Origin of the sequence: Mycolicibacterium iranicum (assembly GCF_014190915.1) — a bacterium.
Lineage (GTDB): Bacteria > Actinomycetota > Actinomycetes > Mycobacteriales > Mycobacteriaceae > Mycobacterium > Mycobacterium iranicum_B.
Genome location: NZ_JACHVU010000008.1, coordinates 1 through 112,462 on the forward strand (window position 1 = coordinate 1; position 112,462 = coordinate 112,462).

The window sequence follows — 112,462 nt, forward strand, 5'->3', positions numbered from 1 at the left end:
GGCGCATCCAGATGCTCGCGCAGGTTCGCCGGCGGAATCACCCCCGGACCCACCGCAGCCGGCGTCAGATCGATCGCACGGATACCCGCCTCGGCATAGCGCGGCGCAGCGTCGCGATGCACATAGGCACTCGTGGCCTCGAACACCATGTCAGGCATCTCATCGCGCGCCAACAGCCAGTCAACCCCCTCATGGCTGGTCTCCAAACCCAGCTTGCGCGCCCGCGCAAGGCCCTCGCTCTCGGGATCGATGCCGATCATCCACCGTGGCTCAAGCCATTCCGAACGCAACAACTTGTACAACAGGTCGGTGCTGATGTTGCCCGACCCGACGATCGCAACAGACGCTTTACTGCCAGCCATCCACGGCTCCTATTCGAAATCCAGTCGTACTGAACCTAACCCGCCGAACTCAGCAACAAAACGGCTCCCCGGCGGTGCATCTATCGCACGAGTACACGAACCCGGAAGAACGATGTCGCCGGCCTTGAGACGCACTCCGAAACTCTCCACCTTGCGGGCCAGCCAGGCCACCGCGGTCACCGGATTACCGAGCACGGCATCGCTGCGGCCCTCGGCGACGACCTCACCGTTGTTGGTCAGCACGGCGTCGATGTTCTTGATGTCGATGTCTTTCGGGGACACCCGGGCCTCCCCCAGCACCCATCCCGCCGAGGACGCATTGTCGGCGATGGTGTCGCACAACTTGATCTGCCAGTTCGTGATCCGCGTGTCGATCAACTCGATCGCCGGTGCGAACGCCGCGGTGGCGGCCAGCACGTCATCCTCGGTGCACCCCGCGCCGGGCAGATCGTCGGACAGCAGAAAACCGACCTCCACCTCGACGCGCGGATACAGGTAACGCCCCGACGGCACCGGCTTGTCCTCGAAGACCTGCATCTCCTCCAGCAGATGTCCGTAATCGGGCTCGTCGACGCCCATCATCTTCTGCATCGCCTCGCTCGACAGGCCCACCTTGTGCCCGATGACCCGCGCACCCTCGGCGACGCGCTGACGGATGTTGATCAGCTGGATCTCGTAGGCGTCGACCACGTCGATGTCGGGGTGGCCGTCGGTCAGCGGGGCGATCGGTTGACGGCTGCGCTCAGCCTCAGCAAGGTCGGCGGCAAGCTTCTCGCGCACCTCGGCGGGCAACATTTCGTGAATTCCCCTAAGTGTCTTCGACCGGCACAGTTGTTAGTCGGCCGGGCAATTCTATAACGTGTTCTACATGACGGAGCAGGAGTATGACGTCGTCGTGGTGGGCAGCGGCGCCGCCGGCATGGTCGCCGCCCTCACGGCCGCTCACCAGGGCCTCTCGACAGTAGTCGTTGAGAAGGCCCCGCACTACGGTGGTTCCACTGCGCGGTCAGGTGGTGGCGTGTGGATCCCGAACAACGAAGTACTCCAGCGGGACGGCGTCAAAGACACGGCCGAAGCAGCCCGCACGTATCTGCACACGATCATCGGCGACGCCGTTCCGGCCGAGAAGATCGACACCTACCTCGACCGCGGACCCGAGATGCTGTCCTTCGTGCTGAAGCACTCGCCGCTGAAGCTGTGCTGGGTGCCCAACTACTCCGACTACTACCCGGAGACGGCGGGCGGCAAGCCCACCGGCCGGTCGGTCGAACCCAAGCCGTTCAACGCCAAGAAGCTGGGGCCCGATGAGAAGGGTCTGGAGCCGCCGTACGGCAAGGTCCCGATGAACATGGTGGTGATGCAGCAGGACTACGTCCGGCTCAACCAGCTCAAGCGTCACCCGCGCGGCGTGCTGCGCAGCGTCAAGGTCGGCGTGCGTTCCGTATGGGCCAACGCCACCGGCAAGAACCTCGTCGGTATGGGCCGGGCACTGATCGCTCCGCTGCGCATCGGTCTGCAGAAGGCCGGCGTACCGGTGCTGCTGAACACCGCGCTCACCGACCTCGTCGTCGAGGACGGCGTGGTCAAGGGCATCTACGTCCGGGACACGAACGCGCCCGAAAGCGCTGAGCCGCACGTCATCAGGGCCCGTCGCGCAGTCATTCTCGGCAGCGGCGGCTTCGAGCACAACGAGCAGATGCGCGTGAAGTACCAGCGCGCCCCCATCACCACGGAGTGGACAGTGGGTGCGGTGGCCAACACCGGCGACGGGATCCTCGCCGCCGAAAAGCTCGGTGCGGCACTGGAGATCATGGAGGACGCATGGTGGGGGCCGACGGTGCCCCTCGAAGGCGCTCCGTGGTTCGCGCTGTCCGAACGCAACTCCCCCGGCTCGATCATCGTCAACATGGCCGGTAAGCGCTTCATGAACGAGTCCATGCCGTATGTCGAGGCCTGCCACCACATGTACGGCGGGCAATACGGCCAGGGCCCCGGGCCCGGCGAGAACATCCCGGCGTGGCTCGTCTTCGACCAGCAGTACCGCGACCGCTACATCTTCGCCGGACTGCAACCCGGACAACGCATTCCGTCGAAGTGGCTGGAGTCGGGCGTCATCGTCAAGGCCGACACCCTCGACGAACTGGCCGCCAAGACCGGCCTGCCCGCCGATGCGTTCACGGCGACGGTCGAGCGCTTCAACGGTTTCGCCCGATCAGGCGTGGACGAAGATTTCAAGCGCGGTGAGAGCGCCTACGACCGGTACTACGGCGACCCCACCAACAAGCCCAACCCCAACCTCGGGGAGATCAGCCACGGCCCGTACTACGCGGCGAAGATGGTCCCCGGGGACCTGGGCACCAAGGGCGGTATCCGCACCGATGTGCACGGCCGCGCGCTGCGTGACGACGACTCGGTCATCGAGGGCCTCTACGCGGCGGGCAACGCGAGCTCCCCGGTGATGGGCCACACCTATCCCGGCCCCGGTGGCACGATCGGACCGGCCATGACATTCGGATACCTCGCAGCCCTGCACATCGCCGGAAAGGACTAGGCGTGCCCATCAATCTCGACGAGGCCATCGGCGCGGAACTGCCTCCGGTCGAATTCTCCTGGAGCAGCAGCGATGTGCAGCTCTACCATCTGGGTCTCGGCGCCGGTGCGGACCCCATGGACAAGCAGGAGCTCCGCTATCTGGTCGACGAGACCCCGCAGGTGCTCCCGACGTTCGGCAACGTGGCGCAGAGCTTCCACATGACCGAACCGCCCGCGGTGAAGTTCCCGGGCATCGACATCGAGCTCAGCAAGGTGCTGCACGCCAGCGAGGCCGTCACGGTCCCCGGCCCGGTCCCCGCGTCGGGAACCGGTGTCGCCGTCACCCGGTTCACCGAGATCTGGGACAAAGGCAAGGCCGCGGTCATCTGGTCGGAGACCACCGTCAAAGATCCCGCGGGCACCCTGCTGTGGACGCAGAAGCGTTCGATCTTCGCCCGTGGAGAGGGCGGCTTCGGCGGCGACCGGGGCCCGTCGACGTCGTCGGCGGCGCCCGAGCGCTCCCCCGATGCCGAACTGACAGTTCGCACGTCACCGCAGCAGGCGCTGCTGTACCGCATGTGCGGTGACCGCAACCCCTTGCATTCCGACCCCGACTTCGCTGCTGCGGCGGGGTTCCCCCGGCCCATCCTGCACGGGCTGTGCACCTACGGGATGACCTGCAAGGCGCTGGTGGACAACCTGCTCGACGGCGACGTGAGCCGCCTGAAGTCCTACGGCGCGCGGATGGCCGGCGTGGTGTTCCCCGGCGAGACCCTGCGGGTGAGCGTGTGGAAGGAAGACGGCGCGTACAGCGCGGTCGTGACCGCTCCCGAGCGGGACAACGCGGTGGCCCTGGCCGGCGTGGAGTTCGTGCCGGCCTGATACCTCTCGCCCTACTTGCAGAGCTCGGTGATCTTGGTCGACGTCGCCTGGGCGTCGTTCATCCGGTTCGTCTGGTTCACGTCGTTACCGGGCGCGCCCGCGAGCTGCCCCATGCCGATGTACTCCAGGTTGTTGGCGAAGGAACGCACCGCGTCGGCCAGGTCCGACGGCACCTCGTCGTCGAGCCGGGAAAGCAGGAACTGACCGCCGCCGAGTGTGGCGAGCCGGGCGTTCGCAGCGACTGCCTGGGTGGCCACCGGGTCGGTACCGAGATTCGCGTTGGTCTGCAGCGACACCGCATTGCGCACCAACTCGAAGGCAGTGCAGACCCGCGTCTTGGGATCGGTCGACTGATCGCCGCCCGCCGCGGACGTCCCGCTCGAGGACGGCGAGCTCACCAACGCCCACACCGCGACTGCGAGTGCCGCCACCGCAACAACCAGTGCTGCGACGACGAGTTGACCTGTGCGACGGGATGCGTCTGCGGTTTGCGCCATGGGGCGATCATAGCGTCACGCCAAAATCATTCGTCCGCAAGCATTTTGGCGACACGAAAACGGGCGCCGGCTCCGTGGGAGCCGACGCCCGCAGTCGTCACGAGGGATTAGTCGGGATCGGAGGCGGTACCGCTGTCGCCGTCGTCGCCGCCGTCGGTACCTGCGCCGCCCGCACCGGCAGTGGCGCCGCCGGCCTTGCCGGCGGTGGCATCGCCGCCGTTGCCGCCGTCACCGCCCCGGCCGAGGTAGTTACCCCCGCCGCCGCCGGCACCGCCGCTGCCTCCGGTGGCCTTCTCGTCGCCGGCGGCGTCGCCGCCGTCGCCGCCGTCGCCGCCCCGGCCGAACGAGGTGGTCTCACCGCCGGCGCCGCCCTTGCCGCCGGTCGCATTGCCGTCGGCCGAGGAGGCGAGTCCGCCGTTTCCGCCACGCCCCGAATCACCGGTCAGCGTGCCACCGCCGGTGCCACCGCTGCCGCCGACCGCCGTGGCGCTGTCTCCGACCGCGTTGCCGCCGTTGCCGCCGGCGCCGCCCTTGCCGCTCGTATTCGATCCGCCCTTGCCGCCGGCGCCGCCCGTGGCGGTCTTGCCGGTCGCATCGGCCTCGGCATTGCCACCGGCACCGCCGGCCCCAGCACTCCCGCTGCCGTAGGCCGTGGACGAGCCGCCGACGCCGCCTTTGCCGCCGGTCGCATTGCCGTTCACCGAACTGGCATTGCCGCCGGCGCCACCGGCACCACCGTTGCCGGCGAAGGCACCGCCCTTGCCGCCCGCACCACCGGCGGCGCCACTGGCGTTGTTGACCGCGGACTCGTTGACATTCGGGGTGGCCGGGTCGTCCGCGACCGCAGCCGTCGTGTTGGTGTCGGAACCGCCCTTACCGCCGTTGCCGCCGCTGCCAAACAAGCTGCCGCGGCCGCCGGCACCGCCCGCGGTGGCGGAGGTCTTCGTGGTGCCCGTGTAGTCCGCGTTGACTCCGTCACCACCGTTGCCGCCGTTGCCGAACCAGGTGCCGGCGTTTCCGCCCGCGCCACCGTTGGCTCCGTTGCCACCATTGCCGCCGAGCAGGCCACCGTTGCCGCCGTTGCACGCATCGCCGGTGCAATCCGCAGCGGCGTTGAGCCCGTTACCGATCAGCCACCCGCCGTCGCCGATCATCGGGCGCAGCGCGGTGGGCGCGCTCGGCGCGTCCAGGGCGTTCTGCGGGCCGCTTCCGCCGTCGAGATTCAGCGAATACCAAGGCAGCTCTTCCTCATTCGAGACGAGCTTCACCTCGATCTCCGTGGGCGCCGCGGTATCGCCGTCGATCAGGGTCAGAGCACCGATGCCCACGAACGCCGCTCCGGCGACACCCGCGGTGATCCCGGCACCGAGATAGTTACGAATTGCCGCCGAGCGATCGCTCTTCTTGGCGTGCCTTGCCATGGGTCTCCCCTTGAGTAGTAACGACAAAAGGCGTCGCCGGAGCCCACGCGCCAGGCAACGCCTAGCAAGTCTTACCAGACCGCCGGACAAATTGGGGCCTTTTGCTGGAGCCCGGACCAAAGGTTCACCTACCGGTCGCCTTCCGTCGGCGGGGACGGACGTCGGAGCGGCGCTCCCCGTCGTCGTGCCAGAGATGTTTTCGAGTTCACCGAAAACAACGGTCGCCACACTGATCACCGACGATCTGCGCAAATCCTCGCCCCACGCCGCGCACGCCGCCGACTCGCGGAATCCGGCACCCACGACGACCGGCAGCAATTGTGCCCACCGATGTTTGTCCGACACAATGCCGTCCGCGCCGATGGCAGCGTCCGGCAGACGTTTGCTGCAGCCGGGGGCTCCGAACAGCGCCGACTCCACGCCAAGGCAGCCTCGAATTTCCAAGTCACGTGTATTGTTCGACTGTCGACGAGTCGTCGCGTGCGGTGTCCCGGCGCCGGCTGCCGATCGTGGGCGATGGTTGCATCAACGCACGTCAGCGACCTGTTACGTTGCTCGGGGGGACCCCCTCGCTGCTCGACGACGAACTCAGGAGGAAACGCGTGAAACTCAAGCCCGCATTGGCCGCTGTCACCACAGCGGCCGCAGCCGCCGTGGCGCTCGCGGGAGCGCCCACCGCATCGGCCGACGCCGAGGTGCAGTGGCTCGGCCAGCCAGGCGAGCTCGTCCACGGCACCGTGGTCCAGCACTGGACGGTCAGCCACCTCAAGCCGAGCACCGACGCGATCCCGTACCGGCCGGTGGGCACGCTGTGGGAAGCCACCGCCAGCGACGAGGCGATCACGGGCAATGTCACGCCGATCGTGTCCAATCTCAACGCCCGCGCCAAGAACGGTGACACCTACCGGGTGCTCTTCGGCGTGGCGACCGAGCAGGGCGTGAACCCGTCGACCCTGGCCCAGGGGCAGAAGACCTCGGGCAAGATCTACTTCGACGTCACCGGCGAGGCCCCCGACAGCGTCTTCTACAGCAGCGGCGGCGCCGAGGAGCTGCTCTGGGTGCAGGCCCCGCCCGCCCCGGCGACCGGTTCGACGGGATCGGCCGGCAGCAGCGGTGCCGGCTCCTATGACACGACGCCGTCGGAGTCGGGATCGGCCGATACCGCCACGCCCGAAACCCCGGGTGCGACCCCGGCCGCCACCCCGACCTCGGTGATGCCCAGTCCCGCCGCGGTTCCCGCGGGCAGTGCCGGCACACCCCTGCCGGAGGGAAGCGCCGGCACGCCGCTGCCCGAGGGCAGTTCCGGAACGCCTCTGCCGGCGGGTAGTGCAGGCACACCGCTACCGGGCGACGCGGCCCCGGCGAATGCCGGGCCGGCGCCGATGCCTGCCGCGGTGGCTCCTGCGCCGCAGGGCAGCGCCGGGACTCCGTTGCCCCAGGGCGCGGCCCCGGCCCAACCGGCACCCGCACCCGGGGCGCCGACCACCACGGTCGTGGTGCCCGCGCCGCCTGCCTGACGCTGCGCCGACATACGAAGCCGACATACGAGTCCGTGCCGCCTGCCCAGCAGGCGGCACGGCTCGTTTCAGGAGTGTGAGGCCCACCAGGTGTAGAGCTGAACCATGTTGGGCCCCTGCGGGCCGGACTGCACCTCGTTGAGCAACAGGCCGGCATCGGTGGTCCAAGCCACCGTCGGCTTGCTCTGCTGGAAGCCGCACATCAACGTTCCGGCGATCTTATCGGGGGTCGCATTCCGCCGCCACGGGCCGGGCGACTGAATGTTGCCCGGGCAGTTCACGACCGACGTCTCGGCGATGACCTCGTCGAAGCGTTCCTCGAGCGATTGCGCGTCTTTCAGGAGCGTGTAGGTCGCCGTCAGCGGACCGCCGGTGTCTGCGTTCTTGGCGCAACTCACCTGTGCCAGAGCGCCTTCGGTGGGGACAACAGCCTCACACGCGCCGTCGGCGTAGCCCCTCGGCAGCATCCCCAGCAGACGTGTCTCGGCCTGCTGCTGCGATTCGGTCTGCTCGGCGGTCGTGGTCTCGGCCGCCGCACCATCGCCGCCGTCTGAGGACGGCCAGAACGCCCACGCCAGGATCCCGAGGCCGATGACCGCCACCGTCGCCGCGGCCACCAGCGCCACCGGCCGGCGATCACGGTGCACGGGACGCGGATTCACCGACATCGGAGCGTCATACCGTGGTTCGGGTCGGTCGGCCGGAGCCGCGGGTGTCTGGTTCAGTTGAAGCGGCCCGGTGTCCTCGTCGTCGGGATTCGGCTGGCGGGAGCTCATTGCGCCAAGGGTAGTGCGCGGGCCGTCCTGCGCGCGCGAGGCGCACCTCACAGGGGCGGTTCCGGCGCGGGTTCACCCCAGGATGAGCCCGGACGTCGGCACTCCGGTTCCCGCGGTGACCAGGACGTGCTCCACGTCGGGTACCTGATTCACAGAGGTGCCGCGCAGCTGACGGACTCCCTCGGCGATGCCGTTCATCCCGTGGATGTAGGCCTCACCGAGCTGACCGCCGTGGGTGTTGATCGGAAGCCTGCCGCCGATCTCGATCGCACCCCCGGCGATGAAGTCCTTCGCCTCGCCCTTGCCGCAGAAGCCGAGCTCTTCGAGCTGGATCAGCGTGTACGGAGTGAAGTGGTCGTACAGGATCGCCGTCTGGATGTCGCTGGGCGACAGACCGCTCTGCTGCCAGAGCTGCTTACCGACCAGCCCCATCTCGGGCAGACCGAGTTCGTCGCGGTAGTACGAGTACATCGTGAACTGGTCGGCGCCCGCGGCCTGCGCGGCGGCTTCGATCACCGCAGGCCGGTGCTTCAGGTCCTTGGCGCGCTCGGGGGTCGTCACGACGATGGCCACTCCGCCGTCGGTCTCCTGGCAGCAATCCAGCAGGCGCAGCGGCTCGGCGATCCACCTCGAATTCTGGTGGTCCTCGATGGTGATCGGCTTACCGTAGAAATGCGCCTTCGGATTGTTCGCCGCATGCTTGCGGTCGGCGACCGAGATGACGCCGAAATCCGCACTGGTGGCCCCGAATTCATGCATGTACCGCTGGGCGATCATCGCGACGGACGCCGCCGGCGTGCTCAGGCCGTGCGGATAGGACCAGCTGTACTCGACACCGCGGGAGTCGGCGTTGACCGTCAGGCCCGTCATCACCTGACCGAAGCGGAACTCGGAACGCTCGTTGAACGCGCGGTAGGCGACGACGACCTCCGCCACGCCCGTCGCGACGGCCAGTGCCGCCTGCTGCACGGTCGCCGCTGCCGCACCGCCGCCGTATCCGATCTGACTGAAGAACGTCAGATCCCCGATCCCGGTGGCCCGGGCGACCGCGGTCTCCAGGTTCGAATCCATCGTGAACGTCACCAAGCCATCGACGTCCGAGGGCGACAGCCCTGCGTCGTCGAGCGCGTCCAGCACGGCCTCGGCGGCCAGACGCAACTCGCTGCGCCCGGAGTTCTTCGAGAAGTCGGTGGCGCCGATACCTGCGATCGCCGCTTTGCCGGACAACCCGTCGCTCATGCAGTGCCTCCGAACGTGAGTGTGGCCGTGGCGATCACGTGCTTGCCGAGACTGTTGGCACCGGTGATCTTCAGGGTGACGAGTCCGTCCTCGACAGCGGTCACCTCACCGGTGAACGTCACGGTGTCATAGGCGTACCACGGCACCCCGAGACGCAACCCGATCGACTTGATCACCGCCGTCGGTCCCGCCCAGTCGGTGACATACCGCTGCACGAGACCGGTATCGGTGAGAATGTTGACGAAGATGTCCTTGGAGCCCTTGGCCTGCGCCTTGTCCCTGTCGTGATGGACGTCCTGATAGTCGCGGGTGGCGATGGCCGTCGACACGATGAACGTCGGGTCGCCATAGAGCTCGAGCTCGGGCAGCGTCGTGCCGACCTCGACCGTCGGCGCGCTCACGAGCGCGGCTCCCACGCATACAGCGTCCAGGCCGGGCTGATGTCGCTATCGGGGAAGTCGATATACGTTGCGCGCACTGGCATTCCGATCTCTACCGCGCCCGGGTCGACCCCGCGGAGCTCACCGAGCATCCGGACGCCTTCGTCGAGTTCGACGAGGGCGATCACGAACGGCAGTGTCCGTCCCGGAACCTTGGGCGCGTGGTGGACGACGTAGCTGAAGACCGTGCCGTCGCCGCAGGCGACGACGTAGTCGGCCGGGGCGTCACGGTCCGCCCACACTGCCGGCACCGGCGGATGCTGCAGAGTCCCGTCCGGCCGCCTCTGTATCCGCAGCTCGTGGGCGTTCACGCCGTCCCAGAAGAACTTGGTGTCCTTCGACGACGCAGGTCTCATGAGCTTGTCGGGGTCCAGGTCCTCGGGGACGGCGGTCTTGTCGCCACCCCGGGGCTTGAACTTCATGATGCGCCAGTCCATCTCGGCCACCAGCTCGCCGTCGCCGGCGGTCCACGTGATCAGCTGGTTGATGAAATAGCCCTCGCCGAGCGCGGTCTGTTTGGGCCCCACCACGTCGGTGATCTCGGCGTGGACGGCGAGTTCCTCGCCCGGTTGCAGATAGCGATGATATTTCTGTTCGCAGTTCGTGGCGACCACACCGACGTAACCCGCGTCGTCGAAGAGGGCCATCATCTTCGACAGCGGGTCGTCGTCGGAGCGGCCCTCGCCGAGCCCACCCATCGTCCAGACCTGGATCATCGCCGGCGGTGCGACGATTCCGGGGTGCCCGGCCGATCTCGCCGCCTCGTCGTCGACGTAGATCGGATTCCTGTCGCCGATGGCGTCCACCCAGTGATGGATCATCGGCTGGTTCACCGGATCTCGACCGCGGCGCGGCTCGCTCTTGCCTGCTGCCTTGATCTTGTCGATGTCTGCCTGCAAGCCTGCCTGCGTGTCCGGCTGCGACTCTGTGGTCGTCATCGTGACCCTCTGCTCTTCGCGCAAGCGCTCATCGTGACCCTCTGCTCTTCGCGCAAGCGCTCATCGCGACCCTCTGCTCTTCGCGCAAGCGCTCATCGCGGGACCCTCGGGACCTTCAGACCCGATGCCGCGATCATCTCCCGCATCACTTCGTTCACTCCTCCACCGAAGGTGATCACCAGGTTGCGCTTGGTCATCTTGTCCAGCCAGTCGAGCAGTTCACCGGTCTGCGGATCCGCGGGGTTGCCGTACTTGCCCACGATCTCCTCGGCGAGCCGGCCCACGTCCTGAATGCGTTCGGTGGAGAAGACTTTCGTGGCGGCGGCGTCGGCGACGGCGATGGTTTCACCGGACGCGGCGACCTGCCAGTTGAGCAACTCGTTCACGCGCCAGATCGCTTTGATCTGGCCCAGCAGACGCTTGACGTCGTCGTGCTCGATCGGCGTCACGCCGTCCGAGCCCGGCTTAGACGCCCAGGCATGGACCTGGTCGTAGATGCCCGCGACGCGCCCCGCCGGGCCGAGCCCGACGCGCTCGTGGTTGAGCTGCGTGGTGATGAGCTTCCAGCCGCCGTTCTCCTCGCCGACGAGCATGTCGGCAGGCACGCGCACGTCGTTGTAGTACGACGCGTTGGTGTGGTGGGCACCGTCGGACAGGATGATCGGGGTCCAGGAGTACCCAGGGTCCTTCGTGTCCACGATCAGGATCGAGATGCCCTTGTGCTTGGCGGCTTCTGGATCGGTGCGGCACGCCAGCCAGATGTAGTCGGCGTCGTGCGCCCCCGTCGTCCACAACTTCTGGCCGTTGACGATGTACTCGTCGCCGTGCCGGATCGCCGTGGTCCGCAGCGATGCCAGGTCCGTGCCGGCGTCGGGCTCCGAGTAGCCGATCGCGAAATGGATGTCGCCGGACAGGATTCCGGGCAGGAACTTCTTCTTCTGCTCCTCGGTGCCGTACACCTGCAGCGTCGGGCCCACGGTCTGCAGCGTCACCAGCGGCAGCGGCACGTCGGCGCGGTTGGCCTCGTTGACGAAGATCTGCTGCTCGACGGGCCCGAAGCCCAGGCCGCCGTACTCCTTGGGCCAACCCACACCGAGCTTGCCGTCCGAACCCATCCGCTTGATCACGGCACGGTAGGCGTCGTTGTGCCGGTTCGACTCCATCGCCGCGGCTTCCTCGGGCGTAATCAGAGTCGAGAAGTACTGTCGCAGTTCGGCTTGCAGTTGCCGCTGCTCGGGTGTCAGTTCGATGTACATGTGATCTCCCGTCCCTTCCCTCGCCCCATCTACGCTCCCACCAGGTCCAGACGGTGTGACGGACCGCCGAGCAGCCGCGTCAGATCCTTGATCGACGAGTAGTAGCGGTCCATCGGGTAGGTGATGTCCATACCCATCCCGCCGTGCAGATGGTGGCACAGCCGCATCGCCGGAGCCGCCTGCGAGGTCAGCCAGTACCCCAGGATCGCCAGGTCGTCGGTGGCGTCGAGACCCTCGGAGAGCAGCCACACCGCTGAGGTGGACAGCAGAGAGATCGTGCGCGAGGCGATGTAGACCTCGGAGAGCTGAGCCGCGACGGTCTGGAACGTCGACAGCGGCCGGCCGAACTGCTCCCGGGTCGCGACGTAGTCGGCGGTCAACCGCAGCGCGCCCGCGACCAGGCCGGCGGCGAAGGCCCCCGTCGCGGCCAGCACCAGCTGGTTGACCCGGCCCACCGCGGCATCGGCCAGCACGTCCTCGTCGGCGACAGCGACGTCGGCGAACGTGACGACGTACTCGTCGGATCCGTTAGAGGCCGGGGTCTTGACGACACTCACGCCGTCGGCCTCACCGGCGACAACGACGACGCCGCTGTCCGTGGTGACCAGCAGCCAGTCGGCCTGCTCGGCATACGCGACGCCGGTCTTGGTGCCGTTGAGCCTGCCGCCGGACACCGTTGCCGAGGGGCGTTCCGGCAGTTGCGAACCGGGCTCGTTGAGTGCCGGCGTCAACACCGCCCCCTTGGCCACACCCGCCAGGTACCGGTCCTGCTGGGATTCCGTGGCCAGGTCGAGAAGCACCGCCGTCGTCCCGAGCGTCGCCAGCGCCGGGCTGATGGTGCCGTGCCTGCCGATCTCGGTGAGCGCGGTACCGATCTCGGCCAGGCCGACACCGTCGCCGCCGAGACGTTCGGGTACGGCCAACGCGGTCACTCCGCCGGCAACCAGTGCGTCCCAGGTGTTCTCGCGGTCGAGCACCGATGTCACCACATCGGCGACAGCCTGCTGCCCCTCGTCTGGACTGAAGTCCACCGACTCCTCCTTGAGCCTTCGTGCGGTTCGTGCGTCAGTGCGGTGATGGGTTGAAGCGTCAGTGTTGCACCGGGCACTTGCCGGTGTAGTCGACCTGCCAATGTTTGATGCCGTTGAGCCAGCCGGACATCAACCGCTCGGGCTCGCCGATCGGCTTGAGGTCGGGCATCGCGTCGGCGACGGCGTTGAAGATCAGGTTGATCGTCATCTTGGCCAGGTTGGCGCCGATGCAGTAGTGCGCACCGGTTCCGCCGAACCCGACGTGCGGGTTGGGGTTGCGCATGATGTCGAACGAGTGCGGGTCGTCGAAGACCTCTTCGTCGAAATTGGCCGAGCGGTAGGACATCACGACGCGCTGGCCCTTCTTGATCTGCACGCCGGACAGTTCGGTGTCCTCCAGCGCGGTGCGCTGGAACGCCGAAACCGGGGTCGCCCAGCGGACGATCTCGTCGGCCGCGGTCTCGGGGCGTTCCTTCTTGTACAGCTCCCACTGCTCGGGGTGCGCGGCGAACGCGATCATGCCGTGGGTGATCGAGTTGCGCGTGGTCTCGTTACCCGCCACCGCGAGCATCACGACGAAGAAGCCGAACTCGTCGTCGGAGAGCTTCTCCCCGTCGATGTCGGCTTCGATCAGCGTCGTGACGATGTCCTCGGTGGGATTCTTGGCGCGCTCCTCGGCCATCTTCATGGCGTAGGTGATCAGCTCGAAGGAGGACATCGCCGGGTCGATGTCGGCGTACTCCGGATCCTCGCCGGCGGTCATCTCGTTGGACCAGCGGAACAGCTTGTCGCGGTCCTCCTGCGGGACGCCGAGCAGGCCGGCGATGGCCTGCAGCGGGAGCTCACAGGAGACCTGCTCGACGAAGTCGCCGGTGCCCTCGGCCGCAGCGGTCTCGGCGATCTTCTGGGCGCGCGTCCGCAGCTCGTCCTCGAGACGGCCGACCGCGCGGGGGGTGAAACCACGCGAGATGATCTTGCGCAGGCGCGTGTGCTGCGGGGCGTCCATGTTGAGCAGGACGGCCTTCTGCAGGTCGATGGCGTCCCGCGTCATCCCCTGCGGCCACACGGGGATCGCCCCGTCCGGCGAGCTGCCGAAGACGTCGTTTCGCTTGGACACCTCTTTGACATCGGCATGCTTGGTGACGAGCCAGTAGCCCTTGTCACCGAAGCCTCCCGTGCCACCGGGCACGTCGACCCAGTGGACAGGCTCGGACTTGCGGAGTTCGGCGAGCTCTTCGACGGGAAGGCGTTCGAGGTTGAGATTGGCGTCGAGGAAATCGAAGTCAGGGGCAACAGGGCACGAGTTAGGGCCGGGCATGTGAAAGCTCTCCTCAATTGCAACGTGTTCTAGTGCCAGTAAAACATGCCTCCACCGCAGATCAAAGGTGTGGCCGCATCGCAGCTTGTCAGGCTTATGAAACGTGTTCTAGCCTGACGGAATGGGTAACCCTGTCATCGTCGAAGCCACCCGCAGCCCCATCGGCAAACGCGGCGGCTGGTTGTCTGGACTGCACGCCACCGAGTTGCTCGGCGCCACTCAGAAGGCACTCGTCGAGAAGGCCGGGATCGACCCCGGCGACATCGAACAGGTCATCGGCGGCTGCGTCACGCAGTTCGGCGAACAGTCCAACAACATCACCCGCGTGGGGTGGCTCGTGGCGGGTCTGCCCGAGCACGTCGGCGCCACGACCATCGACTGCCAGTGCGGCAGCGGTCAGCAGGCCAACGGTCTGATCGCCGGCCTGATCGCCACCGGGGCCATCGACATGGGCATCGCCTGTGGCATCGAGGCCATGAGCCGTGTCGGACTCGGCGCCAATGCCGGCCCCGATCGCAGCATCATCCGGCCCTCCTCCTGGGACATCGATCTTCCGGATCAGTTCACCGCCGCCGAGCGCATCGCCAAGCGCCGCGGCATCAGCCGTGAGGACATCGACCAGTTCGGTTTCGAGTCCCAGCGCAAGGCCAAGCAGGCCTGGGCCGAAGGACGGTTCGACCGCGAGATCAGCGGCATCGAGGCGCCCGTTCTCGATGAGAACAAGCAGCCCACCAGTGAGCGCCACATCATCAGCAAGGACCAGGGCCTGCGCGACACCACCCTGGAGGGGCTGAGCTCGCTCAAGCCGGTCATGGAGGGCGGCATCCACACGGCGGGGACGTCGTCGCAGATCTCGGACGGCGCAGCCGCCGTGCTGTGGATGGACGAGGACAAGGCCAGAGCACTCGGCCTCACACCCCGCGCCCGCATCGTCAGCCAGGCGCTGGTCGGCGCCGAACCGTACTACCACCTCGACGGTCCCGTGCAGTCGACCGCGAAGGTCCTGGAGAAGGCCGGCATGAAGATCGGCGACATCGACATCACCGAGATCAACGAGGCCTTCGCCTCGGTCGTGCTGTCGTGGGCCCGCGTGCATGAGCCCGACATGGACACCGTCAACGTCAACGGCGGCGCGATCGCGCTCGGGCATCCGGTGGGCAGCACGGGCAGCCGGCTGATCACGACCGCTCTGCACGAACTGGAACGCACCGACAAGACGACGGCGCTGATCACCATGTGCGCCGGCGGCGCTCTGTCCACCGGCACCATCATCGAGCGGATCTGAGCCGGAGCCATGATCTCTGACGCCGACCGCATCGCCGCGGCGCAGTCCTACATCAGCGCTCTGGCCAGCCACCGGGCCGACGACGTGCCGTTCGCACCGGACTGCACCCGCGTCGAACTCGGCCTGAAGACGGGATTCTCAGGAAATCACCTGCGCCGCAGCCTCAACGGCGGTCTGCAGTACCGCGTCATCAAAGCGGTCACCACGCCGCGGTTCACCGTCGACGGCGACACGGTGCGGGCGCAGTTCGAGCTGTCGACGAAGCCCCGACTGGGCGGGCGCAGCGTCGGCGCCCGCATCGACGAGACCTTCCTGATCCCCGCCGACGATCCGTCCGGTCGCGCACAGATCCGCCACATCAACGCGTCGATCCGACCCTTCCTGAGCCGATAGGATCCCGCCCATGGCCAAACCCCCGCGTCCGTTGAGTCCGAAACAGGTCGAAGGCCTCAACTCCGCAGCGGTCGGCGTCGGCATCAAGTGGATGTCGCGGTTGAACACGTGGGCCTACAAGGCCACCGGCGGGCGCCTCGGCGCGAAATGGCGCGGCGGGTCGAACCGCTTCAGCGCACCCCCGCCGGTCGGGATCCTGACGACCATCGGCCGCAAATCGGGTGAGCCTCGGGAGAGCCCGCTGCTGTTCCTGCGCGAGGGCAACCGCGTGGTCCTGGTCGCCTCCCAGGGTGGTCGCGCGTCGAACCCCATGTGGTACCTGAACATCCAGGCCAACCCCAAGGTGACGTTCCAGATCAAGAACGAGAAGCTGGAGCTGACCGCACGGGATGCGACCGACGCCGAGCGGGAGCAGTACTGGCCCAGGCTCGACGCCATCTACCCCGATTTCGCCAACTACCGGTCCTACACCGACCGCAGGATCCCGATCCTGATCTGCGACCCGGCCTGACTCGGCTGAACATCGCCGGACGCATCACCGCCGCTGTCGTCGGGGCGGCATCGGTGACCATCTGGGTCTACGCGCTGTTCCTGGTCGCCGGTTCGTATCTGGCCGACGATCCTGCTCACGATCCCCACGGTTACGGCCTGATGATCGGCTCGGTCTTCCTGATCCTCGGCGGGGCCGCTTCCACGCTGGTCGTGCCCTACGCGTTCACGCAGCGTCGTCGGGGGCGGGTGAGGCGGCTCCTGCTCGCTGTGTTCGCCCTCTCCACCGCGCTCACGGTCGTCGTGCCGCTGATCTTCTGACCCAGCAGCAAACGGTCGGCTAGGCTTCGGCGCATGGGGGCCGCGCCGGATCCGGCAACTGCGCGAATCGGTGTCGCGATCACGACCGTGGGCCGGTGGGGGCCACTGCGCGAGCTTCTCACAGACCTGGCGGCACAGAGCCGACGACCGTGCGAGGTCGCGATCGCCCACCACAACGAGGCGGATGCCGCTGACCTCGCTGCCGTGGTCCGGGCTTTCGAGGGCACCCTCGACATCCGCACGGTTCTCAGTCCCCGCGGGATATCGAACGGGCGCAATGCGGCGGCCGGGGCGTTGACGGCGGATGCCGACTGGCTGTGGTTCCCGAACGACACGAGCAGGATCACCGCGGATGTCCTCGAACAGGTGTCCCGCCATTGCGTCCCGCCGACGACCGTTGTCGCAGTGCAGTTGGTCGATCGCGAGGGTCCTCGCAATCCGTTGCCGCCCCCGGGGTCGGAGGTGACCCGACGCACCGTCTGGGGTGCCATGGAACCGGCTACCTTCTTCCGGCGCGAGGCTTTCGAGGCCGTCGGAGGCTGGAACCCGTCCTTGGGATCGGGCGCCGCGACCCCGTGGCAGTCCGGCGAGGGACCGGACCTGCTGCTGCGGATGTCCGAGCACGCCGACTTCTCGATCGACTGGGTGCCGGACATCGTCGTTCAGGCACAGACCGAATTCGCTCACCTCCCGCCCGAAGAGCGCCGACGGAAGCAGCGCAGCTACGGCAGGGGCGCCGGCTATGTCCTGCGGACATGGAAATACCCGCTGTGGTACAGGGCAGCCCACCTCGTGGCCGCCGCCCTGATGCCCCTGCGCAATCCCGACAAGTTCGGCCCGGGCGAAGCGTTCGCGCTCCTGCTCGGCCGGACCGAAGGGCTGCTCGGCCGACCGCTCACGAACAAGGGTGATCATCAGGCGATCCTTCGATGACCCACCGGCGTCGGCGGGCAACTCACCTGCTCCTGGTCATCCTGTGCGGCCTCACCGCGCTGTCCTGCGGGACGGCCGAGCCTCGACCCGAGATCGGGATGACCGTTCACTCCCGCGGTGCCGACGGCGCCGCCATCAACCGGCAGTTCGACGTGATGGCGGAGATGAATGTCACCTGGGTCCGCGTGGACATCGACTGGTCTGTGGTCGAAAACCAACGGGGACAATTCGATTGGACCTATCCGGATGCCGTCGTCGATGCAGCGTCGGCCCGCGGGATGAATGTCCTGGCGGTGGTGGCCTTCACTCCGGCGTGGGCGCGTCCGGGGACCCCGGGTGACGACGACGCGGCACGCCACTCACGGCCCGCGCAGCTCTCCGAGTGGGCCGAGTTCAACCGCACCGTCGCCGAGCGCTACGCACCTCGCGGAGTGCACAGCTACGAGATCTGGAATGAGCAGAACTCCAGTAAGTTCTGGCCGCCCCGGCCCGACGTCAACGAGTACGGCACCCTGTTCTGGGTCGCGGCGGACGCGATCCGCGCCGTGGATCCCCACGCCGCTGTGCTCACCGGCGGGCTCAGCCCCAAGTTCGACGACACCGACGCCGAGATCGCACCCGCCGACTACCTCGACCGGCTGTACGCCAATGGCGCAGCCAAGCACGCGGACGGAATCGCCATCCACCCGTACACTTTTCCCGCGCTACCCATGGAGAGTCCGCAGCGAATGGTCGGCGGATTCAAGGACCTACCGGAGTTGCACGCCGTCATGGAGCGGCACGGCGACGCCGACAAGAAGCTCTGGATCACCGAGTTCGGCGCCCCGACGGGGACCGAAGCGCAGGCGGTGTCGGAGGATGCACAGGCCGCGGCCCTCATTCAGGCCCGTGACCAGGTCAAGGAATGGGACTGGGCCGGTCCCCTCATCTATTACGAACTGGTCGACGGCGGAAACGATCCGGCCGACAAGGAGCAGAACTTCGGTGTCCTGCGCGAGGACCTGTCGCCCAAGCCCGCCGCGGACGCACTGAAGGACGCCGCAGCGGACTGAGGCGCGACCCGGCGGCCGGGCTCCTATGGCCGTCGGGCTACCGTCGGCTGGCGGCAAGTTCCGCGGCGACGGCCTCGGCCGCCGACCCGAATGAGATGTCCGTCTGCCGTGCCGTCACATGGGCCCAGCCGCGGGCGGCCAGCGCGGCCCGCGCGTCGTCGTCGCGGCAATGACGTTGCAGCAGAGCAGCGGCCGCCTGCCGGTCGTAGGGGTCGAAGTAATCGGCTCCGTCACCGCAGGTCTCGCGCAGCGCGGCGATGTCCGAGGCCAGCACTGCGGTGTGCGAGGCCATCGCCTCGATCGGAGGCAGGCCGGCGCCCTCGTGCAACGAGGGCATCACCAGCAGGTCGGCGGAGGCGACGAGCGAACGCAGTACCTCGAAGTCGAGCCGGCCCATCACCTCCACTCGGTCCCCGAGTCTGTCGGCCAGCGCGCCGACCCGCTCGTCGCCGTCGCGCAGAGCCTCGCCGCTGCCCGCGATCACGAGCTTTTGCGGAATGCTGTCGGCAATATCGGCGTACGCGTTGAGGAGCAGCGGAAGATTCTTGTGCCACTTGGCATTGCCGACATAGAGGATGAACCGGTCCTTCACCGGCGACAACGACGGATCGGCCGGCTTGAACCAGCCGTTGTCGACGGGGATGGGCGTCACCATCACCGCGGCGGACGGCGACATCGCCCGCAGCGATGCGGCGGTGGCCTCCGACGGGGTGAAGATCGTTCGCGACCGGCGCACGTCGAGCGTCAGCATCGCCCGCGCGTACGCCTGTCGCGCCGGACTGTGGCCGCTCACTTCCTGTTTCAAGATGTGCAGCGTGTCGTGGACGGTCACGAACAGCAGGGTCTTCCGGTGCCCCGGACGCAGCGTGGTGAACGGGAACGGGTAATGCGGCACCCAGAGTGCGCGCGGGCGCACCGCCTTCATCGCCCGGTCCCACGCCCGCTGCTCGCTCAACGAGTACATCGGCGCGATCTCACGCTCGACGACGACGGTCGTGCTGTCGGACAGCAGCGGTGTCGCGTGCTCGGCGACGAGGACCGCCAGCGACAGACCCCTGTCGGCGAACGTCTGCTCCAGGTGTGGCAGCAGCGTACCTATGTAGGTGCCGATGCCGCTCTGCCGAATATGCCTGGCGTCGAAGAGGAGATCGATGTGCTCGCCCTCGGACGAGGCGGCCGTGGCTATGTCAGGCGCCCTTCCAGTTCGGGCAGGAAATCCGGTTTGTCCCACATCCGTTTCAGCGTCTCGTCCAGGCTGTGCTCGGGGCTCCAGCCGAATGTCTCCCGGATCCGGGTGATGTCCGCGCCCAGGAAGGGACGGTCGACGGCCCGCATCCGGCGTTCGTCCTGGCGCACCTCGAACTCGAGCCCGAGGACAGAGCGCATCCGGTCGACGATCTCGTTCACCGAGTACTGCTGGCCGCTGCCGAGGTTGACGACTTCGCACTGCCCGGGTTCGGGTGTGGTGCCCAGCGCCGCCGCGGCGAATCCGCCTGCGGCGTCGAGGACGTCGATGTAGTCACGCTTGGGCCAGGTGTTGCCCAGGTAGATCGCCTCCGGGTTGTCCCGCAGTTGGACGACGATCGCGGGCAGCAGGTGTGGGTTGGTCTCTCCGGGCCCGATGACGTTGAACAGCCGCACGATCACCCCGGACAGGCCCCGGCTGGCCGCCAGCGCCCGCAGGTAGACCTCGCCCTGCTGTTTGGTGTAGCCGTAGATGTCGACCGGCTCGACGACCGACTCCAGCTCCCGGTGCGCGGCTTCATCCGGCTGGTACACCGCACCGCTGCTCGCGAACACGAAGCGGGTGCCTTCAGGACACGCGGCGAGCAGGTTCACGGTTCCGGTGACGTTCGTCGCGACGGCGTTGGCCGGGTCGCTGTCGCATTCGGGGATGTAGTGGATGGCCGCCAGATGCACGATCACGTCGGGGGCGAACTCCTCGACGAGCGCTCGGGTGGCCGCGGCGTCGCGGATGTCGACCCGTCGGAAGCCGAAGCCCTCGGGTTCCCCCGACAGCCAGTCAGGTGTGCCGTACCGGAGGAGATCGGCCACCAGCACCTCGGCGCGATCCTTCAGCGTCCGCACCAGTTCCCTGCCGACGAAGCCCGCTCCGCCCGTGATCATGATCCGCATCGTGTCCCCCTCAACCTGTTTCGCGCCGGTCCGGTTATCCTCGCCCCGCGGTTGCGAGAACGTGTGTTTCGAGTGTCTTGGCGATGTGCGACCAGTCGAGGGAGTCGGCGCCCCCGAGTCCGGCCCGCGAGTAGGTGTCCCAGCCCGCCTCCGCATCCATCAGCGCGCCGGCGAAGTCCGCCGGTTCCGTGCCGCACACGACGCCGGCGCCGTACTGCTTGACGACGTCGCGGGCGCCGTTCTCGGCGAAGTCGGCGGTGACGACCGGCAGACCACTGGCCATCGCCTCGGCGATGACGCGCGGGAATCCCTCGCGGCGACTGGGCATTCCGAGTACCGCCGACCGCGACAGCAGATCGATCTTCTGCTCTTCGTCGACGGACCCGAGAACCTGGATCCGCGACGAGACCGGCGACTGGCGAGCATAGGCCTCGATGTCGGCGCGCGACGGCCCGTCACCGGCGATGACCAGGTCACCGACGAACCCGCGTTCTGCCGCGATCGCGAACGCGTCCACGAACAGGGGCAGGTTCTTGTGAGGCGCCAGCCGTCCCACGTAAAGTGCGCCGGATCGTTCGGCCCGCGGCGCGGACCGGTAGCGCGAGGCGACGATGCCGCTGGGCAGCACGCCACATTCCCGGCCGGACTGCTCGGTGATCGCGGCGGCGACGGCTTCGCTGACCGCGAAGTTCATGCCCACCCGTTTCGGGAGTTGCGCCTGCAGGAGGCTCAGCACGGGGTCTTCCCGGATCTCGCACCAGTGGATCGCGCTGCGCTCGACCACCTTTCTGGGCAGAACCGCGGCGTGCATGAGCGGCCACTCGTTCATCAGGAAGAAGTCGTACGGGTCCCGCGAGGCCACCCGGCGCACACCGAGGCTGAATTTCGCGATGTCGGTCCAGACCCGTCGCATCGCCTGAAGGCGTGGTGTTTTGTACCTGCCTCCGTTGGGCCTCCTGCGCACCCGGACGCCGTTGATCACCTCGTCGTCCGCCAAGCCGGGCTGATGACCGATGCAGTACACGTCGACGCGGTGACCCCTCCGGATCATCGCTTCGGCGAGCTCCTGGAAGAAGATCTCCTGGCCACCGACGCTGGGAGAATAGAGCTCGGTCAGAAAGGCCAACCGCAGGGAAGGCCCCTGCCCCGACTCCGCGTGCATCCGTTTCCGTCCCCCGTGCCCCGACCGTCACCTGACACCCGGCCGCCTGGATCTGTCCTACAGCGCGGATCGGGTCCCGATCGTACCTGCGAATGCGGGGCTTCGATGATCGTTTGCTGGAGGAAATAATGAGACATCCGGTCGTCATCGATACGCCGGGTCTCGGAATAACGACAATAGACGCGCGCAACAGCCCGCTGGCCTATCGTTGAAGGGTGACCTCAGTACCAGGCTTCGACGCCTTCCTCGACCGCATGGTCGAGGAGCAGGCTGCGCTGGCCGAACAAACCGTCGACAAGTATGTCGCCCAAGCTGTCGCCACGCGTTTGATGGCCGACGTCAAGCCGCAGAACGGGCAGTCTTCGGATTTGCTGGCGCACCTGTCGCAAGTTGGTATCGAGGTACCCCGGCAGGCCCTGGGGCCGCGGTCGGTGGTCGCGGACCCGGAGCGCCTCCAGGCTCTCTACGCAACGGGTCTGCTGGATTCGCCCCGCGAGAAGGTCTATGACCGCATCGCCGACATGGCCGCTACCGCGCTGGCAGCGCCCGGAGCCGCCATCTCTCTGGTGGACATCGACCGTCAGTTCTTCGTCAGCATGCACGGTTCGGTCAGTGACGACCCCGAGTCCCGGCAGACGCACATCGATCGTTCCGTGTGCCAGTACGCCGTCGCGTCGGGCGAGCCTCTGGTGATTGCCGACGCAAGGACCGACCCGGTGCTGAAGTCGAATCCTGCCGTGACCGACGGCACGGTCGTGTCGTATCTCGGGATCCCGCTCATCGACAGCGGACACCATGCGGTGGGCACCCTGTGCGTCTGGGACACGAACCCGCGCCAGTGGACGTCCGGTCACGTGACGACGCTGCGGGACCTGGCGCAGCTGGCGGCCGACCGGATGTTCGGACACAACTAGTAACGGCGTGGACCCGCGGCGCCGGATAACGAAACAAGATCACCCGATTCGAATTTGCCGCGCCCTTTTTCGGCACCGCGGGAGTTCGACGGCTCGGTCCATGAATCTCGGCGAATCTAGGCCCCGTACACCGGGACGGGCCGACGCGCCCGCGCGATCAGGTCACTGACGACGGGGCCCAGTTCGGCAGGGTCCCACTTCGCGCCCTTGTCGATCTCGGGGCCGTGCGCCCAGCCCTCGGCGACCCGGATCTTGCCGCCCTCGACCTCGAACATCGTGCCGGTCACGTCGCGGGACTCCACGCTTCCCAGCCACACCACCAGCGGCGAGACGTTCTCCGGGGCCATCGCGTCGAAATCCTTGTCCTGCGTGCTCATCATGTCCGCGAAGACCGTTTCGGTCATCCGTGTCCGCGCAGATGGCGCAATGGCATTGACCCGGACGCCGTAGCGGCCCATCTCGGCGGCGGCGACGAGTGTGAGAGCGGCGATGCCGGCCTTGGCCGCGCTGTAGTTGGCCTGCCCGACGCTGCCCTGCAGGCCGGCACCCGAACTGGTGTTGATGATCCGCGCATCGACGGTCTCGCCGGCCTTGGACTTGGCACGCCAGTAGGCGGCGGCGTGCTTCATGGTTGCGAAGTGTCCCTTGAGGTGCACCGCGGTGACGGCGTCGAATTCCTCTTCACTCGTGTTGGCGAACATCCGGTCCCGGACGATGCCGGCGTTGTTCACGAGCACGTCCAATCCGCCGAACGCCTCGACGGCCGTGGCGATCAGCCCTTCGGCCTGGGCCCAATCGGCGACGTTGGCTCCGCTGGTCACGGCTTCGCCTCCGGCCGCGACGATTTCGTCGACCACGCTCTGGGCGGCGCTTCCACCTCCGGCAGGGGACCCGTCGAGGCCGACACCGATGTCGTTGACCACGACCCGTGCGCCTTCGGCGGCGAACGCCAGTGCGTGCGCCCGGCCGATTCCGCCGCCCGCACCCGTCACGATGACCACGCGGCCGTCGAGCAGTCCCATGTGTGTCGTCTCCTTATTTGATGTCGGCTGTCGTGGTTGACAGGTAGTGCGGTGGTTCCCCGCCGCCGTGGACCTCCAGGGAGGCGCCGCTGATATAGGACGCCGCCTGCGATGCGAGAAACGCAGTGGCCCAGCCGATGTCCTCGGGTTTGGCCAGCCGGCCCAGTGGCACGTTCTTCGAGATCGCCGCGATCGAGTCGGCGTCGCCGTAGAAGAGTTCGGACTGTTCGGTCTCTACCATGCCGACCACGACGGAGTTCACCCGGACCTTGGGTGCCCATTCGACCGCGAGCGTGGTCGTCATGTTCTCCATCCCGGCTTTCGCCGCCCCGTAGGCGACGGTGCCGGGGGTCGGCCGGCGTCCGCTCACGCTGGTGATGTTGACGATGCAGCCACCCGAATCCTGGTGCTGCATGACCGCATTCGCGTGCTGGGAGACCGAGAGCGCGCCGAGCAGATTCAGCTCGACGATCTTGGTGCTGAACTTGGCCGACGCATCCGCGGCGAGCACGTACGGCGAGCCGCCGGCGTTGTTGACCACGACATCGAGACGACCGTGGTCGGCGACGATGCCCTGGATCAGTCCCGCCACCGCCTCGTCGTCACGGATGTCGCACGCCCGGAACTCGTACGGGAACGCGTCGACATGCCGACGCGCACAGGCCACGACCGTGGCGCCCTGCGCAGCGAAAACCCGGCTGATCCCTGCGCCGACGCCACGCACCCCTCCGGTGACGAGGACGACGCGGCCCGCCAGCCCCAGTTGGATGGCAGCTGCGGCGCCGAGGGCTCCCGAGACACTGTCGACGGCGTCAGTCACTGTGCTAGCGTACCAAGCAAGTGCTTGCTTAGGTAGCCACCCAGGAGTTTCCCCATGCCGATCACCACCACGACCGTGGAACCGGGCATCGTCGCCGTCACCGTCGACTACCCGCCGGTCAACGCCATCCCGTCGCGCGGGTGGTTCGAACTCGCCGACGCGATCACGGCCGCAGGCCGGGACCACAGCACCCACGTGGTGATCCTGCGCGCCGAGGGACGCGGCTTCAACGCCGGTGTCGACATCAAAGAGATGCAGAAGACCGAGGGCTTCACCGCGTTGATCGACGCGAATCGTGGGTGTTACGAAGCATTTCGGGCGGTCTACGAGTGCGCCGTCCCGGTCGTCGCCGCGGTGAACGGTTTCTGTGTCGGCGGTGGCATCGGACTCGTCGGTAACGCCGACGTCATCGTCGCCTCCGACGACGCCAAGTTCGGTCTCCCCGAGGTCGAGCGCGGTGCACTCGGGGCGGCCACCCACCTGTCGCGACTGGTGCCGCAGCATCTGATGCGGCGACTCTTCTTCACCGCGGCCACCGTGGACGCCGACACCCTGCACCACTTCGGATCGGTCCACGAGGTGGTGCCCCGCGCAGACCTCGACGAATCCGCGCTGCGCGTCGCCCGCGACATCGCCTCGAAGGACACCCGCGTGATCCGGGCGGCCAAGGAGGCACTGAACTTCATCGACATCCAGCCGGTCACCGCGAGGTACCGCATGGAGCAGGGCTTCACGTTCGAGCTCAATCTCGCGGGTGTCTCCGATGAACACCGCGATGCGTTCGCGGGGACCGACAAGGGGTCGAAATAAGATGGCAGACAAGCGAACCACGCTCGACGAGGCTGTCTCGTCGGTCCGCAGCGGAATGACCATCGGCATCGGCGGGTGGGGGTCGCGGCGCAAGCCGATGGCGTTCGTACGCGCACTGCTGCGCACCGACGTCACCGACCTGACCGTGGTCACCTACGGCGGCCCCGATCTCGGGCTGCTGTGCTCGGCGGGCAAGGTCAGGCGCGTGTACTACGGATTCGTGTCGCTGGACTCGCCCCCGTTCTACGACCCGTGGTTCGCCAAGGCCCGCACCTCGGGTTCGATCGAGGCCCGCGAGATGGACGAGGGCATGCTCCGCTGCGGACTCCAGGCGGCCGCCCAGCGTCTGCCGTTCCTGCCGATCCGCGCCGGCCTGGGCAGCGACGTCCGGGCCTTCTGGGGTGACGAGCTCAAGACCGTGCGGTCGCCGTACCCGACGGGTGACGGGTATGAAGAGCTCGTCGCCATGCCTGCGCTGAACCTCGACGTGGCGTTCGTCCACATGAATATCGGTGACGCACAGGGGAATGCGGCATACACGGGCATCGACCCGTACTTCGACGACCTGTACCTGATGTCGGCCGAGAAACGCCTGCTGTCGGTCGAGAAGGTGGTGTCGACCGAGGAACTGGTCAAGGCGGTCCCCCCGCAGGCGCTCCTGATCAACCGCATGATGGTCGACTCCGTGGTCGAGGCGCCGGGCGGCGCCCACTTCACCACCGCCGAACCCGACTACCGACGGGACGAGAAGTTCCAGCGGCACTACGCCGAGGCCGCGTCCTCCGACGAGACGTGGGCCCGGTTCGTCGAGACCTACCTGTCCGGTAGCGAGGCGGACTACCAGGCCGCGGTCCGCGAATTCCAGCAAGCCCAGGAGGCGTCGAAGTGATCTCCTCAACCCGCGCCGAGGTGTGCGCCGTCGCGTGCGCCGAATTGTTCCGTGACGCAGGCGAGATCATGGTCAGCCCGATGACGACGATCGTGTCGATCGGCGCCCGGCTGGCACGGCTGACGTTCTCCCCCGACATCGTGCTCTCCGACGGCGAGGCCCGCCTCATCGCCGACACCCCCGCGATCGGGGCGGCCGCGAAGATCGAGGGCTGGATGCCGTTCGGCCGGGTCTTCGAGACCTTGGCGTGGGGTCGACGACATGTCGTGATGGGCGCCAACCAGATCGATCGCTACGGCAACCAGAACCTGTCGGCGTTCGGCCCCCTGCAGCATCCGAAGCGCCAGATGTTCGGCGTGCGCGGCGCGCCGGGCAACACCATCAACCACGCGACCAGCTACTGGGTCGGCAACCACTCGCCGCGCGTGTTCGGCGAGTCCGTCGACATCGTGTCCGGGATCGGCTGGGACAAGGTCGATCCGGACAATCCGGCCTACCGCTTCGTCAACGTCTACCGCGTCGTGAGCAACCTCGGGGTGTTCGACTTCAACGGGCCCGACCATCAGATGCGCGCGCTGTCGCTGCACCCCGGTGTCGAGGCCGACCAGGTCGCCGAGAACACGTCGTTCGAGGTGCACGGCCTGGCCGAGGCCGAGACGACGCGGCTGCCGTCCGAGGACGAGCTGAAGCTGCTCCGCGAGGTCATCGACCCGAAGTCGCTGCGGGACAAGGAAGTCAAGTGACGGACGCGTCTGCCATGAACGGTGTGCGATGAGCACCCTGAAGACACCCCTGACCGAACTCGTCGGGATCGAGCACCCCGTCGTGCAGACCGGCATGGGCTGGGTCGCGGGCGCACGGCTGGTCGCGGCGACGTCCAACGCCGGCGGTCTCGGCATCCTGGCGTCGGCGACGATGACGCTTGCCGAGCTCACCACCGCGGTCGCGAAGGTCAAGGCGGCGACCGACAAACCGTTCGGCATCAACATCCGCGCCGACGCCGGCGACGCGAACGACCGCGTCGACCTCCTGATCCGCGAAGGAGTCAAAGTCGCCTCCTTCGCCCTGGCACCCAAACCCGATCTGATCGCCAAGCTCAAAGAGGCCGGCGTCGTGGTCATTCCGTCGGTCGGGCTGGCCAAGCACGCCAAGAAGGTCGCCGGCTGGGGCGCCGACGCGGTCATCGTGCAGGGCGGCGAGGGCGGTGGCCACACCGGACCGATCGCCACCACGCTGCTGCTGCCGTCGGTGCTCGACGCCGTCGCCGACACCGGGATGCCGGTGGTCGCCGCCGGTGGCTTCTTCGATGGCCGAGGTCTGGCCGCCGCGCTGTCCTACGGCGCCGCAGGCGTCGCCATGGGCACGCGGTTCCTCTTGACCAAGGACTCGACCGTGCCCGACGCGGTCAAGCAGCGCTACCTTCAGGCGGCATTGGACGGCACCGTCGTCTCCACCAAGGTCGACGGCATGCCGCACCGGGTGTTGCGCACCGGGCTGGTCGAGAAGCTGGAGAGCGGTTCGCCCGTGCGCGGGCTTTCGGCTGCGGTCCTCAACGCGCAGAAGTTCAAGAAGATGTCGGGCATGACGTGGAAGTCGATGATCACCGACGGTCTGGCCATGCGGCACGGCAAGGACCTGACGTGGTCGCAGGTCGTGATGGCCGCGAACACCCCGATGCTCCTCAAAGCGGGGCTGGTCGAGGGCAACACCGACGCCGGGGTGCTGGCCTCGGGCCAGGTGGCAGGCATCATTGACGACCTGCCGTCGTGCGCGGAGCTGGTGCCGGCCATCGTGGCCGAGGCCGTGGAACACCTGCAGAAGGCGTCGCACTTCATCCGCTGAGCGCACAGTTGACGCGCGTCCAGCGATTCCGCCATGCGCTCGTGGTGAGCTTCCTAGACTCGGCCGCATGAAGACCAACGCCGCCATCCTGTGGGAATACGGGTCCGACTGGACCGTCGAAGAGATCGACCTCGACCCGCCTCAGGACGGTGAGGTGCTGGTGTCGTGGGAGGCCACCGGCCTGTGCCATTCCGATGAGCACATCCGTACCGGCGACCTGCCCGCGCCCCTTCCGCTGATCGGCGGCCACGAAGGGGCCGGGATCGTGCGCGAGGTCGGCCCCGGCGTCATCGGTCTGGCCCCCGGCGACCACGTCGTCGCGTCGTTCCTGCCCGCATGCGGCCGGTGCCGTTTCTGTTCGACGGGGCACCAGAACCTCTGCGACCTCGGCGCGATGATCATGGCGGGCACGCAGCTCGACGGCACCTACCGGCGGCATGCCAACGGTCAGGACATCGGGGTGATGGCGCTCGTCGGCACCTTCTCGCAGTACGGCACCGTGCCGGAGGCCTCGATCGTCAAGATCGACGACGACATCCCGCTCTCGCGCGCCTGCCTGCTAGGCTGCGGTGTCACGACCGGGTGGGGTTCGGCGGTCAACACTGCCGACGTCCGGCCCGGCGACACGGTCGTGGTGATCGGATTCGGCGGCATCGGCAGCGGCGCGGTCCAGGGCGCGCGGCTGTCGGGGGCCGAGAAGATCGTCGTCGTGGAGCCCGTGGAAGCCAAGCGGGAGAAGGCGTTACAGCTCGGTGCCACCCACTTCGTCACCTCGCTGCCCGAAGCGACCGCCCTCGTCGCCGAGCTGACCCGCGGCGTGATGGCCGACTCGGCCATCCTGACCGTCGGCCTGCTGGAGGGTTCGATGCTCGAGGACGCGGCGAACATCATCCGCAAGGGCGGCGCGGTCGTGATGACCGCGCTGTCGACGATGGCCGACAACTCGCCGACGCTGGGCATGATGATGTTCACGCTGTTCCAGAAGCGCCTGCTCGGCAGCCTGTACGGCGAGGCCAACCCCCGCGCCGACATCCCCCGCCTGCTGTCGCTGTACCGCGAGGGCAAGCTGCTGCTCGACGAGACCGTCAGCCACGAGTACAAGCTCGCGGAGGTCAACGAGGGCTACGAGGACATGCGCGACGGCCGCAACATCCGCGGCGTCATCCTCCACGACCACTGACCGCGGCTCGCAGGCCGAGCCGCGGCCTCCGGTCAGAGGCGCTCGATGATGGTGACGTTGGCGGTGCCGCCGCCTTCGCACATCGTCTGCAGGCCGTAGCGGCCGCCGGTGCGCTCCAGCGTGTTCAGCATGGTCGCGAAGAGCTTGGCTCCGGTGGCGCCGAGGGGGTGCCCGAGGGCGATCGCACCGCCGTTGGGGTTGACCTTCTCCGGATCCGCCTTGGTCTCCTTGAGCCAGGCCTGCACGACGGGCGCGAAGGCCTCGTTGATCTCGACGGTGTCGATGTCGTCGATCGACAGGCCGGTCTTCTCGAGCGCGTACCGGGTGGCGGGGATCGGTCCGGTGAGCATGAACACCGGATCGGCGCCGCGGGCGCTGATGTGGTGGATGCGCGCACGCGGCGTGAGCCCGTGCTCCTTGACCGCCTTCTCCGATGCCAGCAGCACGGCACTGGCACCGTCGGAGATCTGGCTGGCCATCGCCGCGGTGAGGCGGCCACCGTCGACCAGCGTCTTGAGGCCGGCCATCTTCTCCAGCGAGGTCTCCCGGGGTCCCTCGTCGATGCAGAAGACGTCGCCGTCCAGATCGACCGGGATGATCTCGTTCTCGAAATGCCCGGCGCGGATCGCCGCCTGGGCCCGCTGATGGCTGGTCAGCGCGAACTGCTCCATGTCCTCGCGGGAGATGTCCCACTTCTCGGCGATCATCTCGGCGCCACGGAACTGGGAGATCTCCTGGTCGCCGTACCGGTGCAGCCAGCTCTTCGATTCGTTGGTGGGAGAGGTGAAACCGAACTGCTCGGCGACGGTCATCGCAGAGCTGATCGGGATCTGGCTCATGTTCTGCATGCCGCCGGCGACGATCAGGTCGGCGGTGCCGGACATGATGGCCTGGGCGCCGAAGGACACCGCCTGCTGGCTGGATCCGCACTGCCGGTCCACGGTGACCCCGGGAACTTCCTCGGGGTAGCCGGCGGCGAGCCACGACAGCCTCGCGATGTTGCCCGCCTGCGGGCCGATCGCGTCCACGCACCCGGCGATCACGTCGTCGACCGCCCCCGGGTCGACGTCGTTGCGCGCGAACAGGCCGCGCCACCCGGCGGCGCCGAGATCGACGGGATGCACGCCTGCCAGCGAGCCGTTGCGCTTTCCGATGGCGGTGCGCACAGCATCGATCACGTACGCCACAGGTGTTCCGGTCATGGGTTCCTCAATCTCTCGTTATGCCACCGAGCACGATGGCGAGGTACTGCCTTCCGACCTGTTCGGCCGTCAGCGGGCCGCCCGGCTGATACCAGCGGACCGACACCCAGGTGGTGTCGCGGATGAAGCGGTAGACGAGGTCGACGTCCAGATCGGGGCGGAACTTGCCCTCGGCGACGCCCTGTTTGAGGACCTCGACCCACATTCTGCGCTGTTCCCGGTTGCGCTCGTCGAGGAAGCCGAACTGCGCCAGCGGATTCAGCCGCTTCGCCTCGTCCTGGTAGATGACGACCTGGGCATGGCGGTGTTCGATGGCCTCGAACGAGACCATGAACAGACCCTCGACGCGTTCCAGCGGATCCGCGGTGCCGGCGACGATCTCGTCGTAGCGGGTGAACAGCCAGTCCAGGAAGTCTTTGAGGACCTCTTCGACCATCTGCTCTTTGGACTTGAAATGGTGGTACAGGCTGCCCGACAGAATCCCCGCAGAATCGGCGATGTCGCGGACGGTGGTCGCGCGCAGTCCGCGGTCGGCGAACATCGTCGCAGCGAGCTGCAGCAGCTCGTCGCGGCGACTGGGAAGCGCCTTGTCCACCCGACCAGGATAGCAACCAAGCGCTTGCTAGGTAAGCCGGATGCTCAGCGGACCTCTGACCAGTACGCCGTGCAGTCGATGCCGGACTCCGATGACAGCGGCGCGCGCCATCGCGAGAGATTGAACTCGTACCAGGGATCCGGTTCGCGGACACGGTACTGCGCGCACAGGCGCATCGGTTCGGGCAACCTGGCCAGCGCGGGCTCGATGTCCGGCGACAGCCGCAGAAGGTAGGCGGTGTCGAGCTGGCCGGTCTGCTCGTAGCGGTCGATGTTGCGGTCGGCGATCAGGCGTTCCGGGTTCGTCGCGGCCAGCCCGAGCAGCGCCACCGCGCCGGCGAGCAGCACCGCCCTGGGCAGCCAGCGGCCGGTCATCGCCACCCCGGCCGCCAGGACGAACACGAACACCGCCCCGAGCCACAGCTCGATCGTGATGACCATCAGCCGTTCGGTGCTGAAGCCGTACGCCTGCTGATAGACCCACATCCGGTGGATCGCCGAGATGACCACGACGACCGACATGACGCACAGGGTCCCGACCAGTATTCGCAGCAGCCGGCGGTCGGGGGCGCTCTCGCGCCCGGCGACGCGGATCACCGCGCTGAGCACCAGCAGGGTCAGCGCCGACACCCAGAGCAGCTGCCAGAAACCCTGCCTGGCGTACTCGGCATAGGTGAGGCCCTCGGTCTGCAGGACGTGGGTGTGTCCACCGAACAGCACAGTCGCCTGGACTGCGACGAACCCGAGGAACAGCATGTCGAGCACCGCGAGGGGAATCGCCCACTCCCAGCTCGGCACCGCCTTCATCCGTGCGGGCGCCAGCGCGTCCAGCCTCGGGGGGAAGCGCATCAGGTAGCCGCCGAACAGCACGAAGGACACGACGATGACGAACACCACCGAGCGCGCGACGAATTCGTCCCCCCGCCAGGACGGCACGAGGTGGTCGACCAGGCTGGCGAACGCAGGATCGGCCGAGGCGAACAACCCACCGAAGACGACCGTGAGTCCGACGGTGACGGCCGCGACGATCGTGATCCTGGTGACGCTGGGGCGTCGCGGACGACCGGACCCCGGCGCCGGGCGGGCGCGTCGCGCCCAGCCGATGACACGGGCGGGCAACACCCACGGGATCAGGGGCCCCGCCAGCACCGCCGTCCATGTCCGTCCCCCGACCAGGGTGTTCCAGCCGACGAGCCAGGCGGCCATGAGGCACAGCACCCCGAGCCATTCGGCGGCCAGCAGTCCGGGCACCGCCAGCAGCGCCACCGTGACGGCCGTCCCCCACCATTCCCGTCGGCTGGGCCGCCGCTGCGAGGTTCCGTAGACGATCGCGAACACCATCACGCCGACGACGACGTAGCCGATGCTGAGCGAACCCAGCCGCCACACGGCGGCGCCGACCGCGCCGGCGAGCACCGCTGCTGCCACCAGCCGCCGTGGCGCGGCAGCCGCGACGGGATTCGGCCACACGCGCACGGGCCATATCGACCACCCCGGCTCGCCGTGCCGGGGCGGCAGCGGCCCGATCATCAGCGGGGGCGGCGGTGGCGCGACGTACCCCCGCGGGTACGGGTGGGTGACCGGTGTCGGCTGGTTCACTGTGCCTCCTCCCTGGCCGCCGGCGCGGGGATCGTGACCCCGATCCGGCAGCCGGATCTGACGTCCATCACCTCGATGGCGCCGCCGTGCAGTTCGACCGCCCAGCGGGCGATCGCCAAACCCAGACCCGTTCCGCCCGCCGACGTCGCCCCGCGCGTGAAGCGCGCGAACACCTGCTCGCGTTCCTCCGGCGGTATCCCCGGGCCCTCGTCCCGCACCTCCACCCGCAGCCCGCCGTCGTCGGACGCACGGGCCGCCACGGTGACCTCCGCCCCCGCGGGGCTGTGCCTCATCGCGTTGTCGACGAGGTTCACCACGACCTGACGCAGGCGGGCCTGATCGGCGACCGCGACCAGACCCGGCGGGTCCACCAGGACCGACACCCGCACCCCGTCGCCGAGGACGCCGACGTGCCCGATGGCCTCCTCGAGGAACCGCCGGACTCCGAAAGAGCTGGGCTGCAACGCGATAGCCCCACCCTCGAGGCGGGACAGGTCGAGGAGGTTGGTGACGAGCTCGCTGAGGCGCTCGGTCTGTGACAGCGCCATCCGCATCGTCTTCTCGTCGGGTTCGGCGATACCGTCGACCACGTTCTCCAGCAGTGCGTGCAACGCGGTGATGGGGGTACGCAGTTCGTGCGACACGTTGGCGATGAGCCCGCGGCGGTATTCGTCGGCCGCACCGAGGTCCGCGGCCATCTGGTTGTACGCCGCCGCGAGCTGACCGACCTCGTCGCGAGACGTGGCCCGCACGCGTGCGCTGTAGTCACCCCGGGCCATCGCCTTGGCTGCGGCGGTCATCTGACGCAGTGGTGAGGTCATGCCGTGGGCCAGGAACTGGGTCAGGACCAGCGAGGTCGCCAGCGCTGCCAGCAGCGCGTAGCGGAACTGCCAGCTCGCGCCGATCCAGAAGGTGAACGCCGCCAACGTGATCGCGCTGCCGACGAGCAGTCCTGTCTTGACCTTGAACGAGGCGAACGGATCGAGCGGGCGGGGCAGGCGGTCCCACATCTCGCCGAGCCTGCTCACCTCGGCAACTCCAGCGCGTAACCGACGCCGTGCACGGTCCGGATGAGTTCGGGTCCGAGCTTGCGCCGCAACGCTTTCACGTGGGTGTCGACGGTGCGGCTCTCCACACCCGATGCCCATCCCCACACCTGTTCGAGCAGGGCATCACGGGAGACCACGGTTCGGGGCCGCGTGGCCAGGAATGCGAGCAGATCGAATTCGGTTCGCGTGAGGTGGATTTCGTCGTCACCGCGATGCACCCGGCGGGCCTGCAGGTCCACCCGGTTCTGGCCGACCCACAGCGACTGCGTGGCGCTGGACCGCTCCATCCTGCGTAGCAGCACGCGCACCCGCGCGACGAGCTCGCGCATGCTGAACGGCTTGGTGAGGTAGTCGTCGGCGCCGACGCCGAGCCCGACCAACATATCGGTCTCGTCGCTGCGGGCGGTGAGCATCAGCACCGGGACCGGATGTGCTGCTTGGATGCGCCGGCACACCTCCAGCCCGTCGAAGCCCGGCAGCATGACATCGAGCACCACGAGGTCCGGCGGATCGGCCACCGCGGCGGCCACGGCCGACGGTCCATCGGCGGCGGTGTCGACCTGGAACTCCTCGGCGCGCAGCCGGGTGACGACTGCCGCGAGGATGGTCGGCTCGTCCTCGACCACCAGGATTCGCTTCACCCGTCTGACTGTAGGGGCCTGATATGGGGCTTCCCGGCAGCGATTGTGAAGATTCGGTGGAGATGCCGGCCTGCCGAGGTGCAGACCGGATCTGCGTCTAGGTGCCGGTCTGCGCCGGAGCGTCCTCGGGTACGCGGGTCGCCCCGGCACGCCGACGGCGCCGGTTCGACAGCAGCAGTCCGACGGCGATCGCCACGGCGGCGGCGACGGCCACGGCGATGCCCAGGGGCAACCAGGACGACGAGGTCGCCTCCGACTCCGACGGTGCCGGGGCCTCCTCGCCGGTCGGCTGGGCGAAGATCGACAGGGTGGTCGGCACCCCCGCCCTGCCCGCTGCCAGCACGTCGCCGCTGAGGGCGGCCCACTTTCCGTCCAGCCGTTCGAAGTAGTCGAACAGCGGGTCGACCAGGTTCCAGGCGCCCGTGGTGGTGACCAGGACGACCGTGCGGTCGCGAGGCCGATCGGCGAAGACCTGGATCGACCCGATGCCGTCGGTGATGTTCGCCCGCAGCTCGTTCGGCAGGTCGTCGACGCTGACATCGGCCCCGTCGCCGCTCAGAGGCGGGTGCAGCGAAGTCTGCAGCAGGGCCGACGATTCGGCGATGATCAGCGCCCCCGAATCGGCATCGGCGGCGGTCTTGAGGTCGACCACCTTGGGGGTCAGCTGCCGGTCGGTGAGACTCGAGATCGCGGCGACGACGCGGGAGGCGTAGATCAGCTGGCCGGGGTCGCTGCCGTCCATGGCGACCAGGAAGCTGGGGGCGAACTCCGAAGGCATCGCGCTGAAACCGCCGAGCGGCGGGCCGCCGCGCTGGATGGTCAGCGTCGAGCGCGGATCGATCTGGAAGGTGATCGGCGCGATCAGGGGCCCGCACGGCTGTTCCGGGGTGTAGGTGAGCGCCATGTCCAGGTTGACGAACTGACCGATGGTCTGCCCGGGGAGTTCGAACTGAGCGTCGAGGCGGCCGGACGTGTCGAGGAGGGTCCGGTACACGACGTTGCCGTCGGCGGCACGGATGACCACGGCCGCCGCGTCGTTCTGCGGGACGGGCGTGTAATCGGCGAGCAGATGCACCTGCACCCCGCCCACGCGGCCGTTGCCCAGTGCCGAGCGGCCGACCCCGACCCGCAGGGAGCTTGCGCGCAGCACGTCGGTCTTACCGCTCATGTTGAGCTGATCGAACGTCAGCGTGTCACCCGGTGCGGCGGCCTCCTCGGAGCCCGCCTCGTCCACGCGGGCGTTCGCCACCTGCACCAGCGATTGCAGCTCGTCGACCAGCAGCGACACCTGGGTGGAGAGATCATCGCCGTCGCCGGAGACCCGCAGGTAGGCATTTGGGCTGCCGGGGTTCTCCACGCTGAGCCCCGCGTCACCGCCTCGTTCGACGACGACCGCCCTGGCCAGTTGCGCCGAGGGCGGCGGTGCGACACCCCGCGGTTGGTTGATCACCGTGACGGCCAGCGGCTGCGGGTTGTAGAGCCGTACCAGCGTGGACACCAGCATCAGCGTCGCCTGTTGTTCGGCGGCGTCGGCATCGGTGGGCGTATGGACGGTCACGCGCTCCAGCACCGGCGGGAAGAAGCCCGCGATCGTGGTCACCGGGGGCTCGGTCCCGGTGAACACCGCGGCCAGATTCGTCATGGTCAGCTGCTGAAGGGGACCGCAGAACTGGCCGGTGAACTGACCGGGTATCTGACCGGCGTTGTCGAGCGACCGCAGAGTGACCGACAGTGCGGCCGACCCGGACTGCACCCGGAGGGCGGAGATGTCGACGTCGAACGGCGTCGCGGCCTGGGCGACACCGGCCGGCGGAAGGTTCACGGTGCCGAGGAGATTGCCGTCGGCATCGTCGAATTCGAGGTACCCGCCGGAGATGTTCACCGGAGAGGTGAGCGTGCCGCGCAGGCGTGACGGGCTGAGCCCGCCGGGAACGGGCACAGCGAGGGGTTGACTGGCGTTGGGGGCGAGGAACACCTCGCGCTCGATGCCCAGTGCCGCCGAGCCCAGCGTCACGCTCGCCACCTCGGGAGGTGTGTCGCCTTCTGCGGGTTGCGCATGCGCGGGGCCGCCGACCATGAACGGCAGGAAGACCAGCATCGCCGCAGCCATGACCCGGATGGCGCGAAGGTGCTTCACAGATGTTCTCCCGCAACGGGACCGGTGACCGATGGCGTCGAATACCCCGGAGCTCTGAAATGCCGCAGGACCGTGGACCATTCTGAACTGACCGGGTGCACCTGTCCCACTTTCGCGTGTTCGCGCTTCACATTGCCAACAGGGGTGGGACTATACCGGCGGATACCCCGGGCTGACTGGCAATTCGGTTTGCCGGGACGTGTGTCGGGGCCGACGCAAGCGATCTCGCCGCTTTTCCGTAAATGACGCACGCGCATGGCCACCCCCCTCGCCGGTACGCACCCGTTCGACAGAAGCGGTCCCGGGTTGAATCACCGATGACACGTTGCTGATCTCCTTGGCGACGAGCTGACACCTGGGATAGCGTGAGGCAACTTGTGCGCGCAGGAAGACTGTCGCGTGAGCGGCGGCGTGAGGGAGTGCTCCAGCGGTGAAGGGTCGCAGTTGACTGTCCAGGATTTCGTACAGGTCTTGCGCGACCGGTGGAAGATCATCTGCGCCACAACGGTACTCGTGGCCATCGCAGCGCTCGCCTACTCCCTCACCATCGCACCGAGTTATCAGGCCTCCACCCGGCTGTTCGTCTCGACGACGTCCGAGGGGAACAACACACAGGTCAACGACGGCGGTCTCTTCGCCCAGGGACGGGTGCTCTCCTACGTCAAACTGCTGACCGGCGATGTCGTCGCTCAGCGCACGGTGGACAGGCTGGGCCTCGACATGAGCGCGTCGGACCTCACCGGCAAGATCGAGGCGACAGCCCCGACGGACACGGTCCTCATCGATGTCACGGTGACCGACACGTCGGCGACGCGGGCGCGCGACATCGCCAACACGTTGTCCGACGAGTTCGTCGTCATGGCCGCCGCGCTGGAAACCCCCGCGCTGGGTGTGCCTCCCAATGCGCGGGTGGTCGTCCAGCAGCGGGCAGAAGTTCCCGGCCTCTCGGCGGCGCCGACAGCACGTAACGCTGCTCTGGGCGCGGTGCTGGGCGCGATCCTCGGCTGCGTCATCGCGCTGCTGCGCGGTCGCGCCGACAGTTCGATCAGGAGTCCGGGAACGCTCGAAAAGCTCACCGGAGTCGGCCTGTTGGCAGAAATTCCGGCGGAGACACGGTTCGAGAAGAATCCACGGATCTCGTTTCCCGAGGACCGGTCCGCAGCGGCGGACGCCTTTCGCGATCTGCGGGTGAACATCAAATTCCTCGAAGTCACGGATGGACCCCGGATACTCGTCGTCGCCAGTCCCCTGCCTGACGAAGGCCGAACCGCGGTGGCGCTCAATCTCGCCCTGGCATTGGCCGAGTCCGGCAACACCGTGGCCCTCGTCGATGCTGACATGCGGCGCCCCTCGGTGGGCCGCTACCTCGATCTTCCCGATGAGGCGGGCTTGAGCACAGCGCTTGCCGGCGCGGCGTCCCTGCAGGAGGTGCTGCGGGAGACACCGGTTCCCGGCTTGACGGTGCTCACGTCCGGCCCGGTCCCGCACGGGCCCGCCGAACTCCTCGAATCCCCCGCTGCCCGGCAGATTCTCGATGAACTCGGAACCCGGTTCGACTACGTGGTCGTCGACAGTCCGTCGCTTCTGAAACCGGATGCCGCGATCATCGCGGCGTCCTGTCAGGGGGCCATCATGGTGGTCCGACACGGAAGAACCACCTCCGACCGGTTGACGGCGGCCGTCCGCTCGGTCACCCGGGGAGGGACACCGGTACTCGGCACCGTGTTGATGATGGCGCCGGCGAAGAAGCCGTCGAAGGAAGACGCCTACTACGCGAGCGTCCAGGGCGAAGCGAAAGATTCCGACGCCCGCTCGCGTCACGGATCGCACCGAAACTGAGCCGTCGGCACCCATCGATGAACGGAGACGAAGAGCCAGGCGGGCGACCCGGGACGTTCGTGGCGTTGCGTCCCAGCACCCCCGATACGGATAGCAGTCCACTCGCGCGCCGAATCAACCCTCGCACAACGTTTCTGCCAACACCCACGCGTTTCCCGGACTTCTCGAAGGTGGAGTACAAGGCGGGCGAGCGGGCCTTCGGCGTCATCATCTGCACCGCAATCGGTCTCGTCATCATCCCCGAGATCATCAATTACCTGCTGGTGAAGCACACGCCGGATCAGAGCATCGGCAGAGCACTGGTGTCCGCGGAGACACCGATTGCGGGCCTGGCGCGATGGGCTCTGTCAGGCGCTCTGCTGGCGGTCAGCGCAGTCGTCGTCTACATGCGCGGGCATCCGCACCGCGACGTCGCCTGGTTGTCGGTGTTCCTCCTCGCCTTGAACCTGCCGTACGTCATCGGGCCTGACCACCCTGGGCCTGCCGACATGGTGAAGGTCCTGCTGGCCAACGTCGTGCTTCTGGCCATCTGGAACAGCGGCGCGCGGGTCGCGGTGTTGAAGTGGATCCCCATCGTGGTCTCCGGGGTCGGCGCGTACTCGTTGGTCGGTGGACTGCTCATCCCCGATTACATGATGTACAACATGGTTTCGCGGAAATCGCTGATCTTCGGATGGGAGCTCGCGGGACCGTTCGGCCAGAGCAATGCGCTCGGCATGTATTGCGCTATCGCCTTCTCGTTGGTGCCCCTCATCCAGCAGAACCGGTGGCGGGCCGTGTGCGCTGCGCTACTCCTCGCCACGATCGTTGCATCCGCATCGAGGACGGCGTTGATCGCGGTCGGCGTCGTGATCCTGTGGTGGCTGGTCTGCAAGATCCGCGAGACAGCCTCGATTCGTCTGGCGGGCACACTCTTCGCGGGCACCGCTCTGGCCGCTGCCTTCCTGATCCCGCTACCGAAGTGGAGTCCGGACACCTTCACCGACCGTGCCTTCATCTGGGCGGGTGGGCTCGACCTCTGGCAACAGTCGCGGGTGCTCGGCTCGGGTTACAACTGGTTCATGACCCACGGTCAGTCACAGGCCGAGGTCGTCCTGTGGGCGGGTGCAGGGACCGGGCACAACATTCTGGTCGACACATTGGTCAAGTTCGGATTGGCCGGCCTTGCCGTCCTTCTGCCGATATGGATCGGTGCGATCTACCGCACCGGCACCATGCGCGTCCGAACCGAGCAGGTTGCCCTTTTCGGATACCTTGTCGCGTTCTTCGTGTTGTCGATGACCGAAGCTGTGTGGAATCTCTGGCCGAACAGTCAGCAATTCCCCACCAGCGCACTGATCTTCGCGACAGTCCTGATGGCGCGAAACAGAGACAGAGTCGCGGAGGGTGCGTCGTGAGCACGTCGGCCGCAGGGCCCCGGGTCCTGTATTCGGGATTCCACTACCTGCACCACAACCCCGGTTCGGGCTACGACGCCGTGGTGCCCGATCCCGGCCACTACGTCAGCGGTGCGCGCCTCCCCTATGCCGACCGGCTCGAATCGACGAAGCCCCGCCATCTGAACTTCCTGTTGCTGGACCTCTTGACGATCCTGCGCGGGATGCGCCATGACACCGTGCACTACTTCTACCCGGAATCGACGGCATACCTGTCGCCGTGGGTGCTGCGGCTCCTCGGGAAGCGGATCGTCTACACCGTGCACCTCGCCGACGATCAATGGCTGGGGCCGACTCGTAGTGTGCACCACCGCATCAAGCAGGTGTCGCTGCGTGCGGCGCACGCGATCGTGGTTCTGAGCAGTCAGCAGCGCGGTGTCTTCGCCGAGGCGTTTCCCGACAAGGTGGTGACCTTCGTCCCGCACGGGTTCACCTTCTCCGAGGCGGTGCCACCTGTCGAGCTCTTCGAGTCGCGCACGCGAGGGCAGCGCCGACTCGTGCTGGTCGGGACCAACTACCGCGACTTCGACATGCTGGAATCAATTCTGGCGCAACGCGGTTCGCGCGATGTGCACGTCGACCTCGTCGGCATGGACGACGAAGCGAGAAACCGTTTCGCGAACACCGCAGGCGTGGTGTGCCACCCACGTCTGGATGCCGAGAGCTATGGCGACCTGCTGCGCACCTCGTTCGCGCTGGTGCTACCGCTGACGTTCGCGACCGCCAACAACGCGCTCTTCGAAGCCTACAGCGCCTATCTGCCCGCGTTCGTAAGCCGCATCGACGGCGTCACGGACTACGCCGCGGACGGCGACCGATCCCTGTTCTCCTCGCCGGAGGAGTTCTGGTCGAAGTACGACGCGCTTGCCGCGCTCGGCCCTCGGGAGCTGCGGGATCACTGCGTCGCACTGCACGAGGCAGCGCGAGACCGGTTCTCGTGGTCCGGGGTCCGCGCCGAGCTCGCCGGGGTCTACGCGTCAAGCCGTTGACGGCGTCACAGCTTCCGCTGACGCACATTCGCGAGAATCGCTGTGAATTCCCTCAGTTCGCGACGGAACGCCGGCACCAGGAGCAGGGCCAGGACGACCGCCAGTGACGACACGGTCGAGGTGGCGAACGCCCAGATCGCACTCCATCCGTGGCCGTCGAGCACCGCACTGACGATGAGCCCTACGGCGACCACGGGCGTGAGGAGAACGAGGCGCAGCAGGGAGGGCTTGAGGAATTCGAGCGCCGGCAGTCCCAGCGCGCGCAGACCGATGAGCGTCGAGCTGAGCCAGTTCAGCAGGAGGCTGGTGGCGTAAAGGACCGCCACCCACACGGCCCCCTTGGTGTTGAAGACGAAGTACATCGCGGTGATCGGGATCCATACCGAGGCGTCGATCGCCCAGAGCAACCCCATTCGGCCCTTACGGGTGTAGAGCCAGTAGTTCACGTAGCCGAAGATCTGGAACACGCCACCGACGGCGAGAATCTGCGCGATCTGGCCCGACGGGCGCCATTCGGGCCCGAAGAGGATCTCGATGAGGTCGGCGCCGCCGATGATGATCAAGGCCAGGATCGGCAGCAGGGCGTAGGCCATCGCCAACTGGATCCGCTTGGCTGCCCCGACGAGCTTGGGTCCGTCCTCGACGTGCGCCAGGATCGGCACGACCACCCGTGTCAGCGGGCCCGCCAGCTGCACGAGGGGGAACGCGACGAGCTGAAACGCCCGCGTGTAGAGACCCACTGCGGTGGCCCCGAGAGCCTGACCGATCGCCGCGGGGGCGGCGTAGACAGCCGCGTAGTTCGTCACGTCGATGCCCAGCGATGCCGCACCCAGGGACACGTGTTCCCGGACGCCCTTCAGCTGTGGCCGCGACCGGGGCACATAGCGCGACAACGCCACCAGCGATGCGACCAGGACCACCGCCGCCGTTCCCTGTTGGATCACCACGGCCCAGTAGCCGGCGCCGCGGACGGCCGCGATGCAGGCGGCGACGAGAGCGACACCTTGAGCGATCGTGTCCACGGAGGCAAGGGATTTGAACTTGTGCGTGCGGGCGAGTTCTGCCCGGAACTGGGGGGCGAGCCCCGCGATACCCACGAACAGCGCAAGCCACCGGGTGACCTCTTCGAGCCGCGGTTCACCGTAGAAGGCGGCGATCGCCGGCGCTGCGAGCCACACCAGACCGGCCGTGGCCAGCGCGAGCGCCGTGTTGATGTAGAAGAGGCTGTCGCGTATCGCCGGGTCGAGTTTCGCCTCTCGCATGATCGCCAGCGAGAGCCCGAAATCACTCAGCACCGACGTCACGCCGATGATTGACGTGACCATGGCCACCAGGCCGAAGTCGGCGGGGGTCAGCAGACGGGCCAGCAGGATCAGTCCGACCAGCTGGATCACGGTGCGGGCCAATTGACCGATGATGACGGCGACCCCGCCGCGGACCGCAGTTCCCTGCAGGGAGCCGCCATCGGGAGCGGTCACGCGTCAGCCCCCTCGGATTTCGGTCGAGACACCGAGGTCTCGACGATGGCCGCCCCACGACTCCGCGAGCCCCCGCGCCCTGCGGCCATGTGCCGGAGCACTCCGGTCATCGAGCATCCTAGCCCGGGCCGGGCCCTAATTGCGGTCACCCACGGTGGATTCGGACAAGGCCGTATTCGAAGATCGGCCGGCTCGCGCCGCGTTGAGGCGCTGCCACAGCGCCTCGATCCCGATGCCCGCCGCGATGAACAGGTACGGCTCGATGTGCATCCGGTATCTCGCATGCACCGATGTCGCCGCGTAGGCCGCGGTCAGCAGGACGAGGGCCGCTGCGCAGAGGACAGCCGGAGCGGTGCGCACCGATCTGCGCTGCCGCCACGCCGTCACCAGGCCCACGACGACGAGCAGATTCACGATCAACCACGGCACGAGGTACGCGACGCTCCTGGTCGTCGATGTGTCGGTCCAGTCGAAACCCCACAGCAGGACGACCTTGTTGGCCGCCAGCCCGGCGAGGCGCTGCGGCGACGCCTCACCGATGTCGTGCTGGAACACCTCGCTGTAGGCGTCCTGAACCCGCTTCTCGTAGTCCGGTCCCGGAGGCACCGCCTCTTTGATCGCGTCGGCCGCTTGCCCGCCGGGCTCTCCCCGATCTTCGGAGAGATTGCCCGATCCGTTGGTGTAGGGGTTGTATCCCTTCCAGAGGTTGTAACCCGAACTCTGGGCTGTGGGTATGAACGTCCCGAACTCCGCGAAATTACGCAGTGTCCACGGCGCCAGCACCAGCACGGTCGCCAGTGCCACCGCTGCGCCCGCCTTGACCACGACAACGGTTCTCTTGGACAGCACAGCTCCGAGGCCCAGCAGCAGGGGGCCGATGATGAGCAGTTCCGTGCGATTGAGCGCGGCGAGTCCGCAGAGTACGCCGCCGAGGGCACCCCAGGCCAGCGGCCGATCTCCCGTCGCGAGTTTCACGCCGACCATGGTGATGCTGAGGAGGAAGAGCACCGCCCAGTTCGTCTGGTGGTAGCTGGCCGTCACATAGACGAAGGTCGGATAGCAGGCCAGGAGCATTGCGGCAGCGAAGGCCACCCACCGCGAGGGCCACAGTTTCTGGGACAGATTGAAGGTCAGTGCAATGCAGCCCAGGGCGGCCGCCATGTTCGTGACCAGCCACGCCGCGCGTGCGGTTCCGCTGTCGCCGAACAGCGAGAACACGCCGAACCAGACGTAGCTGAGCAGCGGCGGCATATAGGCCGACGGATAGCTCTCGGCGCCGCCCTCGGGGTAGTGGAGACACAGCTGCCCGCCGTTCTCGTGCGCGCACAAACCCTGCTCGCCGTATTCCCAGATGTTGGCACCCTGCGAGATGTCACCGGTGAGAAGTATTGCTATCAAACGAAGTACGAACCCCGTGCCGAGTGCCGCGAACAGCAGCGGCCGGGAACCCGCCGAGGCCACACGCCCCATGTCTACCCCCCAGTGTCCGATCCGGCCTCGATGAGTGCCACTGCGGCCGGCTTCGGCTCGAGATCGTCGCGGAGAACACCGAAGTTCTCCGCGACGTCAGAGGGATCTGACCCCCCATCGACCAGTTCGTAATAGATCAACGGCCCAGACCACTTCCACTTCTCGAGCAGTTCACGTGCCTGCAGCAGCGCTGCAGCCTGGTCCTCCTCGGATACAGAATGCCGTCCGGTGCCGGTCGGCGCACCGAATTCGGTAATCCAGATGTGTTTGCCGGCGTCCCCGTGCCCGGCCACGACGTCGCGCAGTGCACGAAGATCGCCGAAACCGCCGTCCATTCGCTGGTCCTCATCAGCGGGCATCGCGGGGAAGCTGTAGGGATGGACTCCGATCGCGTCGGCGAGCTGCGCTGTTCCGTTGGCGTACAACTGCTCAAGATAATCGACCGGCGATATCTCGGTGGGCGAGGACTCGTACCTCGGGGACAGGCCACCGATCAGAATCGTGGTCTGCGGGTCCACCCCGCGGATGGCCTCGGCGACCGCCCTGAACAGCTGACCGTATTCGTCCGCATCCGGACGCGGTGGCCAGAAGTGTCTGATGTTGGGTTCATTCCAGACTTCCCAGCTGCGCACCCCGAGGGGCACATAGCGCTGTGCGGCAACTCGGGCGAACCTCGCGAAGTCAGAGAGGTCCGCCGGGCGGTGTCGGGGGGTCACTCCTGAGTGCCCGGGCACAGACGCACGGGCCCACGCCGGGGTGAAGGCCAGAACGGCGAGGACCCTCATGCCGCGCTCGGCGGCTTCGCTGACGATCTTGTCCGTGTACGCCCAGTCGGGTCGGCCGGGGTCGCGTTCGATCCAGGCCCACCCGACGTCGACCCGGACCCACCGCACATTCATGTCCGCCATGACGTCGAACTGCCGCTCGATGCTTGCCGCATCGGCTCCTCGGAAGTGGACGGTCATTCCTATGTCGACCGCACCCTTTGCCGACTGGCACGACACCAGGGACACCATCGAGGCCAGTACGAGTAGGACGGCGAGACGTTTCCGGTGACGCGGCGCCGTCGTCGACGGTGGTGTGGGCTCGGACGTCATTGCCTCGTCAGCTGCCGGCGAAGAACTCGACAGATCGGTAAAGCGGCCGTCTGTGCCGGCGAACTGTGTCGATCATGCACCCCCGCCCGTCGCTCGCGCCTCCGATGGAGGCCGATCGTACCGCGGCCTCGCGTCGAACTGCTTCGAACCGGCGGGGCAAACCTGTCGAGACGGTTACGCGCGCTGGCTGGAGACCGAGATGACCTCGCCGGTGAGGTAACTGGAGTAGTCGCTGGCCAGGAACGCGATGGTGGCTGCAACCTCCCACGGTTCGGCGGCGCGGCCGAACGCCTCTCCCTCGGCCAACCGGTCCAGCAGTTCGCTGCTACTGGTCTTCTCCAGGAACTTGTGCCGGGCGATACTCGGCGACACCGCGTTGATACGCACCCCGTAGTCGACGGCTTCGATTGCGCTGCAGCGCGTCAGCGCCATCACGCCGGCCTTGGCCGCCGCGTAGTGCGACTGCGAATGCTGCGCGCGCCATCCCAGCACGCTGGCGTTGTTCACGATCACACCGCCGTGGGGGGCGTCGCGGAAGTAGCGCAGTGCGGCCCTCGTCGCCCGCATCACCGAGGTCAGGGTCACGTTCAGCACGCGATCCCATTCGTCGTCGGTCATGTCGATGACCGGCGTCTGCCCACCGAGCCCGGCGTTGTTGACCAGCACGTCGATCCGGCCGGCCTTCTCCACCGCGCCGGTGATCAGCGCGTCGACGGCCTCGGTCGAGGTGACGTCGCAGACCACGGCGTGGACCTTGCCCAGCCCGAGTTCGGCGAGCTCGTCGCGCGTCTCCCCCAGCCTGCGTTCGTGATAGTCCGACACGACGACGTCGGCGCCTTCGAGCAGCGCGCGGCGCGCGGTCGTCGAACCGATGCCGGTACCCGCCGCGGCAGTCACCAGCACGACCTTGCCCTTGAGCAAGCCGTGGCCCTCGATCTCGGCCGGAACCTGCGAAAGATCTGTCATCATCGTCTCCTCTTCGCGCAAGCGCTCATCAGGGGCGCGCCTCTCGGGGCAGGCCGAGCACCCGCTCGGCGATGATGTTGCGCTGAATCTCGTTGGAACCGCCGTAGATCGTGTCCGAGCGCGAGAACAGGTACAGCCGCTGCCATTCGCTGAACTCCCCATCCGGCAGGGTGAGTGCAGCGACACCTTCGACGTCCATCGCGATCTCGCCGAGTTCGCGATGCCAGTTGGCCCACAACAGCTTCGAGATGTTGTCCTGGCCGGGGCGCTCGACATCCATGGTCGCCAGCGCGTACGAGCGCATCGCCTTCAGCCCGGCCCACGAGCGGACCAGCCGTTCGCGGATCAGCGGGTCGTCGGCGGCGCCGGTGCGCTTGGCCAGCTCGACGAGGTTCGAATGCTCACGGGCATAACGGATCTGCTGGCCGAGCGTCGACACGCCGCGCTCGAAGGTCAGGGTGCCCATCGCCACACGCCAGCCGTCGCCCGGTTCGCCGACGACGAGATCGGCATCGGTGCGGGCGTCGTCGAAGAAGACCTCGTTGAACTCCGAGTCCCCGGTCAGCTGGATGATCGGCCTGATCTCGACACCGGGCTGGTCCAGCGGTACCAGCAGATAGGACAGCCCGGCATGGCGCTTGGAGCCCTTCTCGCTGCGGGCGACCACGAAACACCACTGCGCCCAGTGCGCCAGCGACGTCCACACCTTCTGGCCGTTGATGACCCAGTATTGATTCTCCGTCGCTCCGCTCGCCCCGGGATCGCTGACAAGCGTCGCGGTGGTCGCGACGTTGGCGAGGTCGCTGCCCGCGCCCGGTTCGGAGTAGCCCTGCGACCACAGCTCGGTGACGTCGAGGATCTTCGGGAGGAACCGCTTCTGCTGCTCGGGGGTGCCGTAGGCGATGAGCGTCGGCCCGACCAGTTCCTCACCGAGATGGTTGACCTTGTCCGGTGCGTTGGCCTTGGCGTACTCCTCGTAGAACGCGACGCGATGGGCGACGGACAGGCCGCGGCCGCCGTGCTCCTCGGGCCAGCCGAGGCACGTCAGCCCCGCGGCGGCCAGGTGCCGGTTCCACGCGAGCCGCTCCTCGAACGCCTCGTGTTCGCGCCCGGGGCCGCCCAATCCCTTCAGGGCGGCGTACTCACCGACCAGATTCTCGGCGAGCCAGTCGCGGACCTCAGCCCTGAACTCCTGGACCTCTATCACCCCTGTAGGGTAGCCTACCAAGCACTTGCTTGGGTACCCCGGATTGCTACAGGAGCGTGGATGACGACCTCCCCGAGGACCACTCCCGCGGTTCTCGACCGGATCGCGCGCGAGCTTCCCGACCACGACGCCGTGGTGACCGCGGCGCGCACGCTCACCTACGCCGACCTGCGCTCCGAGGTACGGCAGGCGGCGGCCGCGATGATCGATCGGGGCGTCGAACCCGGCGACCGCATCGCGCTCTGGGCGCCCAACACCTGGCACTGGGTGGTGGCCTGCCTGGCCGCTCACCACGCCGGCGCCGTCCTGGTTCCGCTCAACACCCGCTACACGGCCAGCGAGGCCGAGGACATCCTGGCCCGCACCGGCGCACCCCTGCTGTTCGCCTCCGGCGAGTTCCTCGGCGTCGACAAGGCGGCCGCCGTCGACCGCGAGGCGCTGCCCGCTCTGCGGCACATCGTGCGCATCCCGGTCGACGAGGACGACGGCACCTGGGACGAATTCGTCGCGCGCGGAACCGATCTGACCGCCGTCGAGGCCCGGGCCGCCGCCGTCGGACCGGACGACGTCTCCGACATCCTGTTCACCTCGGGCACCACCGGGCGCAGCAAGGGCGTGCGGTGCGCGCACCGGCAGTCGCTCGACGCCTCGGCCGCGTGGGCGCAGTGCGGGCAGGTGAGCAGCGCCGACCGCTATCTGTGCATCAACCCGTTCTTCCACAACTTCGGCTACAAGGCCGGGATCCTGGCGTGCCTGCAGACCGGCGCGACACTGTTCCCGGAGCTGACTTTCGACCCCGAGAGGACGATGCGCGCGGTCCAGGACCACCGCATCACGGTGCTGCCAGGTCCTCCCACGATCTACCAGACGCTGCTGGACCATCCGAAGCGGCCGGAGTTCGATCTGGGCTCGTTGCGGTTCGCCGTCACCGGCGCCGCCACGATCCCGGTCGTGCTGATCGAACGGATGCAGACCGAACTCGACATCGACGTGGTGCTCACGGCCTACGGCCTCACCGAGGCAGCAGGTTTCGGCACGATGTGCCGCGCCGACGACGACGCGGTCACCGTGGCCACGACGTCGGGCCGTCCCATCGCGGACTTCGAACTGCGCATCGGGGACCAGGGTGAGGTGCTGCTGCGCGGACCGAACGTGATGCTGGGCTACCTCGACGACCCCGAGGCCACCGCAGCGGCCGTCGACGCCGACGGCTGGCTGCACACCGGTGATGTGGGCGAACTCGACGAGGCCGGAAATCTGAAGATCACCGACCGTCTCAAGGACATGTACATCTGCGGCGGCTTCAACGTCTATCCCGCCGAGATCGAACAGGTGCTGGCCCGTCTGGACGGCGTGGCCGAGGCGGCCGTCATCGGAGTCCCCGACGAGCGGCTCGGCGAGGTCGGCAAGGCTTTCGTGGTGACACGTCCGGGTGCCGATCTCGATGAGAAGGCCGTGATCGCGTTCACGCGGGAACATCTCGCGAACTTCAAGACCCCGCGGTCGGTCGAATTCCTCGACGCACTGCCGCGCAACCCCGGCGGCAAGGTGGTCAAACCTGTGCTCCGCCAACGTAGTGAAAGGGCCTGAGTCATGGACCTGACCTTCGACGACGCCACCTCGGAGTTCCGCTTCGAGGTCCGGGAGTTCCTCGCGTCGAACACCGACGCGTTTCCGACGAAGTCCTACGACACCGCCGAGGGCTTCGAGCAGCACCGGCACTGGGACAAGGTGCTCTTCGATGCCGGCCTGTCGGTGATCACCTGGCCGCAGAAGTACGGCGGGCGTGACGCGTCGCTGCTGCAGTGGATCGTCTACGAGGAGGAGTACTTCCGGGCGGGCGCCCCGGGCCGGGCCAGCGCCAACGGCACGTCGATGCTTGCTCCGACGCTCTTCGCGCACGGTACCGAGGAGCAGCGCGACCGCATCCTGCCGAAAATGGCCAGCGGCGAGGAGATCTGGGCGCAGGCGTGGTCGGAGCCGGAGTCGGGCAGCGACCTGGCCTCCCTGCGCTCCACCGCGACGCAGACCGACGGTGGCTGGCTGCTCAACGGCCAGAAGATCTGGAGCTCGCGGGCGGTGTTCGGGGAGCGGGCGTTCGGGCTGTTCCGTTCCGATCCGCAGGCGCAGCGCCACAAGGGCCTCACCTACTTCATGTTCGACCTGAAGGCAGACGGCGTCACCGTGCGCCCGATCGCACAGCTCGGCGGTGACACCGGATTCGGCGAGATCTTCCTCGACGACGTGTTCGTCCCCGACGAGGACGTGATCGGCGGTGTGCACGACGGATGGCGCGCGGCGATGAGCACGTCGAGCAATGAGCGCGGCATGTCGCTGCGCAGCCCGGCGCGATTCCTGGCACCCGCCGAACGGCTTGTGGCCCAGTGGAAGGACAACCCGGACCCGGCGTTCACCGACCGGGTGGCCGACGCGTGGATCAAGGCGCAGGCCTACCGGCTGCACACCTTCGGCACCGTCACCCGGGTCTCGCAGGGCGGCGAACTCGGCGCCGAGTCGTCGATCACCAAGGTGTTCTGGTCGGACCTCGACGTCGCCCTGCATCAGACCGCACTGGACCTGCGCGCCGCCGACGGCGAGCTGATGGATCCCGTCGCCGAAGGTCTCCTGTTCGCACTCGGCGGTCCGATCTATGCCGGTACCAACGAGATCCAGCGCAACATCATCGCCGAGCGGCTGCTGGGCCTGCCCCGAAAGTAGACAGACGTGAACTTCGAGATAGACGAACAGCAGCGCGATTTCGCCGCCAGCATCGACGCGGCGCTGGGCGCAGCGGATCTGCCCGCCGCCGTGCGCGCCTGGGGTGCCGGAGACACCGCCCCCGGTCGCAAGGTGTGGGCCCAATTGGCCGACCTCGGCGTAACGGCACTGCTGGTGCCCGAGAAGTACGACGGCATCGAGGCCCATCCCGTCGATCTGGTGGTGGCGCTGGAACGCCTCGGTCGATGGAACGTCCCCGGTCCGGTGACCGAATCCATCGCGGTGGCACCGCTTCTGCTCGGCGACGACGAGCGCGCGGGCGCGCTGGCCTCCGGCGAGCTGATTGCCACCGTCGCCGCTCCCCCTCTGGCACCCCGCGCCGTCGATGCGGACACCGCAGGTCTGATCCTGCTCGCCGAGAGCGGCTCGGTCGCCGACGCCGAGCGGGGCTCCGAGCACGAGTCGGTCGACCCCAGCCGGAAGCTGTTCGATGTCACGGCGGCCGGAGACACGCGTCCCGCCGACGTGGAAAGGGCCTTCGAGTTCGGGGCACTGGCCACGGCCGCCCAGCTGGTGGGTGCCGCCCAGGCCATGCTCGACGCGTCGGTCGAATATGCCAAGCAGCGCAGCCAGTTCGGCACGATCATCGGCACCTACCAGGCCATCAAGCACAAGCTCGCCGACGTCCTGATCGCGGTGGAGCTGGCCCGGCCGCTGGTGTACGGGGCTGCCCTGTCGCTCGCTGACGGATCGGACGACGCGGCCCGTGACGTCAGTGCCGCGAAGGTCGCTGCGGCCGACGCCGCGCTGCTGGCGGCGCGATCGTCGTTGCAGACCCACGGCGCGATCGGTTTCACCCAGGAGCATGACCTGTCGTTGTTGCTGCTGCGGGTTCAGGCACTGCGTCCTGCGTGGGGCGATCCGACGTGGCACCGCAGGCGAGTGTTGGAGGCACTGACCAAATGAGCGAAGAGCGGGATCTGTTGCGCGACACCGTCGCCGCGCTGGTCGAGAAGCATGCTTCACCGGAAGCTGTCCGGACGGCCGCTGCCTCGGAGCGCGGGTACGACGAGTCGCTGTGGAAGATGCTGTGCGAACAGGTCGGTGCGGCGGCACTGGTGGTCCCGGAGGAACTCGGTGGCGCCGGCGGCGAGTTGGCCGATGCCGCAGTGGTCCTCGAGGAACTCGGCCGTGGCCTGGTGCCGACCCCGCTGCTGGGCACCACCCTGGCGGAGCTGGCGTTGCTGTCGGCCGACGAACCCGACACCGCTCTCCTGGAGGGCCTGGCCGAGGGCACCGCCATCGGCACCGTCGTTTTCGACCCGGGCCATGTGGTGAACGGGAACATCGCCGATGTCGTCATCGCCGCCGACGGCCGGACATTGACGCACTGGACGTCGTTCACGACGACGCCCGCGGTCGCCATGGACATCACACGGCCGCTCGCCGCCGTCGAGGCGTCCGACACGACCCCGCTCGGGGACGATCCCGGGCTGGCCGACACCGCGGCCATCCTGCTGGCGGCCGAACAGGTCGGCGCCGCGTCGAGGTGCCTTGAGCTGACCGTCCAGTACACGAAGGACCGCGTTCAGTTCGGCAGGCCCATCGGCAGCTTTCAGGCCCTCAAGCACCGAATGGCCGATCTGTACGTCGCGGTCCAGTCGGCCAAGGCGGTCGTCGACTCGGCGGTGTCGGATCCGTCGGCGACGTCGGCGGCATTGGCGAGGTTGGCTGCCAGCGAGGCATTCTCGAAGGTCGCGGCCGAGGCGGTGCAGATGCACGGCGGTATCGCGATCACCTGGGAGAGCGACATCCAGCTGTACTTCAAACGTGCGCATGGCAGCGCGCAGCTGCTCGGACCTCCGCGGGAGCAACTGCGCCGTCTCGAATCCGAGGTGTTCTAGCCTGAGACCGTGACGGTCTCCCTGCGCGCCGGTATCCCGCCGTTCTATGTGATGGACGTCTGGCTGGCGGCCGCCGAACGTCAGCGCACGCACGGCGATCTGGTGAATCTGTCGGCCGGGCAGCCCAGCGCCGGTGCGCCGTCGGCGGTGCGGGACGCCGCGATCGCCGCACTGAACCGCAACCAGCTCGGGTACTCCGTCGCCCTGGGCATCCCGGAGCTGCGCACCGCGATCGCCCGTTCCTACGCGACCAGGCACGGGTTGACCGTCGACCCCGCCGACGTCGTCGTCACCACCGGCTCTTCCGGGGGTTTTCTGCTGGCATTCCTGGCATGCTTCGACGCGGGAGACCGCGTGGCGATCGCGAGCCCGGGCTACCCGTGTTACCGCAACATCCTGACCGCGCTCGGCTGCGAGGTCGTGGAACTCCCGTGCGGTCCGGAGACCAGGTTTCAGCCGACGCTGCAGATGCTGAAGGATCTGGACCCGCCGGTCTCCGGGGTGATCGTCGCGAGCCCGGCCAACCCGACGGGCACCGTCATCGCGCCGGAGGAGCTGGCGGCGATCGCGACGTGGTGCGCGTCGTCGGGGGTGCGGCTGATCAGCGACGAGGTTTACCACGGCCTGGTGTATCCGGGCGCGCCGGAGACCAGCTGCGCCTGGGAGACTTCGCGCGAATCGGTTGTGGTGAACAGTTTTTCGAAGTACTTCGCGATGACCGGATGGCGCCTCGGCTGGCTCCTCGTTCCCCAGGAATTGCAGCGCGCGGTGGACCGTCTCACCGGCAACTTCACCATCTGCCCGCCGGTGCTGCCGCAACTCGCCGCCGTCGAAGCGTTCACCCGGGCGTCGGTCGCCGAGGCCGAAGCACTGCTCACGGGGTACGCCGCCAACCGGACACTGCTGCTCGACGGGCTGCGCGGCATCGGTATCGACCGCCTCGCGCCCACCGACGGCGCGTTCTACGTCTACGCCGACGTCTCGCACCTGACCACGGATTCGCTGTCATTCTGCTCGAAGCTGTTGGCCGACACCGGTGTTGCGATCGCGCCGGGGGTCGATTTCGACACCGTACGGGGCGGGGCATTCGTGCGCCTGTCGTTCGCCGGACCGTCGGCCGACATCGACGAGGCACTGCGTCGCATCGGAGCCTGGCTGCGGTGAGCGCCGCTTCGCAGCGGGCACCTCTCCTCGCGGCAGGTTTCACCACGGCGTTCGGCGCCCACGCCGTCGCCGGGACACTGGGCACCACGACGTCCGGTACGGCGGCGTCTCTGTTGACCCTCGGTGCGCTGCTGGCGATCTACGACGGCGCCGAGGTCATCCTCAAGCCGGTCTTCGGCACCCTGGCCGACCGGATCGGCGCCCGCACCGTGCTCATCGCCGGGCTGGTGATCTTCGCGCTGGCGTCGCTCGGGTACGCGGTGGCCGACGACACCGCCTGGCTGTGGGCCGGCCGTTTCGGCCAGGGAGTCGGGGCCGCGGCGTTCTCACCGGCGGCGTCGGCCCTGGTGGCGCGTCTGACGCCGACCGAGGCCCAGGGGCGGGCGTTCGGCACCTACGGGTCGTACAAGTCGATCGGCTACACGCTGGGCCCGCTGCTCGGCGGTGTCCTTGTCGCGGCGGGAGGTCTGCGGTTGCTGTTCGCGGTGATGGCGGTGCTCGCCGCAGCGGTGGCGGTGTGGGCGGCGGTCTCGGTGCCCCGCGTCGCTCCGCTGCCCAGAAAACGTCAGACCGTGCTCGACACTGTGCGCCGCTTCTCCGAGTCCTCCTTCGTCACACCCACTCTCGCACTCGCCGCGGCGACCGCCGCGCTGTCGGTCGGAGTCGGCTTCCTCCCGGTGCTCGGCACCCAGGCCGGCCTCTCGCCCGTCGTGACCGGCGCCGTGGTGTCCCTGCTCGCCTTGACCACCGCCGTCGCGCAACCCCTGGCGGGCCGGGCCGTCGACGCGGGGCGGCTCACCCTGAGGGCGGGGATCGTCGCCGGCGTCGTCCTCACCGCGGCCGGCCTGGCCGCCGCGGCGCTGCCCGGCCTCGCGGGACTGCTGTGCGCCGGGGTGGTCATCGGGGCCGGGTGCGGGCTGATCACCCCGCTGGCGTTCACGATGCTGGCCAGGACGACACCGGCCGAGCGGCTCGGACAGACGATGGGGGCCGCCGAGATCGGCCGGGAGTGCGGGGACGCGGCGGGCCCCCTGGCGGTCGCCGCGATCGCGGCGGTCTCGACGGTGACGTTCGGCTTCCTCGGGCTGGCCGCCGTGGTGATGGCGGCCGGCGCGGCGACCCTGGGGGTCACCCGAGCCCGCGGCAGCGCAGATCCTGGCTGACGGAGGCTGTCGGTGACCCGGACTTGTCGGAGGGTGGCGGTAGTCTCGAACACATGTTCGACAGCATGTTCGATATCGATCCGGACGCCTCCGAGGGGCAGCTCCGCACCCTCGTCGAACACTGCGAACTGCTGAAATCGAAAGCTGCTGCCGCGCAAGCGCGGGCGACCGCACTCTGGGCCCAGAAGCGGGCCGCGGCCGAGCAGGCGGCGGGCGTGCGGGCAGACCGGCGCGGGAAGGGCCTCGCCTCGGAGATCGCACTGGCGCGTCGCGACGCCCCGGTGAAGGGCAACACCCATCTCGGGCTCGCCACCGCACTCGTGCACGAGATGCCCCGCACCCTGGCCGCCCTCGAGCGTGGCCGGCTCTCGGAGTGGCGGGCCACCCTGATCGTGCGCGAATCGGCCTGCCTGAGCGTCGAGCACCGCCGACGGCTCGACAGGGAGCTCTGCGACGAAGCCGACGGCTTCACCGGCTGGGGCGACGCCCGGGTGGCCGCCGCGGCGAAGAAGATCACCGCGCGACTGGACGCTGCCGCCGTGGTGGAACGCAACGACAGAGCGGTCAGGAATCGCTGTGTGACCACCCGTCCCGCCCCCAATGGCATGGTCTACCTGACGTTCCTGACCTCGCTGGCCCAGGGCATCGGGATGTATGCCGCCCTCTCGCGCGAGGCTGACACGACGGGCGACGGGCGCTCGCGGGGACAGGTCATGACCGACACCGCCTACGCGCGGATCACCGGCCGCAGCGTGACCGCGGCCATCGATGTGCACCTCAATCTCGTCCTCTCCGACACCACCCTGTTCGGTGGCGACGACTGCCCCGGCGTGCTGCAGGGCTACGGACCGGTTCCGGCCGAGGTGGTCCGACACCTGGTCGGTGACGCGGCCGGTGACGACAGCGCCAAGGCGACGCTGCGACGCCTGTACCGGCACCCCCGGTCGGGGCAATTGGCGGCGATGGAATCCCGGGCCCGGATCTTCCCCAAAGGGTTGGCGACGTTCATCGGTCTGCGCGATCAGACCTGCCGCACCCCGTACTGCAACGCCCCGATCCGCCACCACGACCACGCCACACCCGACCGAGACGGCGGCCCGACCAGCGCGCTCAACGGGCTCGGGCTGTGCGCTGCTTGTAACTACGCCAAAGAAGCACCCGGCTGGCGGGTCACCACCAGCGCAGAGAACGGCTCCCACAGCGCGGAGTACGTGACACCGACCGGGGCGACGTACCGGTCGATCGCGCCGCCACTGCCGGGCCCGCCCGTGTTGCGGCAAGTCAGCCTGCTGGAGGGCACATTCAGCGTGGACCTCGTGACGTTCTGCGCCGCCTGAGCAGGCAGCTGCGGAGTAGTGTTGCGCCGTCCATGGCAGGGGCGCAACCGGCGGTCAGGCCTCACCGGAATCGCGTTGGGCGGTAGCGAATGGCACTCGTGGCGGGCATCGACTCGTCGACCCAGTCGTGCAAGATCGTGGTCTGCGACGCCGACACCGGTGAGACGGTCCGGTCGGCGTCCTCGCCGCATCCCGGCGGCACCGAGGTCGATCCCCGTCTCTGGTGGGATGCATTGCACCGCACGGTCGAGCAGGCCGGCGGTCTGGACGACGTGTCCGCGCTCTCGGTGGGGGCCCAGCAGCACGGGATGGTCTGCCTGGACGCCGACGGGACCGTGGTCCGGGATGTGCTGCTGTGGAACGACACCCGCTCCAGTGATGCCGCCGGCCAGTTGGTCGACGAACTGGGTGGAGCAGCACGCTGGGCCGAGCGCACAGGTGTGGTGCCGGTGGCCGCCGTCACCGCCGCGAAACTGCGCTGGCTCGCCGACCACGAACCCGGCCACGCCGACAGGACGGCCGCGGTCTGCCTGCCCCACGACTGGCTGACATGGAAGCTGCGCGGCTGCGCAGACATCGCCGACCTGTGCACCGACCGCAGCGACGCCAGCGGCACCGGGTACTTCTCCGCCGAGCGCAACGAGTACGACCACGAGCTGCTCGAGCGTGCGCTGCACGGCCGGCGCCCTGTACTGCCGCGGGTGCTGGGTCCGTCCGAGTCCGCGGGGACGGCACCCGGCGGCATGGTGCTCGGTCCCGGGGCCGGTGACAACGCGGCTGCGGCGCTGGGTCTGGCGGCGGGCGAGGGCGATTGCGTGGTCTCGCTCGGTACCTCCGGGGTGGTCAGCGCCGTCGGGCAGACCGCCCCGCATGACGCCGAAGGGATCGTCGCCGGTTTCGCCGATGCCACCGGCCGTCAGCTGCCGCTGGTCTGCACCCTGAACGGAGCTCCGGTATTGGCCGCGGTCGCGGCGATGCTCCAGGTCGACTTCGACGAATTCGACCGTCTCGCGTTGTCGGCACCCGCGGGTGCGGAAGGCCTGGTCCTGGTCCCCTACCTCGAAGGTGAGCGCTCACCGAACCTGCCGCATGCGGCCGGCGCGCTGCACGGCGTGACCCTGCGAAACCTCAACGCCGCCAACATCGCCCGCGCCGCGGTCGAAGGCCTGCTCAGCTCCATGGCCTTCTGCATGGACAAGATCGGCGACCAGGGCGTCGAGACCCGGCGCATCATCGTCGTGGGCGGCGGCGCCCGGTCCGACGCCGTCCGCCGGCTTGCGCCCGCCGTCTTCGGAACGCCGGTCGACGTGCCCGCCCCGGCCGAATACGTGGCCCTCGGCGCAGCGCGTCAGGCGGCCTGGGTGCTGTCGGGTAAGGCGGCTCCGCCCGAATGGTCGGCCGCCACCGCGCAGCGCTACACCGCCGACGCGACCCCGCACGTGGTGGAGCAGTACCGCGCCGCGCAGCCACTGACGCTGCGGTGAGTCACGTGCGCCGCTGCGCGACATACCAGTCGAGCAGATCCGGGTCGTCGACGGCACTGCGTTCCACGACCTTCGCCGGATCGCCGCCCTGGAACAGCTTTTTCACCGGCACCTCGAGCTTCTTTCCGGTGCGGGTGTGTGGGACACCCGGGGCCACGATGATCTCGTCGGGCACATGCCGGGGTGAGACCTCGGTGCGGATGGTGTCCACGATCCGGTCGCGGAGCCCGTCGCCGAACTCGACGCCGTCGGCCAGCACGACGAACAGCGGCATCCAGTATCCACCGTCGGGCTGTTCGGCGCCGATCACCAACGCCTCGACCACCTCGGGGAGGCTTTCGACCGCCTGGTAGATGTCGGCGCTGCCCATCCGGATGCCGTGCCGATTGAGGGTGGAATCGGACCGACCGTGGACGATGACGCTGCCGTGATCGGTGAGGGTGATCCAGTCGCCGTGCCGCCAGACGCCCGGGAACATCTCGAAATAGGCTGCCTGATACCGGCTTCGGTCTTCGTCGTTCCAGAAACCGACCGGCATCGACGGCATCGGCTTGGTGATGACCAGCTCGCCGACCTCACCGCGCACCGGGTTGCCCGCCTCGTCCCAGGCATCCAAAGCCACCCCGAGGTAGGGGGCCGACAGTTCCCCGGGCCACACCGGGACGGTGCGCACGCCGCCGATGAACGCCGACACCACGTCGGTGCCTCCGCTGATGGACGCCACCTGAACACCGACGCGCTCGCCCAGCCACTCCGACGACGACGGTGGCAGCGACGATCCGGTGATCCCCACGGTGCGCAGCGCTGAGAGGTCATGGGCCTGCGCCGGGTGGGCGTCGGCCTTCATGCACCCCAGCACATAGCCCGGGCTGGTGCCGAGCACCGTCGCACGCACCCTCGCGGCGATCTCCCACAGAGCATCCGGGGTACCGCTGGACGGGCTGCCCTCGTAGCAGACGATCGTGGCGCCCACGAGCAGCCCGGCCACCTGGAAGTTCCACATCATCCAGCTCGGGCTGGTGTACCAGAAGAACGTGTCGTCGCGGCCGATGTCGGATTGCAGCGCAACGGCTTTGAGATGCTCCAGGACGACGCCGCCGTGGCCGTGCACGATGCCCTTCGGCAGGCCGGTGGTGCCGGAGGAGAACAGGATCCACAGCGGATGGTCGAACGGGACGGCGACCGGCTCGGGCGCCGCGTCACGGCCTGAGGTCAGGTCGGCCGTCGTGAAGGTCGCGACGAGCGTGGGCAGTCCCTCGCACAGGGCCGCGACGTCCTCACGCTTGTCGCGGTACTTCCCCGCGAAGGTGTATCCCTGCGCGGCGACAAGGACTTTCGGCTCCAACTGACCCAGCCGGTCCAGAGCCGCCTTCGCCGAATAGTCCTGACCGCACGCACTCCACACCGCGCCGATGCTGGCCGCGGCCAGGAACGCGATCACCGCCTCGGGGATGTTCGGCAGATAGCCGACCACCCGGTCGCCCGGTGCGACGCCGGCGGCGCGCAGCGTCTCGGCGAACGCGGCGGTACGCCCGAGCAGCTCGCTCCAGGACACCTCCCGGTCCGGCGCGTCCTCGCTGACGTGCACGATCGCGGGCCTGTCCGTGCGGGCCTGCCGCACGATCTGGTCCACGTAGTTCAGCGTCGCCCCCGGAAACCACCGGGCCCCCGGCATCGTCTGATCCGTCAGCACCGTGTCACCGCGCGGGCCGAGGTCGAAGTAATCCCACAGCGCCGCCCAGAACTGCTCCACGTCGTCGACCGACCATCGCCACAGCGCCGCGTAATCGGGAAAGTCGACGCCCGAACGCTTCTCGGCGAATCTGGCGAACTCGGTGACCTGCGCTTCGTCGACGTCCCGCTCCGCCGGTGTCCACTGCGGGTCCGTCACCGAGCGCTCCATCCGCCGTCCATCGTGTAGGACGCCCCCGTGACCATCCCCGCCGCCGGAGAGGCCAGCCACGTCACCAGCGAGCCCACCTCCTCGGGTTCGACGAGTCGTTTGACCGCGCTCTCCTTGAGCAGGATGTCGGACACCACCTGGTCTTCGCCGATGCCGTGGGTGCGGGCCTGATCGGCGATCTGCTTGGTCACCAACGGCGTGCGGACGTAACCCGGGTTGATGCAGTTGCTGGTCACCCCGTGCGGGCCACCTTCCAGCGCCGTCACCTTCGACAGCCCCTCCAGGGCGTGCTTGGCGGTCACGTACGCCACCTTGAACGGCGATGCCCGCAGCCCGTGTATCGACGAGATGTTGATGACACGGCCGAACTCGTTGCGGTACATGTGCGGAAGGGCCGCTCGGACGAGGAGGAAAGGGGCCTCGACCATCAGCGCCAGCATCGAGCGGAACTTCTCCGGCGGGAAGTCGGGGATCGCGTTGATGCTCTGGATGCCCGCGTTGTTGACCAGGATGTCGGTCTCCAGCGTGAGGTCCTCCAGGGCGTGGACGTCGAGAAGGTCCAGGGCCCAGGCGGTTCCGCCGATCTCCTGGGCCAGCGTCTTGGCCCCGATGTCGTCGATGTCGGCGACCGTGACGGCCACGCCCTGTTCGGCCAGTGCGCGTGCGCAGGCCGCCCCGATGCCGCTCGCCCCACCGGTCACCAGCGCAGTGCGCCCACGGAGCTCACTCATACGATGCCGGCCTTCGCCAGCTGTTCGCGGTCGGCGGCATCCAGCGAGCGCAGGTCGATCCCGTTGGTCTCGCGGGTGAACCAGGCGGCGATCAACGTGATCACCGCGGCGCCGGCCAGATAGAGGGCGATCGGTACGGAGGACCCGAACTTGTCCAGCAGCCAGGTCGCGATCGCCGGCGCCAGCGAACCCGCAACGATCGAGGTGACCTGATAGCCCAGGGACACACCGGAATACCGCATCCTGGTCGGGAACATCTCGGCCATGATGGCCGGCTGCGGCGCGTACATCAGGGCGTGGATCATCAGACCGAGGATGATCGCGGCCATGATCAGCAGATAGCTGCCGCTGTTCATCATCGGGAAGGCGAAGAAGCCCCAGGTGGAGGCCAGGATCGCACCGACGATGTACACGGGCCGGCGGCCGAAGCGATCCGACAGTCGGCCGACCTGGGGAATCACCACGAAGTGCACGGCGTGGGCGGCCAGCAGCCACCACAGGATGTCGCTGGTGTCGGCTCCGACGTGGGTCTTGAGGTACACGATCGAGAAAGTGACCACCAGGTAGTACATGATGTTCTCGGCGAAGCGCAGGCCCATGGCGGTGAAAACCCCACGCGGATAACGCTTCAGGACCTCGACGACGCCGTAGGACACCGCCTTGACCCGCTCGACCTCCTCCTGGGCCGCGACGAAGATCGGCGCATCCGTGACCTTGGTGCGGATGTAGTAGCCGATGAGCACCACCACGGCCGAGAGCCAGAACGCGACCCGCCAGCCCCAGGACAGGAATGCGTCGTCGGGAAGCAGCCCGGTCAGCAGCAGCAGGACCACGGTGGCGAGCATGTTGCCGACCGGCACCGCGGCCTGGGGCCAGCTCGCCCAGAAGGCCCGCTTGTCGTCGGGGCTGTGCTCGGCGACCAGCAGTACCGCCCCGCCCCATTCACCGCCGACGGCGAAGCCCTGGACGAACCGCAGCAGCACGAGCAGGATCGGCGCCCACACCCCGATCTGGTTGTAGGTCGGCAGACATCCCATCAGGAACGTGACGACGCCGACGAGCAGGATCGCGAACTGGAGCAGCTGTTTGCGGCCGTACTTGTCGCCGAAGTGACCGAAGACGATGCCGCCGAGCGGGCGGGCGACGAAGCCCACCGCGTAGGTCAGGAGCGCGGCGATGATGGCCTGCGACTCCCCGGTGCCCTCGGCGAAGAAGACCTTGTTGAAGACGAGCGTCGCCGCGTTCGCGTAGAGGAAGAACTCGTACCACTCGACCACCGTGCCCGCCATCGACGCGACCACGACGCGCTTGAGCCCCGTCGTGATCGAGCCCGGCTCGTCCGGATGCGCGTGTTGTTGCGTGCTCATCGCCCACACCTCCCTTGTGATGCCCACCACAGATGTCAGTGAGTATTCATGCAGCTACCCCGTGCGGCAATGGCCAAAACTGCAGGAGGTATCTGCAAAAATGCAGAGGTGACCGCGCCGTCCCGCCGCCCGAGCGCCGACGATCTGCTGGTGCTGCTGGCCGTGGGCCGAACCGGGACGTACACCAGCGCGGCCGACGAACTGGGCCTCAACCACACGACGATCAGCCGGCGCATCGCCACCCTGGAAGCGGCGATGGGCGGGCGTGTGCTGGCCCGGGCAGGGGGCGGCTGGGAGCTCACCGACCTGGGCCGCGAAGCGCTGGCAGCCGCCGAGGCCGTCGAATCGGCGGTCCGCTCCCTGGCCACCGACCCCGCGGGTCAGCGCGCACTGGAGGGCGTCGTCCGCGTCTCGGCCACCGACGGCTTCTCCGCCTACATCGCCGCTCCCGCGGCCGCTGCCGTACAGCGCCGCCATCCGAAGGTCGCCGTCGAGATCGTGGCAGCCACCCGCCGTGCCACCCAACAGCGGTCGGGGCTCGACATCGAGATCGTGGTCGGAGAACCGACGGTGCGCCGCGCGAAGGCACTGCGCCTCAGCGACTACTGCCTCGGGCTCTACGGTTCCCGCGACTATCTCGCCGAACACGGACGGCCGGCCGACGTGGCCGATCTGCATCGGTTTCCGCTCGTCTACTTCATCGACTCGATGCTGCAGGTCGACGACCTCGACCTGGCCACCAGCTTCGCGCCGGCGATGCGTGAGTCCGTCACCTCCACGAACGTGTTCGTCCACGTCGAAGCCACCCGGGCCTCGGCCGGCATCGGGCTGCTGCCCTGCTTCATGGCCGACCGTCACACCGACCTGGTGCGCGTCCTGCCCGACGACGTGTCGATCCGGCTCACCTACTGGCTCGTGACCCGCGCCGAGACCCTGCGCCGGCCCGAGGTCGCGGCGGTCGTCGAGGCGATCCGCGCCCGCGTCGCCGACCAGCACGACGTCCTGCTCGGCAGGCCCTGACCAGCAGGTATGGGCTGCGCCGCCACCGACGGGACGTTCATCCACAGGGGTTGTCCCCAGTGTGGATGAATCACACGCGTGTAAGTAGGCGCTAGAGCCAGGTGTCGTCGGTGGTGGCGGTGAGGAAGGCCTCGAGGTCGTTGCGCCAGTCGGCGGGCGTGTTCTTGTCCGGCTCGATACCCGTGTACTGGCCCTGATAGAACAGCAGCGGCCGTGGCTTCTTCTTCGGCACATCCGACAGGGAGTGCACGGCGCCGAAGACGACGAAGTGGTCGCCCCCGTCGTGCACCGACTGCACCGAGCAGTCGATGTGGGCCAGCGACCCCTCGATGATCGGCGAGCCGAGCGCCGAGGGGGTCCACTCGATCCCGGCGAACTTGTCGGGTTCACGGGACCCGAACCGCGCCGACACGTGCTGCTGCTTCTCGTGCAGGACGTTGACGCAGAAGTGGCCGCTGGCCTCGATCGCCGACCAGGAGCGGGATGCCTTCGTCGGACAGAACAGCACCAGCGGAGGATCCAGCGACAGCGCCGCGAAGGACTGACAGGCGAAGCCCACCGGGGCAGGCCCCGTAGGACCTTCGGACATCGACGTGATCACCGTGATGCCGGTGCAGAACTGCCCCAGCACACTGCGGAATGTGCGCGGATCGATCACAGGACTGCTCACCTGATTATTTGAAGCCCACGCTGAAGTCGTGACCCCACAGCGACACCGCGGTGCTCTCCCGGGCCACCCAGTCGTCGTCGTTGACTTCGAGTCCCTCGCAACCGAATTCGATGTCGAACCCGCCGGGGGTCTTCATGTAGAACGACAACATCTTGTCGTTGACGTGCCGGCCCAGCGTTGCGGACATCTTCACCTTGCGGCGCAGCGCGCGGTCCAGGCACAGGCCCACGTCGTCGGCCTCGCCGACCTCGACCATGAGGTGGACGATGCCGCTGGGGGTCTCACCGGGCATGAACGCCAGGCTGTGGTGGCGGGGATTGACGCCCAGGAACCGGAGCCAGGCAGGTGCGCCGTCGGCGGGACGGCCGACCAGCTGCGGGGGCAGCTTCATCGAGTCGCGCAGGAAGAATCCGAGCACGTCGCGGTAGAAGTGCAGGGTCTCGGCATCGTCGCGGGTGGTGAGCACGACGTGGCCCAGTCCCTGCTCCTCGGTCACGAACTTGTGCCCGTAGGGGCTGACGACCCGGCGGTGCTCCAACGCGACGCCGTGGAAGACCTCCAGCGTGTTGCCCGACGGATCGTCGAAGACGATCATCTCGTCGACGCGGCGGTCGGCCAACTCGGCCGCGGTGGCCTCCTTGTACGGGGTGCCCTCGACGTCGAGTCGTTGGCGAATGTCCTGAAGCGCAGCCGCATTCGCGGTCTCCCACCCGGACTCCAACAGGCGGTCCTGCTCGCCGGGCACGATGATCAGCCGGGCCGGAAACTCGTCCATACGCAGATAGAGAGCGCCCTCCGGGCTGGCACCGGGCACTCCGCTGCCCTCGACCATGCCCAGGACCTTGAGCCCGTACTCCCGCCACGCGCCGACGTCGGTGGACTCGATGCGCAGGTATCCCAACGACTTGATGGTCACGGCCTCTTCCTCTCCTATCCCGCTCTAGTTCGTGAGGAAATCGATGGTCAGTTTGTTGAACTCGTCGAATTTCTCCAGTTGCGCCCAGTGGCCGCACTGGCCGAAGACGTGCAACTGCACCCGCGGAATCTGCTTGAGCGCGACGAGCGCGCCGTCCAGCGGGTTGACCCGGTCCTCGCGGCCCCAGATGAGCAGTACCCGCTGCCGGAGCTTGTACACGTCACGCCACATCATGCCGAGCTCGAAGTCGGCCCCGGCGAAGGACTTACCCATCGCCTTCGTGGCGGCCAGCGATTCGGGGGTGCTGGCGATCTGGAAGCGCTCCTCGACCAGCTCGGGGGTGATCATGTTCTGGTCGAACACCATGATCCGCAGGAACTTCTCGATGTTCTCGCGAGTGGGATCGGCGGCGAAGCGGCCCAGAAGCTTGACGCCCTCGGTCGGATCCGGCGCGAAGAGGTTGACGCTCAGCCCGCCGGGGCCCATCAGGACGAGCTTGCCGGCGCGCTTGCCGTTGTCGAGCGCGAACCGCACCGCGGTGCCGCCACCGAGCGAATTGCCCACCAGCGCCGCACGTTCGATGCCGAGGTGGTCGAACAGGTTCAGCAGTGCGGTGGCGCTGTAGCGGTTGTACTGCTCGTGCTCGGTGTGTTTGTCGGAGTGCCCGTAACCGGGCTGATCCACGGCCAGCACGTGGAAGTGCTTCGCGAGCACCGGGATGTTGCGGCCGAAGTTGGACCAGCTCGACGCACCGGGACCCCCGCCGTGCAGCAGCACCACCGTCTCGGGGTGCCCGACACCGGCCTCGTGGTAGTGCAGCCGCATGTCCTCACGGACCTGCGCGTAGCGCGAGGTCGACTCGAACGTGATCTCCTGCTGCTGCTCCGTTTCCTGGATGTAGGAGGTCACTAGACCATCGTGTCCTGAGGCGGCAGACCGAACGCGTCGTTACCGAAGATCAGGTACGCGCGCTCGGGCTCGTTCGCGGCGTGAACGCGGCCGGCATGGGCGTCGCGCCAGAACCGCTGCACGGGCTGGTCGAGATTGAGCGCGGTCGCACCGGAGGCCTCGAAGAGCAGGTCGATCGAGGCGATCGCGCGCGCGGTCGCCCGCACCTGGTCGCGGCGGGCGCGGGCCCGCAGCGCGAACGGGATCTCCTGACCCGCCTGCAACAGCTGGTACTCCTCGCTGACGTTGCCGATCAGCTGACGCCAGCCGGCGTCGATGTCGCTGGCGGCCTCGGCAATCCGGATCTTGGCGAACGGGTCCTCCTTGGACTTCTCGCCGGCGAACGCCGCGCGCACGCGCTTGCCCTGATGTTCGACGTGTGCGTCGTACGCGCCATAGGCCATGCCCATGATCGGAGCGCTGATCGTCGTGGGATGCATGGTGCCCCAGGGCATCCGGTACACCGGGGCGGTGTTGTTCTCGTAGCCGCCCGCCGAGCCGTCGTTCATCGCCTTGTAGGACAGGAAGCGGTGGCGCGGCACGAACACGTCCTTGACGACGACGGTGTTGCTGCCGGTCGCCTTGAGCCCCACCACGTTCCACACGTCGTCGATGCGGTAGTCGGTGCGCGGGATCAGGAAGCTGCCGAAGTCGACGGGGCGTCCGTCCTTGATGACGGGGCCACCCAGGAAGGCCCACGTCGCGTGGTCGCAGCCCGAGGACCACTGCCATGCGCCGCTGACGAGGTAGCCGCCGTCGACGACGGTGCCCGCACCCATCGGCGCGTAGGAGGACGACACCCGCACCGTCGGATCGTTGCCCCAGACCTCGTCCTGCGCCTGCTGATCGAACAGGGCCAGATGCCAGTTGTGGACGCCGATGATCGACGACACCCAACCGGTGGAACCGCAGGCGCTCGCGATGCGCCGGACCGCTTCGTAGAAGACGGCGGGATCGCACTGCAGGCCGCCCCACTGCTCGGGCTGGAGAAGCTTGAAGAACCCGACCTCGTCGAGTTCGTTGACGGTCTCGTCGGGGAGGCGCCGCAATTCTTCGGCGGCCGGTGCGCGCTTGGCGATCCGCGGCAGAAGATCGTCGATGCCGGCGAGAACCGACTGCACGTCACGCTGTTCAATGGACGTCACGGATTTGCCTCCCGAGAACTAGGACCTGACATGAGATTAGAACACGTTACGATTTGTGTCGAGTAGCGCGTATCTGTGGGCGCTGGACCTGCGGACATGCATTTCTGTAACCTGTTCTAGTTATCGACTGGTATTCGACACATGGAGCACGAAGGAAGGGCGGATCTTGTGACGGACGTTGCTGCCGACGAACCGCTGGGCAACCACGTGCTCGAACTCGAGATCGCCGAGGTGATCGACGAGACGTCCGACGCCCGCTCGCTGGTGTTCAAGTCTCCCGACGATGCGCCGGTGGCGCCCGAGAAGCTGCGCTACTCCCCGGGACAGTTTTTGACCCTGCGGGTGCCCAGTGACCGGACCGGTTCGGTGGCGCGCTGCTACTCGCTGTGCAGCTCACCGTTCACCGGCGACCCGCTGACCGTGACGATCAAGCGCACCGCCGACGGGTACGCCTCGAACTGGCTGTGCGACAACTCGCACCCGGGCATGAAGATGCACGTGCTGGCGCCGTCGGGAACCTTCGTCCCGAAGGACCTGGACACCGACTTCCTACTGCTCGCCGCCGGCAGCGGCATCACCCCGATGCTGGCCATCCTCAAGTCGGCGCTCAGCGAGGGCAGCGGCAAGGTCGCCCTCGTCTACGCCAACCGGGACGAGAAGTCCGTCATCTTCGCCGAGACGCTGCGCGACCTGATGGCCAAGTATCCCGACCGCCTGACCGCGATCCACTGGCTGGAGTCCGTGCAGGGGCTGCCGAACGTGACCGCCCTGACCGCCCTGTTCGCGCCGTTCGGCGCACGGGAGGCGTTCATCTGCGGCCCCGGGCCGTTCATGGCCGCCGCCGAGGAGGCCCTCACCGCCGCCGGTCTGCCGGCCGACCGCATCCACATCGAGGTGTTCAAGTCGCTGGAGTCGGATCCGTTCGCTGCGATCACCCTCGACGAAGGCGACGGCGACGACGACGAAGGCCCCGCGACGGCGGTCGTGACGCTCGACGGCGAGACCCACGAGGTGTCCTGGCCGCGCAAGGCGAAGCTTCTCGACGTGCTGCTGAACAAGGGCCTCGACGCGCCGTTCTCGTGCCGCGAAGGGCACTGCGGCGCGTGCGCGGTGCTCAAGAAGTCCGGCGACATCGAGATGGAGATCAACGATGTGCTCGAACAGCAGGACCTCGACGAAGGCCTGATCCTGGCCTGTCAGGCGCACCCGCGGACGGATTCAGTCGAAGTCACCTTCGACGAGTAGCGAGGGGATTACCTTCATCACGATGAACCGGCTAGCAACGGCAGGTATGGCGGCACTGGTGCCGACGATGGCGGCGGCACTGACGTGCGCCCCGTCGGCGACGGCGGCGTCGAACACCGGGATGTCCTCGATCAACGTCGACCCCGCCACCCAGATCCAGATGCACATCACCGCCAACTGCGTGCCCGCAGAAGGCAAGTGCTACTTCAACACCTCGGCGAACCTGATGACGCCCAACGGGCCCACCGGGTTCCCCGGCGACACCTGGTCGCGTCAGACGGTCACGCTGCGCAGTTCGGACCGCAACGTCTACCAGGAAGCCTGGTACAGCGCACCGGCGGGCGTGCCGCGGGAACTCAAGGGCGCCAACCACAACAACGTGCTGTCCAAGCTCTACAAGGGTCTGCGTGACGTCGAGATCTCCGTGACGGCGTTCGGCGGCGGCCCCCCGCAGCGCTACACCACCGACGGCGATTCCCGGCCGCTGGAGTGGAGCACCGGCCAGCCGGCGATGGGTGCCGACTTCATCGCGTGCTCACAGATCCAGGTGGTCTACAGCGGCGTGAACCTGACCACGCCGACGGCCTGCGCGCAGACGACATTCGGCTAGGCCGGGTTCTGCAGCCGCAGGCCGTTCCCGCCCATCGGCACGGCCAGGACGTCGGCGCGGGTGTACTCGTTGAACAGATGCACCTCGTCCCAGGCGAAATCGGTGAGGTCGTGCAGCGGGACCGCACGGCCGCCGTCCCGGACGGTCGCGAGTTCGGCCTCCAGTGGATCCTCCCCGGAGCCGGAGAACGGACTGCGGGCCGTGGCCGGCAACGCACACCACAGCGCGACACAGATCGTGCGCACACGCCGGCTCATGAGCCACCCACATTCGGAGAGGGGGCCCGGTACTTCTGCAGGATCTCGTCGAGCCGCGCATCTACTGCTCCGGCGTCGGCGGAGGCTCGCCGGGCGGGCCCTGCGTGAACGCCTGCCCTCCGAGCATCTGGTATTCGCCTGCCAGCCGGGCGATCTCGGCGCCGACCACGGTGAGCTGACCGTTGGACGCCGAGACGACCTCCTCGACGCGACCGAGGCCGGCCTGCGCGATCGGCAGCATCATCTGGTCGCCCATCGCGGTCGGCGGGACCGAGCCGGCGGCCGCAAGCACCCAGTCGCGCACGTCGTCGAGGTCACGGCGACCCGCCGAAACGATGTCGGCCGAGCGGTCGACCTGCTGAGCCAACTGCCGGTCCAGCTCGGCCATCCGGCCGAGGAGCCCGGCGTGCTCGACGTTGACCGCGCGGTAGGCGGCGGCCGCACCACCCGACCAGCGCGACTCGGGTTCGGCGGACTCCGCCTCGGCGCGCAGCCTGGCCAACTCGGCGCTCTGATCGAAGCCTGATCCGGGTTGCGGCGCGCCCTCACCGAACGTCTGCCGTGCCTTCGACCACGTCGACAGGAAAGCACCGAGAACCGCAGACACGTCCTCGATTATCTATCGGCCGGACATGGCCTCCGGACACCAGTTTGTCAGCGCGGCAGGCCGAGAAGACGTTCGCCCGCCATCGTCAGCAGGATCTGCTCGGTGCCGCCGGCGATGGTCAGGCAGCGGGTGTTGAGGAAGTCGTGCACCTGCTGGTTCTCCAGTGCGCCGGCGCCGTCGGAGAGGTCCATCCGGAACTCCGCGAGCGCCTGCCGGTACCGGACACCGATCAGCTTGCGCGCGCTCGCCTGCGCCCCGGGGTCCCGGCCCTCGACCGCGAGCTGGGCGATGCGCTGGTCGAGCAGCGATCCGACCTGCGCGGTGACGATCAACTGACCGAGCTGATCCTGGTGCGCCGCATCGAGTCCCAGCACCCCACCCTTGGTCGAGACGACCTGCAGCAACTCCTCCATCGGATTGCCCAGCGCAGTGCCCTGCGCCATCGCCACACGCTCGTTGGCCAGCGTGGTGCGTGCCAGCCGCCAGCCGTCGTTGACCTCCCCGACGACCATCTCGTCGGGCACGAAGACATCGTCGAAGAAGACCTCGTTGAACAGTTCGTCACCGGTGATCTCGCGCAGTGGCCGGATCACGATGCCGGGGCTCTTCATGTCGATCAGGAAGTATGTGATGCCCTTGTGTTTCGGCGCCTCGGCGTCCGTCCGGGCCAGGCACACCCCCCAGTGCGCCTTCTGCGCGGCCGAGGTCCACACCTTCTGGCCCGTGAGCTTCCAGCCGCCGTCCACGCGGACGGCCTTCATCCTCAGCGCCGCCAGGTCCGAACCGGCTCCGGGCTCGCTGAACAGCTGGCACCACTGCAGCTCACCACGCAGCGTCGTCGGCACGAACTGCTCGACCTGCTCGGCGCTGCCGTGCTCGAGGATCGTCGGGACGGCCCACCAGCCGATGACCAGATCGGGACGAACGACTCCCGCCGACGCGAGCTCCTGGTCGATGAGCAGCTGCTCGGCCGGTCCCGCCGCGCGCCCGTAGGGCTTCGGCCAGTGCGGCGCCAGCAGGCCGGTCTCGGCGAAGGCGACCTGGCGTTTCTCCTGCGGCGCCGCGGCGATCTCGGCGACCGCGGCAGCGATCTCGGGGCGCAGGTCGGCCACCGACTCCAGGTCGATGTGCAGATCGCGACGCACCCCCTGTTCGGTCAGCGTGGCCACGCGGCGCAACCACCGGGACCGTCCGCCGAGGAACTGGGCGATGCCGTAGGCCCGGCGCAGGTACAGGTGGGCGTCGTGCTCCCACGTGATCCCGATACCGCCGAGCACCTGGATGCAGTCCTTGGCGTTGGCCTTGGCGGCCTCGATGCCGACCGACGCGGCGAGCGCGGCCGCAATGGACAGCTGATCGCTGCCGGCGTCGGCATCGGAGGCGGCGCGGGCGGCATCGGATGCGGCGACGGAGGCCTGCTCGGAACGCAGCAGCATCTCGGCGCACATGTGCTTGATGGCCTGGAAGCTGCCGATCGGCTTGCCGAACTGTTCGCGAACCTTCGCGTACTCGGTGGCGGTGTCGAGCAGCCGGCGGGCCAATCCGGCGGCCTCGGCGGCCGCCAGTGTCGCGGCGAGATCCAGGACGCGCTGCGCGGTGACGGTCAGGGCTTCGGCGGGCGCGTCGTCGAGAACGACGCGGGCCAGGGGGCGGCTGAAGTCGGTCGCCTTCACGGGTTCGACGGTCACGCCGTCGGCCTGCGCGTCGATCAGCAGCCACGTGTCACCGGCGGGCAGCAGCAGGACCCCGGCGGCGTCCGCGCCCAGGACGACGGGCGCGCTGCCCGACGCCCGGCCGTCGGCGACCGTCACGTCGGCCTCCAGCGTTACACCCGCCGTGCGCTGCCCCGTGGCCAGCGCTTCGAGCAGGCCGGCCTGTGAATCCGGCAACACCAGGGTCGCCAGCGCGGTGGTGAGCACAGGCCCCGGCACCATGGCGGCCGCGGCCTCGGCGACCATCGCGGCCAGGTCGGACACCGTTCCGTCGGCGCCGCCGTGCTCCTCGGGAAGGGCGACACCGAAGATCCCTAGTTCGGCCAGGCTGCCGTACGGGGCCCGCCACGCGTCGGTGTTCCCGTGCTCGATGTCACGCGCGGCCTCGACCGCTCCCGACGCAGCGGCCCAGCTCCGAACCAGTTCGCGGGCATCGGACTGGTCGTCGGTGAGGGTCGCCGTCGAGGGTGCGGGCACCGGTACTCCTAGGATTGGGCGAGAAGACGGTGCTTCTCACTAGAACGTGTTCTAATAGTGCCAGCGTCCGACCGTCAAGTCGACCGCCATCGCAGCAGGGCACGCCGGTGTCTCCGCGACACGGAGGTGAGAAATTCGTGACTGGCATGCGTATCGTTTTCACCGAGAACGCATCACAAAGGAGCCATCCGTCGCATGTCTGGGACGTCCGAGTTGTCTGAGATGAGCACTGACAAGTCACCGACGTCAGCTCGCACCTCCGCCGAGTCCCGACCACGTCAGGTCATGAACGTGGCGGTCCTCGCCGAATCCGAACTCGGTTCCGAAGCCCAGCGCGAGCGACGCAAGCGAATCCTCGACGCCACCCTGGCGATCGCGTCGAAGGGCGGCTACGAGGCCGTCCAGATGCGGGCCGTGGCCGAGCGGGCGGACGTCGCCGTCGGCACGCTCTACCGCTACTTCCCGTCGAAGGTCCACCTGCTGGTGTCGGCGCTGGGCCGCGAGTTCGAGCGCATCGACGCCAAGACCGACCGCGCCACGCTGGCCGCCGGCGCCACCGCCTATCAGCGGCTCAACATCATGGTCGGCAAGCTCAACCGAGCGATGCAGCGCAACCCGCTGCTCACCGAGGCGATGACGCGCGCGTTCGTCTTCGCCGATGCGTCGGCGGCGGGCGAGGTCGATCACGTCGGCAAGCTGATGGACTCGATGTTCGCCCGGGCGATGAGCGACGGCGAACCGACCGAGGACCAGTACCACATCGCGCGGGTCATCTCAGACGTGTGGCTGTCGAACCTGCTGGCCTGGCTGACCCGGCGCGCCTCGGCGACCGACGTCGCCAAGCGGCTGGACCTGGCTGTGCGGCTGCTCATCGGAGACGGCGACCAACCTAAGATCTGAAGGCGTGACCGACCTGCCGCCCGACCTGCTGGATGCCCTGAACGCGGCGGCGACGACGCCCCGACTGCTGGTCACCTCCGACTTCGACGGCACGCTCGCGCCGATCGTGAGCAATCCCGCCGACGCCCGCCCCCTGCCCGCAGCGGCCGACGCCCTCGTCACGCTCGCCGCGCTCACTGACACATCGGCCGCGTTGATATCCGGACGCGCACTCGCGACGCTGCGCGAGCTGTCGGGAATGCCGTCGACCGTCCACCTCGTGGGCAGTCACGGCGCCGAGTTCGCCTCCGGGTTCGCCCACGACATCGACCGCGAGCTCCTGGACCGGATCACGACCGGGCTGGAGCAGATCGCGGCGGACAAGCCGGGCGTGACCGTCGAGACGAAACCCGCCAGCGTCGCGCTGCACGTGCGCAACGCGTCGGCGTCCGACGGCGACGCGGCGCTGGCGGCAGCATGGGACGCCGCACCCGGCTGGGACGCCCACGTGACGACGGGCAAGGCCGTGCTCGAGTTCGCAGTCCTCGACACCGACAAGGGCGAAGCGGTCGACGTGCTGCGTGGCGAATTGGACGCGACGGCCGTGGTGTTCTTCGGCGACGACGTCACCGACGAGAAAGCCTTTGCGCGGCTGCGCGATTCCGACATCGGGGTGAAGGTCGGCCCCGGCGACACCGCGGCCACCTACCGGGTGGATTCACCCGACGACGTCGCGGCCGCGCTGCGCCACCTTGCGGACGCCCGCGCCGGTATTGCCTGATCGGCAACATCATTTGCAGATCCGCCGCCGGCGAATGACCCTGGGGTCATGACTGATTCCAGTGATACCCCACAGGCCACCGCGCTCGCCACGGAGTGGGACGAGCGGTACACCAGCCTCGCGGACAGGATTCCGGACGGCAGGCCGAGCGCGGTGCTGATCGAGGTCGCCCAGAGCCTGGCTCCGGGCACCGCGCTGGACGTCGGGTGCGGCGTCGGCGCCGACGCGAATTGGCTTGCCACACAGGGCTGGACGACGACGGCGCTCGACGTGTCGCAGGTTGCGCTCGATCGGGCCGCGCGGCGTTCGCGAACTTCGGGCGTCCACGTCAACTGGATCTGCGGCCGGCTGGAGGATCTGACGCCACCGCCCGGCGGTTTCGACCTCGTGGCCGCGCACTATCCGGCGCTGCGGCACGCCCCCGGCGACCCCGCCCAGCGTGCGCTGCTGGCCGCCGTCGCGCCGGGCGGCACCCTGCTCGTCGTGCACCATGCCGACATCGATGTCGCGACGGCGAAGGCACACGGCTTCGATCCCGCCGACTTCGTCGGCCACGACGACCTCACCGAATTCCTCGCTGCCGTCAATGCTTCCGATGCTTCCGGTGACGAATGGGACGTGACCGTCCAGCGCCGGCGCCCGCGTGACGTCCCCGCGGGCATCGACGGGCAGCACACCCACGACGACGTCCTGCGCGCGCGTCGCCGCGCACCCGCCGACCAGGCCTAGGCGGGCGGGCCCGACGTGCGGCCCCGCACCACCTCGGTGTCGAGCACCTCGACCACGGGCAGGCCGCTGCGCGGCGGATGGTGCAGGAGTTCCCCTGCGCGGCGGCCTTTTTCGATGCTGGGCTGCACCACGGTGGTCAGACCGCGCTGGCGCGCCTCGGGGATGCCGTCGAACCCGGTCACCGTCATCTGTCCGGGCACGTAGATGCCGCGCGCCCGCAGGTGATCCATCGCCGAGAGCGCCAGCACGTCGGCGGTGCACATCAGCGCGGTGATCCGCGGGTTGGCCTCCAGCGCCACGTCGGCGCCGCGCCCGCCCGACGTCGGACGGTGCTCGTAGCTTTCGACGACGGTCAGCGACCCCGGATCCAGACCGGCCGCCGACATCGCGTCGTACACCCCGCGGATACGTTCGTTCTGCACGTGGAAGTGCGGCGTCCGCAGGCGCTGCGGGTCGGCCAGGGCGGGGCCGGGGCCTCCGTGCGGCCAGTCGCGACCCAGCCGCATCGTGAGCAGACCGATTTCGCGGTGGCCCAGGTCGAGGACGTGCTCGGCGAGCTTGCGCATCGCGGCGCGGTCGTCGATGCCGATGCAGGACGCTCCGGCGACGTCCTTGGGCTGGTCGACCACGACCACGGGCAGGTGGCGCTGGAGGACCGCGGGTAGGTACGGGTCGTCGTCGGACGCCGAGTAGACGACGAAGCCGTCGACCCCGGCGGCCAGCACGGCGGCCGACCCGTCGGCCACGCTGCGGTTGGGCCCGACGGCGACGAGCAGCAGGCCCTGCCCCACCGCCTCGCACGACTCGGCAAGTCCGGCAACGAAATCGAGCGCCGCCGGATCGCTGAACGAGTAGTTCAGCGGCTCGGTGATCACGAGACCGACCGCACCGGCCCGGCGGGTGCGCAGCGAGCGCGCCACGGGGTCCGGTCCGGGATAGCCGAGCCGCTTGGCGGTGGAGAGCACCCGTTCGCGCAACTCGGCCGACAGCTGGTCGGGCCGGTTGTAGGCGTTGGAGACGGTGGTGCGCGAGACCTTGAGTTCCGCGGCGAGGGAAGCCAGGGTCGCACGCCGTCGGGGCGTCGGACTCCTGGACATGCCCTCTGACGTTAGTGGATGGCCTGCCCGGCAGCCTCTCGCCGGGCCGGGCGTGGCGTCCTGACCCCCGCCCAGACCAGCAGCCACACCGCGCAGGCGATCGTGACGATCACGAAACTGGGCGGCAGGTTGAACATCGCCGACAGCGCCAGGCCCGCCCACACGGAGCCCAGGCCGATGACCGCGGACACGACCATCGCGACGACCGGCCGCGCCGTCAGCATCAACGCCGTGGCCGCGGGCGTGACGACGAGGGCGAACAGCAGCAGGGTGCCGACGGCCTGCACGGCCATCGTGACCGTCAGCCCGAGCAGGACCATGAACCCGATCGACAACGCCCGCACCGGGACCCCCTTGGCCTCAGCGACTTTGCTGTTCACCGAGGTGAAGAGCAGCGGGCGGTAGATGAACGCGACGCTGGCCGCGGTCAGCACCAGCAGGGCGAAGAAGGACAGCAGCTGCTGGGAGGTGATCGCCAGCAGGTTGCCGAACAACACGTTCGTCAGCGTCGACGAGTTGCGAGTGGCCAGGGAGTTGAAGAACAGGCCGAGACCGGTCGCGAAGGCCAGCACCGTACCGGTCGCGACCTCCCGGTCGGCGGCCCGTTTACCGAGGGCCCCGATCACCAGCGCGCCCCCGATGCAGAACACCCCCAGGCCCACCGCGGCGGGCAGGCCGATCAGCACCGCCCCCGTGGCGCCCGGGAGCCCGATGTGGGCGAGGGCGTGGGCGGCGAACGCGGAGTGCCGCACGACGATGAAGTAGCCCATCAGACCCGCGGCGAGCGCGACGATGGTTCCGCCGATCCAGGCGTTGCGCATGAACGACGAACCCAGGATGTGCAGCCAGTTGCTCTGGTACCCCATCGCGACGACGGTGTGCGTCATCCGCCGCTCCGCATGTACAGCTCGCCCTGAAGGGTGTGTGCCACCTGGATCTTCGTGCCGTACATGTGTGTGAGCAGCTGCGAGTCGACCACCTTGTCCAGCTCGGCGTGGTGGGCGTGCCCGTCGAGGAGGTAGACGGCGCTGTCGAGGACTCCCAGCAGCGGGTTGAGGTCGTGGGCGACCACGAGGATGGTGACGCCGAGTTCCCGCTTCAACCGTGCGAGCACCGCCACGATGTCGTGCTGGTTGCGCAGGTCGAGCGAGGCGAGCGGTTCGTCGAGGATGAGCATCTTCGGGCGCGCCACCAGCGCGCTCGCCAGGGCGATCCGCTGCCGCTGTCCGCCCGAGAGATCCGAAAGCCGGCGGTCGGCGAGTTCGACCGCGTCGACCCAGCCCAGCGCCTCCTCGACGCGCCTCCTGTCCTCGGCGCTGGTGCGGCCGAAGCCCCACCGCCGGCCCGTCAGGCCCAGCAGAACGGCATCGCGCGCGCGGATCGCCTCGTTGGCGTTCGCATCGTAATTCTGTGGCACGTAGCCGATTTCGTCGTTGTCGGCACCGGGCCGCCGGCCGTGGACGCGCACGGTGCCCGACGACACCGGCAGCAGCCCCAGGATCACCTGCAGCAGCGTGGTCTTGCCTGCGCCGTTGGGGCCGATGACCGCGACGAAGCGGCCGGGTTCGACCTCGAACGTCGACTCGGACCAGACGACGCGACCACCACGTTCGACACTGGCGTCGTCGAAGGACAGCGCGGGAGCGGCCTCAGGTTGCGACACCGAAGGCCTTGGCCAGGGACTGTAGTTGCGCCACCTGCCAATCCTGGAACGTTTTCGCCTCGGGCGGCAACGTTTCGGTCACCTCGACGACCGGAACTCCGGCCTGCTCGGCGGCCGCGCGGATCTGTTCGGGCACCGAGCCCTCGGTCTGGGTGTTGTAGATCAGCACGTCGGCCCCCCGCCCGGACAGCAGGGCCAGGAACGCGTCGAGGTCGGCCGGGGACGGCTCACTCTCGTTGGCCGCCGCGGCCCGATAGCCCGCCGGGGTCCGGTCGGCCAGGCCCAGTGCGGCGGCCATGTCGTCGAACACGCTCTCGGTGGCCGCGAAGCTGCGACCCGGCGCGCCGGCTTTGATGGCGGCGATGGCGTCGTCGTAGGGCTTCATCGACTCGTCGAACTCGGTGTGGCGTTCGGCGAAGTAGCCGGCGGCATCGGCCGACAGCGCGCTCAGCCGGCTCGTGACCTCCTCGGCGACGGCCCTGACCGCCTCGGGCTTGTACCAGACGTGGGGGTTGGCCTCGCCGGCGTGGTCGTGCTCCTCGGCGTGCTCGTGGCCCGCCTCGCCGCCGTGGTCGTGTTCCTCGTCGGCGTGGCCGCCGCTGAGCTCCACGGCGTTGACCACGGGCGCGTCGGGTGCCGACGTCGAGGCCAGCTTCGCGGCCCATTCGTCGTAATGCCCGCCGTTGACGACGACCAGCTGAGCCCCCTCGAAGGCGACCGCGTCGGACGGCGCGGGTTCGTAGTCGTGCGGATCCACCGATGAACTGGCCAGCACTGTCGTCACGTCAGCGCAGGCGCCACCGAGCTGGGAGACGATGTCGCCCCACTGGTCGACGCTGACGACCACGGTGACCGGGGTGCCCGGGCAGTCGCCCTGGGAGGCCGGCGCCGATTCGGCGTTCTCGGCACCGCCGCAGGCGCTCAGCGCGAAGGGCAGGGACACGGCGAGGGCCATCGCGGCGGAACGCACCGCCCGGGTCGATCTGATCACCTCGCAACGATAACCGTTTTCATTACCAAACGCACATCGGATTCAGTGCGACTGGATTTATTGATAATGATTATCATTAAGGCATGCCCCCCACCTCGATCTCGCCACTTCCCGTCACCGTCCTGTCCGGCTTCCTCGGCGCCGGGAAGACCACCCTGCTCAACCACATCCTCGCCAACCGCGACGGCCGCAAGGTCGCGGTGATCGTCAACGACATGAGCGAGGTCAACATCGATGCCGCGCTGATCGCCGGGCAGGGCCATCTCGATCGCACGCAGGAGAAGCTCGTCGAACTCACCAACGGCTGCATCTGCTGCACGCTGCGTGAGGACCTCATCGAGGCGGTCGGCGCGCTGGCCCGCCAGGGGCGGTTCGACCACCTCGTCATCGAATCCACCGGGATCTCCGAACCGATGCCCGTCGCGGCGACGTTCAGCTGGCAATTCGAGGACGGATCCAGCCTGGGCGAGCATGCCCGCCTTGACACGCTGGTGACCGTGGTCGACGCGTCGACGTTCCTGACCGAGATCGCCCGGGGCGAGGCACTCGCCGACCGCGACCTGGCCGCCGCAGACGGCGATGCGCGCAGTATCGCCGACCTCCTCGTGGACCAGGTGGAGTTCGCCGACGTGATCCTGGTGAACAAGACCGACCTGGTGAGTGCCGCGACCCTCGGGGCGGTGGAGACGCTGGTGCGCCGGCTGAACCCGCGGGCCGGGCTGATCCGCACCGACCACGGCGTCGTCGACCTCGCCCGGGTGCTCGACACCGGCCTGTTCGATCCGGTGGCGGCGGCCGAGGCGCCGGGGTGGGACGAGGAGATCGCCGACGGCCACACCCCCGAAACAGAGGAGTACGGCATCAGCTCGATGACGTTCCGCGCCGACCGGCCGTTCCACCCGCAGCGTCTCGGCGACGCGTTGGGGCAGATGACCCGGGTGCTGCGCAGCAAGGGATTCTGCTGGGTCGCGAGCCGTCCGTCGATCGCAGCCCTCTGGTCGCAGGCGGGCCCGAACCTCGTGATCGAGCCGGCCCAGTACTGGGAGGCGACCGAGATCGCCCCGGGCCAGGAGATCGTGCTGATCGGGGTGCGGCTCGACCGCGAGCGCGTGCGGGAGCTGCTGGCGGGGGCACTCCTCACCGATGCCGAGTTCGCGCAGGGGCCGCAGGCCTGGACCGGCTATCCCGACCCGCTGCCGGCCTGGGGGGTCACGCACAGCCACTCCCACTGACCGCGACGACCACGGCGTGCCCGGCCGCTGCGGTCAGCGGTCCGGGCACGCCGGCGGTCACGGGGTCAGTGGTCGTGACCGACCGCCCCGCTGAGCTCGTTGGGCGCCTGCTCCAGGGTCACGGAGTCGGCGACGCGTGCCGAGGCCAGATCGACGAGGTGGATCTGCCTGGTCGCCGGATCCGCCACGTACACGGAGTTCTCCCGGGTGAAGACGGTCGGACGCGGTTCCTGCCAGTCGTCGGGCTCGCTCCACGCGCCGGTGACGTCGACAGCCTTGATCTGGGCACCGGTCACCGGGTCGAAGACGTAGAGCTTGCCGTCCGTGCCGAGGATCAACGCCTCGCCCTGCGGGCCGCGTGCCAGCGACCGGAACGTGTAGCTCACCGAGGGTGGCAGCGCCACGACCCTGAGCTGATCGGTGGTGGTGTCGATCAGCGCGAACCGCTCGGGTCGTTCCAGCTCGGCATCGGGGTCGATCTTCATGTCCCCCAAGGCAACCGGAGAATCCTCGTGACCCCTCAGGTTGCCGATCCGGCCGTACGGGGTGGGGCTGGGGATCTTGGTGAACCGGCCGTCGGCGTAGACCAGCGCCCCCGTCTCGCAGCCGAGCACGACGGCCTCGTCGGCGACGACGGTCTCCCCGTGCAGGCCCGGGCAGTCGTCGTTGCGGGCGATCTCCCGATCCCCCTGCATCGCCACGGCGCCGGTGCGCTTGTCGGGATCGCCGAGGCTGTGCACCAGGGTTCCGTCCGACAGGATGACCGCGACCCCGTGGTGGGGCTGGGGCGTGGTGAACGTCTGCGTCTGCGGCATCCCGTCGGCCAGGGCGTGGGGGTCGAACGCGGTGATCTCACCCGTGCCGTCGGCGAAGAGGACCGTGTTCTCGCCATGGGGCACCACGTGACCCGCTTCGTCGGCGGGGAAGGTGTCCTCGGTCAGCTGCCCGCCGGCCGCGTCGAGGACGCGGAAACCCTCGTCGGTGGTCACCAGGACGTGAGCGTCGTCGCCGGCGGGGTTGACACGCAGGAAGCCGTCGAGCGGGATGTCCTGTTCGACGTCCAACGTCGTGCCGTCGAGGACGTAGAGTCCGCCGTCGTAGGTGGCGACCAGAGGCTCTGCGATCGGCGCGCTCTGCGCCTGGGTCTCCAGCGTGCCGAGGTTCTCCCCGGAGTTCTCGCCGGACGAGCAGGCGGTCAGTGCCGCCGCCGCACAGGACAGCGCTCCGACGCGGTACAGCCACCGCGGTTGGGACATGTTGGCTCCTTCCGAGCTACACGGATCGACCTGCGGCTATCGCAGGCCGGTGACGATGGCGCCGGTGTTGGCGCGCATCATGTCGAGATAGGTCGCCGCGGGTGAGCCTGGCGGACCCAGTGATTCGCTGTAGAGCGGCACGATCTGCACGCGGAGGCCGGCGTCGTCGGCCAGCACGCGGGCCAACTTCTCGGGCTGCGAGGAATCGACGAAGATCGCCGGGACGCGCGCGGATTCGATGGCCCCGACGAGCGACTGCAGATTCGACGGACTCGGCGCGGCCAGCGTCGTACCGCTCGGAACCACCGCACCGATGACCGTGAAGCCGAAACGCGCTGCGAGATAACCGAGGACGTGGTGGTTGGTGACCAGCCTGCGGCGCTCCGCGGGGATGCCCGCGAACCCGTCGACCATGTACGCGTCGAGGTCGTTCAGCTGCGAGCGGTAATCATCGGCGTTGCGCGACACCGTCTGTGCGTCGACGCCGTCGACCTCGCGCAGCACCGTGTCCTCGATGACGTCGACCGCTCCGATCATCCGCCGCGGATCGGTCCAGAAGTGGGGGTCGGGGGTGCCCGCGCCGTCGCCCTCGGTGTAGGCGATCGGGTCGACGAGCTCCCCGACCGCGACCGTCGGGACACCCTGCGCCGCAGCGCTTTCGACGTTGCGCAGGACGTTCTCCTCCAAACCGAGCCCGTTGAAGACGATCAGATCGGCATCGCCCATGGCGGCCGCGTCCTGCGCGGACACACCGAAGGAGTGCGGGTCGGAGTTCGGGACCATCAGCACCCGGACGCCGGCGGCGTCGCCGACCACGTTGCGCACGACGTCACCCAGGATGTTGGTGGTCACCACGATCTCCCGGGGACCCGCGTCCGGACCCGGCGCACACGCCGTCAGCGCCGACCCGGCGACCAGGAGGAGCAAGGCAGCCCACCGCCTCACCGTCCGGCCTCCACCATCAGCCCCGGCATCACCTCGGTGCGCAGGGTACGGGCCAGGCGCAGCCCGTCGGCGTAGTCGATCTCGTACACCTCCCGGGTGGCGGCATTGTTCACATAGGCGCGGTCGGAGTCGATCTCGACGACCGGTGCCGGCCCGTCGGTGCGGACACCGCCGGACAGCAGCGGCACCCGCGCTGTCTCGCTGCGGGTCCGGACGTCGAACGCACCCAGGGTCCCGTCGCGGTGCAGCACCAGCACCGAGCCGTCGCCGGCGGTGTTGGCGGCCACCGCGTCCGGAACCGGCAGCATCGTCCACGTCCGCTGCCGGGTGTCGAGGACCCACACGGCGCCCGCGGAGACACCGGCGAAGACGTCGGCGCGGTCGCGGTGCGTCATGGACGCCGGCGCCGGCGCGGGCGCATCCGGGGGGAACGGCACCGGTGTGACCGTCAGGTCGCCGTCACCGCCCGTCACCCTGACCGCCCCGGTCGCACAACCGAACACCACGGCGCGCCGGGTGGGCATCGCCCAGGTCGGTTGTGGGCAACGACCGTCGAGGTCGGCGGCGTCGGTGGCGTCGCGGACCTGCATCCGGCCATCGCGGCCGACCGTCACGAGCCTGCCGCCGTAGGGGGCGACGGCCGCGGTGTCCGCGGGCGGGGCCAGTCCCGAGGGTTCTTCGACGGTCCCGTCGCCGAGCTTCTCGCGGTCCACCAGTTCGACTGCGCCGCCCGAGGATTGGACGACCAGCAAGGAATTGCTCGCGGCGACCGACCGCAGGGGAACCTCCAGCGTGGCCACCTCGCCCGGTTCGGTGGCGAAGTAGTGGTAATGGTCGCCGTGGTCGAACGTCCATGCCCCGGCGTCGACGACGGTGGTGCGGGCGCCGTTCCGGACGTAGGCGAAGCGTCCGTCGCCGGCGATGGCGCCGGCGGGGCCGAACGACCCGACGGGCGTCTCCGTCTCGTCGACGGCGTCGTACACCGAGGTGTCGCCGGTGGCGGGGTCCACCAGGACCAACCTGGTGAGCGGGCCGTCGAGTTCACGCGCACCGCCGGCGACCTCGACCTCGTCGTGGCCACCGGCCGCCCCGGCGTTCTCCACGGGAACCGGCGCGGCGGCGCACCCGGCCGCCGCGAGGCAGGCCGAGGCGGCCAGGACCGACGCCCGCCGCCGGCGCGTGCGCAGCGCGGAAAGGACTGCCGAGGCGAAGAACAGCAGCACCGCGACACCGGCGATGCTCGCCCCACCCGCGGTGCCGGCGTACCAGGAGATCAGCAACCCGAGATAGACCGCGGCGGAACCGATCAGCGCCGACAGACCCATCACCCTCGGGATCGACCGCGACCATGCCAGCGCGGTGGCCGGTGGGGCTACCAGCAGACCGAGGACCAGCAGCGTTCCGACGACGTGGAACGACGCGACCAGGGCCACGGCCATCAGGACCGTCAGCGCGGGGACCGCGAGCTGGGGCCGCAGGCCGAGCGTCGACGCCTTGCGCGGGTCGAACGTCACCGCCACGAAGGCGCGGTGGCCGACGAGCACGACCCCGAGCGTCGCCGCCAGAGCTCCGGCGAGAACAACGAGATCGCCGGTGCCGACGGCGAACACGTCGCCGAAGAGGTATCCGGTGAGATCGACGGCGAAGCTCTGTGACCTCGACACCACGATCACGCCCAGGGCCAGCATCCCGACCAGCAGCATGCCGGTACCCGTGTCGGACGGCAGCTTCGACGAGCGGCCTATCGCGGCCACGCCGACCGCCATCGCCAGCGCCGCGACGAGTCCGCCCGCCATCATGCTGACGCCGAACAGTGCCGCCAGCGCCACCCCGGGCAGGATGCCGTGGGTCATCGCCTCACCCAGAAACACGTTGCCGCGCAACACGACCCAGCACCCGACGACCGAACACAGGCATGCCGCGATGACACCGGCCACCAGCGCCCTCAGGACCATGTCCGAGGCGAACGGTTCGATCAGCCAGTGCGTCATGCCGTACACTCTTATCAGTAATGAATACCATTTTCAACAAGGTGACGTTCGGCTACGACGGCGCCCGGGTGTTCGACGGGCTGTCCCTGACCGTCGCTCCGCGCGCGCTGACCGCGGTCGTCGGCTCCAACGGCTCCGGCAAGTCGACGCTGCTCGACCTGCTCGCCGGCATCCGGCGACCCGAGCAGGGGCACGTCCGCACCGATGCCGACGACATCGCGCTCGCGGTGCAGCGCAGCCGCGTCAGCGACGCCTTCCCGATCACGGTGGCCGAGGCGGTGATGATGGGGCGCTGGCGCAGGCTCGGCCTGTTCCGGCGGCCGCGGGCCGGCGACCGCGCGGTCGTCGACATGTGGCTCACCGAGTTGGGCCTCGACGACCTCCGAACCCGTTCCCTGGGTGAACTCTCCGGCGGTCAGCGTCAGCGCGTCCTGCTCGCCCAGGCCCTCGTCCAGGAAGCACCCCTGGTGCTGCTCGACGAGCCGACCACCGGGCTCGACGCCCAGTCCTGCGCCGTCGTGGTCCACCATCTGCGGCGGCTCGCCGACTCGGGGACGACCGTCGTCGTCGCGACGCACGACAGCGCGGTGGTCGAGGCGGCGGATCATCGCATCGACCTCGACGCGCGGTGCCGGGCACTACGCTGACCCCATGACCTCCGTCGACCTCAACGCCGATCTTGGCGAGGGCTTCGGCGTGTGGACTCTCGGCGACGACGACGCCATGCTCGAGATCGTCACCTCGGCCAACGTCGCCTGCGGTTTCCACGCCGGCGACCCGGCGACACTGGCCACCGTCTGCAAGGCCGCCGCCGCCCGCGGCGTCCGGATCGGCGCCCAGGTCAGCTACCGCGACCTGGCCGGCTTCGGCCGGCGCTTCATGGACGTCAGCACCGAGGACCTCATCGCGGACGTGATGTATCAGATCGGCGCCCTGTCGGCGCTGGCCGCCGCCGCCGGGACATCGGTGTCGTATGTCAAACCCCATGGGGCGCTGTACAACTCGATAGTCACGAATCGCCAGCAGGCCTATGCCGTGGCCGAGGCGGTGCAGACCGTCGACCCGGCGCTCCCGGTGCTGGGCCTCGCCGGCTCCGTGTTCTTCACCGCCGCTGAGGAACTCGGCCTGACGACCGTGCCCGAGGCGTTCGCCGACCGCTCGTACCGGCCCGACGGTCAGTTGGTGTCCCGCCGCGAGCGCAACGCCGTGCTGCACGACCCCGACGAGATCGCCGAGCGCGTGCTCACGATGGTGCGCAAGGGCCGGGTCGCCGCGGTGGACGGGTCGACGATCCCGATCACCGTCAAATCGGTCTGCGTGCACGGTGATTCGCCGGGGGCGGTGCAGATCGCGACGGCCGTGCGCGAACGACTGGTGTCCGACGGGGTGACGCTGACACCGTTCAGCTGACGCCGGCCTCCCGGTTGGCGGTGTTCACCACGCTGTCGAGCAGGCCCGGGATCGCGGCCCCGACCTGATCGCGACGCAGCTTCTGGTACGTCAGACCGTCGATCACGAGGCGTTCGGTCACGCCCGCATCGCGCAGGATCTTGAAGTGGTGGGTGGCCGTCGACTTGTTGATGCCGTCATAGAGCGCCGCACACTGCAAAGGGGCGCCGGCGTTGGCGAGCCGCCGGACGATCTCCAGGCGCACCGGATCGTGCAGCGCGGCGAGCACCTGCTGCACAGTTCCGACCGGATGCACCGACGGACCGGTGACCACGGCGGGGTCGGTCATGGGAATAACCTCGATCACACTGGGTTTGATGTCTATCGAACCCAGCGTAGCCTCGATCGGGTTCCGGATCCGATACCCGTCCGTACCAGCAACCCCCAGGAGGTGCCCGCGATGGTCGCGTTGGACCGCTCGATCGAGACCCAGCGGTGGGCCTACCCGCTGCTGCTGGTGCTGAGCGGCGTCGCCCTCGGGGTGTCCGGGCTGCCCGCCCCGCTGTACGGCATCTACGAGGCGAACTGGCACCTCTCGCCGCTGGCCACCACGATCGTGTTCGCGGTGTACGCGGTCGCCGCCCTGGCCGCCGTGCTGGTGTCCGGCAAGATCTCCGATGTCGTGGGCCGCAAGCCCGTGCTCGTCGGCGCGCTGATCGCCTTGATGGTCGGGCTCGGGGTCTTCCTCATCGCCGACAGCATGGCCCTGCTGCTGCTCGCCCGCACGATCCACGGCGCGGCGGTCGGGTCGATCGTGGTCGCCGGTGCCGCCGCGCTGCTGGACCTGCGCCCGGACCACGGCGTGCGGGCCGGCCAGCTCAGCGGCGTCAGCTTCAACATCGGGATGACCGTCGCGATCATCGGATCCGCGCTGCTGGCCCAGTACGCCCCCCATCCACTGCGCACGCCCTACGCGGTGGTGGCCGTCATCTGCCTCGTCGTCGGCATCGGGGTGCTCGCCCTGCGGGAACCGCACACCTCACGCACCCGCGGCCCGATCCGGATCGCCAAACCCGCCGTGCCGGCCGCGATCCGGGGGGACTTCTGGTTCTCGGCGCTCGGCGCGATGGCGTCCTGGTCGGTGCTCGGCGTGCTGCTGTCGCTGTACCCGTCGCTGGCGGCCCGCCAGACCCACATCGACAACCTCGTCTTCGGTGGCGCCGTCGTGGGTACCACCGCCTTCGCCGCCGCGCTGGCCCAGTTGGCGGCCACCCGGTTGCCGGCCAAGTACTCGGCCATCATCGGCGACGCCGGGATGGCGGTGTCGCTGCTGCTCACCATCCCGGTGCTGCTGACCCATCAGTGGCAGCTCGTGTTTCTCGCGGCAGCCCTGCTGGGCGCCACGTTCGGGCTGGGCTTCGGCGGTTCGCTGCGTCACCTGTCCGACGTCGTGCCGGCCGACCGACGCGGCGAGACGATGTCGGCGTTCTATCTGCTCGCCTATTCGGCGATGGCCGTCCCGACGCTGGTCGCCGGCTGGGCCGCGACGCAGTGGGACCTCGCGTCGGTGTTCCCGTGGTTCGCGGTCACGGTGTCCGCGGCGTGCCTCGGCGCCGCCGTGGCCGGGCTGCGCAGCCTGCGGGCGGCGCGCTCAGCCGCCGTCTGAGCGGTCTGAATCCCTGGGATCTTCTGCACCCTCTGACCCCTCGGTGAGCTCGTAGCGGATCAACCGAGAACTGTTCGCGACCACCGCCACGGACGACGCGTTGTGCAGCACCGCGGCCAGCACCGGCGACAGCGCACCCCCGGCGCCGATCGCCAGGCCGAGCGCGTTCACCGCGATCGACATCGCGTAGTTCTGCCGGATCACGTCGACCGCGCGCCCGCCGAGATCGCGGACGTCGAGCAGCCGGCGCAGGTCGTCGCTGGCCAGTGCGACGTCCGCTGTCTCGACCGCGACGTCGGTGCCGCCCAGACCCATCGCGATCCCGATGTCGGCCTCCGCGAGAGCCGGCGCGTCGTTGACGCCGTCGCCGACCATCGCGACGGTGTAGCCCTCCTCGCGCAGGGTCCGCACCACGTCGAGTTTGTCCTCGGGCAGCACCTGCGCGCGCCACTCCGTGATCCCGAGTTCCTCGGCGACCGCACCTGCGGCGTCGGGGTGGTCGCCGGTCAACATGACGATGCGGCGAACCCCGTTGTCGCGCAGTCGATCCAGCACCTCGACAGCTTCGGGCCGGATCTCGTCGCGCAGGCTGATCAACCCGACGAGCCTCCCGTCGACGGCGAGCAGCAACGGGGTCTCGGACTTCTTGCGCAGCCGGTCCACCCAGTCGGCGGCCTTCTTGGTGACGCGGACCTTCTCCTGCTGCAGCAGTGACGGACTGCCCAGCAACAGCGTGCGACCGTCGGCCCTGGTCCGCATTCCCAGACCGACGAGCACTTCGCATTCCTCGTGGGGTGGTATCGCGATGTGGCGCTCCTGGGTCGACCGGATCACGGCCTCGGCGAGCGGATGGCGCGAATGGATCTCTGAGCTCGCCGCGTAGGCAAGAATTTGCTCGGGTTCCCAGTCCTTGTGGAAGGCAACGAGATTAGTCACCACGGGTCGGCCGGCAGTCAGCGTGCCGGTCTTGTCGAAGACCACGGCGTCCACCCGGCCCGCCTGCTCCAAGTGCGAACCACCCTTGATGAGAATGCCGCGGCGGGCCCCGTTGCCGATCGCTGCGCTGATCGCCGTCGGGGTCGACAGCCCGACCGCGCACGGGCACGCGACCAGCAGCATCGTCATGGCACGGCGCACATCGCGGGTCAGCACCAGCGTCGCCGCCGACAACAGGAACGACGCGGGGACGAAACGGCGGGAGAAGCTTTCCCCCACCGTTTGAATCGGGGCGCGGTGCAGCTGGGCGTCTTCGACGCGAGAGATGATGCGCCCGATCGTCGTGTCACGTCCGACCGCCTCGGCCCGCACCACGATGCGCCCGCGCACCACCACCGATCCGGCGAAGACCCGCGCCTGCGAGGCCACCGCGACGGGCAGGTTCTCCCCGGTGATCGCCGACTGGTCGACGATCGCCTCGCCGTCGACCACCACCCCGTCGACGGCCAGCGCGACCTGATCGTGGACCACCACCTCGTCACCGATGCGCAGCTCGTCGGTGGCGACCTCGACCTCGGTGCCATCGGGCAACCGCACCCACGCAGTGTCCTGGTTGCCCTGCAACAGATTCGCGATCGCCCGGCGGGTCCGCCGCAGCGTCAGATCCTGCAGATACTCACCGATGTTCAGCAGCCACAGCACCGTCAGCGCGACCACGTTCTCGCGCAACACCAGGCTCGCGATCGTGGCGGCGCTGACGAGCACATCGGTACCGGGCGAGCGGCCGCCGGCCAGGGTGCGCAGTGCGCCGCGCAGGAACGGATACCCGGTGAAGATCGTGACGCCCGCCGCGGCCAGCCGGCTCGTCGGCCCCAGCAGCGGCGGCCTGGCGAAGACATAGCGCCGCACCCCCAGCAGCACCAGCGCCGCACCGCCCACCGCCATGCGCAGCACGTCGGCGTTGGTGACGTCAGCCGAGCGCGGGGCGCGCACCGGGACCAGTTCGCGCGCGACCACGGCGGCCGATTCGATCGCGGCCAGGATCGCCGGGCGCTCACAGCGCTTCGGGGAGTACCAGATCACCACCGACGCGGTACGGGGGTAGGCGTGCACCGCGCGCACGCCGGGCACCTGCTCGACGGCATCCTCGATCGCCACCGCGCGGGGTGAATCGTTGCGAAACCACGGCGCCTGCAGGCGCATTCGGCCCGCAGCATCCGAGACGACGGTCAGGGCCACCACGGCGGTCAGTGGTCGTGCGGATGCGCGGTGTCGGTGACCGCGGGAGGCGGGCTCTCTTCGCCGATGCGTTCACGCGCCTCGGCGACGACGTCGGCGACCTTCAGTCGCGCCGACTCCGCGCCTTCCTCGGCCTTGCGCACACCGCGCAGCGCCCACGCGGTGGCCGTGACGGAGGCCTCCCGCAGCGGCGCCTTCGCGACAGCCTTGCGCACACCCTGATACGCGGCGACCCCGACGGCACCGGTGACCACTGTCGACGCCGCCTTGGCCAGGAACACATGCAGAACCATCACGTCACCCTATCCTCACAACCAGTTCGGCTGTCTTGTTTCGTTTCGCCGGCGAACTCGCCGCACACATCCAGCGGGCGCGGATTCCCGCCTGGCACAATGGCCGCCGTGGCCGCCCCGACGTCGACATCGCGCCGGCGCATCGGTTCGATGCACATCCTGGTGATCGCCGTCGTCGGGCTCGCGCTCGTGGGCGGCACCCTTCGGACATTCGTGGCCGGAACCCCCGACGTCGCGACCGCCGCGACGGTGTTCTGCGGAATCTTCGTGCAGGCGCTGCCTTTTCTCGCACTCGGCGTGGTGATCAGCGGGGCGGTGGCGGCGTTCGTGACACCCGACCGGCTCGCGCGCTGGGTTCCCCGCCGGCCGGCAGCCGCGATCCTGGCCGCCGGGGTCGGCGGCGCCGCGCTGCCGGGCTGCGAATGCGGTTCGGTGCCGATCGCTCGCCGCCTGTTCGGCGACGGCACGGTCGGGGCGGCGGCGCTGACGTTCATGCTCGCCGCGCCGGCGATCAACCCGGTCGTCCTCGTCGCCACCGCCGTCGCGTTCCCGGGTGAGCCCGCGATGGTCGTCGCGCGGTGCGTGGCATCCCTGATCACCGCGGTCGTCATGGGGGCACTGTGGTACCGCTTCGGACAGCCCCGGTGGATCACCCGCCGCATGCCCCGCACGCCGGGCCAGGACGGGTCCCGCTTCACCGTGTTCTCCGAGGCCGCGCGCCACGACTTCCTGCAGGCCGCATCGTATCTCGTGATCGGCGCCGCCGCGGCCGCGGCGTTGCACGTCCTCGTGCCGTCCTGGGTGTTCGAACACCTCGCGGGCCACCTGCTGCTCGGCATCGCGGTGATGGCCGCGCTGGCGGTGATCCTCGCGCTGTGCTCGGAGGCGGACGCGTTCGTGGCAGCCAGCTTGTCGATGCTGCCGCTGCTGCCGCGACTGGTGTTCCTCGTCGTGGGGCCCGCCGTCGACATCAAGCTGTTCGCCATGCAGGCCGGCATGTTCGGCCGCGCTTTCGCGATCAGGTTCGCGCCCGTCACCTTCGTGGTCGCGACGCTGACCGCCACGTGCGTCGGGCTGCTGGTGGTGGGCAACCGATGAATCGTGAGACGGAGAACGCACTGCTGCTCCTCGTCGGGGTCAGCACGGCGATCATCACCCTCAGTGGCGCCTACACCCGCTATGTGAAGCCCTCGCTGCAGCCGTGGCTGCTGATCTCGGCCGCGCTGCTCGTCGTCCTGGCGCTCGCGTCGATCCTGCGCGACGTCCGCCGGGGTCACCAGCCCGACCATGCCCACGACCACGGCGGGCACGCGCACAGTTCCGGAACCCTGTGGCTGCTGATCGTCCCGATCGCGTTGCTGGCGTTCGTCGTTCCGCCCGCGATCGGGCCGCAGACCGCCCGCCCCGCGGTGAGCGAGGTCTCGACCGACGTCCTGCGCCGACCGTTCCCGCCGCTGCCCGAGGGGCACGCACCCGAGGTCTCCCTGCCCGATCTGCTGATCAGGATTGCCCAGGATTCGGCAGGCACGCTCGACGGCCGGCTCGTCACCGTCACGGGGTTCACCATGAAAGACGGCGGCCGCGTCGACCTGGGCCGCGTGGTCATCCTCTGCTGCGCTGCGGACGCCCAGCTGGCCCGCATCCACCTGGCCGGGCCGGCGCTGACCTCGGTCTCCGATCTGCCCGACGGTTCCTGGGTCCGTCTCGAAGGCAAAGTGCCTGCAGGACAGAACGATTCCGCACGGCGGTCCATACCGTCGCTGGAGATCACCTCGGCGCGGCAGGTCGATGCGCCCGAGAACACCTACAGCTACTGAGTGCGCCGTGCACCGTACCGGCGGTTGAACTTCTCCACCTGCCCCGCGGCGTCGACGATGCGCTTGCTGCCCGTCCAGAACGGATGGGAGTCCGACGACACCTCCACGACCACCAGCGGGTAGTCTTCGTGCCCTCGGGCGTCTCCCAGTCGATCGTGCGATCGCTGGTGACCGTCGACCGGGTCAGGAACATCGTGCCGGTGTTCGCGTCCTGGAACACGACCGGGTGGTAGTCGGGGTGAATTCCGGGTTTCATGTCTCCCTGCGCATCTATCGACAATGATTTTCATCTACGGCATGACGGTACAGATGAAAACCGTTTTCAGAAAGTGGCTGCCAGGAACCGCCTGCGGCCGGTGCCTAGGGTGGCGTCATGCGTCTGAAGCCCGGGCGGCCTGATCTCGGGGCCTACTCCAGCTACGTCGACCTGCCCCCCGCTGCCCCCGACGCTCCGCTGACGGTCTCGTGGGCCGGCGTCACGACCCTGCTCGTCGACGACGGCACGTCGGCGGTGATGACCGACGGGTTCTTCTCCCGCCCGGGCCTGCTCACCGTCGCCACGCGTCCACTGGCGTCGTCGCGGCCCCGCATCGACGCCGCGCTGGCGCGCCTGGGCGTGCAGCGACTCGACGCCGTGACGCCCGTCCACACCCACTTCGACCACGCGATGGATTCCGCCGAGGTCGCCCGTCTCACCGGGGCGCGTCTGGTGGGCGGCCGGTCGGCGGCCCACCTCGGCCGCGGCCAGGGACTGGACCGCGTCGACGTCGTCGCGCCGGGTGAGGAGCTGCGCGTCGGCGCCTTCGACCTCACGCTGATCGAAGGGTCGCACTGCCCCCCGGACCGATTCCCGGGCGTCATCACTGAACCCGTGGTCCCGCCCGCCCGGGCCTCGGCCTACCGGTGCGGTGAGGCCTGGTCGACGCTGATCCGGCACCGCCCCAGCGGCCGTGCCCTGCTCGTCGTCGGCAGCGCGGGGTTCATCCCGGGTGCGCTGGCCGGCGAGCGGGCCGACGTCGTCTATCTCGGAGTCGGACAGCTGGGGCTGCAGCCCGAGCGCTATCTGCCCGATTACTGGTCGGAGACCGTGCGCACGGTCGGCGCCCGCACCGTCGTGCTCATCCACTGGGACGACTTCTTCCGGCCGCTGCACAAGCCACTCAGAGCGCTGCCGTTCGCCGCCGACGATCTCGACGCGTCGATGCGGGTGCTGAGCCGCCTGGCCGCCGACGACGGTGTCGGGCTGCACCTGCCCACGCTGTGGCAGCGCACCGATCCATGGAGCTGACCGTCTCGATCGCGGCCCTGGTCGCGGTGCTCGGTGTCGCGCTGCTGCGCCCCCGCTTCCAGGCCGTGGTCGCGGTCGTGGCGGCCGTCCTGGTGGTCGCCGTCGGCGCCGTCTCGTGGCGCGACGCACTCAACGAGGCAGCCGAACTCGCCCCCGTGGTCGGATTCCTGGCCGCGGTGCTGGTCCTCGCCCGGCTCTGTGACGACGAGGGGCTCTTCCACGCCGCCGGGGCGCTGATGGCCCGGACCACCTCGGGTGGCCAGAACCGGCTCCTCGCTTCGGTTTTCGTCATCGCCGCGGCGGTGACCGCGATCCTGAGCCTCGACGCGACCGTGGTGCTGCTGACCCCGGTCGTCCTGGCCACCGCGCGGACGCTGGCCGTGCCGGCACGGCCGCACGCCTATGCCACCGCCCATCTGGCCAACAGCGCCTCGCTGCTGCTGCCGGTCTCGAACCTGACCAACCTGCTCGCCTTCAGCGCGGCGGGCCTGTCCTTCCTGCACTTCGCCGCCGCGATGACACTGCCCTGGCTGGCCGCGATCGCGGTCGAGTTCGCCCTGCTGCGTTGGCTTTTCGCCAAAGATCTGGCCGTCGAGCCGAAGCGGGCCGCGACGCCGGAGCCACTGGAGTTCCCGTTGTTCGCGCTGGTCGTCCTCGCACTCACGCTGGCCGGTTTCGCCGTCACCTCGCTGCTGGGGCTCTCCCCGGCGTGGGCCGCGCTCGCCGGCGCCGTCGCCCTCGGAGTCCGCGCCCTGGCCACCCGCAGGACCACGGTGCACCGGATCGCCGCAGCCCTGGACGTGCCGTTCCTGGCCTTCGTGCTCTGCCTGGGCGTCGTGGTCGACGCGCTGATGCGCAACGGACTCGAGGCCGCCATGCACCATGTGATCCCGGACGGTGGGGGGCTGCCCGCGCTGTTGGGCATCGCCGTCGTGGCCGCGCTCCTGGCCAACGTCGTCAACAACCTGCCCGCCGTCCTGGTGCTCCTGCCGCTGGTGGCACCCGCCGGGCCCGCCGCCGTGCTGGCCGTGCTGATCGGCGTGAACGTCGGCCCGAACCTGACCTACGTCGGCTCCCTGGCGAATCTGTTGTGGCGCAGCGTCGTCCGGCGCGACCTCAAAGCCGGGTTCGGTGAGTTCAGCCGGGTCGGCCTGTGCACCACGCCGGCCGTGCTGGTCGCCGCGGTGCTCGGCCTGTGGGCCTGGACGGAACTGTCCGGGCTCTAACCCCTGCGCTGCCGGGCGACCTCGGCGAGCACGACGCCGGCCGCGACCGAGGCGTTCAGCGACTCGGTGGGCCCCGCCATCGGGATCGAGACGATGTGGTCGCAGTTCTCCCGGACCAGCCGCGACAGACCCTTGCCCTCGGACCCCACCACGATCACGATCGGTCCCTCGCCGTCGATCTGGTCGATCGTGGCGTCGCCACCGGCGTCGAGACCGACGATCTGCAGCCCCGCGTCGGCCCACTGCTTGAGGGTCCGGTTCAGATTGGTGGCCCGCGCCACCGGGATCCGGGCCGCCGCCCCGGCGCTCGTGCGCCACGCCACCGCGGTCACCGACGCCGACCGCCGCTGCGGGATCACGACACCGTGACCGCCGAACGCCGCCACCGACCGGACGATGGCGCCCAGGTTGCGGGGATCGGAGATGTTGTCCAGCGCCACCAGGAGTGGGCCCGCCCCGTCGGCTTTCGCCTGTCTCAGCAGGTCCTCGGGGTGTGCGTAGTCATAGGGCGGAACCTGCAGGGCGATGCCCTGGTGCATGCCGTTGGCCGCGATCCGGTCCAGGTCGTGGCGGGGCACTTCGAGGATCGAGATCCCCCGGTCCGCGGCCATCTGCACCGACTCGGTGAGACGCTCGTCGGCGTCGGTGCCCAGCGCGACGTACAGCGCGGTCGCCGGCACCCCCGCACGCAGACACTCCACCACGGGATTGCGCCCGAGCACGACCTCGGTGTCGTCGGTCTTCTTGTGGCGGCCCTGGGCCTGCCGCGCGGCCTTGGCGGCGCGCTTGCCCGCCGGATGGTGGGGACGTTCGTGGGCCGGGGGCGTCGCGCCGCGGCCCTCGAGCCCACGCCTGCGCACACCGCCGGAGCCGACTGTCGGCCCCTTCTTGGTGCCCGCCTTGCGCACGGCCCCGCGCCGCTGAGAGTTGCCTGCCATTACTTGTCCGCTCCGTCCAACTCCGGCCGTTTGTCAGACCCCTCCAACAGTGACCACTGGGGACCGTCGCCGGTGTCGGTCACCTCGATGCCCGCCTCTTTCAGGCGGTCCCGGATGGCGTCGGCCTCCGCCCAGTCGCGCCGGGCCCTGGCGTCCTCGCGGCGGCGCACCTCGGCGTGCACCAGGACGTCGACGGCGGCGAGCGCCGCCGACGTCTCGTCGCGCGACTCCCACCGCTCGTCGAGGGGGTCTGCGCCCAGGATGCCCATCATGGCGCGGATCGACATGGCGTGCGTCAACGCGGCGTCGTGGTCACCGGCGTCGAGCGCGCGGTTGCCCTCGGCGCGGGCGGCGTGCACCTCCGCCAGCGCCATCGGCACCGCGAGGTCGTCGTCGAGTGCCGCACCGAACTTCGGCGTCCACTCGCCCGGGACCACCGCTCCCACGCGATTGCGCACCCGGTGCAGGAAATCCTCGATGCCGCTGTAGGCCTTCGCCGCGTCCTGCAGGGCCGTCTCGGAGAACTCCAGCATCGACCGGTAGTGCGCGCTACCCAGGTAGTAGCGCAGCTCGGCAGCCCGAACCCGTTGCAGCACAGCGGGAATCGCCAGCACATTGCCCAGCGACTTGCTCATCTTCTCGCCGCCCATGGTGACCCACCCGTTGTGCAGCCAGAAGCGGGCGAACCCGTCGCCGGCGGCTTCGGCCTGGGCGATCTCGTTCTCGTGGTGCGGGAACACCAGATCCATGCCCCCGGCGTGGATGTCGAACTCCGCGCCGAGGTAGGCCTCGCACATCGCGACGCATTCGGTGTGCCAGCCCGGCCGTCCCCGCCCCCAGGGCGTCGGCCACGACGGCTCACCGGGCTTGGCGCCCTTCCACAGGGTGAAGTCCCGCTGGTCGCGTTTCCCGGTCGCCGCGCCCTCGCCCTGGTGGACGTCCTCGACGCGGTGCCCGGAGAGCTTGCCGTAGTCCGGCAGCGTCGCGACGCTGAAGTACACGTCGCCGTCACCGGCGTAGGCGTGCCCGCGGTCGATCAGCCGGTCGATCAGCTCGACCATCTGGGTGATGTGGCCGGTCGCGCGGGGTTCGGCCGACGGCGGCAGCACCCCGAGCGCGTCGTAGGCGGCGGTGAAGGCGCGCTCGTAGGTCGCGGCCCACTCCCACCACGGGCGGCCCGCGTCGGCGGCCTTGTTCAGGATCTTGTCGTCGATGTCGGTGACGTTGCGGATGAACGCGACGTCGAAGCCTTTGGCCGTCAGCCAGCGGCGCAGGACGTCGAAGGCGACACCGCTGCGGACATGCCCGATGTGGGGCAGACCCTGCACGGTCGCGCCGCACAGGTAGATGGAGACGTGGCCGGGCCGCAGGGGCGCGAAATCGCGCACGCCGCCAGACAACGTGTCATAGAGCCGCATGACAGCTGGTTGGCGTTCGGTCACGACGGGCCAGCTTACCGGCCCGAAGGTGCCTGACCCTCATCCATGGTCGTCGACTCCTCGCGCACGCGCTCGTCAGTGGTCGCGGGTGATCACCAGCGCCGTGGCGATGGCCGCCAGCCCCTCGCCGCGCCCGGTCAGTCCGAGGCCGTCGGTGGTCGTCGCCGAGACCGACACCGGCGCGTCGAGCAGCCCGGAGAGGAGCTCCTGGGCTTCGGCGCGCCGTGGACCGACCTTGGGGCGGTTGCCGATGACCTGCACCGCGGCATTGCCGACGGTCAGACCCTGCGCGGTGAGCATCGTATGGACGTGCCGCAGCATGTCGGCGCCGCTGACGCCGCGCCACTGGGGCAGGCCGGTACCGAAGACCTCGCCGATATCGCCCATACCCGCTGCCGACAGCAGTGCGTCGCAGAGGGCATGGGCGGCGACATCTCCGTCCGAATGTCCTGCGCAACCGTCGGCGTCCTCGAACAACAGACCCAACAGCCAGCACAGACGGCCGGTTTCGATCGGATGGACGTCGGTCCCGAGACCGACGCGGAAGTTCATCTACCGCCCTCAGGAGGCGGTGGCAAGAACCTCGTCCAGAATCGTCGACGCCTTGGCGTCATCGGTGTTCTCGGCGAGCGCGAGCTCGCCCACCAGGATCTGACGCGCCTTGGCCAGCATCCGCTTCTCGCCGGCGGACAGGCCGCGCTCCTGATCGCGACGCCACAGGTCGCGAACGACCTCGGCGACCTTGTTCACATCACCCGAGGCCAGCTTCTCGAGGTTGGCCTTGTACCGCCGCGACCAGTTGGTCGGCTCTTCGGTATGGGGGGCGCGCAGCACCTGGAAAACCTTGTCGAGGCCCTCCTGCCCGACGACATCACGCACACCCACGTACTCGGCGTTATCTGCGGGAACACGAACGGTGAGATCTCCCTGCGACACTTTGAGGACGAGATACTCCCGCTGCTCGCCCTTGATGGTCCGGGTTTCGATCGCCTCGATCAACGCAGCGCCGTGGTGTGGATAAACGACGGTGTCTCCGACCTTGAAAATCATCAGTTTCGAGCCCCTTTCACCCTTCGATGTTAACACGGGCCGCTACCGGGGGCGGATCAACGATGCAGGTCAGGGGCACAGTCGACGAACACTAGGGGTTGACACACCCGGGAATCCGTGCATCGCGGGGCGCGATTCCGGACGGTTGTCCGGCTCCCCCGGCCCTCCGCTACCGCCCGCATCCACGACCTACTACTCTGCATAGTCGAACCGCTGGGACCGCCCGGACCCGGCACGCCACGTCGCCCTTCAGGCCGAGCAGGAGGCCCCAGTGAACCCCTTCAAACGGCGCTCATCTGTCCTCGCCGCCCTGGCGACGTGCGCGGTGGGCGCCTCTGTCGTGCTGAGCGGCTGTAGTGCCGGTCAGGTCGCCCAGACCGCGACCCAGGAGCCGGCCGTCAACGGCACGAGCGGCAAAGCCGGGCCGATCGCGCTGCGCAACGTGCACATCCGCGCGAACCAGACGACCGACTACGTCGAACCGGGCATGGAAGCCGAGCTGATCTTCGTCGCAGCGAACACCTCGGCCGACGTCGCCGACAAGCTCGTCTCCATCACCTCCGACATCGGCCGGGTGACGCTGACCGGCGGTGGCGACGTCCCGGTCAACGGCGTCCTCGTGGTCGGCACCGCCGACGGGCAGCAGACCCCGCTCTCGGCCGTCGAGCCCGCCGATGCCGCAGAAGCCAAGATCACGCTCTCGAAGCCGATCACCAACGGTCTCACCTACGACTTCACCTTCAATTTCCAGAACGCCGGCGAGACCACCATCCCGGTGCCGATCTCGGCCGGTGAGCAGCCGCGCCGCGAGGAAGCCGGCGCCGAGGCCGGCGGTTCCGGCGGGCATTCGGGCGGCGGGCACTAGACACCGCAGACCTCCCCGCCCCCGCCCGCGGCGACACGGCCGCCGGGCAGCGAGGATCTGTCGGTCCCGGCGGTTACCGTCAGCGCGTGGCCCGGACAAATTCGAAAGTACGTTCGCAGTATCGGTGTTCTGAGTGCCATCACGTCACGCCGAAATGGGTGGGCCGCTGCTCTGACTGCGGCACCTGGGGGACCGTCGACGAGGTGGCGCTGACCGCCATCGGCGGTACCGGAACCCGCCGCGCCGTGGCACCCGCCTCCCCCGCGGTGCCGATCAGCTCGATCGACCCGGGCACCACCCGCCATTTCCACACGGGCATCAGCGAATTGGACCGCGTGCTCGGCGGCGGGGTCGTTCCCGGTTCGGTCACACTGCTCGCCGGCGACCCCGGGGTCGGCAAGTCGACGCTGCTGCTCGAGGTCGCCCACCGTTGGGCGTCCACAGGTCGCCGCGCGCTCTACCTGTCCGGCGAGGAGTCCGCGGGCCAGATCCGTCTGCGCGCCGAGCGGACGGGGTGCACCCACGACGAGGTGTTCCTGGCCGCCGAATCCGACCTGCAGACCGCGCTGGGCCACATCGACGCGGTGCAGCCGAGCCTCGTGGTGGTCGACTCGGTGCAGACGATGTCGACCACCGAGGCCGACGGGGTCACCGGCGGCGTCACCCAGGTCCGCGCGGTCACCACCGCCCTGACGATGACCGCCAAGACGACGGGCGTGGCGATGCTGCTGGTCGGTCACGTCACCAAGGACGGGGCGATCGCGGGGCCGCGCTCGCTGGAGCATCTCGTCGACGTGGTGTTGCACTTCGAAGGTGACCGGGCGTCGTCGCTGCGGATGGTGCGCGGTGTGAAGAACCGCTTCGGCGCCGCCGACGAGGTGGGCTGTTTCCTGTTGCACGACAACGGAATCGAGTGCGTGTCCGACCCGTCGGGATTGTTCCTCGACCAGCGGCCCAAGGCCGTCTCGGGGACCGCGGTGACAGTCACGCTCGACGGCAAACGACCGATGATCGGCGAGGTGCAGGCATTGATCGGCGCCTCGGCCAGCGGCAGCCCGCGGCGCGCGGTCAGCGGCATCGACTCCTCCCGCGCGGCGATGATCACCGCCGTGCTGGAGAAGCGCGCCCGCCTGCCCGTCGGCACGAACGACATCTACCTGTCCACGGTCGGCGGCATGCGGCTGACCGATTCGTCCTCGGATCTGGCCGTTGCGCTGGCCATCGCCTCGGCCTACACCGACCTGGCTCTGCCCACCACCGCGATCGCGATCGGCGAGGTGGGGCTCGCGGGCGATCTGCGGCGCGTCACCGGGATGGACAAGCGGCTCGCCGAGGCCGCCCGGCTGGGTTTCACGTGCGCGGTGGTGCCGTCGGGCGCCGTGACCGCGCCGCCGGGCCTGACGGTGCTGCAGGCCGACAACATCACCTCGGCGTTGCAGGTACTGCGGCGGATCAGCCAGAATGACGCGAACCAGGGCAGCGCCGGGCACAGCTCCATGTAGCCGGTCCCCGGAGAACGTGGAGAAGATGTGGCCGTGAAGTCGTCGACGGGCCGGACCGCGCGCACGGTCGTACCGATGACCCGACCGACGCTGCGGGAGACCATCGCACGCCTGGCACCCGGGACACCACTGCGCGACGGCCTGGAGCGCATCCTGCGCGGCCGCACGGGCGCACTGATCGTCATCGGCTACGACGACAGCGTCGAGGCGATCTGCGACGGCGGCTTCTCCCTGGACGTGCGCTACGCCCCGACCCGGCTGCGGGAACTGTCCAAGATGGACGGCGCCGTGGTGCTCTCCAGCGACGGGAGCCGCATCCTGCGGGCGAACGTCCAGCTGGTGCCCGATCCGTCGATCCCGACCGAGGAGTCCGGCACCCGGCACCGCTCGGCGGAGCGCGCCGCGATCCAGACCGGTTACCCGGTGATCTCGGTCAGCCACTCGATGAGCATCGTGACGGTGTACGTCGCCGGGGAGCGGCACGTCGTCCCGGAGTCGGCCACCATCCTGTCGCGGGCCAACCAGACGATCGACACCCTGGAGCGCTACAAGACGCGCCTCGACGAGGTCAGCAGGCAGCTCTCCACCGCCGAGATCGAGGATTTCGTGACCCTGCGCGACGTGATGACGGTCGTGCAGCGCCTCGAGATGGTCCGCCGCATCAGCCTCGAGATCGACTCCGACGTCGTCGAACTCGGCACCGACGGACGTCAGCTCAAGCTCCAGCTCGACGAGCTCGTCGGCGACAACGAGACCGACCGCGAGCTCATCGTGCGTGACTACCACGCCAACCCGGACCCGCCGACGTCGGCGCAGGTGACAGCGACCCTGGAGGAACTCGACGGCCTCTCAGACGGGGAGCTGCTCGACTTCACTACCCTGGCAAGGGTTTTCGGCTACCCCTCCACCGCCGAAGCACAGGACTCGGCCATGAGCTCACGGGGATACCGTGCGATGGCAGGCATTCCGCGGCTGCAGTTCGCCCACGTCGACCTGCTGGTGCGTAATTTCGGCTCGCTGCAGGGGCTGCTGGCCGCGAGCGCCAGCGATCTGCAGTCGGTCGAAGGGATCGGCTCGATGTGGGCCCGCCACATCCGGGAGGGCCTGTCGCAGCTCGCCGAGTCGACGATCGCCGACCGGCTCGCCTGACGTCAGCCCACGGGCGCGGGTGCCGGCACCGGCCCCGGCGGCGGTCCCACCCCGGCGCCCGGCGGAACCGGCGCGGGCTGGGCGAGGATGAACGGCACCGGCGCGGAGCGCAGGTTGCCGAGCTGGACCACGAGGTTGTAGGTGCCCGGCCCGATCGGCTGCCGCGGCAGCGGACAGTTCGGGGCCGATCCCATTCCGGTCCAGGTCACCTCCGTGGTGACCTGCTCGCCGGGCTGGAACGTCTTGATCAGCGTCTCGTTCGACGGGGCGCAGTCCAGGTTCGACCACAGGCGCTGGTTGTCCAGGGTGTAGACGTAGGCGGCCAGGACCGCGGCGCCGACATCGCGCTGGCACGCGACGAGCCCGATGTTGGTGACGACCATCGTGAACTTCGGCTGGTCACCGACGATGAACTGCGGTTGGTTGGTGATGCCCTTGACCGCGAGGGTCGAATCCGGGCAGTCGTCGCCCTCCCTGAGGATCGGCGGCGGGACCACGGCGGCTGTCGGCGTCGCCGTGGGCGGCGGCGCCTGCTGGGCAGGCGGCTGGATCGGCGACTTGATGTCGGGGTTCTCCCCGGGCAGCGGCGTCGGGGCGGCGGCCTGGCCCGCGGGCGCCGGGGATTCGTTCGCCGTGGGCTGCTCGGTACTTCTGGTGTTCAGCACGACCACCGTCACGATTGCGGCGACGATGCCGATGACCAGCACCGCGACGCCGAGCGCGAGCGCCCTGCGTCGCCAGTAAATTTGCCTGGGCAGCGGCCCATGCGGTTCCAGATCCAGCACGACATCACGGTAAGGGCAGGTCACGCCGCCCTGTTCGAGGTTGCCCGGCGTGTCGCCTAGCTTTCGCCGATGTCACCGATATGGTCGCGCAGCACGACCTGGCCGTCGGACAGGTGGTAAGTCAGCCCGACGATCGCCAGCCGGTTCTCGCGCACCGCATCGGCGATGGCCGCGGAGCGTTCCAGCAACTGCTTGCCGGTCTCGGTGACGTGCCTGGCCTCGAACTCGTCGACACGCGACAGGCCGTCGCGGCGCCCGAGCAGGATCGACGGCGTCACGCGCTCGACCACGTCACGGATGTAGCCGGGGGGCACCGCGCCGTCGTCGAGGGCCGACAGCGTGGCACCCACGGCGCCGCAGCTGTCGTGGCCGAGCACGACGATCAGCGGGACGTTGAGGATCTGCACCGCGTACTCGATCGACCCCAGCACGGCGCTGTCGATCACGTGCCCGGCGGTGCGGATGACGAACATGTCGCCGAGACCCTGGTCGAAGATGATCTCGGCGGCGACGCGGCTGTCGGAGCAACCGAACACGATCGCCGTCGGCTTCTGCGCGGCGGCGAGGCTGGCCCGATGTTCGATGCTCTGGCTGGGGTGCAGCGCCTGCCCGGCGACGAAGCGCTCGTTACCCTCCTTGAGTGCTTTCCACGCGGTCAACGGATTGGTGTTCGGCATGGCCGTCATTGTGCACCAGCAGCTCGGCATGATCGATCCGAGGGAGCTCAACGCGTGGTATGACCGCGCCCAGCGGGACCTGCCGTGGCGCAGGCCCGGTGTCTCGGCGTGGCAGATCCTGGTCAGCGAGTTCATGCTCCAGCAGACACCCGTCGCCCGCGTGGAGCCGATCTGGCTGGCGTGGATCGCGCGCTGGCCGACCCCGTCGGCGACCGCGGCCGCCGGCGCCGCCGAGGTGCTCCGTGCATGGGGCAAACTCGGCTATCCGAGGCGGGCCAAGCGCCTGCACGAGTGCGCCTCGGTGATCGCGGCCGAGCACGGCGACGTCGTGCCCGACGACGTCGACACCCTGCTGTCCCTGCCCGGGATCGGGACCTACACCGCACGGGCCATCGCGTGCTTCGCCTACGGCCAGCGGGTGCCCGTCGTCGACACCAACGTGCGGCGGGTGGTCGCGCGCGCCGTGCACGGACTGCACGACGCCGGGTCGCCGTCGGCCCGGGATCTCGGTGACGTCGCAGCGCTGCTGCCCGACGGTGACACCGCGCCGAAGTTCTCGATCGCGCTGATGGAGCTCGGGGCCACGGTGTGCACGGCGCGCAACCCGCGCTGCGGGCTGTGCCCACTGGGACACTGCGAGTGGCGCCGTCGCGGATACCCCGCGGGCACCGGGCCCGCCAAGCGGGCGCAGCGCTACGCCGGCACGGACCGCCAGGTGCGCGGACGTCTGCTGGATGTGTTGCGGGCCAACGCTTCTCCGGTCACCAGGGCCGAGCTCGACCTCGCGTGGACGACCGACACCGCCCAGCGGGACCGGGCTCTGGACTCGCTACTGGTCGACGGTCTGGTCGAGCAGACCGTCGACGGCAGGTTCGCGCTGTGCGGCGAAGGCGACTGAGCGTCTCGTCGGTCAGGCGATGCCGGCGACCTCGGGCTCGGAGGAGTTGAAGCGGCGCCGGTAGTCCGACGGCGTCACGCCGATGATGCGCCGGAAGTGGTGGCGCAGCAGCGTCGCGGTGCCGAAGCCGGACTGCTCGGCGATGCGGTCGATGTCGAGGTTGGTCTCTTCGAGCATGCGGCGCGCGAACAGCACACGCTGATCGGTCACCCACTGCATCGGCGTGCGGCCGGTCTCCTCGACGAATCTGCGCGCGAAGGTGCGCCCCGACATGTGCGCGCGGCGCGCCAGGGTCGTCACAGTGTGGGGCTTGTCGAGATTGGCCAGGATCCAGTCGAGGTGCGGCGCGAAGCGCTCCGAACACTTCACCGGGATCGGCTGGTCGATGTACTGGCGCTGCCCGCCGTCGCGCTGCGGCGGCACCACCATCCGGCGGGCGATCGTGTTCGTCACCTCGCTGCCCATCTCGCGGCGCACCAGGTGCAGGCATGCGTCGATGCCGGCCGCGGTTCCCGCGCTGGTGATCAGATTGTCGTCGTCGACGAACAGCACGTTGCGGTCGACCTTCGCCGTCGGGTACAGACGGGCCAGTTCGTCGGCGTGCATCCAGTGCGTGGTGCACGGGCGGCCGTCGAGCAGCCCGGCCGCGCCGGCGACGAACGCCCCCGAGCAGACCGTCAGGATGATCGACCCCGACTCGGCGGCGCGCCGTATCGCGTCGAGCGCCTCGGGCAGGTACTCCGAACCGCCGATCGCCGGGATGGCGACCAGGTCGGCGCCGATCAGGTCGTCGAGCCCGTGGTCGGGGATGATCGTCGCGCCGACGGAGGTGCGCAGCGGCTTGCCCGCCTCGGGCCCGCAGACCTTGAAGTCGAAGTTCGGGACCCCGTCTGCGGCGCGGTCGATGCCGAAGACCTCGCAGATCACGCCGAACTCGAACACCGCGAGGTTGTCCAGCACGAGCACCGATACGCTTCTCAACGCCATGGCAGCATCTTATCGACAGCTGTCGCTTCTGCCACTGTTGGCGGGATATTTCTCAGACGCAGCATTACTGCCATGAGTACCGCATTGGCCTTCCTGATCCTGATCGCCCCGTTCGCCCTTGCCGCGCTCCTGAGCTGGGCCGCACACCGTTCCGGCGTCCTGCGCGTGCACCTCGACCAGTTCCGCTGGTCGGCTCCGATGACCGGCAGACTGTTCGACGACCGCGACTCCTACCGAGTGCAACACGACGTGGACGCCATCCGCACGCGATTCGAGGAGCAGCCGAGCTGGCCCGTCTCAAGCGCCTCGGGTGAACGTCGATAGAAACGCCTCGACCGCGTCCCGATATTTCCCCGGGGCGTCGTCGTGCAGCAGATGACCCGCCCCGGGCACGTGCAGATACGTCGCCGCGCGCGCCGTATCGGCCATCCGGCGCATCTGGCCCGGCGGGGTCACGCCGACACCGGCCTCCAGCAGCAGGGTGGGCACCGCCACCGCCTCCCACTGCGCCCAGTAGTCCCTGGTCCCCCACTGCGCAGCGATCTCGATCCACTTCGCGGGGTGCCCGTGCAGACGCCACCCGGTCGGGATCCGATCGAACGCCTCCAGGAAATACTGGCCGGCGATCGGACCGAACTCCGCGAAGACCTGGTCGGCGCTGGTGAACTCGACCGGCAGCGCGTGCACCCACGGCTCCCACGGCCCAGTGGTGCGGCCCCGGAAGTCGGGGGCCATGTCCTCGACGACGACCGCGGCCACCAGCTCCGGGCGGGCCGCCGCCAGACACCACGAGTGCAGCGCGCCCATCGAGTGCCCGACCATGATCGCCGGCTCGCCCAGCGTTTCGACGGCCTCGCCGAGGTCGGCGACGAAGCGTTCCGTGGAGACCGGATGCGGGTCGGCGACCTCCCGTCCGCGGTGCCACGGCGCGTCGTAGGTGAACACGCGTCCCAGCCGGGACAGCCACGGAACCTGTCGCGGCCAGGTGGTGCCGCGGCCCATCAGGCCGTGCACCAGAACCAGCGGGCGGCCCGCGCCGCCGCGCTGGGTCAGCAGGTCAGTGGGCATTGCAGGCACGGTAACCTGAGCGCCATGTCCACCAACAACCCAGTGGTGAAGATCAACGCCATCGAGGTTCCGCCCGACGCCGGTCCGGAGCTGGAGAAGCGGTTCGCGCATCGCGCGCACGCGGTCGACAACCAGCCGGGCTTCCTCGGCTTCCAGCTGCTTCGCCCCGTCAAGGGCGAGGACCGCTACTTCGTCGTCACCCAGTGGGAGTCCGAGGAGGCGTTCCAGGCCTGGGCGAACGGACCCGCCATCGAAGCGCACGCCGGCGAACGCAAGAACCCCGTCGCCAAAGGCGCATCGCTTCTCGAATTCGAAGTCGTACTCGACGTTGCGGGGACTGACAGCCAGGCGTGAGGCGGCCGGGGCCCGGCGCCCAGCGGCAACCCTCGCGGTCTCGCTGCTGTCCGTCGTCGCCCTGGCCAGCGGGTGTGCCGCCACACGTCCAGCACCCGCTGACGCCGCTTACGGCGTGCCGATCCAGATCAACACACCGCAGGGTCTGCGGGCCAAACAGACCATGGACATGCTCAACAGCGACTGGCCGATCGGTGAGGTCGGCGTGCGCACGCTGGCGGCTCCCGAACTCGTCGAACACGTCGGCGTGACACTCGACCGGATCTGGTGGGACAGGCCGTTCACGGTCACCGACGTCGAGGTCGGCGCGGGCTACGCGACCCTCGACGTGCTGACGTCCTACGGGGTCGCCCAGACCATCCACCTGCGCACCGACGAGGCCGGCATGGTCGACCGGTTCACCGTCGACCTCGTCCCGCCGGAGATCGACCAGTGGTCCGACATCGACGAGCAGATCACCAAGACCGGCGCGCGCTACTCCTACCAGGTGGCCAAGGTCGACGACGGCAAGTGCGTGAAGGTCGCGGGCTCCAACACCGAGATGTCGCTGCCGCTGGCCTCCATCTTCAAGCTGTACGTCCTGCTCGCGGTCGCCGACGCCGTCAAGGCCGGCACGCTGGAGTGGACCGACACCCTGTTGATCACCGAGGAAGCCAAAGCCGTCGGCTCCTCCGGGTTCGACGAACTCGATCCCGGGTCCACGATCAGCGTCCGCGACGCCGCGCAGCAGATGATCTCGGCCAGCGACAACATGGCCACGGACCTGCTCATCGAGCGGCTGGGGCCGGGCGCCATCGAACGGGCGCTGGTCGAGGCCGGGCACCACGATCCGGCGAGCATGACGCCGTTCCCGACGATGCACGAACTGTTCTCGGTCGGCTGGGGCACACCGGACCTGCGCGAGCAGTGGAAGCAGGCCTCGCCGCAGGGCCGGGCACAACTGCTGCAGCAGACGAACTCGCGGCCCTACGAGCCGGATCCGAAGAAGACGCACATGCCGGCCTCGGACATCGGCGCGGAGTGGTACGGCAGTGCCGCCGACATCTGCCGGCTGCACGCGGCGCTGCAGAAGGGCGCGGTCGGCGAGGCGGCGCCGGTCAAGGACATCCTGTCGGCGGTGCCGGGTATCGATCTCGATCGCACCGAGTGGCCCTACATCGGCGCCAAGGCGGGCAACCTGCCCGGCGACCTGACGTTCAGCTGGTACGCCGTGGACAGGTCCGGTCAGCCGTGGGTGGTGAGTCTGCAGTCCAACTGGCCGGAGTTCCGCAGCCAGACCGCTGCGGCGTGGCTCATGTCGATCGCGAGGCAGACCTTCGACCTGGTCCCGAACTAGGGATTCGACCGCCTCATCTATGCGCGGTTCGACCGCCTCATCTATGCGCGGTTCGACCGCCTCATCTATGCGCGGTTCGACCGCAGTGTCCACGCGTGGCCGCGGAAGTGCATCACGGTGCGGCTCAGCGGCGCCACGTCGATGCGCCAGAACGATCTGGGGGGCGCGTCCAACGCGACCAGCACCGCGGCCCGTACGACCGCCGGGTGCGTGACCGCCACGACGCGCATGTGCTCGGACGTCAGCGATTCCATCCACTGACCCACCCGGGACACGAGGTCGACCACCGACTCCCCGCCGTGCGGCGCCTGCGCCGGGTCCGTCAGCCAGACCGTCATGTCGGCGGGCGACACCCGGCCCAGCGAGTCGCCGCGCCATCGGCCGTAGTCCAGATCGGAGAGCCCCGATTCGATGACCGGCGTCAGGCCGAGCAGTTCGGCGGTCTGCTGGGTGCGGGACTCCGGTCCGCACATCGCGCGCTCCGCACCGACTGCGGCGAGGTCCACCGCCTCGATCTGAGAGCGGCCCAGCTCGTTCACCGGTTCGTCGGTGGGGAATCGTCCGGCTGCCATCGCATCGGTCATGGCGTGTGACACGAGGGTCAGCCGGACGACCTCACTCATCGGATCTCATCCGGCCAGCGAGTGCTTCCGATCGCCGAGCAGACGCGAGACCAGCGTCGCGAACACCAGACCGATCGTCGCGTAGACGACGATCTGCGTGCCGAGCGCATACAGCCGGAAGTCGTAGAGCAGATCCGCGGGGAACCCCTCGTAGACGATGACGCCGTTGTCGTCGACCAGCGGACCCGGGGTCTCGTCGATCGTCGGCAGGACCAGCATCACCACGGCCACCGCGACGACGTAGGCGCCCGCAGCCGCCAGCGTGGCGTTCCAGGCACCCAGCGTGGCCGCCCAGCGCCTGCCCAGGTACACCGCACCCACCAACAACGCAGCGGACAGCACGACCACCGCGAGGTAGAGCAGCGTGCGCTGCCGGATGGTCTCGTCCAGGCTCAGCGCGGGCGGGCTCGCCGGGTATTTCAGCGACGGCACGATGTACAGGCTGAGCAGCATGCCGCCGGCGACGTACAGCGACGTCAGCCGCGCCGAGATGTTCCCGACCCGGCCGTAGGCGACGGCGAACACCACTGCGAACAGCGCGCCGATCGCGAGGCTGAACAGCAGCACGCCCAGACCCATGCCGATGTTCATCTGCACGGCCCGGGTGAATCCCCCGCCTTCGCCGTGGCTGTGTCCCGCGACGCCGGCCGCGGCCTCGATCGACTCGTGGGCGGCGCCGATCCCCTCTTCATAGCCGATGGCGAGCTCGATCTGCGGCTCGACGAAGATCCGCGCGAACAGGAATGCGAGCACGCCGGCGGCGGCGCCGGCCAGAAGGCCGCGCCAGATGATCTGTTTCTCCATGTTCTGTTATCCCTCGCTGCCGCTGATCAGTGGCAGGGGAAACCGAGCAGGTGACGGGCGTCGTGGACGAACTCGTGGATGTAGGTGTTGCTGCCGAACACCGACGTCGCACCCTGGTCCATGCCGATGAAGTACAGCACCACGAGCGCGAAGAACGCGGTGAGCGAGAGCCACACCGCGGCTTTGGTCCCGGAGAAGTCGATGGCGCCTGCGCGCGTCGTGCCGGCCTCGGGAGAAGTCATGTCCGATTTCCTTTCCGGGATGTCGCGTCCCAGTGAGAGAGGCGACGGACATCGGGTCTGACTGTCTCAGTGGCGCGACCGTTCTGGAATTCCACCAGATTCCGCTGTCCGTCGATTACAGGAGCATCGTAAGCCAAACGGGGCGGTCACCCTCCCCTGGTTCGAAAATCGGGAAGGCGACCGCCCCATTCGGGATCCTGTCGTTACTCGGCTGCGGAAGCCCCGCCCCCGGCACCGGCCTGCGCCAGATCCGGTTCGGCGTTCGCCGCGGGCTTGCGGGCACCGGTGAAGGTGAACACCGCGTCCTCGCCCTGGCCTTCGCCGTCCCAGTTCTCGACGTCGACGGTCACGAGCTGACCGGGTCCGACCTCTTCGAAGAGGATCTTCTCCGACAGTTGGTCCTCGATCTCGCGCTGAATGGTCCGGCGCAGCGGACGGGCACCCAGAACCGGATCGAAACCACGCTTGGCCAGCAGGGCCTTCGCCTTCGGCGTCAGCTCCATGGCCATGTCCTTGGCCTTGAGCTGGTTGCCGACGCGGCCGATCATCAGCTCCACCATCTGGACGATCTCGTCCTGCGTCAGCTGGTGGAACACGATGATGTCGTCGATACGGTTGAGGAACTCCGGACGGAAGTGCTTCTTCAGTTCGTCGTGAACCTTCTGCTTCATCCGCTCGTAGTTGTTGTCCCCGCCGCCCTGGGTGAAGCCCAGACCGACCGCCTTGCTGATGTCGCTCGTACCGAGGTTCGAGGTGAAGATCAGCACCGTGTTCTTGAAGTCGACCGTGCGACCCTGACCGTCGGTCAGGCGACCGTCCTCCAGAACCTGCAGGAGGCTGTTGTAGATCTCCTGGTGGGCCTTCTCGATCTCGTCGAACAGCACGACCGAGAACGGCTTGCGGCGCACCTTCTCGGTGAGCTGGCCGCCCTCTTCGTAGCCGACGTACCCGGGAGGGGCACCGAACAGCCGCGACGCGGTGAAGCGGTCGTGGAACTCGCCCATGTCGATCTGGATGAGCGCGTCGTCGTCGCCGAACAGGAAGTTCGCCAGCGCCTTGGACAGCTCGGTCTTACCGACACCGGACGGGCCGGCGAAGATGAACGAACCGGACGGGCGCTTGGGGTCCTTCAGGCCGGCACGGGTGCGGCGGATCGCCTTGGAGACGGCCTTGACGGCATCCTCCTGGCCGATGATCCGCTTGTGCAGCTCGTCCTCCATGCGCAGGAGACGGGTGGTCTCCTCCTCGGTCAGCTTGAACACCGGAATGCCGGTCCAGTTGCCCAGCACCTCGGCGATCTGCTCGTCGTCGACCTCGGCAACCACATCGAGATCGCCTGAGCGCCACTGCTTCTCACGCTCAGCGCGCTGCGCGACGAGCTGCTTCTCCTTGTCGCGCAGGCTCGCGGCCTTCTCGAAGTCCTGCGCGTCGATCGCGGACTCCTTCTCCCGGCGGGCGTCGGCGATCTTCTCGTCGAACTCGCGCAGGTCCGGCGGAGCGGTCATCCGGCGGATCCGCATGCGCGCACCCGCCTCGTCGATGAGGTCGATCGCCTTGTCCGGCAGGAACCGGTCGTTGATGTAGCGGTCGGCGAGGGTGGCCGCCGCGGCGATCGCACCGTCGGTGATCGAGACCCGGTGGTGCGCTTCGTAGCGGTCGCGCAGCCCCTTGAGGATCTCGATGGTGTGCGCCACCGTCGGCTCGCCGACCTGCACCGGCTGGAACCGGCGCTCCAGCGCGGCGTCCTTCTCGATGTACTTGCGGTACTCGTCGAGCGTGGTGGCACCGATCGTCTGCAGCTCACCGCGCGCCAGCTTCGGCTTCAAGATGCTGGCGGCGTCGATCGCGCCCTCGGCGGCACCTGCGCCGACGAGCGTGTGCAGCTCGTCGATGAACAGGATGATGTCGCCGCGGGTGTTGATCTCCTTGAGGACCTTCTTCAGGCGCTCCTCGAAGTCACCGCGGTAGCGGCTGCCCGCGACCAGCGACCCGAGGTCGAGGGTGTAGAGCTGCTTGTCCTTCAGCGTCTCGGGCACGTCTCCGTGCACGATCGCCTGGGCCAGGCCCTCGACGACGGCGGTCTTGCCGACGCCGGGCTCGCCGATCAGCACCGGGTTGTTCTTGGTGCGGCGGCTCAGCACCTGCATGACCCGCTCGATCTCCTTCTCGCGGCCGATGACGGGGTCGAGTTTGCCCTCCATCGCGGCGGCGGTCAGGTTGCGGCCGAACTGGTCGAGGACCAGCGACGTCGACGGGTTGCCCGCCTCGCCTCCGCGGCCCCCGGCGCCGGCTTCGGCGGTCTCCTTGCCCTGGTAGCCGCTCAGCAGCTGGATGACCTGCTGGCGGACGCGGGTCAGCTCGGCGCCGAGCTTGACGAGCACCTGGGCGGCGACGCCCTCGCCCTCGCGGATGAGGCCGAGCAGGATGTGCTCGGTGCCGATGTAGTTGTGGCCGAGCTGCAGCGCCTCGCGCAGGCTCAGTTCCAGCACCTTCTTGGCGCGCGGCGTGAAGGGGATGTGCCCGGACGGCGCCTGCTGCCCCTGGCCGATGATCTCCTCGACCTGGCTGCGCACACCCTCGAGGGAAATGCCCAGCGACTCGAGGGATTTGGCGGCTACGCCCTCACCCTCGTGAATGAGGCCCAGCAGGATGTGCTCGGTGCCGATGTAGTTGTGGTTGAGCATCCGGGCCTCTTCTTGAGCCAGGACGACAACCCGACGCGCACGGTCGGTGAATCTTTCGAACATCCGTGGTTACCTGCTCTCCATCGCATAAGTGAGGTGCCTGCACCGATGCCGTCGTGATGGCGGTCGATATCAGTGCTCTAGCACCTACGCCGTCCACTCTAATGGGCGACTGCGTCGGGTGCCCCGCCTGGCGGCCCCAATCGGGATGACATCAAGAGCCACAGATGACAACATCCGACGCTGACAGAGCAACGTGACGCGGTCAGGAAACGTTTCCCGAACCGCGGCCGAACAGGTTCGCCGCTAGCGAACGCCTCATTCTCGGCCCACGATGCGGCCGTGAGACGCCACTCGGGGCGCCGGAGAAGGACGCCCGGCGTTTATGTCGCGGCGTGGAAAGCGTCAATTACGTCGGCCGGAATTCTGCCGCGAGTCGACACATTATGGCCGTTGCGACGGGCCCATTCCCGGATTGCCGCGCTCTGCTCACGATCGATCGACGCGCGGCCCCGTCCGGTGCCGACAGAACGGCCGCGCCTGCGCCCACCCACACGGCGGCCGGCCTCGACCCATTGCTTCAAATCATTGCGCAGCTTGGCGGCGTTTTTGGCGGAGAGGTCGATCTCATAGCTCACACCGTCGAGACCGAATTCAACGGTCTCGTCAGCGCCGCCTTCACCGTCGAAATCATCGACCAAGGTGACGGTAACTTTCTTCGCCATTACCTCACTGCCTTCCCAAGTACCAGAAGGACGGAATGCCGCCCAACTCCGGCACCAATGTGCCATAACCGGCCGAGCCATTCAACAACGCCGGATTCGCGGCAGTTCAGTTGCCGTGTCGGCGAACAATGGGGAACAAAACCGTCTCCCTAATCGACAGACCGGTCAGCGCCATCAGCAACCGGTCAATACCCATTCCGGTTCCGGTGGTGGGCGGCATACCGTACTCCAGCGCGGCCAGGAAATCCTCGTCGAGCGCCATTGCCTCGTCGTCGCCGGCCGCGGCGGCGCGCGCCTGCTCCTCGAATCTCTGACGTTGGACGATCGGGTCGATCAACTCCGAATAACCGGTCGCGAGCTCGAAGTTGCGCACATAAAGGTCCCATTTCTCGGTCACGCCCTCGATGCTGCGATGCGGCCGCGTCAGGGGTGTGGTCTCGACCGGGAAGTCGCGCACGAATGTCGGCGCCCACAGTTTGTCGCCGACGGCGTATTCCCACAGTTCTTCGACCAATTTCCCGTGACCGTATCCGCGGTCGCGGGCAATCTCGACACCGAGACCGTCAGCGAGCTGCCAAAGCCTCTCCGCCGAAGTCTGCGGAGTGATCTCTTCGCCGAGAGCTTCCGACATTGACGGATACATTTGAATGCTCTGCCATTCACCGTCGAGGTCATAGAGCGTGCCGTCGGCCAAAGGGACCTGACGCGTGCCGATCGCCTCGTCGGCGACCTCCTGAATAAGTTCCCGGGTGACGCGCGCGGAATCGTCGTACGTACCGTAAGCCTGATATGTCTCGAGCATCGCGAATTCCGGCGAATGCGTGGAATCGGCCCCTTCGTTTCTGAAGTTGCGATTCAGTTCGAAGACGCGGTCGAATCCGCCCACCACGCACCGTTTCAGAAATAGCTCCGGAGCGATGCGCAGGTACAGGTCGGCATCCAAGGCGTTCGAGTGCGTCACGAACGGACGGGCCGCCGCTCCGCCTGCCAGGGTCTGCAGCATCGGCGTCTCGACCTCCAGGAACCCGCGCCGCTCCAGCGCCGAGCGCACCGCGCGCACCACGGCGACCCGCTGGCGGGCGATCGCGCGCGCTTCCGGACGCACGATCAGGTCGACGTAGCGCTGCCGGACGCGTGACTCCTCGCTCATCTCCTTGTGCGCCACGGGCAGCGGCCGCAACGCCTTCGCGGCGATCTGCCAGGAATCGGCCAGGACGGACAGTTCCCCGCGACGCGAGCTGATCACCTCGCCGTGCACGAAGACGATGTCGCCGAGATCGACGTCGGCCTTCCACGCGTCCAACGATTCCCGCCCGACCTGGTCGAGGCTGATCATCACCTGGAGCTGGGTGCCCTCGCCCTCCTGCAGCGTGGCAAAGCAGAGCTTGCCCGAATTGCGCGCGAAGATGACCCGCCCCGCGACGCCGACCGTCTGCCCGGTCTTCGTGTCGGCGACCAGATCGGGGAACGCGGCGCGCAGCTCGGCGAGGGTGTGGGTGCGGTCGACCTGGACCGGATACGGGTCGCGTCCCTCGGCGAGCAACCGGTCGCGCTTGGCCTGACGGATGCGGAACTGCTCGGGGATGTCGCCGGTGGAATCGTCAGGAGAGTCGGGGGACGTCACGACGTGCCAGCTTAAATGAACAGATGACCGACTCCGGCATCGCTCCGATCGACATCGGTGCGGTGCGTGCGCTGTCGGATCGGCCGCTGGACTGGAGCGACAAGGGCATCCCGTCGTCCTGGTGGGGCCAGACGCCGGCCGAGATCGTCGCGCAGGCGCCTCGCCTGTCCGAGTCGGGCCCCGCCGGGCCGGTCTGCGTGCTGCGGTCCGAGGCGCTGGCCCACAACCTCGACGCGATGGCCGGCTGGTGCCGCGCCCGCGGCGTCGGGCTGGCGCCGCACGGCAAGACCCACATGTCGCCCGCGCTGGCCGCGCGCCAGCTGGCCGCCGGCGCCTGCGCCATCACGGTCGCGACCGTCGCGCAGGCCGCGGTGTACCGCGCGTTCGGTGTCCGCGACCTCGTGCTGGCCAACGAGATCGTCGACGCCCCGGCGCTGCGCTGGCTGTCGTCGGAACTCGACCGCGACCCCGATATGACCGCGGTGTGCTGGGTGGATTCGATGCGCGGCGTGGGGCTCATGACCGCCGCCCTCGCCGAGGCGCGGCGCCCGGTCGACGTGTGCGTCGAGATCGGCATGCCCGGCGGCCGGACGGGATGCCGCTCGAGCACCCAGGCCGACGCGGTGGCCCGGGCGGTGATCGCGTCGCCGCGGCTGCGGCTGGTGGGCGTGGCGGGATACGAGGCCGCACACGCGCAGTCGCTGGCCGTCGACGCGGTGCACGCGATGCGGGCCCATCTCGCCGACGTGCGGGCG

At 68.7% G+C, this 112,462-nt stretch carries 108 protein-coding genes, 2 pseudogenes and 1 riboswitch (1 of these 111 cut by a window edge); of the genes and pseudogenes, 48 read left to right on the forward strand and 62 right to left on the reverse strand.

The genetic code is table 11. The annotated features are described in order from the left end of the window. Together FHR72_RS17255 and FHR72_RS17260 are read right to left on the reverse strand one after the other, a co-directional pair. Positions 1-362: pseudogene (locus FHR72_RS17255) on the reverse strand (acetaldehyde dehydrogenase (acetylating)); the annotation flags it as partial. A gap of 9 nt (positions 363-371) precedes the next feature. Beyond that, positions 372-1,157, reverse strand: a complete 786-nt coding sequence (locus FHR72_RS17260) for a 2-keto-4-pentenoate hydratase (RefSeq protein WP_183470275.1) — start codon at positions 1,155-1,157, stop codon at positions 372-374. 73 nt (positions 1,158-1,230) lie between these two features. Between FHR72_RS17260 and kstD the strand changes: the two genes are divergently transcribed. Together kstD and FHR72_RS17270 are read left to right on the forward strand one after the other, a co-directional pair. After that, positions 1,231-2,913 carry a 3-oxosteroid 1-dehydrogenase gene (gene kstD, locus FHR72_RS17265; protein WP_183470277.1) on the forward strand — a complete coding sequence of 561 codons (1,683 nt, stop codon included), beginning with the start codon at positions 1,231-1,233 and terminating at the stop codon, positions 2,911-2,913. 2 nt (positions 2,914-2,915) lie between these two features. Beyond that, positions 2,916-3,776, forward strand: coding sequence for an enoyl-CoA hydratase ChsH3 (locus tag FHR72_RS17270; RefSeq protein ID WP_183470279.1), 861 nt, complete (start codon positions 2,916-2,918; stop codon positions 3,774-3,776). A gap of 11 nt (positions 3,777-3,787) precedes the next feature. Here the strand turns inward: FHR72_RS17270 and FHR72_RS17275 are convergent, their stop codons facing one another. Next, the gene (locus FHR72_RS17275; RefSeq protein WP_183470281.1) at positions 3,788-4,273 is read right to left on the reverse strand and encodes a hypothetical protein; all 486 of its coding nucleotides are present in this window, start codon (positions 4,271-4,273) and stop codon (positions 3,788-3,790) included. A gap of 107 nt (positions 4,274-4,380) precedes the next feature. Next, the gene (locus FHR72_RS26775; RefSeq protein WP_183470283.1) at positions 4,381-5,694 is read right to left on the reverse strand and encodes a hypothetical protein; all 1,314 of its coding nucleotides are present in this window, start codon (positions 5,692-5,694) and stop codon (positions 4,381-4,383) included. A 602-nt stretch (positions 5,695-6,296) separates the two neighbouring features. Between FHR72_RS26775 and FHR72_RS17285 the strand changes: the two genes are divergently transcribed. After that, positions 6,297-7,211, forward strand: a complete 915-nt coding sequence (locus FHR72_RS17285) for a DUF1942 domain-containing protein (RefSeq protein WP_183470285.1) — start codon at positions 6,297-6,299, stop codon at positions 7,209-7,211. 68 nt (positions 7,212-7,279) lie between these two features. Here FHR72_RS17285 and FHR72_RS17290 read toward each other — a convergent pair whose 3' ends face one another. The 7 genes from FHR72_RS17290 to FHR72_RS17320 form a co-directional block, all read right to left on the reverse strand. Continuing rightward, positions 7,280-7,987: a hypothetical protein gene (locus tag FHR72_RS17290; protein WP_183470287.1), complete on the reverse strand. Its 708-nt coding sequence runs from the start codon at positions 7,985-7,987 to the stop codon at positions 7,280-7,282. Positions 7,988-8,059: 72 nt separating this feature from the next. Then, entirely contained in the window at positions 8,060-9,226 is a 1,167-nt protein-coding gene (locus FHR72_RS17295; RefSeq protein WP_183470289.1) for a 17-hydroxy-3-oxo-4-pregnene-20-carboxyl-CoA lyase, read from the reverse strand. Then, complete coding sequence (locus FHR72_RS17300) at positions 9,223-9,627, reverse strand: MaoC family dehydratase (RefSeq protein WP_183470291.1); 405 nt, start codon at positions 9,625-9,627, stop codon at positions 9,223-9,225. Before FHR72_RS17300 ends, FHR72_RS17295 begins: the two co-directional genes overlap by 4 nt. Beyond that, positions 9,624-10,604 (reverse strand): bifunctional MaoC family dehydratase N-terminal/OB-fold nucleic acid binding domain-containing protein, encoded by a 981-nt coding sequence (locus FHR72_RS17305; RefSeq protein WP_183470293.1) that lies wholly within the window; start codon positions 10,602-10,604, stop codon positions 9,624-9,626. Before FHR72_RS17305 ends, FHR72_RS17300 begins: the two co-directional genes overlap by 4 nt. Positions 10,605-10,696: 92 nt before the next feature. Then, positions 10,697-11,860, reverse strand: coding sequence for an acyl-CoA dehydrogenase FadE29 (fadE29, locus tag FHR72_RS17310; RefSeq protein WP_183470295.1), 1,164 nt, complete (start codon positions 11,858-11,860; stop codon positions 10,697-10,699). A gap of 29 nt (positions 11,861-11,889) precedes the next feature. Then, positions 11,890-12,891, reverse strand: coding sequence for an acyl-CoA dehydrogenase family protein (locus FHR72_RS17315; protein ID WP_183470297.1), 1,002 nt, complete (start codon positions 12,889-12,891; stop codon positions 11,890-11,892). Between the two features lie 58 nt (positions 12,892-12,949). Then, a complete protein-coding gene (locus FHR72_RS17320; RefSeq protein ID WP_183470299.1) occupies positions 12,950-14,209 on the reverse strand; it encodes a cytochrome P450 in 1,260 nt (419 codons plus the stop codon). 121 nt (positions 14,210-14,330) lie between these two features. Here FHR72_RS17320 and FHR72_RS17325 point away from each other — a divergent pair, with 121 nt between their 5' ends. Genes FHR72_RS17325 through FHR72_RS17350 form a run of 6 tightly spaced genes read left to right on the forward strand, consistent with a single transcriptional unit; the run spans position 14,331 to position 18,682 of the window. Further along, positions 14,331-15,494 (forward strand): steroid 3-ketoacyl-CoA thiolase, encoded by a 1,164-nt coding sequence (locus tag FHR72_RS17325; RefSeq protein WP_183470301.1) that lies wholly within the window; start codon positions 14,331-14,333, stop codon positions 15,492-15,494. Positions 15,495-15,503: 9 nt separating this feature from the next. After that, positions 15,504-15,887 (forward strand): DUF8021 domain-containing protein, encoded by a 384-nt coding sequence (locus tag FHR72_RS17330; protein WP_183470303.1) that lies wholly within the window; start codon positions 15,504-15,506, stop codon positions 15,885-15,887. Between the two features lie 10 nt (positions 15,888-15,897). Beyond that, positions 15,898-16,398 carry a nitroreductase family deazaflavin-dependent oxidoreductase gene (locus FHR72_RS17335; protein WP_183470305.1) on the forward strand — a complete coding sequence of 167 codons (501 nt, stop codon included), beginning with the start codon at positions 15,898-15,900 and terminating at the stop codon, positions 16,396-16,398. Between the two features lie 53 nt (positions 16,399-16,451). After that, positions 16,452-16,697, forward strand: a complete 246-nt coding sequence (locus FHR72_RS17340; RefSeq protein ID WP_183470307.1) for a hypothetical protein — start codon at positions 16,452-16,454, stop codon at positions 16,695-16,697. A gap of 33 nt (positions 16,698-16,730) precedes the next feature. Then, on the forward strand, positions 16,731-17,630 hold the full coding sequence (locus FHR72_RS17345; RefSeq protein ID WP_183470309.1) for a glycosyltransferase family 2 protein: 900 nt from the start codon (positions 16,731-16,733) through the stop codon (positions 17,628-17,630). Beyond that, the gene (locus FHR72_RS17350) at positions 17,627-18,682 is read left to right on the forward strand and encodes a cellulase family glycosylhydrolase (protein WP_183470312.1); all 1,056 of its coding nucleotides are present in this window, start codon (positions 17,627-17,629) and stop codon (positions 18,680-18,682) included. Before FHR72_RS17345 ends, FHR72_RS17350 begins: the two co-directional genes overlap by 4 nt. Before the next feature lie 37 nt (positions 18,683-18,719). On the opposite strand, the gene FHR72_RS26780 is transcribed toward FHR72_RS17350, so the two are convergent. Genes FHR72_RS26780 through FHR72_RS17365 form a run of 3 tightly spaced genes read right to left on the reverse strand, consistent with a single transcriptional unit; the run spans position 18,720 to position 21,980 of the window. Then, the gene (locus tag FHR72_RS26780; protein WP_311736177.1) at positions 18,720-19,913 is read right to left on the reverse strand and encodes a glycosyltransferase family 4 protein; all 1,194 of its coding nucleotides are present in this window, start codon (positions 19,911-19,913) and stop codon (positions 18,720-18,722) included. Next, positions 19,865-20,809: an NAD-dependent epimerase/dehydratase family protein gene (locus FHR72_RS17360; RefSeq protein WP_260156082.1), complete on the reverse strand. Its 945-nt coding sequence runs from the start codon at positions 20,807-20,809 to the stop codon at positions 19,865-19,867. Before FHR72_RS17360 ends, FHR72_RS26780 begins: the two co-directional genes overlap by 49 nt. Before the next feature lie 43 nt (positions 20,810-20,852). Beyond that, complete coding sequence (locus FHR72_RS17365; protein ID WP_260156083.1) at positions 20,853-21,980, reverse strand: glycosyltransferase family 4 protein; 1,128 nt, start codon at positions 21,978-21,980, stop codon at positions 20,853-20,855. A gap of 215 nt (positions 21,981-22,195) precedes the next feature. Here FHR72_RS17365 and FHR72_RS17370 point away from each other — a divergent pair, with 215 nt between their 5' ends. Continuing rightward, a complete protein-coding gene (locus tag FHR72_RS17370; RefSeq protein WP_183470316.1) occupies positions 22,196-22,894 on the forward strand; it encodes a GAF domain-containing protein in 699 nt (232 codons plus the stop codon). Positions 22,895-23,010: 116 nt separating this feature from the next. On the opposite strand, the gene FHR72_RS17375 is transcribed toward FHR72_RS17370, so the two are convergent. Together FHR72_RS17375 and FHR72_RS17380 are read right to left on the reverse strand one after the other, a co-directional pair. Then, positions 23,011-23,916, reverse strand: coding sequence for an SDR family oxidoreductase (locus tag FHR72_RS17375; protein ID WP_183470318.1), 906 nt, complete (start codon positions 23,914-23,916; stop codon positions 23,011-23,013). Between the two features lie 13 nt (positions 23,917-23,929). Continuing rightward, a complete protein-coding gene (locus FHR72_RS17380; RefSeq protein WP_311736178.1) occupies positions 23,930-24,736 on the reverse strand; it encodes an SDR family oxidoreductase in 807 nt (268 codons plus the stop codon). A gap of 54 nt (positions 24,737-24,790) precedes the next feature. Between FHR72_RS17380 and echA20 the strand changes: the two genes are divergently transcribed. From echA20 to FHR72_RS17405, 5 genes are all read left to right on the forward strand, one after another. Next, positions 24,791-25,546 (forward strand): (7aS)-7a-methyl-1,5-dioxo-2,3,5,6,7,7a-hexahydro-1H-indene-carboxyl-CoA hydrolase, encoded by a 756-nt coding sequence (gene echA20 / locus FHR72_RS17385; protein WP_183470320.1) that lies wholly within the window; start codon positions 24,791-24,793, stop codon positions 25,544-25,546. Between the two features lies 1 nt (position 25,547). Then, positions 25,548-26,435 carry a cholesterol ring-cleaving hydrolase subunit IpdA gene (gene ipdA, locus FHR72_RS17390; RefSeq protein WP_183470322.1) on the forward strand — a complete coding sequence of 296 codons (888 nt, stop codon included), beginning with the start codon at positions 25,548-25,550 and terminating at the stop codon, positions 26,433-26,435. Then, positions 26,432-27,178: a cholesterol ring-cleaving hydrolase subunit IpdB gene (ipdB, locus tag FHR72_RS17395; RefSeq protein ID WP_183470324.1), complete on the forward strand. Its 747-nt coding sequence runs from the start codon at positions 26,432-26,434 to the stop codon at positions 27,176-27,178. Before ipdA ends, ipdB begins: the two co-directional genes overlap by 4 nt. Before the next feature lie 28 nt (positions 27,179-27,206). Beyond that, the gene (gene ipdC / locus FHR72_RS17400) at positions 27,207-28,277 is read left to right on the forward strand and encodes a (3aS,4S,5R,7aS)-5-hydroxy-7a-methyl-1-oxo-octahydro-1H-indene-4-carboxyl-CoA dehydrogenase (protein WP_183470332.1); all 1,071 of its coding nucleotides are present in this window, start codon (positions 27,207-27,209) and stop codon (positions 28,275-28,277) included. A 67-nt stretch (positions 28,278-28,344) separates the two neighbouring features. Further along, positions 28,345-29,457: an NDMA-dependent alcohol dehydrogenase gene (locus FHR72_RS17405; RefSeq protein WP_183470334.1), complete on the forward strand. Its 1,113-nt coding sequence runs from the start codon at positions 28,345-28,347 to the stop codon at positions 29,455-29,457. 32 nt (positions 29,458-29,489) lie between these two features. Here FHR72_RS17405 and fadA6 read toward each other — a convergent pair whose 3' ends face one another. From fadA6 to FHR72_RS17435, 6 genes are all read right to left on the reverse strand, one after another. After that, the gene (gene fadA6 / locus FHR72_RS17410; protein WP_183470336.1) at positions 29,490-30,659 is read right to left on the reverse strand and encodes a steroid 3-ketoacyl-CoA thiolase FadA6; all 1,170 of its coding nucleotides are present in this window, start codon (positions 30,657-30,659) and stop codon (positions 29,490-29,492) included. Positions 30,660-30,666: 7 nt separating this feature from the next. After that, positions 30,667-31,254, reverse strand: a complete 588-nt coding sequence (kstR2, locus tag FHR72_RS17415; RefSeq protein ID WP_183470338.1) for a TetR family transcriptional regulator KstR2 — start codon at positions 31,252-31,254, stop codon at positions 30,667-30,669. 44 nt (positions 31,255-31,298) lie between these two features. Beyond that, positions 31,299-32,852, reverse strand: coding sequence for a DUF4153 domain-containing protein (locus tag FHR72_RS17420; RefSeq protein WP_311736179.1), 1,554 nt, complete (start codon positions 32,850-32,852; stop codon positions 31,299-31,301). Further along, entirely contained in the window at positions 32,849-33,862 is a 1,014-nt protein-coding gene (locus tag FHR72_RS17425; RefSeq protein WP_183470757.1) for a HAMP domain-containing sensor histidine kinase, read from the reverse strand. The genes FHR72_RS17420 and FHR72_RS17425 overlap by 4 nt, the downstream gene beginning before the upstream one ends. A gap of 14 nt (positions 33,863-33,876) precedes the next feature. Further along, on the reverse strand, positions 33,877-34,542 hold the full coding sequence (locus FHR72_RS17430) for a response regulator transcription factor (protein WP_183470340.1): 666 nt from the start codon (positions 34,540-34,542) through the stop codon (positions 33,877-33,879). A 97-nt stretch (positions 34,543-34,639) separates the two neighbouring features. After that, positions 34,640-36,679, reverse strand: coding sequence for a hypothetical protein (locus FHR72_RS17435; RefSeq protein WP_311736181.1), 2,040 nt, complete (start codon positions 36,677-36,679; stop codon positions 34,640-34,642). A gap of 444 nt (positions 36,680-37,123) precedes the next feature. Between FHR72_RS17435 and FHR72_RS17440 the strand changes: the two genes are divergently transcribed. The 3 genes from FHR72_RS17440 to FHR72_RS17450 all read left to right on the forward strand — a co-directional run bounded on the left by FHR72_RS17440 (position 37,124) and on the right by FHR72_RS17450 (position 40,943). Further along, complete coding sequence (locus FHR72_RS17440; protein WP_183470342.1) at positions 37,124-38,518, forward strand: tyrosine-protein kinase domain-containing protein; 1,395 nt, start codon at positions 37,124-37,126, stop codon at positions 38,516-38,518. A 170-nt stretch (positions 38,519-38,688) separates the two neighbouring features. Beyond that, positions 38,689-39,915 carry an O-antigen ligase family protein gene (locus tag FHR72_RS17445; RefSeq protein WP_311736182.1) on the forward strand — a complete coding sequence of 409 codons (1,227 nt, stop codon included), beginning with the start codon at positions 38,689-38,691 and terminating at the stop codon, positions 39,913-39,915. Continuing rightward, on the forward strand, positions 39,912-40,943 hold the full coding sequence (locus FHR72_RS17450; RefSeq protein ID WP_183470344.1) for a glycosyltransferase family 4 protein: 1,032 nt from the start codon (positions 39,912-39,914) through the stop codon (positions 40,941-40,943). The genes FHR72_RS17445 and FHR72_RS17450 overlap by 4 nt, the downstream gene beginning before the upstream one ends. Positions 40,944-40,948: 5 nt before the next feature. Here FHR72_RS17450 and FHR72_RS17455 read toward each other — a convergent pair whose 3' ends face one another. From FHR72_RS17455 to ipdE1, 5 genes are all read right to left on the reverse strand, one after another. Beyond that, positions 40,949-42,421 (reverse strand): lipopolysaccharide biosynthesis protein, encoded by a 1,473-nt coding sequence (locus FHR72_RS17455; protein WP_183470346.1) that lies wholly within the window; start codon positions 42,419-42,421, stop codon positions 40,949-40,951. Positions 42,422-42,556: 135 nt separating this feature from the next. Continuing rightward, complete coding sequence (locus FHR72_RS17460) at positions 42,557-43,891, reverse strand: ArnT family glycosyltransferase (RefSeq protein ID WP_183470348.1); 1,335 nt, start codon at positions 43,889-43,891, stop codon at positions 42,557-42,559. A 2-nt stretch (positions 43,892-43,893) separates the two neighbouring features. Next, entirely contained in the window at positions 43,894-44,988 is a 1,095-nt protein-coding gene (locus FHR72_RS17465) for a cellulase family glycosylhydrolase (RefSeq protein WP_183470350.1), read from the reverse strand. 174 nt (positions 44,989-45,162) lie between these two features. Beyond that, complete coding sequence (ipdF, locus tag FHR72_RS17470; RefSeq protein ID WP_183470352.1) at positions 45,163-45,954, reverse strand: (5R,7aS)-5-hydroxy-7a-methyl-1-oxo-2,3,5,6,7,7a-hexahydro-1H-indene-carboxyl-CoA reductase; 792 nt, start codon at positions 45,952-45,954, stop codon at positions 45,163-45,165. A 28-nt stretch (positions 45,955-45,982) separates the two neighbouring features. Further along, the gene (ipdE1, locus tag FHR72_RS17475; RefSeq protein WP_183470354.1) at positions 45,983-47,161 is read right to left on the reverse strand and encodes an acyl-CoA dehydrogenase IpdE1; all 1,179 of its coding nucleotides are present in this window, start codon (positions 47,159-47,161) and stop codon (positions 45,983-45,985) included. 60 nt (positions 47,162-47,221) lie between these two features. On the opposite strand from ipdE1, the gene fadD3 reads away from it, so the two are divergent. The 8 genes from fadD3 to xylB all read left to right on the forward strand — a co-directional run bounded on the left by fadD3 (position 47,222) and on the right by xylB (position 56,931). Then, positions 47,222-48,751, forward strand: a complete 1,530-nt coding sequence (gene fadD3 / locus FHR72_RS17480; RefSeq protein WP_183470357.1) for a 3-((3aS,4S,7aS)-7a-methyl-1,5-dioxo-octahydro-1H-inden-4-yl)propanoate--CoA ligase FadD3 — start codon at positions 47,222-47,224, stop codon at positions 48,749-48,751. Between the two features lie 3 nt (positions 48,752-48,754). Beyond that, a complete protein-coding gene (locus FHR72_RS17485; protein WP_183470362.1) occupies positions 48,755-49,879 on the forward strand; it encodes an acyl-CoA dehydrogenase family protein in 1,125 nt (374 codons plus the stop codon). Between the two features lie 6 nt (positions 49,880-49,885). Beyond that, positions 49,886-50,845 (forward strand): acyl-CoA dehydrogenase family protein, encoded by a 960-nt coding sequence (locus FHR72_RS17490; RefSeq protein ID WP_183470364.1) that lies wholly within the window; start codon positions 49,886-49,888, stop codon positions 50,843-50,845. After that, positions 50,842-51,783: an acyl-CoA dehydrogenase IpdE2 gene (gene ipdE2 / locus FHR72_RS17495; protein WP_183470366.1), complete on the forward strand. Its 942-nt coding sequence runs from the start codon at positions 50,842-50,844 to the stop codon at positions 51,781-51,783. Before FHR72_RS17490 ends, ipdE2 begins: the two co-directional genes overlap by 4 nt. A gap of 51 nt (positions 51,784-51,834) precedes the next feature. After that, positions 51,835-52,947: a pyridoxal phosphate-dependent aminotransferase gene (locus FHR72_RS17500; RefSeq protein ID WP_183470765.1), complete on the forward strand. Its 1,113-nt coding sequence runs from the start codon at positions 51,835-51,837 to the stop codon at positions 52,945-52,947. Further along, a complete protein-coding gene (locus FHR72_RS17505) occupies positions 52,944-54,110 on the forward strand; it encodes an MFS transporter (protein ID WP_396888469.1) in 1,167 nt (388 codons plus the stop codon). Before FHR72_RS17500 ends, FHR72_RS17505 begins: the two co-directional genes overlap by 4 nt. Before the next feature lie 53 nt (positions 54,111-54,163). After that, positions 54,164-55,447, forward strand: a complete 1,284-nt coding sequence (locus FHR72_RS17510; RefSeq protein ID WP_183470368.1) for an HNH endonuclease signature motif containing protein — start codon at positions 54,164-54,166, stop codon at positions 55,445-55,447. Positions 55,448-55,536: 89 nt separating this feature from the next. Further along, entirely contained in the window at positions 55,537-56,931 is a 1,395-nt protein-coding gene (gene xylB, locus FHR72_RS17515) for a xylulokinase (protein ID WP_183470370.1), read from the forward strand. 1 nt (position 56,932) lies between these two features. Here xylB and FHR72_RS17520 read toward each other — a convergent pair whose 3' ends face one another. The 3 genes from FHR72_RS17520 to FHR72_RS17530 are packed head-to-tail and all read right to left on the reverse strand — an operon-like array spanning position 56,933 to position 60,932. Beyond that, positions 56,933-58,834, reverse strand: a complete 1,902-nt coding sequence (locus tag FHR72_RS17520) for an acetoacetate--CoA ligase (protein WP_183470372.1) — start codon at positions 58,832-58,834, stop codon at positions 56,933-56,935. Continuing rightward, the gene (locus FHR72_RS17525) at positions 58,819-59,565 is read right to left on the reverse strand and encodes a 3-hydroxybutyrate dehydrogenase (protein ID WP_183470374.1); all 747 of its coding nucleotides are present in this window, start codon (positions 59,563-59,565) and stop codon (positions 58,819-58,821) included. Before FHR72_RS17525 ends, FHR72_RS17520 begins: the two co-directional genes overlap by 16 nt. Next, positions 59,562-60,932, reverse strand: coding sequence for an MFS transporter (locus tag FHR72_RS17530; protein ID WP_183470376.1), 1,371 nt, complete (start codon positions 60,930-60,932; stop codon positions 59,562-59,564). The genes FHR72_RS17525 and FHR72_RS17530 overlap by 4 nt, the downstream gene beginning before the upstream one ends. A gap of 69 nt (positions 60,933-61,001) precedes the next feature. Here FHR72_RS17530 and FHR72_RS17535 point away from each other — a divergent pair, with 69 nt between their 5' ends. Continuing rightward, positions 61,002-61,952, forward strand: a complete 951-nt coding sequence (locus FHR72_RS17535; RefSeq protein ID WP_396888477.1) for a LysR family transcriptional regulator — start codon at positions 61,002-61,004, stop codon at positions 61,950-61,952. 91 nt (positions 61,953-62,043) lie between these two features. On the opposite strand, the gene hsaB is transcribed toward FHR72_RS17535, so the two are convergent. Genes hsaB through hsaA form a run of 4 tightly spaced genes read right to left on the reverse strand, consistent with a single transcriptional unit; the run spans position 62,044 to position 65,631 of the window. Continuing rightward, positions 62,044-62,622: a 3-hydroxy-9,10-secoandrosta-1,3,5(10)-triene-9,17-dione monooxygenase reductase subunit gene (gene hsaB, locus FHR72_RS17540; RefSeq protein WP_183470380.1), complete on the reverse strand. Its 579-nt coding sequence runs from the start codon at positions 62,620-62,622 to the stop codon at positions 62,044-62,046. Between the two features lie 4 nt (positions 62,623-62,626). Continuing rightward, positions 62,627-63,538 (reverse strand): iron-dependent extradiol dioxygenase HsaC, encoded by a 912-nt coding sequence (gene hsaC / locus FHR72_RS17545; protein WP_183470382.1) that lies wholly within the window; start codon positions 63,536-63,538, stop codon positions 62,627-62,629. A gap of 24 nt (positions 63,539-63,562) precedes the next feature. Then, entirely contained in the window at positions 63,563-64,447 is an 885-nt protein-coding gene (gene hsaD, locus FHR72_RS17550) for a 4,5:9,10-diseco-3-hydroxy-5,9,17-trioxoandrosta-1(10),2-diene-4-oate hydrolase (RefSeq protein ID WP_183470384.1), read from the reverse strand. Beyond that, positions 64,447-65,631 (reverse strand): 3-hydroxy-9,10-secoandrosta-1,3,5(10)-triene-9,17-dione monooxygenase oxygenase subunit, encoded by a 1,185-nt coding sequence (gene hsaA / locus FHR72_RS17555; protein WP_183470386.1) that lies wholly within the window; start codon positions 65,629-65,631, stop codon positions 64,447-64,449. Before hsaA ends, hsaD begins: the two co-directional genes overlap by 1 nt. Positions 65,632-65,772: 141 nt before the next feature. Between hsaA and FHR72_RS17560 the strand changes: the two genes are divergently transcribed. Beyond that, positions 65,773-66,876, forward strand: a complete 1,104-nt coding sequence (locus tag FHR72_RS17560) for a ferredoxin--NADP reductase (protein WP_221193826.1) — start codon at positions 65,773-65,775, stop codon at positions 66,874-66,876. Between the two features lie 22 nt (positions 66,877-66,898). Continuing rightward, positions 66,899-67,486, forward strand: a complete 588-nt coding sequence (locus FHR72_RS17565) for a hypothetical protein (protein WP_183470390.1) — start codon at positions 66,899-66,901, stop codon at positions 67,484-67,486. Here FHR72_RS17565 and FHR72_RS17570 read toward each other — a convergent pair. The 3 genes from FHR72_RS17570 to FHR72_RS17580 all read right to left on the reverse strand — a co-directional run bounded on the left by FHR72_RS17570 (position 67,483) and on the right by FHR72_RS17580 (position 70,539). Continuing rightward, positions 67,483-67,743 (reverse strand): hypothetical protein, encoded by a 261-nt coding sequence (locus FHR72_RS17570; protein ID WP_183470392.1) that lies wholly within the window; start codon positions 67,741-67,743, stop codon positions 67,483-67,485. The genes FHR72_RS17565 and FHR72_RS17570 overlap by 4 nt on opposite strands. Positions 67,744-67,804: 61 nt before the next feature. Next, complete coding sequence (locus tag FHR72_RS17575) at positions 67,805-68,350, reverse strand: EspA/EspE family type VII secretion system effector (RefSeq protein ID WP_183470394.1); 546 nt, start codon at positions 68,348-68,350, stop codon at positions 67,805-67,807. Positions 68,351-68,397: 47 nt separating this feature from the next. Next, complete coding sequence (locus FHR72_RS17580; protein ID WP_183470396.1) at positions 68,398-70,539, reverse strand: acyl-CoA dehydrogenase family protein; 2,142 nt, start codon at positions 70,537-70,539, stop codon at positions 68,398-68,400. 222 nt (positions 70,540-70,761) lie between these two features. Here FHR72_RS17580 and kstR point away from each other — a divergent pair, with 222 nt between their 5' ends. From kstR to FHR72_RS17595, 3 genes are read left to right on the forward strand one after another with little or no spacing between them, the layout of a single operon-like run. Then, on the forward strand, positions 70,762-71,439 hold the full coding sequence (kstR, locus tag FHR72_RS17585; protein WP_183470405.1) for a cholesterol catabolism transcriptional regulator KstR: 678 nt from the start codon (positions 70,762-70,764) through the stop codon (positions 71,437-71,439). Positions 71,440-71,443: 4 nt separating this feature from the next. Continuing rightward, positions 71,444-72,199 (forward strand): trehalose-phosphatase, encoded by a 756-nt coding sequence (otsB, locus tag FHR72_RS17590; protein ID WP_183470414.1) that lies wholly within the window; start codon positions 71,444-71,446, stop codon positions 72,197-72,199. A gap of 48 nt (positions 72,200-72,247) precedes the next feature. Next, a complete protein-coding gene (locus FHR72_RS17595; RefSeq protein ID WP_183470416.1) occupies positions 72,248-72,928 on the forward strand; it encodes a class I SAM-dependent methyltransferase in 681 nt (226 codons plus the stop codon). On the opposite strand, the gene FHR72_RS17600 is transcribed toward FHR72_RS17595, so the two are convergent. From FHR72_RS17600 to FHR72_RS17615, 4 genes are read right to left on the reverse strand one after another with little or no spacing between them, the layout of a single operon-like run. Continuing rightward, positions 72,925-74,025, reverse strand: coding sequence for an Rv3575c family transcriptional regulator (locus FHR72_RS17600; RefSeq protein ID WP_183470418.1), 1,101 nt, complete (start codon positions 74,023-74,025; stop codon positions 72,925-72,927). The genes FHR72_RS17595 and FHR72_RS17600 overlap by 4 nt on opposite strands. Positions 74,026-74,036: 11 nt before the next feature. Continuing rightward, a complete protein-coding gene (locus FHR72_RS17605; RefSeq protein ID WP_183470420.1) occupies positions 74,037-74,912 on the reverse strand; it encodes a metal ABC transporter permease in 876 nt (291 codons plus the stop codon). Beyond that, positions 74,909-75,688, reverse strand: a complete 780-nt coding sequence (locus FHR72_RS17610) for a metal ABC transporter ATP-binding protein (protein WP_183470422.1) — start codon at positions 75,686-75,688, stop codon at positions 74,909-74,911. The genes FHR72_RS17605 and FHR72_RS17610 overlap by 4 nt, the downstream gene beginning before the upstream one ends. Continuing rightward, a complete protein-coding gene (locus FHR72_RS17615; protein WP_183470767.1) occupies positions 75,675-76,643 on the reverse strand; it encodes a metal ABC transporter solute-binding protein, Zn/Mn family in 969 nt (322 codons plus the stop codon). Before FHR72_RS17615 ends, FHR72_RS17610 begins: the two co-directional genes overlap by 14 nt. A 119-nt stretch (positions 76,644-76,762) precedes the next feature. Here FHR72_RS17615 and FHR72_RS17620 point away from each other — a divergent pair, with 119 nt between their 5' ends. After that, positions 76,763-77,911: a GTP-binding protein gene (locus FHR72_RS17620; protein ID WP_183470424.1), complete on the forward strand. Its 1,149-nt coding sequence runs from the start codon at positions 76,763-76,765 to the stop codon at positions 77,909-77,911. A 65-nt stretch (positions 77,912-77,976) separates the two neighbouring features. Here FHR72_RS17620 and aztD read toward each other — a convergent pair whose 3' ends face one another. From aztD to aztB, 3 genes are read right to left on the reverse strand one after another with little or no spacing between them, the layout of a single operon-like run. After that, positions 77,977-79,167 (reverse strand): zinc metallochaperone AztD, encoded by a 1,191-nt coding sequence (gene aztD / locus FHR72_RS17625; RefSeq protein ID WP_183470426.1) that lies wholly within the window; start codon positions 79,165-79,167, stop codon positions 77,977-77,979. Positions 79,168-79,203: 36 nt separating this feature from the next. Next, positions 79,204-80,112, reverse strand: coding sequence for a zinc ABC transporter substrate-binding protein AztC (gene aztC, locus FHR72_RS17630; protein WP_183470428.1), 909 nt, complete (start codon positions 80,110-80,112; stop codon positions 79,204-79,206). Next, positions 80,109-82,103, reverse strand: coding sequence for a zinc ABC transporter permease AztB (gene aztB, locus FHR72_RS17635; protein ID WP_183470430.1), 1,995 nt, complete (start codon positions 82,101-82,103; stop codon positions 80,109-80,111). Before aztB ends, aztC begins: the two co-directional genes overlap by 4 nt. Positions 82,104-82,123: 20 nt before the next feature. Here aztB and aztA point away from each other — a divergent pair, with 20 nt between their 5' ends. Next, positions 82,124-82,750, forward strand: coding sequence for a zinc ABC transporter ATP-binding protein AztA (aztA, locus tag FHR72_RS17640; RefSeq protein WP_183470432.1), 627 nt, complete (start codon positions 82,124-82,126; stop codon positions 82,748-82,750). A 4-nt stretch (positions 82,751-82,754) separates the two neighbouring features. Then, on the forward strand, positions 82,755-83,513 hold the full coding sequence (locus FHR72_RS17645) for a LamB/YcsF family protein (RefSeq protein ID WP_183470434.1): 759 nt from the start codon (positions 82,755-82,757) through the stop codon (positions 83,511-83,513). Here the strand turns inward: FHR72_RS17645 and FHR72_RS17650 are convergent. After that, positions 83,506-83,841: an ArsR/SmtB family transcription factor gene (locus FHR72_RS17650; protein WP_183470436.1), complete on the reverse strand. Its 336-nt coding sequence runs from the start codon at positions 83,839-83,841 to the stop codon at positions 83,506-83,508. The two genes, FHR72_RS17645 and FHR72_RS17650, sit on opposite strands and share 8 nt — an antisense overlap. A gap of 111 nt (positions 83,842-83,952) precedes the next feature. Between FHR72_RS17650 and FHR72_RS17655 the strand changes: the two genes are divergently transcribed. Next, positions 83,953-85,158 (forward strand): MFS transporter, encoded by a 1,206-nt coding sequence (locus FHR72_RS17655; protein WP_183470438.1) that lies wholly within the window; start codon positions 83,953-83,955, stop codon positions 85,156-85,158. Here FHR72_RS17655 and FHR72_RS17660 read toward each other — a convergent pair. Further along, the gene (locus FHR72_RS17660) at positions 85,144-87,297 is read right to left on the reverse strand and encodes a heavy metal translocating P-type ATPase (protein WP_221193868.1); all 2,154 of its coding nucleotides are present in this window, start codon (positions 87,295-87,297) and stop codon (positions 85,144-85,146) included. The two genes, FHR72_RS17655 and FHR72_RS17660, sit on opposite strands and share 15 nt — an antisense overlap. Positions 87,298-87,341: 44 nt before the next feature. Next, positions 87,342-87,626 carry a DUF1490 family protein gene (locus FHR72_RS17665; RefSeq protein ID WP_183470440.1) on the reverse strand — a complete coding sequence of 95 codons (285 nt, stop codon included), beginning with the start codon at positions 87,624-87,626 and terminating at the stop codon, positions 87,342-87,344. Positions 87,627-87,725: 99 nt separating this feature from the next. On the opposite strand from FHR72_RS17665, the gene FHR72_RS17670 reads away from it, so the two are divergent. Further along, on the forward strand, positions 87,726-88,724 hold the full coding sequence (locus FHR72_RS17670) for a permease (protein WP_260156085.1): 999 nt from the start codon (positions 87,726-87,728) through the stop codon (positions 88,722-88,724). After that, positions 88,721-89,443: a TIGR03943 family putative permease subunit gene (locus FHR72_RS17675; protein ID WP_183470442.1), complete on the forward strand. Its 723-nt coding sequence runs from the start codon at positions 88,721-88,723 to the stop codon at positions 89,441-89,443. Before FHR72_RS17670 ends, FHR72_RS17675 begins: the two co-directional genes overlap by 4 nt. On the opposite strand, the pseudogene FHR72_RS17680 reads toward FHR72_RS17675, so the two are convergent. Then, positions 89,437-89,699, reverse strand: a pseudogene (locus tag FHR72_RS17680) (type B 50S ribosomal protein L31). The gene FHR72_RS17675 and the pseudogene FHR72_RS17680 sit on opposite strands and share 7 nt — an antisense overlap. Before the next feature lie 117 nt (positions 89,700-89,816). Here FHR72_RS17680 and FHR72_RS17685 point away from each other — a divergent pair. Together FHR72_RS17685 and FHR72_RS17690 are read left to right on the forward strand one after the other, a co-directional pair. Continuing rightward, positions 89,817-90,731: an MBL fold metallo-hydrolase gene (locus FHR72_RS17685; protein ID WP_183470444.1), complete on the forward strand. Its 915-nt coding sequence runs from the start codon at positions 89,817-89,819 to the stop codon at positions 90,729-90,731. Further along, positions 90,722-91,957 (forward strand): SLC13 family permease, encoded by a 1,236-nt coding sequence (locus FHR72_RS17690; RefSeq protein WP_183470446.1) that lies wholly within the window; start codon positions 90,722-90,724, stop codon positions 91,955-91,957. The genes FHR72_RS17685 and FHR72_RS17690 overlap by 10 nt, the downstream gene beginning before the upstream one ends. Here FHR72_RS17690 and rlmB read toward each other — a convergent pair. From rlmB to carD, 4 genes are all read right to left on the reverse strand, one after another. Continuing rightward, positions 91,954-92,895: a 23S rRNA (guanosine(2251)-2'-O)-methyltransferase RlmB gene (gene rlmB / locus FHR72_RS17695; protein ID WP_183470447.1), complete on the reverse strand. Its 942-nt coding sequence runs from the start codon at positions 92,893-92,895 to the stop codon at positions 91,954-91,956. The two genes, FHR72_RS17690 and rlmB, sit on opposite strands and share 4 nt — an antisense overlap. Continuing rightward, on the reverse strand, positions 92,895-94,313 hold the full coding sequence (gene cysS / locus FHR72_RS17700) for a cysteine--tRNA ligase (RefSeq protein ID WP_183470449.1): 1,419 nt from the start codon (positions 94,311-94,313) through the stop codon (positions 92,895-92,897). Before cysS ends, rlmB begins: the two co-directional genes overlap by 1 nt. A gap of 96 nt (positions 94,314-94,409) precedes the next feature. Beyond that, positions 94,410-94,886 (reverse strand): 2-C-methyl-D-erythritol 2,4-cyclodiphosphate synthase, encoded by a 477-nt coding sequence (gene ispF / locus FHR72_RS17705; protein ID WP_183470451.1) that lies wholly within the window; start codon positions 94,884-94,886, stop codon positions 94,410-94,412. 9 nt (positions 94,887-94,895) lie between these two features. After that, complete coding sequence (gene carD, locus FHR72_RS17710) at positions 94,896-95,384, reverse strand: RNA polymerase-binding transcription factor CarD (protein ID WP_183470459.1); 489 nt, start codon at positions 95,382-95,384, stop codon at positions 94,896-94,898. Positions 95,385-95,655: 271 nt separating this feature from the next. Between carD and FHR72_RS17715 the strand changes: the two genes are divergently transcribed. The 3 genes from FHR72_RS17715 to disA all read left to right on the forward strand — a co-directional run bounded on the left by FHR72_RS17715 (position 95,656) and on the right by disA (position 98,900). Continuing rightward, positions 95,656-96,249: a copper chaperone PCu(A)C domain-containing protein gene (locus tag FHR72_RS17715; protein ID WP_183470461.1), complete on the forward strand. Its 594-nt coding sequence runs from the start codon at positions 95,656-95,658 to the stop codon at positions 96,247-96,249. 86 nt (positions 96,250-96,335) lie between these two features. After that, positions 96,336-97,751, forward strand: coding sequence for a DNA repair protein RadA (gene radA / locus FHR72_RS17720; RefSeq protein ID WP_183470463.1), 1,416 nt, complete (start codon positions 96,336-96,338; stop codon positions 97,749-97,751). Positions 97,752-97,778: 27 nt separating this feature from the next. Beyond that, positions 97,779-98,900 carry a DNA integrity scanning diadenylate cyclase DisA gene (gene disA / locus FHR72_RS17725; protein WP_183470465.1) on the forward strand — a complete coding sequence of 374 codons (1,122 nt, stop codon included), beginning with the start codon at positions 97,779-97,781 and terminating at the stop codon, positions 98,898-98,900. Between the two features lie 2 nt (positions 98,901-98,902). On the opposite strand, the gene FHR72_RS17730 is transcribed toward disA, so the two are convergent. Continuing rightward, positions 98,903-99,685 (reverse strand): hypothetical protein, encoded by a 783-nt coding sequence (locus tag FHR72_RS17730; RefSeq protein ID WP_183470467.1) that lies wholly within the window; start codon positions 99,683-99,685, stop codon positions 98,903-98,905. 56 nt (positions 99,686-99,741) lie between these two features. Beyond that, a complete protein-coding gene (locus FHR72_RS17735) occupies positions 99,742-100,362 on the reverse strand; it encodes a carbonic anhydrase (RefSeq protein ID WP_183470469.1) in 621 nt (206 codons plus the stop codon). Between the two features lie 28 nt (positions 100,363-100,390). On the opposite strand from FHR72_RS17735, the gene FHR72_RS17740 reads away from it, so the two are divergent. After that, complete coding sequence (locus FHR72_RS17740; protein ID WP_183470773.1) at positions 100,391-101,260, forward strand: iron-sulfur binding domain-containing protein; 870 nt, start codon at positions 100,391-100,393, stop codon at positions 101,258-101,260. Between the two features lie 12 nt (positions 101,261-101,272). Here the strand turns inward: FHR72_RS17740 and FHR72_RS17745 are convergent, their stop codons facing one another. Next, on the reverse strand, positions 101,273-102,247 hold the full coding sequence (locus FHR72_RS17745; RefSeq protein ID WP_183470471.1) for a GlxA family transcriptional regulator: 975 nt from the start codon (positions 102,245-102,247) through the stop codon (positions 101,273-101,275). 72 nt (positions 102,248-102,319) lie between these two features. Between FHR72_RS17745 and FHR72_RS17750 the strand changes: the two genes are divergently transcribed. After that, positions 102,320-102,571: a hypothetical protein gene (locus tag FHR72_RS17750; protein WP_183470473.1), complete on the forward strand. Its 252-nt coding sequence runs from the start codon at positions 102,320-102,322 to the stop codon at positions 102,569-102,571. On the opposite strand, the gene FHR72_RS17755 is transcribed toward FHR72_RS17750, so the two are convergent. Beyond that, positions 102,545-103,315 (reverse strand): alpha/beta fold hydrolase, encoded by a 771-nt coding sequence (locus tag FHR72_RS17755; protein WP_183470475.1) that lies wholly within the window; start codon positions 103,313-103,315, stop codon positions 102,545-102,547. The genes FHR72_RS17750 and FHR72_RS17755 overlap by 27 nt on opposite strands. Before the next feature lie 24 nt (positions 103,316-103,339). On the opposite strand from FHR72_RS17755, the gene mhuD reads away from it, so the two are divergent. Continuing rightward, positions 103,340-103,669 carry a mycobilin-forming heme oxygenase MhuD gene (gene mhuD / locus FHR72_RS17760; RefSeq protein WP_183470477.1) on the forward strand — a complete coding sequence of 110 codons (330 nt, stop codon included), beginning with the start codon at positions 103,340-103,342 and terminating at the stop codon, positions 103,667-103,669. Next, positions 103,644-105,005 carry a serine hydrolase gene (locus tag FHR72_RS17765; RefSeq protein WP_183470479.1) on the forward strand — a complete coding sequence of 454 codons (1,362 nt, stop codon included), beginning with the start codon at positions 103,644-103,646 and terminating at the stop codon, positions 105,003-105,005. The genes mhuD and FHR72_RS17765 overlap by 26 nt, the downstream gene beginning before the upstream one ends. 65 nt (positions 105,006-105,070) lie before the next feature. Here FHR72_RS17765 and FHR72_RS17770 read toward each other — a convergent pair whose 3' ends face one another. The 6 genes from FHR72_RS17770 to lysS form a co-directional block, all read right to left on the reverse strand. Then, entirely contained in the window at positions 105,071-105,628 is a 558-nt protein-coding gene (locus FHR72_RS17770; RefSeq protein WP_183470481.1) for a histidine phosphatase family protein, read from the reverse strand. A gap of 6 nt (positions 105,629-105,634) precedes the next feature. After that, the gene (locus FHR72_RS17775) at positions 105,635-106,432 is read right to left on the reverse strand and encodes a CbtA family protein (protein WP_183470483.1); all 798 of its coding nucleotides are present in this window, start codon (positions 106,430-106,432) and stop codon (positions 105,635-105,637) included. A 26-nt stretch (positions 106,433-106,458) separates the two neighbouring features. After that, complete coding sequence (locus FHR72_RS17780) at positions 106,459-106,674, reverse strand: CbtB domain-containing protein (RefSeq protein ID WP_472670819.1); 216 nt, start codon at positions 106,672-106,674, stop codon at positions 106,459-106,461. Continuing rightward, positions 106,652-106,777, reverse strand: a riboswitch (cobalamin riboswitch). It overlaps the preceding gene by 23 nt. Positions 106,778-106,877: 100 nt before the next feature. After that, a complete protein-coding gene (clpC1, locus tag FHR72_RS17785) occupies positions 106,878-109,421 on the reverse strand; it encodes an ATP-dependent protease ATP-binding subunit ClpC (protein ID WP_183470493.1) in 2,544 nt (847 codons plus the stop codon). 320 nt (positions 109,422-109,741) lie between these two features. Beyond that, complete coding sequence (gene lsr2, locus FHR72_RS17790) at positions 109,742-110,083, reverse strand: histone-like nucleoid-structuring protein Lsr2 (protein WP_183470495.1); 342 nt, start codon at positions 110,081-110,083, stop codon at positions 109,742-109,744. Positions 110,084-110,189: 106 nt separating this feature from the next. After that, positions 110,190-111,707, reverse strand: coding sequence for a lysine--tRNA ligase (lysS, locus tag FHR72_RS17795; protein WP_183470497.1), 1,518 nt, complete (start codon positions 111,705-111,707; stop codon positions 110,190-110,192). A 23-nt stretch (positions 111,708-111,730) separates the two neighbouring features. Here lysS and FHR72_RS17800 point away from each other — a divergent pair, with 23 nt between their 5' ends. Then, positions 111,731-112,462 carry the 5' portion of an alanine racemase gene (locus FHR72_RS17800; RefSeq protein ID WP_183470499.1) on the forward strand. Its footprint extends 525 nt past the window's final position, so the window shows 732 of its 1,257 coding nt (coding positions 1-732); it begins with the start codon at positions 111,731-111,733; its stop codon lies off the right edge, out of view.

Excerpts from the sequence above, each read along its gene's own strand:
- FHR72_RS17735 (WP_183470469.1), bottom strand. The coding sequence starts at position 100,362 with ATGCCGAACACCAATCCGTTGACCGCGTGGAAAGCACTCAAGGAGGGT.
- xylB (WP_183470370.1), top strand. The coding sequence starts at position 55,537 with ATGGCACTCGTGGCGGGCATCGACTCGTCGACCCAGTCGTGCAAGATC.
- FHR72_RS17650 (WP_183470436.1), bottom strand. The coding sequence starts at position 83,841 with ATGACCGACCCCGCCGTGGTCACCGGTCCGTCGGTGCATCCGGTCGGA.
- FHR72_RS17665 (WP_183470440.1), bottom strand. The coding sequence starts at position 87,626 with ATGGTTCTGCATGTGTTCCTGGCCAAGGCGGCGTCGACAGTGGTCACC.
- ipdA (WP_183470322.1), top strand. The coding sequence starts at position 25,548 with ATGGCAGACAAGCGAACCACGCTCGACGAGGCTGTCTCGTCGGTCCGC.
- FHR72_RS17335 (WP_183470305.1), top strand. The coding sequence starts at position 15,898 with ATGGCCAAACCCCCGCGTCCGTTGAGTCCGAAACAGGTCGAAGGCCTC.
- FHR72_RS17595 (WP_183470416.1), top strand. The coding sequence starts at position 72,248 with ATGACTGATTCCAGTGATACCCCACAGGCCACCGCGCTCGCCACGGAG.
- ipdF (WP_183470352.1), bottom strand. The coding sequence starts at position 45,954 with ATGACAGATCTTTCGCAGGTTCCGGCCGAGATCGAGGGCCACGGCTTG.
- FHR72_RS17360 (WP_260156082.1), bottom strand. The coding sequence starts at position 20,809 with ATGATCACGGGCGGAGCGGGCTTCGTCGGCAGGGAACTGGTGCGGACG.
- FHR72_RS17405 (WP_183470334.1), top strand. The coding sequence starts at position 28,345 with ATGAAGACCAACGCCGCCATCCTGTGGGAATACGGGTCCGACTGGACC.
- fadD3 (WP_183470357.1), top strand. The coding sequence starts at position 47,222 with ATGACGACCTCCCCGAGGACCACTCCCGCGGTTCTCGACCGGATCGCG.
- FHR72_RS17460 (WP_183470348.1), bottom strand. The coding sequence starts at position 43,891 with ATGGGGCGTGTGGCCTCGGCGGGTTCCCGGCCGCTGCTGTTCGCGGCA.
- FHR72_RS17690 (WP_183470446.1), top strand. The coding sequence starts at position 90,722 with ATGGAGCTGACCGTCTCGATCGCGGCCCTGGTCGCGGTGCTCGGTGTC.
- FHR72_RS17750 (WP_183470473.1), top strand. The coding sequence starts at position 102,320 with ATGAGTACCGCATTGGCCTTCCTGATCCTGATCGCCCCGTTCGCCCTT.
- FHR72_RS17620 (WP_183470424.1), top strand. The coding sequence starts at position 76,763 with ATGCCCCCCACCTCGATCTCGCCACTTCCCGTCACCGTCCTGTCCGGC.
- FHR72_RS17530 (WP_183470376.1), bottom strand. The coding sequence starts at position 60,932 with ATGAGCACGCAACAACACGCGCATCCGGACGAGCCGGGCTCGATCACG.
- FHR72_RS17295 (WP_183470289.1), bottom strand. The coding sequence starts at position 9,226 with ATGAGCGACGGGTTGTCCGGCAAAGCGGCGATCGCAGGTATCGGCGCC.
- fadE29 (WP_183470295.1), bottom strand. The coding sequence starts at position 11,860 with ATGTACATCGAACTGACACCCGAGCAGCGGCAACTGCAAGCCGAACTG.
- ipdE2 (WP_183470366.1), top strand. The coding sequence starts at position 50,842 with ATGAGCGAAGAGCGGGATCTGTTGCGCGACACCGTCGCCGCGCTGGTC.
- FHR72_RS17780 (WP_472670819.1), bottom strand. The coding sequence starts at position 106,674 with ATGACTTCTCCCGAGGCCGGCACGACGCGCGCAGGCGCCATCGACTTC.
- aztD (WP_183470426.1), bottom strand. The coding sequence starts at position 79,167 with ATGTCCCAACCGCGGTGGCTGTACCGCGTCGGAGCGCTGTCCTGTGCG.
- FHR72_RS17500 (WP_183470765.1), top strand. The coding sequence starts at position 51,835 with ATGGACGTCTGGCTGGCGGCCGCCGAACGTCAGCGCACGCACGGCGAT.
- mhuD (WP_183470477.1), top strand. The coding sequence starts at position 103,340 with ATGTCCACCAACAACCCAGTGGTGAAGATCAACGCCATCGAGGTTCCG.
- FHR72_RS17600 (WP_183470418.1), bottom strand. The coding sequence starts at position 74,025 with ATGTCCAGGAGTCCGACGCCCCGACGGCGTGCGACCCTGGCTTCCCTC.
- FHR72_RS17770 (WP_183470481.1), bottom strand. The coding sequence starts at position 105,628 with ATGAGTGAGGTCGTCCGGCTGACCCTCGTGTCACACGCCATGACCGAT.
- FHR72_RS17275 (WP_183470281.1), bottom strand. The coding sequence starts at position 4,273 with ATGGCGCAAACCGCAGACGCATCCCGTCGCACAGGTCAACTCGTCGTC.
- FHR72_RS17350 (WP_183470312.1), top strand. The coding sequence starts at position 17,627 with ATGACCCACCGGCGTCGGCGGGCAACTCACCTGCTCCTGGTCATCCTG.
- FHR72_RS17535 (WP_396888477.1), top strand. The coding sequence starts at position 61,002 with ATGGCCAAAACTGCAGGAGGTATCTGCAAAAATGCAGAGGTGACCGCG.
- FHR72_RS17520 (WP_183470372.1), bottom strand. The coding sequence starts at position 58,834 with ATGGAGCGCTCGGTGACGGACCCGCAGTGGACACCGGCGGAGCGGGAC.
- FHR72_RS17345 (WP_183470309.1), top strand. The coding sequence starts at position 16,731 with ATGGGGGCCGCGCCGGATCCGGCAACTGCGCGAATCGGTGTCGCGATC.
- FHR72_RS17565 (WP_183470390.1), top strand. The coding sequence starts at position 66,899 with ATGAACCGGCTAGCAACGGCAGGTATGGCGGCACTGGTGCCGACGATG.
- clpC1 (WP_183470493.1), bottom strand. The coding sequence starts at position 109,421 with ATGTTCGAAAGATTCACCGACCGTGCGCGTCGGGTTGTCGTCCTGGCT.
- aztB (WP_183470430.1), bottom strand. The coding sequence starts at position 82,103 with ATGACGCACTGGCTGATCGAACCGTTCGCCTCGGACATGGTCCTGAGG.
- ipdC (WP_183470332.1), top strand. The coding sequence starts at position 27,207 with ATGAGCACCCTGAAGACACCCCTGACCGAACTCGTCGGGATCGAGCAC.
- FHR72_RS17655 (WP_183470438.1), top strand. The coding sequence starts at position 83,953 with ATGGTCGCGTTGGACCGCTCGATCGAGACCCAGCGGTGGGCCTACCCG.
- FHR72_RS17260 (WP_183470275.1), bottom strand. The coding sequence starts at position 1,157 with ATGTTGCCCGCCGAGGTGCGCGAGAAGCTTGCCGCCGACCTTGCTGAG.
- FHR72_RS17425 (WP_183470757.1), bottom strand. The coding sequence starts at position 33,862 with ATGTGGGACCGCCTGCCCCGCCCGCTCGATCCGTTCGCCTCGTTCAAG.
- FHR72_RS17365 (WP_260156083.1), bottom strand. The coding sequence starts at position 21,980 with ATGCACGCGGAGTCGGGGCAGGGGCCTTCCCTGCGGTTGGCCTTTCTG.
- cysS (WP_183470449.1), bottom strand. The coding sequence starts at position 94,313 with ATGCGGCTCTATGACACGTTGTCTGGCGGCGTGCGCGATTTCGCGCCC.
- FHR72_RS17510 (WP_183470368.1), top strand. The coding sequence starts at position 54,164 with ATGTTCGACAGCATGTTCGATATCGATCCGGACGCCTCCGAGGGGCAG.
- FHR72_RS26775 (WP_183470283.1), bottom strand. The coding sequence starts at position 5,694 with ATGGCAAGGCACGCCAAGAAGAGCGATCGCTCGGCGGCAATTCGTAAC.
- kstD (WP_183470277.1), top strand. The coding sequence starts at position 1,231 with ATGACGGAGCAGGAGTATGACGTCGTCGTGGTGGGCAGCGGCGCCGCC.
- FHR72_RS17525 (WP_183470374.1), bottom strand. The coding sequence starts at position 59,565 with ATGAGTGAGCTCCGTGGGCGCACTGCGCTGGTGACCGGTGGGGCGAGC.
- FHR72_RS17485 (WP_183470362.1), top strand. The coding sequence starts at position 48,755 with ATGGACCTGACCTTCGACGACGCCACCTCGGAGTTCCGCTTCGAGGTC.
- FHR72_RS17660 (WP_221193868.1), bottom strand. The coding sequence starts at position 87,297 with ATGCGCCTGCAGGCGCCGTGGTTTCGCAACGATTCACCCCGCGCGGTG.
- rlmB (WP_183470447.1), bottom strand. The coding sequence starts at position 92,895 with ATGGCAGGCAACTCTCAGCGGCGCGGGGCCGTGCGCAAGGCGGGCACC.
- FHR72_RS17670 (WP_260156085.1), top strand. The coding sequence starts at position 87,726 with ATGGCCGCCGTGGCCGCCCCGACGTCGACATCGCGCCGGCGCATCGGT.
- carD (WP_183470459.1), bottom strand. The coding sequence starts at position 95,384 with ATGATTTTCAAGGTCGGAGACACCGTCGTTTATCCACACCACGGCGCT.
- FHR72_RS17570 (WP_183470392.1), bottom strand. The coding sequence starts at position 67,743 with ATGAGCCGGCGTGTGCGCACGATCTGTGTCGCGCTGTGGTGTGCGTTG.
- FHR72_RS17375 (WP_183470318.1), bottom strand. The coding sequence starts at position 23,916 with ATGGGACTGCTCGACGGCCGCGTGGTCATCGTGACGGGTGCGGGCGGC.
- FHR72_RS17740 (WP_183470773.1), top strand. The coding sequence starts at position 100,391 with ATGATCGATCCGAGGGAGCTCAACGCGTGGTATGACCGCGCCCAGCGG.
- FHR72_RS17560 (WP_221193826.1), top strand. The coding sequence starts at position 65,773 with ATGGAGCACGAAGGAAGGGCGGATCTTGTGACGGACGTTGCTGCCGAC.
- aztA (WP_183470432.1), top strand. The coding sequence starts at position 82,124 with ATGAATACCATTTTCAACAAGGTGACGTTCGGCTACGACGGCGCCCGG.
- FHR72_RS17745 (WP_183470471.1), bottom strand. The coding sequence starts at position 102,247 with ATGGCGTTGAGAAGCGTATCGGTGCTCGTGCTGGACAACCTCGCGGTG.
- echA20 (WP_183470320.1), top strand. The coding sequence starts at position 24,791 with ATGCCGATCACCACCACGACCGTGGAACCGGGCATCGTCGCCGTCACC.
- FHR72_RS17465 (WP_183470350.1), bottom strand. The coding sequence starts at position 44,988 with ATGACGTCCGAGCCCACACCACCGTCGACGACGGCGCCGCGTCACCGG.
- kstR (WP_183470405.1), top strand. The coding sequence starts at position 70,762 with ATGAGCACTGACAAGTCACCGACGTCAGCTCGCACCTCCGCCGAGTCC.
- FHR72_RS17605 (WP_183470420.1), bottom strand. The coding sequence starts at position 74,912 with ATGACGCACACCGTCGTCGCGATGGGGTACCAGAGCAACTGGCTGCAC.
- fadA6 (WP_183470336.1), bottom strand. The coding sequence starts at position 30,659 with ATGACCGGAACACCTGTGGCGTACGTGATCGATGCTGTGCGCACCGCC.
- FHR72_RS17325 (WP_183470301.1), top strand. The coding sequence starts at position 14,331 with ATGGGTAACCCTGTCATCGTCGAAGCCACCCGCAGCCCCATCGGCAAA.
- FHR72_RS17645 (WP_183470434.1), top strand. The coding sequence starts at position 82,755 with ATGACCTCCGTCGACCTCAACGCCGATCTTGGCGAGGGCTTCGGCGTG.
- FHR72_RS17290 (WP_183470287.1), bottom strand. The coding sequence starts at position 7,987 with ATGAGCTCCCGCCAGCCGAATCCCGACGACGAGGACACCGGGCCGCTT.
- FHR72_RS17330 (WP_183470303.1), top strand. The coding sequence starts at position 15,504 with ATGATCTCTGACGCCGACCGCATCGCCGCGGCGCAGTCCTACATCAGC.
- FHR72_RS17675 (WP_183470442.1), top strand. The coding sequence starts at position 88,721 with ATGAATCGTGAGACGGAGAACGCACTGCTGCTCCTCGTCGGGGTCAGC.
- ispF (WP_183470451.1), bottom strand. The coding sequence starts at position 94,886 with ATGAACTTCCGCGTCGGTCTCGGGACCGACGTCCATCCGATCGAAACC.
- FHR72_RS17615 (WP_183470767.1), bottom strand. The coding sequence starts at position 76,643 with ATGGCCCTCGCCGTGTCCCTGCCCTTCGCGCTGAGCGCCTGCGGCGGT.
- FHR72_RS17685 (WP_183470444.1), top strand. The coding sequence starts at position 89,817 with ATGCGTCTGAAGCCCGGGCGGCCTGATCTCGGGGCCTACTCCAGCTAC.
- FHR72_RS17775 (WP_183470483.1), bottom strand. The coding sequence starts at position 106,432 with ATGGAGAAACAGATCATCTGGCGCGGCCTTCTGGCCGGCGCCGCCGCC.
- lsr2 (WP_183470495.1), bottom strand. The coding sequence starts at position 110,083 with ATGGCGAAGAAAGTTACCGTCACCTTGGTCGATGATTTCGACGGTGAA.
- FHR72_RS17305 (WP_183470293.1), bottom strand. The coding sequence starts at position 10,604 with ATGACGACCACAGAGTCGCAGCCGGACACGCAGGCAGGCTTGCAGGCA.
- FHR72_RS17320 (WP_183470299.1), bottom strand. The coding sequence starts at position 14,209 with ATGCCCGGCCCTAACTCGTGCCCTGTTGCCCCTGACTTCGATTTCCTC.
- FHR72_RS17755 (WP_183470475.1), bottom strand. The coding sequence starts at position 103,315 with ATGCCCACTGACCTGCTGACCCAGCGCGGCGGCGCGGGCCGCCCGCTG.